We start from the raw sequence: 113,609 nt of genomic DNA, 5'->3' as shown, positions 1-113,609 counted from the left end.
TTCAACTCGACGATCTTCTGGTTTTTGCGAGCCTCGGCTGCCTTCTTCTGTTCCTGGAATTTGAATTTGCCGAAATCGAGAATCTTGCAAACGGGAGGCTCTGCGTCGGGCGAGATCTCAACGAGATCCAATCCGGCGTCCTGGGCCCGGGCAAGAGCATCGAATTTTGATATTACGCCGACGTTTTGACCGGTCTCATCGATGAGACGGACTTCTCGGGCCCGGATTTGATCGTTGATGCGGGGGCCAGAGTTTTCCCGGCTCTGAGGCTCGGGGCGCATAGGTTTACGGATGGTACAAGCTCCTTCTGTGGTTGCGATGCTGGCCGGGGGAGCATATGCGCCCGAGGCCGAGCCGAAGATGTGGAAAAACGATCGCCTAAGTCAAGCGCAGCCTGTGGCTGAAACCCCGCCAAGCTCGGAATTTGACAGTTTTTTTGGGGTACAAAGCGGTGCCGCAGGCAAATTTGGCGCCCATTACCGGCTCATCGCCAGTGCTCCGCGATCCATGGCGTCGGTCGCACGTATTTGTAAATGCGTTTCCATGGCGACGTCACCGGCCAGATGCCATCGCGCGCCTCGTCGGGATCGGGCTTGCCATGGAAGGCAACAACCTTGGTTCCGGCCGGCAATTGCGGGGCGACGAAGAAGTTCAATGGCCAGACCGGCACGAGCGAGTGTTTGAAGCTCAAGCACCACTCCGCCGGAAAGAATACTCCATCGTTGCAGACCGCCGAGATGTACTGCTGCTCGATGCGAAAGCGGGATAGAACATTCTCCGGGTCCTCGTTGAAGACATCGAAGATGTAAGACATCTTGCCGACAGGAAATCGGTAAACGGACGTATTCCCCACTTGTGCGTTCGGCTGCGTCCAGTTCTGAGCAACGCAAAATTTTCCGGGCATGTAGTCGAAAAAATCGTCGATCGAATCGGTGATGACGACATCGAGGTCAAAAAAGAGAACATCGCCCGCAAGATCGAGAAGCGGATGTTGCCAGAGCGAGAGCTTCCGCCAGGGGCTCCACGCGACGCGATCCGGAAGATTGATCGGCGGCAGCGGTGCGATCGTGATGGAAGGATCGGCGCCTCGCGGATCATCGGTAAAGCAAATGAGCCGCGTCTCGCGAGCCGTGTTGCGTCGAATCATAGACGCTAGGCGATTGAGAAATTCGACGCCGTATTTAGTCCCCCACTTTATGCAGATGATTGTTTGCACGTTCTTTGTCGAACCCTATGGCTTGTCGGGGAGAAGCTGACCAGAGGAAGACCTGCCCAGGAGTACCCGGTGATAAACGGCAAGCGTCTTGGAGATCAGCTGCTGCAGGGTGAAGCGGCTGTGAACGTTAGCCCTACCTCGCTCGCCGTACGCTCTCCTCTTCTCTGCCGGCCACGACAGCATCCTGGATATTGCCGCAGCCACGGCATCGGGAGCCGCATAGGGAACGCGCAGACCTGAAGCTTTATCCGCTGAGACGTCGGGCTCTGTCAAAGCCACTTCTCGGCCGGGCCCTGTGTCTGAAACGATGAGTGGAACGCCCATCGCCTGTGCTTCGATAGCGACGCGAGGCAACCCTTCTTGCTCGGAGATGTTCAATGCGATGTCGCTGATGGCATAAGCGGCGGCGATATCCTTGACGTGTCCGGGAAACCGCAACTGGTGAGACACTCCAAGACGCTTAGCTTGCGCTTCGAGTTCCGACCTGAATGCCGGTTTTTCGATTTCCCCCGCCAATACGCAAATTAAATCGGGCGCACCTTGCGCTCTGAGAAGGCCAAGCGCGTCGACCAGATGATGTTGAGCTTTTCTTGGAGTGATGCGCCCGGCCAGCATGAGAACGGGTTTGCTTCCATCCGCATCGAGCTGCTTGCGAACGGCAGCAATTCGATCAGGCGTCAACTTCGACCGATCGAACACTTCGGCATCGAACGCGCGGTGAATAACGGCAATGCGGCCCTCCGGTGTCTTGTAGCGAGTCCGGATCAAATGGGCCATGTAATCGGAAACTGCAATAACGATATCGCTGCGCGCCATCACGCCATTATAGAAGTTCTTGAGACGTCCCTTTTCCGAATATTCCGAATGATAGGTCGTCACGAACGGAATTCCAGTTCTCCGTGCCGCGTAAAGCGCACTCCAAGCAGGCGCCCGACTGCGCGCATGGATAATCGAAACGTTTTCCTGGCGAATGATGCCCGCAAGTTTAGAAGCGTTTTTAATGAGCCCGAGCGGATTTTTAGTGGCAAGCGGCATCTTGATATGTTCCGCTCCCGCCGCTTTCAACTGATCAACGAGCAATCCGCCTTCTGATGCCACCAAAGCACGATGACCATTTTGAACCAGTGCTGTCGCGATCTGCAGGCATCCGAGTTCGGCGCCGCCCGCACGCATGCGAGGTATGACTTGCAGCACCGTGAGTGAGTTATTCATTTCAGCTCGTGAATTCGAGAACATTGGGACCAGCCATGGATCGATCCTATAAAATCGCGGGCTCCGAACCGCAAACTCTTACTGTCGGATCCGGATTAGATGAACGGGATATCCGATATCTCGCCACGCATGCGGGCCCGCCGGGCCTATTCTGGCTATCTGGTTTCATGTCCGACATGGCGTCGACGAAAGCCACCGCCATCGCCGATTGGGCGAATAGGCGCGATTTGTCCTCCACGCGATTCGATTATTCCGGGCATGGCAAGTCCTCCGGCAGTATGGAATTCGGCACGATCGGGCGCTGGCTGGAGGAGGCTGAGGCTGTCTTCAGGAGTGTGACCGACGGCCCGCAAATTGTGATCGGTTCGAGCATGGGAGGCTACATAGCTCTTCTGCTTTTACGGAAGCTGCTCAATGAAAAGTCCGACGATGCAACCCGTATCAAGGCGCTGCTCCTGATCGCTCCAGCATGGGATATGACTGAAGAATTGATGTGGAAGCGTTTCTCTAACGATGTTCAGCAGGAGATTGTAACCAGGGGTGTTTTTCGCCAACCTTCCGCTTATGCATCGCCCTACGTCATTTCGCGCGAACTAATCGAAGACGGCCGCAAGCACCTCTTTGCGCGTCAGCCATTCGAGCCAAAACGGCCGGTAACGATTCTACAGGGACGGGAAGATGCTGACGTGCCGATCGCGCATACGCGTGAGCTCATGACGTTTCTCAAAGGTGACAAGATCCGGCTTGTGGAAATTGAGGACGGCGAGCACCGGCTGTCGCGCCCGCAGGATCTCGATCTGCTTTTCGCTGAACTCGACCGACTTCTCTAGAGTGCTACTTGTCGATCGAGGACGATGCAGTCCCAGAGTCCGGTAAGCCCTCCGCTACCGCGCTCTCCAGGCTCGACGCGCCGACGAGCGCTGCGGTGCTTTCAGGGACGACCCAGATGCGAAAGTTTTGGGTCGCAACGCCATTATCGCAAACCAGGGCCTCGCCTTCCTTCCGGCAGCTCTTGTCTACAGCAAGCGTATAGGCGCCTTCGGAAGCGCCGCCCGCCTCTCCGACCTCGATCACGTCGATCCGCGATTGAGGATCGATGCGGATGCCACGATAGATACAGCCGGATTTGCCGCTGCAGGTTTCTGGCGACGTTCCAACCGTCGTCTGCAACGCAACAGCTTGATTGCGCGGCATCTCGAGGGCAGCCGAGGTGATGCCGTTCGAAATCCAGCAGCGATTGTCGATACAGATGACCGGATCAGGTTTGAAGCTCATCTGAGTGGCGCCGTGATCGAGGACGAGCAACACTGATGCAATGCTGGGCGCGTCCGCGCGCGATGGCAGCTCGGCAGCGGCGTTTGAAACCGTTGGCGCCTGCGGCAGAGCAGCAATCTTCGGCGACGCCGCCAGTTCCGGCGGCGCGGAGGAAGGCGCTTGAAGAATCGCTGCTGGAGGTGGAGCGGCTTCCGGGGTCACGCGCGCGACAGGTGAGGGCTTGGCAACCACCTGCTGTGTCGCGCGAGTGGTTCGCTCGTTTTCTTCGGCGCGTGCGCGGGCCAGCATATCCGCTTCGTAATCGGACCCGGGCGCAGCGAATGACCTCGATGCTTTCATAGGCACCGGTCGTTCATCGCTGGCATTCGAGAACTTTTGCGCCAGGGCTTGGGCGGGATCGATCGTATCGGCTGCTGCTGCCAAAGAAGCTGCGGACGCAGCGGCCGCCGCAATGAGCATCGCTTTGATCTTCTGATGCATCTTGACGTTCCGTTCATCGCGAATTCGCGAATGATGGCGCGCACCATTGTTCTCCTTTCTGGCGAAATGCGGGAGAACCTGTGGCCGTGCGCAAAAAATCTATGCCGATGAATCGGAAGCGATCGCCTTCAGGCCATCGAAGTAGGTGGGATAGGCAAGTTTGATCCCCAGCTCCGACTTCATACGTGCATTCGAGACTTTTTTATTCTCGATGTAGAAGCTCCGCGTTGCAGGCGACACGGCTTCGTCGGCTAGGTCCGTCGCTGGCGGACACGGGACCCCAAGCAACTCCGCGCCAAACGCGATCACATCCTGCGGCGGCGCCGGCATGTCGTCGGTGACATTGTACACATGCGTGCCGCGAGCAAGACCCAGACTAGCTTCGACTGCGGTGGCAATATCGGCGACATGGACCCGGTTCGTGAATTGTCCGGGTTTGAAAATTCGCCGCGCGGTGCCCGCTCGCAATTGATCAATAGCGCTGCGGCCGGGCCCGTAAATACCGGGCAACCGATATATCACCAGCGTCTTCCCGAACGCATTCGCAAGCTCGGTCCAACCGTTCTCCGCGATCAGCCGCCGCTTGCCACGTTCGGTACCCGGATTGGGTTCTGTTTTCTCATCAACCCAATCGCCAAGCGCATCGCCGTAGACGCCAACGGTCGAGAAATATCCGATCCAGGCAACAGCCGGGCTCTGCCCGATCACTCCACCGAAGTGCCGGAGCGCCGGATCACTCTCTGCATCGGGAGGAATTGAAAGCAGGACGTGCGTTGAAGATGCCACCGCCTCCGCGACATCGCCCGGAGCCGATTTTCCATTGAACAAAAACGGCTGGAAGCCTTGCGCCTTTAGCGCGGCGATCTTGTCAGGATGTGTTGTTGTCCCCGAGATCGTCCAGCCCTTCTTGAGGAGCCTGCCGCCGAGTTCACCAGCACAGTATCCAAGTCCGAAGCAGAAGAGACGGCTCATGCCGCTTTTTCCTCCATTGGCATGATCCACTCGGAAGCGACCTCGCGGTCTTGCTCAATGCGTTCGAAGCGCTCGCGCAAGACATAAAACTCTTCGTCATCGGCTAGACGCCGCGAGGCCCAGACCGCCATGGCGCGAACGAGCGGCGATTGGTCTTCGAGCAATGGAACGATGTGACGAAGCAGCGAACGATCGGCAGAGTTGCCTGATGCGATAAGCGCGTTTCGCACGATGCGGTCCCGGCCGGTTCGCTTGATGGGAGTGCCGGCAAAGCGCGCGCGAAACGCCGCGTCGTCGAGCGCGAGCAAATCCGCAAGTGGTGGATTGTCGGTTTCTTGCCGAGCTGCATATTTGATTTCGCTGGCAGCACCCGCAAACTTATTCCAGGGGCAGACGGCCGCGCAGTCGTCACATCCAAAAACGCGGTTGCCGATCGCGACACGGTATTCGGGCGCGATGTGTCCTTTGTGCTCGATCGTGAGGTAGGCGATGCAGCGCCGCGCATCAAGCTGGTAGGGTGCTGGGAACGCATTCGTCGGGCAAATATCGAGGCAGCGTCGGCATGTGCCGCAGTGGTCTGGCGTGCTCTCGTCGGGCTCGAGTTCCGCTGTCGTGAGCATCGCGCCAAGGAAGAGCCAGTTTCCGTGCTCTCGGGAAACGAGAATAGTGTGCTTCCCTTGCCAGCCAATCCCTGCTTTTGCCGCGAGCGGCTTTTCCATCAATGGCGCCGTATCGACAAAGACTTTGACGTCGGCCCCGGATTTTTCTGCAAATGCGCGCGCTAGCGATTTGATCCGCTTTTTCAGGACATCGTGATAGTCGCGACCTTTCGCATAAACCGATATCGCTGCGTTCGAACGCTGCTGAAGCGCGTCCAACGGATTGGACGAGGGAGCATAGGACTGACCAAAAAGCACTGCGCTTCGGGCCTCAGGCCAAAGACGCAAAGGATCTGCGCGACGGTCAGCATGGGTTTCCATCCAATCCATGTCGCCGTGACGCTTCTCGCTGAGGAAATGCGCTAGCCGCTCGGGGAGCCTTGCGTCACTGGCCACCCGCGCGATGCCGACGGCATCAAGGCCAAGCTTCCGAGCGTCGTCGCGAAGCATGACTGTGAGATCGGAATGAGGTGGCGAAGCTTCAGGCATACAGCCATTTAGAAATCGAGATCTGAATAAGCAAGGGGCGGCGCGGCCCCCGGTACGCGGTCGCCAAGCAATGGACGAAATGAAGGCCGCGATTTTAGGCGTTGGTACCAGGCCTTGAGCGCCGGATACTCCTGCCAGGGAATTTCGCCCAGATAGTCGCACGTCGAGATCTGTGCAGCTGCGGCGAAATCCGCGAAGCTGAGTTCGTCGCCCGAGAGCCAGCGGCGGGAGTCGGCGAGATAGCCGGTGTAGGAGAGGTGATAGCGAAGGTTAGCGCGCACTGCTCGCAGGACTCCCGGATCTGGCGCGATCGGCCCTGTCGGCCGCATCGAATTATAAACCTTCTCAACCAGCAGCTCGCGCGTCACCTCGCGGTCGAATTTACCATGATACCAGTCGACGAGACGACGGATCTCAGCTCGATCTTCGCGGGAGCCGGGAAAGAGAGCAGGGGGTGCCGGACTGACCGGGGTGCCGGCCACGGCCATATCCTCGGCAATGAATTCCGAGATCGAGTAAGCCCCGCAGAGCATCAGTCCATTCTCAAGCTCCAGCACCGGCAATTCGCCAGCCGGATTTTTAGCGAGGAAGCTCTGTCGCCATTCCCAGGGCTTTTCTTCCGACAGCTCGACGTCGATGCGATGCTCAGCGAGTGCCAGGCGCACCGATCGGGATCGTGGGCAAAGGCGATATTGCGTGAGGCGATGAGGCATAGCACTCCTGGATAGGCAATTCGTGCACAATACACCTGGGCTCGCCGATTCGAGGACAACTCGGCTAATCGACCACTTTGGCGCGGCAGCAGTTTTCTGCTAACGCTCGGCCACTTTTCGCACCCGAGGGGGAATACCTGAGAATGGAAACATGGCAAGTCGTATTGCTCGGGCTGATCGAGGGTTTGACGGAGTATCTGCCTGTTTCATCTACGGCCCATCTGCTGCTTACCGAGAAAATTCTTGGCGTAACCTCTGCAGGCCGTACGTTCGAGGTACTGATCCAGCTTGGCGCGATTCTGGCGCTTCTGACGGTTTATTCAGCCAAACTGTGGAAATTGGCGGTCGATTTTCCGAGCGATCCGCGAACACGGCGCTTCGTATTCGCGATCCTGGTCGCTTTTCTTCCGGCGGTCTTCATCGGGGTTGCCGCGCATAAGTTCATCAAGGAATTCCTTTTTGAATCACCGCTGATCATCTGCATATCGCTCGTTATCGGCGGTGTGATCCTCCTTTACGTCGATCGGTTGCGCTACATGCCGCGTTATGCCGATGTGATGGATATTCCTCCGCTCGCCGCGGTGGTCATCGGCTTCGCCCAATGCTTGGCTATGATCCCCGGTGTCTCGCGGTCGGGTTCGACGATCGTCAGCGCTATGCTGCTTGGCGCCGATAAGCGTACGGCTGCAGAGTTTTCGTTTTTTCTGGCGATGCCGACAATGACCGGCGCCTTCGCCTACGATCTCTACAAGAATTGGTCGATCCTGACGCCCGACGATATCAGCCATATCGTTCTTGGCTTCATCGCCGCATTCGTCACCGGTGCGATCGTGGTCCGCTATATGCTCGACTTCATTTCCAAGCGCGGACTGTCATTCTTTGGCTGGTGGCGCCTTCTTGTTGGCGGCATAGGCTTGGGCGTGATTGCCGTCATGCATTGAGCCGATGACACCGCGAACGGCTTATGCGGCGTGCGACGTCACCGGCTTGGTAAGTACGCCGCGGAGCGCTTCGGCATCCTTGGCCCCGCGAAGACCTTCAAGGGTCGCAGGATCGCGGACCAGCCGGGAGATGCGCGCGAGCGCCTTCAGGTGATCGGCCCCCGCGCCCTCAGGTGCGAGCAGGAAAAACAGAAGGTCGACCGGCTCGCCGTCATGGCTTTCAAACGGAATCGGATGCTCGAGCCGGGCGAAGATGCACGTGATCGCGCGCACCGCTGGCAATTTAACGTGCGGGATCGCAATGCCGCGCCCCAGGCTTGTCGAACTCAGCCTCTCCCGCTGCAGAAGCGCCGCGTAGATATCGGGCGCGCTGGCCCCCGTGGCGATCTCCGCTCTTGCGGCAAGCGCCTGCAGAGCTTGTTTCTTGTCAGCAGCTTCGAGACGCGGAATGATTGCGTCGGCAGCCAGTATGTCTTCGATATTCATCCCGGTCCCATCCAAAATGATATGGCCATCACAGTGACCCGCCGCTGCGAATTGGGCAGCGTCTACCCGTCCCCGATGTGAGGCTCAATGATCCTTAGTCCGCGTGCTTTTCCGTCGCCGCGCCGTTAGGTTTCGCAGCGATTGGCAAATCCGCATCGATCCACCCGATGTGCCCGTCATTCCGTCGGTAGACGACATTGAGCCCTCCATGAGCGGCGTTCTTGAAAATCATGAACGGCGCTTCCGATAAGTCGAGCTGCAGGACCGCCTCGCTCACGGTCATATGACCAATATTTCGCTGGCCTTCCGCGATGATAAGCGGATTCGCCTCATCGTGCGGTGGCTCATCGACGTCGCTAAGGCTCACGACATGGTCGCGCGCCGCGATATCCACTTTGCGGCGGGCTGCGGCTGCCGATGAATGGTGCTTTATGCGCCCTTTGTAGCGGCGTATCCGAGTTTCAAGCTTATGCGCCGCCGAGTCGACGCTTCCGTACGCATCAGCGCCATCGCCATGCGCCTCGAGCAGCAATCCGTTCGTCAGGCGGACGGAGCACGTCGTTTTGAACAGCTCCCGCTCGCGTTCCAGCCGGATGTGGCCATCAACCTCACGTGCCATGTATTTGTGAAGGACGGCGCGGATCTTGTCGCCGGCGTAAGTCTGGAAAGCATCGCCAACTTCAACGTTCTTGCCGGTAATCTGGATGGTCATGAATGATGCCTGTCCTGCACTGTCGAAGCCCCTTGCGTCCCTTGCCGAGCAGCATCGGCTCGGAGGCAAAGGGACAGCTACCGTGTCGCGCGGAAGAAAGTGTGACCACCACTTCAACCGGGCGTGTTCATAATCGATACGGCCGGCCTCGCACCCTGTCAAATCACGGTTCGGACGCCAATGTAACGAAAAAATGCAGTCGGACCATTTGGTTAGCAGGCGAAACTCACGCCGTACCACTCAAACGTTCCACCATTCTCTTATCGCGACGCCGCTGCACGGAAGAAGGGATGCGCATTGCCTCTCGGTACTTGGCAACGGTGCGGCGGGCGATGTCGATGCCCTCGCCCTTCAGGCGGTCGACGAGTTGATCATCGGACAACACGTCTCCGGCGCTTTCAGCATCGATGAGCTGCTTAATGCGGTGGCGGACCGCCTCGGAAGAGTGCGCTTCGCCATCAGCGGCGGACGCGATGGCGGAAGTGAAGAAGTATTTCAGCTCGAAAATGCCGCGCGGGGTCGCGATATACTTGTTGGATGTCACTCGCGAAACGGTCGATTCATGCATCGATATCGCGTCCGCGATCACCTTGAGGTTGAGCGGTCGCAGGTGCTGCACGCCGTACATGAAGAACGCGTCCTGTTGGCGGACGATCTGTTCTGCGACCTTCAAGATCGTTCGGGCGCGCTGATCGAGGCTCTTGACCAACCAATTCGCCGTTTGCAGGCAGTCGAACAGGTAGCCTTTGTCTTTCTCGGAGGTCGCGGTCCGTGCGATGCGCGTGTAATAAGTCCGATTGACCAGGACGCGTGGCAGAGTGTCGCTATTCAGCTCCACGTGCCATCCGCCATCCGATGCGGCTCGAACGATAACGTCGGGCACGATCGGCTGAAGCTGAACGGATCCGAATTTCAATCCAGGCTTCGGATTTAGCCGTTTGATCTCGCGGATCATATCGGCAAGCTCGTCCATATCGATCCCTAACGCTTTCTTAAGGGCAGGGATGTTTCGGCTCGCGAGCAGGTCGAGATGGGCCAGGAGGCCAGCCATCAATGGATCGTATCGGTTTTGATCTTTGAGCTGGAGCGCGAGGCATTCAGCCAGCGAACGGGCGAAAATTCCGGGCGGATCGAACGTCTGCAGCTTTGTCAGCACGCTTTCGATCAGTTCCAACGGCGCTCCGAGGCGTTCGGCGAGAACGTCGAGATCCGCCGGGATGTAACCCGCCTCGTCCACCAAATCGATAAGGTATTGGCCGATAAGTCTCTCGGTTTGATCTTTTACCGTAAGCGGCAACTGGGCACTCAGATGCTCTCGTAGCGAGACTTGATTGGCGACAAAATCTTCTAGATCGGTGTCGCCATCGCCCCCGTTATGCATGCGCTGAGAGACATTGGCCCAGCTCAGGCCAGAAGGAGCCGCAGCGGCCGATCCGGGCTCGCCAGTTCCTGGTTCTTGGAAGACGTTTCCAAAGTCCACATCGAGGCCGCCGGTATGATCGTGAACGGGCTCTCTGAGGTCCAGCCAGCGGTCATCGGTCGTGGCGCTGGGGTCCTCCTGGCGGTCGATGGAGAGCTCCTCGGGAGCCTTCGGCGAAGCGTTATCTTCACGCTCGAGCAGAGGGTTTCGCTCGAGCTCGGAATCCACGAATTCGGTCAACTCGAGATTGGAGAGTTGGAGCAAGCGTATGGCCTGCTGCAGCTGCGGTGTCATAACCAGCTGCTGGCCTTGTCTCAGCTCTAATTTTGCTGAAAGCGCCACGCTAATCCGTTGCTCCGTTATTAAGATTCCGGAGCCACCTATACTCAACGCGAATTAACGAACATATCGCCAAGATAGACTCGCCGCACATCTTCATTCGATATGATTTCAGAAGGCTTGCCTTGCGTCAGAACCTGACCATCATAAATGATGTAGGCGCGGTCGATGAGGCTTAATGTTTCACGAACGTTATGATCCGTGATCAACACACCAATGCCGCGTTCGGTCAAGTGGCGAACGAGTTGTTGAATATCTCCGACGGCGATCGGGTCGATGCCGGCGAAGGGCTCGTCTAGCAACATGAACGATGGCCGAGAGGCCAGGGCACGCGCGATTTCGCAGCGCCGCCGTTCACCTCCGGACAGCGCCATGGCGGGCGATTTTCGAAGCCGCGTGATGGAAAATTCCTCCAGCAGGCTGTCGAGTTGTTCCTTGCGCGCCTTCCGGTTCGGCTCGATCAGTTCGAGCACCGCCATGATGTTCTGCTCGACGGTGAGGCCACGAAAAATCGACGCTTCCTGTGGCAGATAGCCAACGCCGAGTCGCGCCCGCTGATACATTGGTAGCTTCGTGACATCTTCGCCGTCGATGGTGATGCGTCCCTGGTCGGCGGCGACAAGCCCGGTAATCATGTAAAAGACGGTCGTTTTGCCTGCGCCGTTCGGACCCAATAGCCCCACAGACTCTCCCCGCCCGACGGCCAGGTTCACGCCTTTGACGACCATCCTCTTTCGGTAGGACTTCTTGACGTCATAGGCCGTGAGCCAACCATCCGCTCCGATCGCATGCGGATCATCCGCTGCCGCATGGGCGGCGGTACTGCCATTGGCATAGCCGACCGCACCCTGGCGTGCTTCGGCCCGGCCAGGCGATCTTAGGCGAATTGGTAGAGCCTTAAACACCAAGTACTCCGCCGTTGCTCGGGGCACGTCCACTGTACTGCGTCCAGTTCCGCCACTTGGTCAAGGTGACGTACGGACCTGCCAGCCATCGGCTTGAATTTTGGATTTTTTGAGCTGTCCCGGATAGAAAATTGCGCTCGGACGCTCGGCTTTGAAGACGGTTCCCTTCCCATCGCCGTCGCTGCTACTAACGACGGCGCCATCCGCGCGTCCCGTGGGTTCTGTCTTGATGGTCGCTTCGCCCGTGTTCATGTCGATGACCAGTCGCGTTCCATGGACGATGTTCTTGCCCTGCGTCAGCACGACGGCGCCGCCCAATGTCGTGAGGTTCTTTTTGACATCGACTTCTGCCCAGTCCCCAGTGGCCGTCTGCCCGTCCTTAGCGGTCACCACGACTTTCTTCTTGGCCGTGAGATGCGTGAGTGCCGCGGGAGCTTTTGCGGTTTCCGACCCCGCCTTGTCATCCGGCGCCATGCCAGCGCTTCCAGTGTAGAACGCCATCAATTCCTGAGAACGCATTGTAACGGCGCCCTGAACGGCCGAGACGTTGCCAGTGAATGTCGCGTTCTTTGCGTTGTCATCGACATCGAGCCGGTCCGCAACGACATCATAGGGCGCGTTCGGATCGGACTTGAAGGCCGCGCCGAACGAGATGCCGTCGCCGCTATCATCATTGTCTGACGACTGGGTGGCGTTGCCCTTCGTCGATGGCTTCACGAAGTGGGCCGTGATGCGCCCCACTGATGTTCCGCCCATGACATTGGCGGGCGCCGAGAGCTGCATCTTTTGCGTCGCCCGATTATAGACCAGCCGTCGGCCCTTCAAGATGTTGGCACCTTGCGTCACCACGACAGGACCGGTGAGGATCATGGTCTGTGCGGCTTGATCATAGTCGACGCGATCCCCTACCGCCTTGCGGTCATCGCCTTGCGTCAACACGACGTCTCCTTCGAGGACCGCCGTGTTCGCGACGGTGTCGAATGTTGCCGCGCGACTGGTCGCGGTTTGACCGTTCGGTTGTTGCAGAACAACCGAATCCTTCGCGACGATCAGCTTGACCTTTGTGGAAGCCGGATCGGACGCAGCGGTGGCATCGGTCGGAGGTTTCTCGCCCTTCGCGCCTGGCGCTACCGCCCCCTCATACGTAACGGTCATCTCCGGAGAGGTCATCGTTGCGCCATCCTGCGTGGCCACGACTTGCCCTGAATAGATCGCCGTCTTCTTGACGTCGTCGATATCAAGTCTATTGGCCGCCACATCAACCGGCTGTCCGGGCTTGCCGAAAGGAAGCGCGTTCTGCGCCGCCGTGTTGGTTGCTTCCGCCGAAGCGGGCTTGGGCTGCAAATGCGTGCGGACGTTTTCGAGGAAGGTGTATTCCTTGGTTTTCTGACGGATGGTGAGTTGGTTCGACGTGATTTGGCCTGCGCTCATCAGGATCGTCGAGGGCTGATCCGACGTAATGATGTTCTCTTTCGTTTGGATCGTGGCTCGTGTGAGCTTGGCGTTCAGCCCGCCGTCACCCGTGACATTGATCGACTCGTAAAGCTCGAGAATGTTCGATTTGTTGTCGAAGATCCCACGTACGGCAGTGAGATATGTTTTTTGCTTTTTCGCGTCCGTCAGTTCGCCAGTGATCCCGTCGAGATGCACGGCAGTTAGCGCCTTGAGATCTTGCTGCGCCGTCTCCGCCTTCACCCAGTAATGGCCGCCATCAGCGTTGAAGCCCTGATAGTGCGGATTGTGCATCTTCAGATTGTCCGCAACGATCTTGGGGACTTCCAGCGGCGGAAGTACCGGGCCAACGCCTGCATTCCCAAGGATGTTCATTGCGACGAAGCCGGTCATCGCTACGGCGAATGCCGGCAGGGCGATTTTCAGTGTGCGAACGCGACGCGAGTGGCGGGTAGCGGCGAGCCTGCTTTTGGTTCGGTCGCCGGCAATCACGATGCTGTTGCCGGAAGCGCGCTCGCGCCCCCGCCCGTAGCCCGAATTATCGGTGGCAGCCATACTGGCCATACCGTAAACCCCCCTCAGATCTCACAATCTCGCCTCTAATTGGGGTGACTTTGGGACCTGACCACTGGGAGAGGCCTATTTGGCCGTTAGTGGGCAAAAATGTCGTCGTCCCCGAAGCCCGCCAGATCCAGCTTCGCCCGGGTCGGCAGGAAGCCGAAAGCGGCTTTCGCGAAGGCAAGGCGTCCTTCCCGTTCCAACATCATATCGAGCTTGTCTTTTAGCGCGTGGAGATGAAGCACATCGCTCGCCGCATAGGACTTCTGGCTGTCGGACAGCTCTTGCGCACCCCAGTCGCTGCTCTGCTGCTGCTTTGAAAGTTCGATGCCCAGGAGTTCGCCGACAAGATCTTTGAGCCCATGCCTGTCGGTGTATGTGCGCGCGAGTTTCGAAGCGATTTTCGTGCAGTAAAGTGGTGCCGTGTCGACGCCGAGATACTGCTTCAAGACAGCGATGTCGAAGCGCGCAAAATGGAAGATCTTCAGAACCGCCGGATCGGCGAGCAAGGCCTTCAGCCTCGGCGCCTCGTAGGTCTTGCCATCGAATTTTACGAGATGTGCGGATCCATCGCCGCTAGATAGTTGGACGAGACAGAGACGATCCCGATGCGGATTGAGGCCCAGCGTCTCCGTGTCGATGGCCACTCCCTTGGGGAAACTGAGCCCCGCTGGCAGATCGCCATGGTGAATGCTGATTTTTGATTCGCTCATGATGTTTTCACCTGTCCCCATAGCAGCCGATGGACATGCCCGCGGGACACTCGGAGGAAAGCGAGCTTGAAACGCCAAGCACTTGAAGTCGCGGATAATGCATTCGGATTCGATGCATCAGGTCTGTAGCATTCGTATTCCGCGCATAGCAAGCGCGCGCCGCCTCTGGTCCACCCGAAACTCGGGTTTTCGCCGGATGAGGTTCAAAAGGCCGGGTTCTTTGGCTTCTGTACCAGGGCGACAAGTAGCAAGCAGACCGCTGATCCAATAGCCGCTGCAAGGAAGCCATCGATATAGGAATAGACTGCGGCCTGCTGCGCGACAGCAGATCCAAGAACTTTTGTAGCGCGTCCGGCGGTGATGGCGTGGTCGGCGGAATGGGCGCCAAGGATGTTCTGGTAGTCCGTCAAACGGTCCACCGTCATTGCCGACTGCGTATCGACGTGCAGGCCGATAAGGTTCGAATGAACCTGCTCTCGCACGCGAACGAAGGTTTGCATGAACGACGTGCCGATCTCGCCACCGAAGAGCCGGGTCATTTGCAGAAGGCTGCCGATCGTGAGCGCATCGGCCGGAGAGATCGATTTGATGACGAGAACGATAAGGCTGGTCAGCGCAAATGATTGACCTAGCGCTTGCAGGATTTGCGACGGCAGGAAATCGTTGGTCGCCCATTCGCTTGTGAGGTTCGTGCCCATGAGGCACGCAATGCCGATCATCAGGTTTCCGAGCGCGAGAACGTACCGGCCATCGACGCGCTTGAGCACGTATCCGAGCGGCAAAACAATGGCGAATTGCGGAAGTGCGATCCACAGCAATACGGCGCCGACCTGCAACTCCCGAAAATTCTGAACCGTCTGGAGGTAGCTGGGGATGATGTAGGCCGTCGACAGGATGATGAACCTGAAGCCGGCAAGCAGAAGCAACAAGGGAATGAGGTTTTCTTGAGCAATGACTCTTATGTTTACGAACGGCCTCGGCGAGATCAGTTCGCGAGAAATGAAGAGCAAAGTGAGAAGACCGCCACTGACAAGAAGACCTACGATGAGGCCGCTGTTCAACCAATCGAGCCGATTGCCTTGGTCGAGGGCCGCGTAAAGCAGTCCGAACCCTGCGCCGGCGTAGAAAATCCCGGGCCAATCCAGATCGCGCAGCCGGCGGCTCAATCCACCTTCGACCGGCATGCCGTACCAAATGCAGAGATACATGATCGGCAACGCCACGCAGTATTGCCAATCGATCCAGTGCCAAGAGAGGTGATCGGTATACCAGCCTTCCAGCGACGCGGCGACGTTCTGCGAAAGCTCGGAGTTCATCGCATAAATGGAGATGCCGTAGATCACGAGACCCTTCGGCAAGTTGCGAAGGATATAGCTGACGGTCAGCGGGATGAATGTGCCCGATCCGACTCCAGCGAGAAACTGCATTACGAGAAAGGCTTTAAGATTGGGCGATAGCGGTCCCAGTAGGCTGGTCATGAAAAAGACGATGATGCCCAGGAGCAGCATCCGCCGCACTCCGAAGATCGCGCCCAAGTACGGCGAGGCCACGCCAATCAACATCTGGCCCACGCCGAAGCTCGTCGTAATCCAGGCGCCTTCGTCAAAACCGGCGTGCAATCCGCCACGCAAGTCGGCGAGGCCGAAGGTCGTTGTGCGGCTCCCGAGCGTACTCATCGTGGCGCCGAGCAAGACGCCGACGAGGCCGATATAGGGACGAGCCGAGATCGTGTGCGCATTGTCCGCTGACTGCACTGCCCCGCCGGCGGATGCAGCCACGACAGCAGATGCGGCCGGGACGCTCATTTCTCGGCTTTCGACGGAATTTCCGGGGTCCCGCTCGAACTATCGGGGGTACTGTCCGGCTGTTTGCCCCCCGTATCGATCGTCGCTTCGACTGACATGCCCGGCCTCACAAGAGTGCCCAGGGCAGGATTGTTGTCGAGAACGATCTTGACGGGCACGCGCTGCACGACTTTGGTGAAGTTGCCGGTTGCGTTGTCGGGCGGCAAAAGCGCGAATGTGCTGCCGGTTCCAGGTGACCAGCTGTCAACGCGCCCTGTGAGCTTAAGATCGGGAAAAGCGTCGACATGCACTGAGGCCGTCTGCCCGAGGCGGACGTTGGTCATTTGCGTTTCTTTGTAGTTCGCAACGACCCAAATGTTAGGAAGCGATACGACCGAGATGACTTGGGTGCCGACGTTGACGAACTGTCCCGGGCGCACCTGCCGCTGACCAACGAGCCCATTATCGGGTGAAACGATGCGCGTATAGTCGACGTTGTTTTGTGCCAGCGCTTCCTGGGCCTTTGCGGCGCTGACCTGCGCCTCGAGCTGTTTTTGCTCGACGTCGAGGCTTGCCAGGATCGCTTTCTGCTGTTCGAGCTGCGCCTTATTGAGTTCCAGCTGCGCGGCGGTCCGCTTGGCATTGTCTTCCGCCTGCTCCATCCCTTGGGGCGTGCCGGCAATTCCCGTCTTCAGCAGATTGCGTTGGCGTTCTTCTTCCAGATTATAGCGATCAAGGTCAGCCGTCGTCGCACTGATGGTGGCGTCCGCCTGACGGATCAGGCTGCGTTGCACATCTTTCTGGTTTGCGAGGTTGGCGAGATTGGCTTCCGCCGCCTGAACATTGGCCCGCGCCTGGATAAGCGCAGCATCATAGTCACGGGCGTCGATTTGAACGATCAGATCTCCCTTCCTGATCGGCTGAAAGTCTTTGACGTCCACCGATTTTATGTATCCCGAAACCTTGGCCGATATCGGTGTGACGTCGCCCGAGATGAACGCGTCGTCCGTCGTCTCGAAACGCGCCGCGCCGGTCCATCTGTCCCAATGTCCGGCGACATACCAGGCCAGGAAGATCGCGAACGCGACGGCAAGCACACGAAGCGTCGTGTAGAACCACGCAGGCAGCGTCCGGCGGGGCGAATCCTTTTCCTCGGGTGCGCTGTCGGTCATGAAGCTCCTCTGGGCTGAAAACGCGCGGGTCCTCTAAACGTCCGTGCAGCCCAGCAATACGCCGGCCGCCCTGGCTCGTTGCCTCATCCCGAATGCGAAGGGAAGACCAAAAATCTTGCAGCGATGCCGCGCGTCTAACGCAGACTGCAGTTAAGCGCGGCAGCCGTCGAGAAAGAGCCGCGCACAGAATTTGGCGCGTGCCTCGATCTCCTCGGCGGTCGGCACGTGCCCGACGCCAAGCATGGCCGAGCGCTGCAGATCCATCGTCATCATGCCACGTAACGCGGATGCCGACCGGACTGGATCGTCGATCTTCAAAAGCCCACGATCCCGTTGCCGTTCGAGCCACCCCGCGATGGCGTCAGTCGTTTGAACGACCGCGATATGGTGGAATGCAGCAGCGATCTCGGGGAACCGGTCGCTTTCTCCAATCACGAGGCGCAGTAGACCGATCGTCGCTTTGCTCAGCGTGAGAGTGCCGAATGAAACCAGGATGTGCTCCATCGCTTCGCAGAGCTCATATTTGTCGAGCTCCGCTGGATTGACCTCGAGCATGAAGGTGCCGATGCGTTCCGAGATCACCTTCTCGAACAAATCCGCCTTGCAAGGCACCAGGCGATACATCGTCTTCGTCGAGATGCCGGCGCGCTGGGCCACGGTTCCCATCGTCGTCGCGGCAAACCCGTTGGCCTGAAACTCCGCGGCAGCAGCCTCGACGATCAGCTCCAACGTCTCGCGATCGGACCGGATTTGCGGTCGTCCGCGGCAACGTTTCGTGACTGCGCTATTTTCTACCATGGCCGTTTTCCAAAATGTCTTGACAAGCAGATTATGGTGCCTATTTTGGAAAACAACAAGTTTCTAAATCGCTGCAACCGAGACGCGGTGATCTTTCAGGAGCATTCCAAATGAGCCTTCGCTCCAACGCTTTATCCTCTCAAAACAAGATTCCTGACGCAAAATCAGTCCCCTACCTGCGCTCAGCAACTGGCCAAACCGATGCAGGGTCCGTGGTGGGCCGTGTGCCGGAGGCTGAGGCCAAAACAGGGGCGACCGCTGAAGCTCCGCCTGCCACCGCGAGCCATGGCGTCCGCCGATTGCTGATCGCTGGTGCCAGCTTGGCAGCCCTAGCCGCAGCAAGCTACCTGGGTTGGCAATATTGGAGTGTTTGGCGCTTCGATGTTTCGACGGACGACGCCTATGTCCAGGCCGACAACACGACCATCGCTCCACGGGTCTCCGGCTACCTTTCCGAAGTTCTTGTCGGCGACAACCAGCACGTAAAGGCCGGTCAGGCGCTAGCTCGCATCGATGATCGCGATTTCAAGGTCGCGCTCGAGCAGGCGAAAGCCGATGTGCAAGCCGCCAAAGCGGCAGTTGCCGACAAGCAGGCTTCCCTCGACGCGCAGCAGTCAGTCATTGACGGTGCGAAAGCGACGATCGATGTCGACCGAGCGAACGAAAAATTCGCGCAGCAGGACAGCGAGCGCTATAGCCACCTCGCGACCACTGGATACGGCAGCGTACAAAACGCGCAGCAGGCGGAGGCTCGCATTGCAGCAGCCCGAGCATCGATTGCACGCGACACCGCGACCCTGACGAATGCTGAAAAGCAGGTCGAGATCTTGAAGGCGCAAGTCGCCCAAGCCAAGGCGACGCTCGCGCACGATGAAGCGGTTCAAGATCAGGCAGAATTGAACTTGTCCTATACGACGGTGGTGTCGCCGATCGAGGGTGTTGTCGGCAACCGAACCCTCCGAGTCGGTCAATACGTTCAAGCCGGCACACAGTTGATGGCCGTTGTTCCGATGACGGCGGCATACATTGTCGCCAACTTCAAGGAAACGCAGATCGAACACGTCCGGGCAGGTCAGGCCGTCAACGTCGAGATCGACATGTTCGCGGGCGTCGAGATCCCGGCTCATGTCGATAGCCTGGCGCCGGCGAGCGGCCAGCAGTTCGCACTGCTTCCGCCTGACAACGCCACTGGCAACTTCACCAAGATCGTGCAGCGCATTCCCGTGAAGATCACATTCGATAAGGGAAGCCCGCTGGCCGGAGAATTGCGGCCGGGAATGTCGGTCTATCCAACGATCAAAACCAAAAAGCCCGCAGAGATCACGACGTCCTTGGCGGCAAAGTAACGGTGCGAACGCTTCGACCGAGGCGTTCGCATGAAGGAGGCGACCGATGGCGAGCATGGCACAACCTGCAGCGTCCTTTTCCGGCCCAACAGATGGCGCCGACCGTGCCAGCTTGACGACTTGGGTCGCCGTGATCGCCGGCATGATCGGCGCATTCATGTCGATCCTGAACATTCAGATCACCAATGCGTCGTTACTCGACATTGAGGGCGGAATTGGCACAGGCGCAGACAATGGCGCCTGGATCTCGACCTCCTACTTGATCGGTGAAATCGTCGTCATTCCCCTGACAGGTTACCTAAGCCGCGTCTTCTCTTTCGGCCGCTACATGATCGCTAGTACGTTCTTCTTCGCGGTCTTCTCCATGGCATGTGCTTTCGCCCACAATTTGGGTGAAATGATCGCGATGCGCGGCCTTCAGGGCTTCGCCGGCGGCGTCTTGATACCTATGGCATTCACGATGGTGGTGACCAAGCTACCGAAGACGCAGCAGCCTATCGGTCTCGCTTTGTTTGCAATCGCCGTCACTTTTGCGCCTGCGATCGGCCCGACCATTGGCGGCTATCTCACCGAAAACTACGGCTGGCAGAAGATCTTCTTCATCAACACGATCCCGAGCGCGATCATGATCGTCGCTTTGGCGCTGACGCTCGAGAAGGAAAAAATGCAGCTAGGGCTTCTGCGAGAAGGAGACTGGGCAGGCATCTTCACGATGGCGATCGGGCTGTCTTCGCTGCAAACGATGCTTGAAGAAGGCAACAAGGACGATTGGTTCGGCTCGCCATTCATCGTCAAGCTGGCCGTTACCGCGGTCGTTTTTCTCACGGCCTTCGTCTGGATTGAACTGGTGGTGAAGAAGCCGCTTGTTGATCTGCGTCTTCTGAAGAACCGGAACTTCGGCATCGGCACGATCGCAAACATGCTCGTCGGCTTCGCGCTTTTCGGCACGGTCTATGTGCTGCCTCAGTATCTTGGCCAAGTGCAAGGGTATAACTCGGAGCAGATTGGATACGTACTTGCCTGGACGGGACTGCCGCAGCTCCTAATTATTCCGTTCGTACCGATGCTGATGAAACGCTTCGATGTCCGCTACATCGCGATTGTCGGTATCGCCCTTTTTGCGGCAAGCTGCTTCATGAATACCCAGATGTCGCTCGACTACTCAGGCGACCAGCTGTTTGTGCCCGACATCGTTCGCGCTGTAGGCCAGGCATTGGTGTTGACGCCGCTGACGGCGATAGCGACCGCTGGGATCGCGCCTAAGGATGCGGCCAACGCGTCCGGCCTCTTCAACATGCTTCGCAACCTTGCCGGTGCGGTTGGCACGGCATCGCTTGCCACGATCATCACGAAGCGCGAGCAATTCCATTCCAACATCATTGGTCAGTCCGTCAACGTCTACCGCGACAACGTTCGCCAGCGCATCGACGAGATGACGAATTATTTCATGGCCCACGGCGTGTCGGATATCGCGACCGCTAAGCATCAAGCGATTGTCGCTCTTGGGCAGGTCGTAAAGCGGCAGTCTTTGATTATGGGCTTCAGCGATACGTTCGCGGTCATCGGAGTGATGCTGTCGATCGCGGCTGTATCGCTATTGTTCGCACGGAAGGCCAAGGCAGGAGCTGGCGCCGCAGCGCATTGATCAATCGGACGCGGAGAGTGGGCGAGCGACGTCTTCCAAGGGTTTGCGTTCTGCGGCGACGGCTTTCATCGCGGCAATGCCCGCTGCGATAATCATCAGCGCGGAGCCGATCAAATATCCTGCTAATACGCTGGTCCGCGATCCTGTATCGATGAGATGCCCGAGAAAATACGGCCCTATGATGCCGCCCACGCCCGTTCCGACGGCATAGAAGATGGCTATCGCGAGCGCGCGGACTTCGAGCGGAAATGACTCACTCACGGTCAAGTAGGCCGAACTCGCTGCCGCCGAACCAAAAAAGAAGACGACGACCCAAGCGATCGTCAGCTGCCAGGAGGTTACGAGGTCGGCAGCGAACAGAAGCCCCGTAACGGCGAGCAGCAGTCCCGACACACCGTAGGTCAAGACCAACATCGGACGGCGGCCCCAGGTATCGAAATACCGCCCGATCAGTAGCGGACCGAGGAAGTTTCCAATTGCGAAGGGCAGAATATACAAGCCGATCCGATTGGTTGGCACGCCATAGAACGAGGACAGGACCAGCGCATAGGTGAAGAAGATTGCATTATAGAAGTATGCCTGCGCGGCCATCAGGGAGAAGCCGACAATCGCGCGATCGCGATGGGTTCGGAAAATCGAGCTTGCCACTTCCGCAAGCGGGGTGTGCGTCCGCGCTTTGAGGCGTGTCGGCTTGAGCGCAGCCCGATCGAGGACGTAGCCTTCGCGCTCGAATTCAGCCTCGACATCTCCGATGATCTTCTCGGCCTCTTTGGCCCGGCCGTGAGTCAGCAGCCAACGGGGACTCTCTGGAATCCATAGCCGCATGGCGAAGATGATCACGCTGATGCCGCCGCCAATGGCGAATGCCAATCGCCAGCCGGTCTCCGGCGAAAAGAATGCGCCGTTGAGGAGGAAAATGGCCCCCACGGCTCCAAGCGCAGCGCCAAGCCAGAAGCTTCCGTTGATCGCGAGATCGGTCCAGCCACGGAAGCGGGCAGGGACCAGCTCCTGAATGGTGGAATTGACTGCAGTGTATTCCCCGCCGATGCCCGCGCCGGTGAAGAAACGGCAGATTGCGAACGTGGCAAAATTCCATGACAAAGCGGTCGCCACGGTGGCGAGCATGTAGGTGATCAGCGTGATGAAGAAGAGTTTCTTCCGCCCCAGCCGGTCGGTCAGCCAACCGAAAAAGATGGCACCCAGCACTGCTCCCGAAAGATAGGCGCTCGTTGCAAGTCCGATGTCGGTGTTGGTGAAGCGAAGCGTCGGGCTGTCCTTCAGCGCGCCGGCGATAGCCCCTACGAGTGTCACCTCGAGACCGTCGAGTATCCAGGTAATTCCGAGTGCAACGATGACGAGTATATGAAAACGGCCGAATGGCAGCCGGTCGAGCCGCTGCGGTATCGTCGTTTGGATTGAGCCACCGGCTTCCGGGTTTGTATTAGGTACCGTCTTTTGCATGAAACCGCCGCGAGCAGGACGGCAGCATAACGCGCCAGTACCCGGCAGGTTCGATGCGGTCTAACTCTCGTCGGCAGCAGGAAGAGAGACGCGAAATGGCCCGCCATTGTCCGGCACGGACATCTGCCGACGCCGAAAGGCGGACTTGAACACTTTCGAGCCGGTTTCGAACCAGAATGCCAAACCTGTTGCCAGGGCGATGGCGAAGACAGCGCCCTCGTCACCCGCAACAAGCGCACCGGCAACCCAGCATAGTCCGATGACCAGAACCCATGGGAACAGAACATTCGCCTTGCTTTTTGACAGTGATGCCATCACCACCAAAGCGCCAAGCACGGCGCCAACGGCACCGAAATAGTAGTCGCAAATAGCGCCGATGAAGACGATGACCAGCGTCACGTCGTTCGTCCCTTTGGGAACGCGAATCGGATTGCAGATATTGCGATTCTACATCAATGGCGCGCGAAAGCCTGATGACTGTTTGAACAGAATGGCACACGGGCTGCTCGAATTCTCGGCAAAGCTCAATTGACGCCAGCTTCGACCATGAAACGATAGTGGGTCCAGCGCAATTGGCGCGCTCGCGCCCTCTCAACACGGTCGCGCAAATAGCGGATGTGGGTCATCTCGTTGAGATCGACGACTTTGCCGCGGCAGGCCCTGGTGAAGCCGACGAGTTCGTACTCGGCCGCATTGAGGCGAGCAGTCGCCTCTCGGTGCAACAGTGAGACGAGCTTGGTGTTCATGCGAGTCCCCCCTCGCATCCGAAGCTAGGCGATTTGCCGCGAAGCGGAGAAGTGACACGGCTTCGATCTCCACAGCAGAGATCCGGCCGGAGGCAGGAGGAGACTGCGACAAGAGGAATGGCAGTCTTGTCGCCCGCTGCCCCGGTGTCCATCTCTTGGGAGTGCGAGATCGGAGGCACAATGCCTGAAGAGGAAGCCATCCCCGTAATCATTTTCATCGCGAGTCTTTATGGGTTCGCGATCGTGCTGGTGTACGTTCTTGCACGTGCTTGGGAGCAAGCGCTTTCTACGAAATCCCTTCAGAGCCGAGCGGCCGTTAGTAGACACAATGGCCGCCAATTACCCCCGATAGATTAGTCGTCGGAGGACTGCTGCGGAGCCGAAGATGTTTGTTGCTGCGCACCGTTTCGATGTTCAATTGTGCTGAGCTAAGAGCGCCTCATGCGCGGCATCGTTCTTTGGTCGAATGCGAATTCGCGAAATGCGCTAAATATTGGCATTATTTAAACGATTTTATTCGTCGAGTCGCCGCGCGTTAACCCATTGATCGCAGCTTTTTGGTATGATCCGTATACCTCATGTCCTCCCCCCGGAATGAGGATCACGCGTGGGCACTCGGCCATCCCCCCTCATCCCCCCGCCGGGTGCCCACCTCTCTCTTCCAATGATCGGCTTACATTTCTGCGCGCAACGCACGCATGATGAGGTGCGATGAGCTCTCGTCCTGCAGGGCACTGGAAACGTCGCGCTTGGATATCCGCTTGGACCAACCCGCGACGCGAGGCTTAGGCGTAACCGGGGTCACTGCTGAATCGATTGTGCTGGCGGTCTCCTCGGACGCTTCTGCGTCCGGCTCGGCCACAGCTGTTTCTGCATCGTCCATTGCCTTTGCCAAGGGACCGATCGGCGCCGCATTGGCGGCTGGAATCAACGGCTCTTGCTTATCCACCGGCTGGGATGAACGTTCACGCGCGGCCAGGAAGTTATCGACCCGGGAAGGGCGGGGATCTGACGGCTCGACGAGCGATAGACGCGTTAGCGCTTGTCGGGTAAGCGCCTCGCCGACGGAAACGGCAACCCAGGAGCTGCCGACGATCAAGGCGATATAAAATAGTGACGCATAGACGCGATCTGACATGGCACCGTTCACAGCCTAAGGCTCGGGTGCCCCCACACCGCTAACCTAACAGATTACGCGGGAGGGGTAAGCCCGTTCCGCGGCCGTGATAAAAATCAACTTAGCGCTTTCCGCGCACTTATCCGGGAATATGGCTAATTGCGGCTTCTGGGCACGCTCCGCAGAGCCGCGCGAATGGCATCAAGCCCATCCGTGAGGGCCGCTGGCCCGGGTTGCAGGATGATCGGCGACTTTATCTCGAAGATCCGGTCGCCCTGAACGGCCGGTATTATCCGCCAACCCTCACGATCCCGGATTTTTTCCGGTCGAACCTTCTTGCCGCACCAGGACGCGAGAATGATGTCGGGCGCTCGAGCCAAGACGTCTTCGGCTTTCACGATGCGGTCCTTGGCGCTCGGCTCGCGCCCCCTCTCGGCAAAGATGTCCTCACCGCCCGCAACCTCGATCAGTTCGGAGACCCAGCCGATCCCCGTAATCAGCGGATCGTCCCACTCTTCGAAGTAGACGCGAGGGCGGCCGAACTGCGGGCTCGTCTCCGCGCGAATTGTTTCAACGCGGCGTTCCAGCGACGTGGCGAGATCATTGGCCTTTTCAGAGCATCCCACCAGCGCACCAAGAGTGCGGATCATTGTGAAGATGCCAGCGAGACTGCGTTGATTGAACAGATGCACCGCAATGCCGGCGCTTGCGAGTTCGGCGGCGATCGGTCCCTGGAGGTCGGAGAAGGCCAGGACGAGATCGGGTTCGAGCGCGAGGATCTTGGGGATGTCGGCGGACGTGAACGATGAGACGCGCGGTTTCTCCCGGCGCACCTCCGGCGGGCGAACCGCATAGCCGGAAACGCCAACGATCCGATCCTGCTCGCCAAGCAGGTAAAGCGTCTCGACCGTTTCTTCGGTCAGGCATACAAGTCTACGGGGCGGAAAGGTGTGCATGCGATTGGCCAGGAGGTCGATCAAACTATTCGGCCGAGGCGCCGAGCTCCGTACGCGCCCCATCTCCTGAGAATTGCTGGGGAATTGCAGTCGATACTCCGCAATGAGACCAAAGTCGATCTAGTCTGCATTTTGCCGAAAACTAGGAACAAATAGCTTCGGGCGTGGTTATGGGCCGTCAAATCTGACCTCCGCTAATCGGCGGCAATGGTTCATCAGAAATACATGTTCGGTCTGTCAAAGGATCGCGCCCGATTCATGGGATAGCGGAAGGAACCTGAAAATGAAGTCGACCTTGAAGCCTTATCTGATTGCAGCGTCGTTTCTGGCATTGTCGTCAGTGGCGCACGCAGAAAGCAAGGACGACAGCATCGAGCTGGGCTTTATGCCGAGCGCGATGGACGTCACGCTTTTGAATGAAGGCGGCAAATTCGTCACCGTTGACCTGAAGAAGATCGCGAAGGGCGAGAAGTGCCACATGGAAAAAGACGCGGTGGTCATGAAGGTCGGGCCTGGCGCAACCCCTGGTACCATCCGCGTTCGCTACGCCGCCCCGAATCTCTCGCACGGCGGTTGTCCGTTCATGACTGAGTTTGAACTCTCGGATGCCGACTACACGGCAGCTCGCGCTGCCTTCAACGCGAAAAGCGATGAGGCCTCGAAGAAAATCGACGATCTCAAGAAGCAACTCGGAGACAAATGGAACGAGTTGACGAAGTCGGCGGAAACGAAGCCCACGGAATCTAAGCCTGCTGACCCAAAGCAATAGGCTCCTGGTTCGGTGGCCGCCTTCCACCCTCAATCGAGCATAGCGCAACTTCTCTCCGGCCCGATTGGGCCGGGGAGCCTTACCTGGATCGGCCTGCGTCCAAGCCGCAAAGCTGAAATGATTGCGCCCTCTACGGCGCTACTTGTCGCCGAGAAGGGCATCGAGGGTGATCGTTACCGGACGCAAAGGAACGGCCCGCGTCAAGTCACGCTGATAGCCGCTGAGGATATCGCTGCGATCGCTTCCTTTATGAAGAGAGATCAGGTCCGGCCCGAGCTTCTCCGGCGGAACTTGGTCACGCGCGGCTTGAACTTGAACGCGCTCAAGGGGGAAAAAATACGCATCGGCATCGCCGTTCTTGAGATCACCGGGGAGTGCGCCCCCTGCAGTCAAATGGAAACGAACCTCGGGCCGGGCGGCTATAACGCTGTTCGAGGGCGGGGAGGTCTCACGGCGCGAATAGCAACCGGAGGGAAAATCCGCATCGGCGATTTGATCGAGCGGGTGAGCTAGCGCAGCCGAATTGCCGCTTAGGCGCTCACTGGCTTTCGGCGATTCTCGGCCGGGTCGCTTTAATTAGATAGCTGACGACTGCGATACCAGCGATCGGCAGGACCGCGGCAAGCGCGATCTGCGGCAGGACGTTCAAGACCGCGAAAAACGAATAGGGCATCGAGGGATAACTCCGGAGCGCAATGGCGGGCAAACTCGGGACGCCGCCAACTTGTTCCGTTTCCGCTAAAGAATCGTGACTAATCACCCAAGAGGCGAAAATTCTTTCAGATTGGCACCGCCCGACCGATTGGATCAGCTGCTACGACTGGGTGCTGGCGCTCCAGGAAGCATGCGTCACGTCCGCGTGGTGGCGAATTCGCTCGATGATGCTGTCGAGTTCGGCAGCATCCACTTCCGTGCTGGTCAAGGTAGCGACCACCTCGGCCTGATCGTCCCGCCGCTCGATCACGTCGATCTCCGCAACCGGATAGCTCGCGTCTTTAAGCAGGTGCTTTAGAGCGTCTCGAACGACATCCAAGTGTTCGGTCTCGGTGGTGACGTGAACCGAATACGTCGCCTCGACACTTTCTGCCTTGATCGGAATCCGGTTGATGACGCTCGCCAGTGGCCGCAGCATCGTATTGCAGGCTATGACGAACCCGGTCATCAGAGCCGCCTCGGCAACCTTATCGACGCCTGCGTACGCCCCGACTGCCGCCGAACACCAGAGCGTCGCCGCCGTGTTGAGGCCTCGGACGTTCAATCCCTCCTTCATGATGACCCCGGCGCCAAGAAAACCGATGCCGGATACGACGTAGGCTATGACCCGGACCGCGCCCTCATCCCCGGCAAGCCCCTGGGCCAAGTCAACGAAGCCAGCCGCGCCGACGGCGACGAGGACATTCGTTCTCAGCCCTGCATTGCGTTGGCGAAATTGCCGTTCAAGCCCGATCAGCGTGCCGAATACGAAAGCGGCGACAAAGCTGACGATCGTGTCGAGGAAGGGGATGAGGTGGAAGGTCTGTATGAAGCGCATGTTGCCCAAAAGCTAGCCGGCCGGCGATTACCCATTCCTGCCGGACATGCCAATCTTATGACAGAGCAGGAGGTGCGAGGAGTTCTTCGCTCAGCTTCCCCATCGAAGGGCGTGGCCTGCAACCTCCGACAGTGGGCGACGGTGCCGATACTTGCTGTGGAGTGGCCCCTGACCTAGGTTCGATTGGGTCCGAAGGGGGAATTGATGAAAAAGTTTTCGCTCGCAGGTAGCAGGGTCTGGGTCGCGGGCCACCGGGGCATGGTGGGATCGGCGATCCTGCGGGCCTTAGAAGCGCGAGGCGATTGCACGCCTTTGACGCTGGACAGAACCGAGGCAGATTTACGTGACCAAGCTGCCGTAACGGCCTGGGTCTTGAAGAACAGGCCGGACACTATCTTCCTCGCAGCGGCAAAAGTTGGAGGCATAATGGCAAACGCCACATGCCCGGCGGACTTCCTTTACGACAACCTGATGATAGAGGCGAATGTCATTCACGCTGCGCATAAAGCGGACGTCTCGAAGCTCCTCTTTCTCGGATCTTCTTGCATCTACCCAAAGCTTGCCCATCAGCCGATACGCGAGGACGCGCTTCTGACGGGGGCATTGGAGCCGACAAACGAATGGTACGCTATCGCCAAGATCGCGGGGATTAAGCTTTGCCAGGCCTACCGAAGCCAACACAATCGCGACTTCATCTCGGCGATGCCGACCAATCTATACGGCCCAAACGACAATTTTAGTCTCCATTCCAGTCACGTCCTGCCGGCGTTGATCCGGAAATTCGATGAGGCGAAAGCCGCGAAAGCACCGCATGTCGTTCTCTGGGGAAGCGGAACGCCGCGCCGCGAATTCATGTACGTCGACGACCTGGCCGGGGCGCTCATCTTCCTAATGGAGAACTATTCCGGATCGGAACACATCAATGTTGGCGTTGGCTATGATCTGCCGATCCTAGAGCTCGCCAAGATAATAAAGAACATCGTCGGCTATGAAGGTGAAATCCGGCTCGACCCCACCAAGCCCGACGGCACGCCTCGCAAGCTCATGGATTCCTCCCGACTGCTCGGCCTCGGCTGGGAGCCGAGCACCGGAATTCGCGACGGCATCACGTCCACCTACAGCTGGTATTGCCGCAATCGCCAAGCTGTGAGAGCGGCATAGATCTCTGCCCTCGCTAGGCACTCGAGGTAACTCGTCCCCAGTGATTTCGATGGTTGTGCAGAATTGCGCTTGCGCATCTTAGATTGTGCATATTAGCTGTCTCCACCAGAGATTGCAGCATTGCCCAGGCTCACCGCCATGGTTCGTGCTCGGTCCCCGGCCTGCAAGTGTGTGGAGCCTCCATGACCTTCGAAGTCTTTCCTGATCAGAACATCTGCGTGATCGGCCTGGGATACGTGGGCCTGACGCTCGCGGTGGCGATGGCTGACGCCGGCTTCAACGTAGCCGGTGTGGAGAGGCGCGATGATGTAGTGGAAAGCTTGTGGCAGCGGAAAGCCCATTTTTGGGAACCTCGGCTGGATCAAAAACTCCAGCGCGTAATGGCCCGTCGCGACCTCGAGGTCTTCACATCGCCTCCGCCGCACTTTGACGCTGACGTCTACATCATCACCGTTGGAACACCGTTAGGTGCGGATGGCGCCGCACGAATCGATATGGCGGCAGATGCAGCCGCCGAGGTCGGAAAGGTCATGAAGGATGGCGCACTGGTTATCCTGCGCTCTACCGTAAAACTCGGAACCGCGCGTGAGATCGTGGCTCCTATCCTTGATCGTTCAGATAAATCCTATCAGCTGGCGGTCTGCCCCGAACGCACCTTGGAGGGCCGAGCGCTGCTGGAGCTCAATGAGCTTCCGCAGATTATCGGGGCTGACGACCGCATGACGCGCCGGCGTTGTCAGATGCTGTTCAACAGGCTGACCCCTACAACGGTTGCGCTTTCCTCCCTCGAAGCAGCCGAACTCGTAAAGCTTGTTGACAACACTTACCGCGACGTGAGCTTCGGCTTCGCAAATGAAGTCGCCAAACTCTGCAGCGAAGCGGGTCTTTCAGCCGCGGAAATCATTCGTGCGGGCAAGCTCGGCTACCCTCGGACGAATGTTCCGATGCCTGGTCCGGTAGGCGGCCCATGCTTAGAAAAAGACCCGCATATATTAGTCGAATCGGCGCGCCGGTTCGGCGTCGAAATGCCCGTGACGCGCGCTGCACGACAAACCAACGAGGTGCAGCCCAAGCAGATCGCCGCGATGGCTCGTGCAGCCTCGCGATCAATCTCCGCATTCAGCAATCATCCAACGATTTCGTTGCTCGGCTTGGCGTTCAAGGGCGTGCCCGCGACGGACGACCTTCGCGGCAGTATGGCGTTCCCAATCTACGCGGCGTTGAAAGACGCTTTCCCGGACTCAACATTCCGGGGCTTTGATCCCGTCGTGCGCCCGGATGTTACGGAAAGTGCATTCGGGTTCGAGGCAGTTCGCCACTTTGAAGAGGCGTTCGAAGGCGCAGACATCGTCTTTCTCCTCAACAATCATGTCGAATTGCAGAATCTCGATCTCGCCACGGCGACCCAACGTATGTCGACGCCAGCGCTCGTCTACGATCTTTGGAATATGCACGACGTCGCGCCCGATACGCTTCCGGCGGGTGTTCGGTTCATCGCACTTGGCAGAGAGAAAATGGAGCTCGCATGAGCAGGCATTATCTCGTTACCGGCGGGACAGGCTTTATCGGCTCCTATCTCGTGCGGCGCTTAGTAAAGGATGGCCACAGGGTACGCGTCGTGGACAACGATTTGCGCGGCCGCCATCATCGCTTGTTGGAGATTGCTGGCGAATTTGAATTGATGAGCTGCGATGTCCGAGACACGGCCGCCATGATCAATGCCGCGCGTGGTGTCGATTCGATCATTCACTTGGCGGCTTTGAACGGAACTGAGAACTTCTACACGCGGCCCGAACTCGTTCTCGACGTCGGAATTCGCGGTCTCTATGCAACGCTAGACGCGGCCCGAGCTAACGGCGTCGAGGAGTTCATACTTGCGTCGTCTTCGGAAGCCTATCAGACGCCCGCAGTCGTGCCGACACCGGAGAACGCACCCCTTACGATCCCAGACCCTTGGAATCCGCGCTACTCATATGGCGGCTCCAAGCTCATATCTGAAATCATTGTCGCCAATTATCTGCGCGACGTTTTCAAGAAGTTGATCGTCTTCAGACCTCATAATGTCTACGGCCCGGACATGGGAGACGAACACGTCATCCCTCAATTAACCGCCCGCGCCGCCAAGCAGTGTGCGCGCTATGCCTCTGGAGAGGTCCCATTCAAAATCCAAGGCGACGGCTCCCAGACCCGCTCGTTTATTTACATCGATGACTTCATCGATTGCTTGATGTTGGTGATATCGAACGGCGCGCATCGTGAAACTTATCACGTCGGAACAGCAGAGGAGGTGAGTATAGCCTGCCTAGCCGAAATGATCTTCGCCGAGATCGGTCGCAAGGCTTATCTCTTACCATCCGATTTTCCCGCTGGCGGAACACTTCGCCGCTGTCCGGAAATTTCCCGCATACGCGCTCTTGGCTTCGCGCCTCTAGTTTCGCTTGAAGACGGAATCCGTCGCACAGTTGAATGGTACCTGAGAGCAGCGGCCCCAGATATGCCGAGGGATAGACCGCGTGCTCTGGCGGGCTAGGCGGCGACATCGACCCCGCGCAAACGTCTAACTTCCAGATCGATAAGCGATTTGTAAGTCCCGGCCTTTGCAAGAAGATTGTCCGGCGGACCGTCCTGAATAATTTGTCCGCTCTGCATCACCACGATCCTGTCGAAGTTGCTGAGCGTGGAAAGGCGGTGCGCTATGGCTACAACTGTGCGTCCGCGCATCAAAGTCGCCAGCGCTTCGCGAATTAAGTCTTCCGACTGGGTATCAAGCGCTGAGGTCGCCTCGTCGAGCAGTAGGATCGGGCTGTCTTTCAAGAATGCTCGCGCGATGGCGATACGCTGCCGCTGACCGCCCGACAACCGCGCTCCACGATCGCCCACGATGGTGTCTAGACCATCTGGAAGCTGCTCGATGAAACCAAGGCACCTTGCCATCTCCGCCGCGTTCCAGACTTCTTCATCGGTAGCGCCCGGTCGACCGTAGCGAATGTTGTCACGGAGGGAGCGGTGGAAGAGGGTGACGTCCTGCGGAACCACGGCAATGGACCTCCGCAACGCCTCGTCAGTCAGGCCAGCAATATCGCGCCCATTTATGAGTACGGCACCGGATTTCGGAACGTAAAACCTCTGCAGAAGCGAGAATAGGGTGGTTTTACCGCCGCCTGAAGGTCCGACTATTCCGACCCGAGATCCTGCATCTATCGTCAGGTCTAGCGAGGTGAAAAGCTGCTTTCCATTCGGATAACCGAACGTAACATCTCGGAACGATATCGCGCTCGCCTTCGCCGTCGGCAACGAGTAGAGGGGGCGCGTCGTCGAGGAATGCGGCGCCAACAGCTTCGTCAGCGCTTCCGATAGACGCGCAAGGTGCTGAGTGACGTCGACGAGCGCGACCGCCAGATCACGCGTCGCGCTGAGGATCGAAATGCCAAGCGTGCACACGAGAATGACATCGCCAGCTGAAGCTGCCCCCTTTTGCCAGAGATGAATGGCCCAGGCGAGGAGCGCGCAGGTCAGCGCGGCAGTTGTGAGCGCGTGGAAAATCCGTAGCTTTTCGAGGTAATAGAGGCTTCGTCGCCGGGAACGTGTTTCTTCGCTTACGACACTTGCCAAGCGACGGTGCTCTCCCTTAAGGCGCCCAAAAGCCTTTACGAGCGTGATGTTTGAGATGATATCGATCATCTCGCCGTCGACTGCCGCCGCATCCTCCGCATAATTGCGATGCAAGGGCTTGCCCTGGGCCGCCCAACGAAACATCACCGTAACCACCACCGCGACGAGGGCGGTCAAGCTTGCCGCCATCGTCACGCTGACGGTTGCCAAATAGCAAATCGCGACAAAGGTCGCGATGAGAGGCGGCAGCGCATTAAACGTAATCAGCGTTTCGCTTGTGTAGAGTGCATTGGAGGTGGCGGTAATGCGGCTCGTGAGCGAGCCCGGAGGCTGGGTCAGGAAGAAGCTCGGCGAATGTCCTGTAAGATGCTTGAACAGGTCACGTCGAACACTTCCAGAAACGCTCACGAAAGCAGAATGGCCCACCCAGGCCGCAACACGCCATAAGAGATTGTCGGCAGCGATAAGCGCGATCACAAAGATGAACGCGCTCCATATCGCGTCGTGATGACTGGGATCGGAAAGAGCATCGACCAGATACTTCACTGCGTACTGCGTTGACACCGAGCAGGTGACGGCGCCGGCGACAGCGCAAAGAATGATGGCGTGCGCCAGCTTGTACTTAGCCAGCGTGCGAACAACGAAGCGGTACGGGCGGCTCGAAAATGCCGAGAGATCTGCCATTTAGCACTTTCCCCAGTAACATGCGTGCGGGCACTTGCTGCGTAACTAAGGAATTTGCGAACGGTTCGGGTCGGGGAATGTACATTTCGTCGCAAGCTTATTTGCTTTCGATAGTGCTTCGGGTCTCGGGCATGTATCTTCCAACGATTGTCATGCCAAAGAGGGCAACGGCTGCCATGGCGAAAAAAGCGATGGAGGATCCGGCGAGGTCCGCGATTTCGCCGGTCAAGGTTGTGCTGATCGCAGCTCCGAGCCCCATCGCGGCCCCCGTGACGCCGAGACCCACGTTGAAATTATTCGATCGTTGCGTGAGGTCGGCGACACATACTGCAACAATAATGCCGATGATTGCCGCCGCGATGCCGTCTAATATTTGCAGAATGACGAACCCATAAGGTTCGCGGCAAAAACCGAACAGGAACGCTCTCAATCCGAGAGATGCGAAGGCGATAAGCAAGAGAGGTCTTCGCCCGTGGTCATCGGCCAGAGCGCCGACGCGGCCGGATCCGAGCGTAACCACGATCTGGGGCAGGATGAGGCACATCGCGACCAGAACGGTTGCCCACTGTTCTGAGCGCATCGTGATGAGGCTCGCAGCCAAGGGCATTAGGCCGGCGTTAGCGAGATGGAAAAAGAATACGCAGAGAGAAAGTATGAGAAATCCGCGATCGGTCGTCAGCGATACCAATGCGCGCCTAAGAGAATAATTCGCCTGACCCTTATAATCGGCGTGGCCAATGTGGGGGCGATTAGGCGACACAAATAGGATTGCGACGAGGGCAGGAACGGTCATGGCGGCCGTTAAGAAGAAGACGGCACGGTTGGAGAGGAAATATCCGCAAGCGCCCATGACCACAGTAGCGAACATGCTTCCAGCCGACGCAAACTGAGCGTTACGCCCGAGGCGAGCGCCAAGGTTTAAGTGACCGACGAGAGCAAGACTGATTGCTGCGAGGGCTGGTCCAATGAAGACGCTTGCCGCAACGTGCAGAACCTGAGCAAAAACCGTGAATAGAAACTGAGAGGAGAGTGCAATAGCCAGGGCGCTCAGTCCGACTCCGGCGACCGCGATGGCTGCGATCAAACGCTCCCGTCGCGTTGCATCTATGATGGCACCCGCGGGAATTTGGCCAATCAGCCCGACCAGACTGCCCACTGTAAGCAGCAGACCAATATCGGCGTTGGGCCATTTCTCGCTTGTAAGATAGACCGTGAGAAACGGGCCGAAACCGGTCTGCGCGTCTGCTAGAAAAAAAGAGAAATAGTCAAGACCGCGAGCGCTGGTCTTGCTCGAAGAGGCCGTGATGCGAATGGGGGCTTCCCGTTGCATCCGCCTTCACCGACCTTCCTCCCCGCCGGACCTCATTGGCCTTGCGGAGATGGCTGTGTGTCTGATTTGGGCGAAGCGCCGAGCACGACGATGGGTTCCCCCGTGCGAAACTCGGGCGCCACACGGAGTTGATCTTTATCCATATCGAGAACCGCCCCAATTCCAGCCTTCATCGGCGCAAAATGGAGCGCGGACCAAGCGATCGCGATCTTACGGACGCCGACTCCGAGAAAGCCGCCAAAGTCGATGATTGCCGCGCGAACGGTTCCGTCGGAATCGACCAGCACATCCGTCACATTGCCCAACGTCTCGCCAGATCCGGTACGAACTTCCTTGCCCAGGATGCTTTCGAGATGCTTGTCGTCGATTAGAGTTGCGGGAGTTTCGAATTTTGATTGATCCGCAGGTTTAGGTGCGACGGAGGGCGACGATGCGGAGGAGACACCTTGTGGGGAGAGCTCACCGCTCGGCGACTTTGAGTCTTCAGGCCAGGCGTTCGATGAGAAAGCGAATAAAAGTCCAACAGTGAATGCCACAGCAGATCTTCGGACCATCTAGCAAGATCTCACTGTTTCTTCGCCCGCGGCGCCCCTCTCAGACAACCAACGAAAGTAAATCGGGTTCCCCAACATTGCTGAGATGAATGAGAGAACCTCAACTCCTCCCTTGGCTCCGGACGTCGCTCCCATTCTTATGGAACAACTTCATTAGGGTCGCGTTTTGCCTCCCGGAGCTTGGGGTTGGGAGTAACGGATGAGAATTGCACAAATCGCGCCGCTGATCGAAAGCGTCCCCCCGAAATTTTACGGCGGTACCGAACGCGTCGTATCATATCTTACTGAAGAACTCGTCGCGCAGGGCCATGACGTTACCCTGTTTGCCAGCGGTGATTCCGAGACATCCGCTAAATTAATCCCATGCTGCAAGACCTCACTCCGCTCAAATCCAGCGGTGCGAGATCCAATCCCATACTACATGATGATGCTCGATAAAGTGCGGAAAATGGCTTCGAACTTTGATGTCCTGCACTTTCACATCGACCAGTTTCATTTTCCGATCTTCCGCACCATCGCCGATAAAACACTGACGACATTGCATGGTCGTCAGGATCTTCCCGATCTCCAGCTGCTGTATAAAGCCTTCCCGGAAATGGGGCTTGTATCGATCTCGAATTCGCAGCGGCAGCCGATCCCATTCGCAAATTTCGCGGGCACGGTATATCACGGTCTGCCAAAAAATTTGCATCGTCCAACCTTTGCACCTCGCGGGGGATATTTGGCGTTTCTCGGTAGAATATCGCCGGAGAAGCGCTTGGACAGGGCGATTGAAATTGCCCGCGCCGTCGGCTTCCCGTTGAAGATCGCCGCCAAGATTGATGCCGTTGACGTCGAATACTTCGAAGCGCGGATCAAACCCTTACTACAGGGGGATGATGTGCAGTTCGTAGGTGAGATCGGAGACAGCGAGAAAGGCAAGTTTCTCGGAGAAGCCTCAGCATTGCTGTTTCCGATCGATTGGCCCGAACCATTCGGAATGGTGATGATTGAGGCAATGGCTTGCGGAACCCCGGTTCTGGCTTTTGACCACGGATCTGTGAGAGAGGTCATTGACGAAGGCGTCACCGGATTTATCGTTGATGACGTAGAAGGCGGTATCGCCGCTATTCCCCGCCTCCTGGCTCTCGACCGAGCACGCGTTCGGCGTCAGTTTGACGAGCGTTTTACTGCTACGTCGATGGCTAAAGCGTACGTGGCCCTCTATGGGCGTGCGTTTGCTGCATCCTCACACCTGCCCCGCAACAATGAGGAGCCGACTGCGGCCGTTGAGGCCCTCATGAACTGAGCCCGCCGTTCGTGTGGCCAATGCCTCGGTGGGGCTATACGGTGTGCGTGTTTGCAATGGAATGGAGCAGCCGATGGTAGGGGCGCCGGCGGAGCAATCGAATTTTGAAGAGCACGACGCAGAACGCATCCATGCGACCGCTGATAGCTCTCCCCGATCGCACGTGACTTTGAAGCACGACGATGCCTTTGCAATCGTCGACACGCATGGCGACGTCGGGGCCTTCGGCAATCAATCCGACGGGTTCTTTTGCAACGACACAAGATATCTGTCGCGCCTCGAGCTTCTGATCGCCAGGACCTCACCCCTCCTGTTGGGCGCCACTTTGGACGGCAACGATCTGCAGCTCTGCTGCGATCTGACGAATACCGATGTCTACAAAGATGGAAGCCGATGGCTGCATAAGGATGTTGTGCACGTTTATCGCACGACATTTGTTCGGAACGCCGCGCTCCGGCAGCGCCTCGTGTTCACGAACTATGGCAATGTGGATCTGAAGTTACCTGTCTCGCTGATATTCGATTGTGACTTCGCTGATATCTTCGAAGTGCGTGGAATGCGACGCGAACATCGGGGCAATACACAGCGATTTGTCGACACCCCGCAGTCGGTGCGCTTCCATTATTCTGGATTGGACGGCATCGTTCGCGAAACCTCAGTCAATTTCGAACCAGCGCCAGCGTCGCTGAAAGACACGTCAGCGCTGTTCCACTTAAACATTCCCGCTAAGCAATCGGCGCTAATTTATTTGACTGTGACGGCTCAGGTCGCAGAACGAGCGGCGACATGTTCGTACGTTAAGGGGCTGCGCGACGCCCATCGCTCAATCCGCCACTCTCAAGTTCGAGAGACGACCATCTCCGTCTCTAATCCAGAAGTTGAGGCTGTTTTGCAACGCGCTGTATCCGACCTCCGGATGCTGACGACCCATACCTCGGACGGGCCTTACCCGTATGCAGGCACGCCCTGGTATTCGACGACTTTCGGGCGAGACGCCCTGATCACGGCAATGCAAATTCTTTGGCTTCAGCCTTCGATCGCTCGCGGTGTCCTGCGCCGTCTCGCACGCTTCCAGGCGAAGGCCTTCGACTCGGATGCAGACGCGCAGCCGGGTAAAATTCTTCACGAAATGCGCGGTGGAGAAATGGCTACGCTTCGTGAGATCCCGTTCGGATTGTATTACGGCAGCGTCGACTCGACGCCGTTATTCATTGTCCTGGCTGGCGCATACCACGCGATCAGTGGAGACACGGAATTCCTTCGTGAAATCTGGCCGAACATTCTCCTGGCCTTAGCTTGGATTGATGGACCTGGCGATCCGGATCAAGACGGTTTCGTCGAGTACGCACGCGAAACCGACAGTGGTCTGTCGAACCAAGGCTGGAAAGATAGTGACGACGCTGTGTTCAACAGCGACGGCAGCTTGGCCCGAGGCGCCTTGGCGCTCGTCGAAGTTCAAGGCTACGTCTACTCAGCGAAAGTCGCCGCGTCACGCATGGCAAACGCGCTTCGCGATGAAAGCTTGTCAAGGCGCTTACACGCTGAGGCGGAAGCACTCCGAGAGCGTTTCGAGAAGGAGTTTTGGCTTTCCGATCTTGGCCTTTATGCTCTGGCGCTGGATGGAAATAAGAAACCTGTTCGCGCACGGTCCAGCAACGCCGGTCATGTGTTAAGCTCCGGGATCGCATCATCCGATCGCGCCGCGCGGATTGCCGAACAACTGACATCTCCGAATTTCTTCTCCGGTTGGGGCGTGCGGACGATTGCGACGTCGGAGGCGCGATACAACCCGATGTCCTATCACAACGGTTCGGTCTGGCCGCATGACAACTCGATGATCGCGGCCGGCTTTGCGCGGTATGGCTATGGAGAAAAAGCCGGGCTCATCTTTGATAGTCTCTTCGACGCGGCTATCGAGATGGATCAGGGCCGCTTGCCCGAACTCTTTTGTGGCTTCAGGCGTCGCCCCGGCCGGGCGCCGATATTGTATCCCGTAGCGTGCGCACCTCAAGCCTGGGCGAGCGGCGCTTTGCTCCATATTTTGAGTTCGCTCCTTGGTCTTGAAATCGACGCCGCCAGCCGTACGGTCAAGTTGAGCGCACCACGCCTGCCTTCTCACGTGGAGGAAATCTCCGTTGCCAATCTCCGAGTGGGAGAAGGTTCCGTCGACTTCGTGCTCAAAGAGAAACGAGGCGAGGTAACAGTCGACGTTCTTGCGGAACGAGGTCAAGCGCGCCTCGTTCGCGTCTAGCGATTAGAATCGTGTAGCTGAAACTACTCGCTAATCGAGCGGAAGAGTCGAAGGGCGACGTGCGCCAGCTCGTCCGCGTCGAGATTGGACACATTGCCCGCGGACACGACGACCGTTGCCAGCGATTCTCTGGCGGCAGTCCATTCGCTCTCGGGGATAGTAGCCGAGATGGAGGCCCAAGCCTTATCGAACGCAGATTGAAGCCGCTCGACGTCGGCAGGACTGAATGCGCCGTGTTGAAGTATTCGAAGTGCGCGCATGACCATTAGATCGCAGCCGGAAAGTCATTCACGGCCGCATACAAGCCAACCTTGGCGATAACGTCAATCGGTGGAATGGGTCAGCGACAACCGTCGCGAACTTACGGGGCTCGATGCGGCGCCGATCCGCCCTCGTCGGTGATGCCATCGGGGAAGGGGAGATACGCGTGCGAAGCAGCCGCGAGCTCTGTAGGAGGCGAGATCCAAGACTTATGAAAAGCACCTTGCTTTCGGCGTTCTTGACCGCAGCGCTGCTCCCCCGGGGACTTGGCTCGGTGGAGTTTAAGGGTGTGGCGTTGGTCTCAGCCTGACGTACCTGCTAATTGCCGTCTACCGGGCTCAGGATCGCGCAGCGTGGCCGCGTCGTCGCTACCGCCTCCGGTGAGTAGAAGCCGCGGCCATCAGAAGTCCGCGTGCCCCGCGTGATTCACAGTTGGCGCGGTTTTATCTTGTAATCGAGTTCCCGATTGGTAGCCAGTTGCAGGAGGTCGAGAGGGATCACCCTCATTCCCCGTGCTATTATCTCTCGTCCCGGAGCTTGAACCCGCCATCGGATCGGGTGCATCTGCGTTGAGATTGCTGCGGCTATCGGAGCTTGAGGTGGCTCCTGTGCCGGCAGGTGAGCCCGCTCCGGTCGATCCACTGGATCCCGCAAATGCGGAAGCCGTCCCGAGCTGAGCGAAGCAAAAACAAGTCGCAAGCGTCATAAATCGCATGTCGAAGATCCCCGGTTGGAGCACAGTAGGAGTACGGCTGCTCGCGGTCAAAGTTCCGATTAATCGGCTCGTCGAGCGCTGCCGCAATCGTCGCCTCGGAACGACAGGATCACGTCCGGCGTTGGAGATCGCAGTCGTGGTCGCCTTTCCTTTGGCCGGACGATGCTGCGGAGCAGCAATGACGCGAGGATCTCGATGCGCAAACTAACGCTGTCTAACTACCTCTTCCTCATTCCCGCGCTGATCGTTGGCCCATTTCTCCTGCTGGCACTTATCGCGCATGGCCTGGCGCTCGATCTCTGGGCGCGTGGCGAGAGACGGTTATCGAGTTACCAAAATAATCAAGTGGGCCACTTGTTTCTCAAGTCCGCGCGGGCTGACAGACGTCTCGAAAACGTGGCGAGCCGGCGTCAATAATTGGCTGCAAGCGGATTCTTCTAGCGGAACAAAGCGGTTCTGAACTCGTTCGGCCGATATCAAGCCGATTCGAGGATTACCCATGGAAACTCTAGCCGACCTTTTCGAAGACACCCTTCGAGACATCTACTATGCCGAAAAGCAAATTCTGAAAGCTTTGCCGAAAATGGCGAAGAAGGCTGGATCTGAAGATCTGGCCGCTGCATTCGAGAAGCACGAGGGAGAGACTGAAGACCAAGTCGCCCGCCTCGAAAAAGTGTTCAAGATTATCGGCAAATCTCCTCGCGGGAAAAAATGTGATGCCATCGAGGGCATTATCGCCGAAGCTGAAGGGCTCATGAAGGAAGCCGGAACGGATACTGTCCGGGATGCTGCCATGCTTGCCGCTGCACAAGCAGTCGAACACTATGAGATCTCGCGTTACGGAACTTTGAAGGCATGGGCAACGAAGCTCGGTATGGATGATGCCGCGGAGCTGCTCGACGAAACGCTGGAAGAAGAAAAAGCGACCGATGAGGCGCTGACAGAACTCGCGGAGACGGAGATCAACGCAGAAGCAGACGACCAGCCCGAAGAGCACGAAGGTGCCATGAAACCAAAGAAACGCGCTGCTGGCCGCCGATAGCCAAATTTCCAGAGCCCGGCTTGGCGTCGGTTCGCGCTTAGCCGGTCTCTTCTCGAAATCACGAGGATTTACGTCATGGATATAAAAGGGCCGGTGCAGGACACCACGTCGTTAGCCAAAAACAACATCGATGAGGCAGCTGCCTCTCTGCAAAGCATCGCGGATCGCACGACAGGCCAAGTCGAAGCCGTCGGGGAGAACTTGCGGGATGCAATCGACAAGTCTTTGGCTGAACAGCCCTACGCGACATTACTCATGGCGGTAGGGGTGGGTTTTGTGCTCGGCGCCATCTGGAAAGCGTAATACATCCCTACACGGCGTCGGATCTACATCCTCATTAAGCTGAGCGCGTGCGCAAGCGCGCGCAACTAGTTGCAATTCTATTTTACCTGCTTGCACGGCCGAAGGAGCACAGGCAGCCGGCAGAGAAAGCTAGAGCCGGGGTATCGTTCTTTCCGCCTGAATGTCCTTTAGCGCCGCGACCAGCACGTCAATCTCTTCGCAGGTATTATAGAATGCGAATGACGGACGTACCGTCGTTTCCTGCCCAAAACGGCGAAGAATCGGCTGCGCGCAATGGTGCCCTGAACGTACGGCAATCCCGTACTTATTGAGGCGAGCGCCGATCTCTTCACTCGGGATTCCCTTCAACGTCAGTGAAATGACGCTCGCCTTCTCCGGAGCAGTGCCGATGATCCGTAGGCCAGGGATCTGATTCAATCTCTCCGTCGCGTACACGAGGAGTTGATGCTCGTACGCGGCGATGTTGTGAAGGCCGATGCGCTCTACGTAGTCGATCGCTGCGCCGAGGCCAACCGCATCAGCGATGTTTCCGGTACCCGCTTCGAAGCGTTGCGGCGATTTGTGAAATTCGGTTCTTTCGAACGTCACGTCACGGATCATGTTGCCGCCGCTTTGGTATGGCGGCAGCGTATCCATCAGATCCTTCTTGCCATAGACAGCACCAATGCCGGTCGGCGCAAACAACTTATGGCCGGAGAACACGAAGAAATCCGCGTCCAGATCCTGTACGTCAACCTTCATATGCGAGACGGATTGCGCACCATCGACAAGCACGCGCGCGCCGACCCGATGCGCCATGTCGACAATGGTTTTGGCAGGAGTAATGGTGCCAAGCGCATTCGACACCTGTGTAAACGCGACCAGCTTGGTCCGAGCGTTCAGGAGCTTGCCGAACTCATCTAAAAGTAGAGCGCCACAGTCGTCGACCGGAGCGACGCGCAGCTTGGCACCCTTCTCAAGGCAAAGCTGCTGCCAGGGCACGATGTTCGCATGGTGCTCCAGATGCGTGACGACGATCTCGTCGCCAGCTCCGATGTGTTGGCGACCGAAAGTTGCGGCAACGAGATTTATGGCTTCCGTCGCGCCGCGGGTGAAAATAATTTCTTCCGCCGAGCCAGCGTTGAGGAAACGCGCGACCTTGTTGCGAGCGCCTTCATATGCATCGGTCGCTCTTGCTGCCAGTTCATGAGCCGCGCGATGAATATTCGAGTTCTCGTGTTCGTAGAAGTATTTGAGCCGCTCGATTACTGTTCGTGGCTTCTGGGTGGTTGCCGCATTGTCGAACCAGATTAACGGCCGACCGTTGACCGTCTCGTTCAAAATGGGAAAATCCCGGCGGACGGCTCCGACGTCGAACCCGCGAGCGCTGCCGGTAGGCTGAACAGCCTGTCCGACGGTGGCCCTTTCTGGAGGCGCGTCGAACGCAGGCGAGGCAGAATTTAAGAAGTAGAAATTCGACCCAGCTTCTCCCACAAGCACGCTAAAAGGCTCGGCGGCCAAAGGTGCGAGCAATGATTTGAGTTCGGTCTCGAACGGGATTCCGAGAAGATCAATGTTGCGAACCGAACCCCCCGACGGCGGCGATTCGATGCCGTTGTGGTCATTGAGGATCTGAGGCGGAGGGGTGGCAGCGGGGGGCTCGGGTGGTGAAGAGCGATCGACGCCAGGCAGCGAGCTGATAGACAGTGAGTCTTCAGCGCGTGATGGAATTCCCCGAGACGCGCCATGCCCGGAGAGCGAAGGTCCCGCATCAACGCTCGATGGAAGCGAACCGGCTGGGGTTCCGACCAAATCACCGAGAATTTTTAGATCAATAAAGGAGCCGTCCTGCGCGGGATTGAGATTTTTCTGCGTCGTAGGAGACGCGAGTCCAGGACTCTCTTGAGAGATTGGTAGGACCGATTGTGAGACATTCCCCCCGTCAATGTAGGGAGAGACGCCGAGACCGGGCAGAGAAGGTCCTGGAAGACCTCCTGAGGGAAGCGAAGGAACACCGCCTCCAGCCAATCCGATCGCTACGCTCTGGTCGGGTGAGGTCGAACTCATAGCCGACGGGTTAGGCAGCCCGATACCCGAAGAACTACCCACCGGCGACGCAGGCGAGACAGCCGCCGCCAGGTGCGGAGCCGCGCTACCTGCGACGTCCGTCGGGGAGGCTCCCAATCCGCTTTGCGAGGGGCCGCCAGGCAGCGGCACCGATCGTCCGGGCAACGCCGCAAACAGCTCGTTTGCGAGCTTCGTCAAGGTCAGTGGATCTGGCAAGCCCGATGGAAGGCGAGCGCTAGGCTCCTGTCCAAGCGCTGCTGCCGCGAGAGCGTCGATCCCCGAGCTTCGTCCGATATCAGCTGTAGACATGGTACTTGGTCACATCCACGTTCTCGAGAACACCGACGGCGTCATCCGTGAGAATGGCGAGCGAGCAGTACAGAGAGACGAGATAGGACGCGATCGCCTGATCATTGATACCCATGAAGCGGACAGATAGACCGCGCGACAATTCACCCGGCAGACCCGGTTGGAATAAGCCGACGACCCCCTGCTTTGCTTCACCCGTCCTGATCAGGAGAATATTTGTTTTCCCGCCTTTGACCTCGAGCTTGTCGGACGGAACTATAGGAATTCCCCGCCAGGTGAGAAATGGTGATCCAAAGAGCGTGACGGTTGGCGGAGGAACGCCGCGGCGCGTACACTCGCGGCCGAAAGCTGCGATTGCGAGCGGATGAGCAAGAAAGAATGCGGGTTCCTTCCACACGCGTGCGATGAGCTCGTCGAGGTCGTCCGGGGTCGGAGCTCCGGCGCGCGTCTTGACCTTCTGGGAGGACGCCGTGTTCGGGATAATCCCATATTCCTTATTGTTGAGCAGCTCGCTCTCCTGCCGCTCTTTCACAGTTTCGATCGTGAGACGTAGCTGTTCTTTGATCTGATTGTGCGGGACACTGTAGAGGTCCGAGACCCGCGTGTGGATATCAAGAACCGTTTGGACGGCACTCAAGAGATATTCGCGAGGGTTGTCGACATAGTCGACGAAGGTCTGCGGCAAGATACGTTCGTCGCGCAGTGAACACGCTACCTCGACGCTGTCGGCATCTTTGACTTTGTTCACGCGGTAGATGCCGGCTTCGACAGGAACCCAGCTCAGAAAATGCACGAGCCATCGCGGTGTGATGGTCGCCATTTGAGGAACTGTCTTCGTCGCATTGGCCAATTGCCGAGCGGCGATATCGCCCAAAGCCGTCTGAACTTCGTCTGCCATAGCCTACCTACCGTCTGCTTTATTGGAGAATGCAAATTCTGCGTATATGCTTATTCGCAAAACGAATAAGTCAGTCAACGTCGTTATATTGGAACTAAATACCAGCGCCGTGGTCGAATGTCTCACTCCGGGCTTGCGCCTGCACGATCGTGCTTGCCGGTGGGACGCTACGGGTAAGCCAGACATTTCCGCCGATGGAGGATCCGCGCCCAATGGTGATGCGCCCGAGAATTGTCGCGCCCGCGTAGATAACGACGTCGTCTTCAACGATTGGGTGGCGCGGCTCGCCTTTCACGAGAGCGCCCTGCTCATCCACGTTGAAGCGCCTCGCACCGAGTGTCACAGCTTGATAGATGCGAACACGCTCGCCGATGATTGCGGTCTCACCGATGACCACGCCTGTGCCGTGATCGATGAAAAAGCTTCCGCCAATTTCCGCGCCGGGATGAATATCGATGCCGGTTTGCGAATGCGCGAGCTCGGCAATGATGCGGGCAACGACTGGCGCGCCGAGCAAATGAAGAGCGTGCGAGATGCGGTGGTATATAACTGCTTTTACGCCTGGGAAGCTGAGCAACACCTCTTCAGTGCTTTTCGCAGACGGGTCGCCGTCGTACGCCGCGCGGATATCCGTCTCTAAGAGCTCGTAGATCTGTGGAAGCTGCTTCGCAAATTCAGCGACAATCTGCTCGGCCCGATTCAACGTTTTCTCATGATCCGGACGGGATGGATCGACGAATCCTTGCTCGCGTCTGATTTGCTCGACCAATAGAAGCAGAGCTTCGTTGAGGGTGCTCCCGACAAAAAAGGACAACCCTTCTTCGCTGTGGTCGATCGCCCCCGCATGCCTTGGAAAGAGTGAGGCATACAGTCTGTTGACAACCTGCTGCAGTAGTTCAGGCGAAGGTATGGGAGTCCTGCGATTTGCTGCCGATGTTACTCGAAGGCTTCGCCGGCGGGCATCGCGCAATCTTTCCACGATTGCCTCGATATCCCATGGCTGAATGCTTTGTGGTTCCGAAGCAGACTCGATATCGAGCTTTGCGATCATATCGTTCGGCATAAGCGATCAGTTCTGCTTAGCGGTGATCTGGTCGTAGACGCCGCCATCTGCAAAGTGGGTTTTCTGAACCGTTTCCCACGGGCCGATCTTGTCCTCCACTTTGAAAGTGTGAACTTCCGGCAGCTTAGCTTCTTTGAGAATCGACGAGTTTTGAGGGCGATAATGATGCTTGGCGATAAGCGTCTGTGCCTCGTCGGAATAAAGGAAATCGAGATAAGCCTTCGCGAGTGCCTGGGTTTTACGTTTCTCGACCACGCGCTGAACGACGGCGACCGGTGGCGCAGCTTCGACGCTCAAAGACGGATAGACGATGTCGAAGTTCTGCCCGTCGACCTCTGCCTTGATAAGCTCGGCTTCATTTTCGAATGAAACCAGTGCGTCGCCGACGCCACGCTGAGTAAAGGTTGTCGTCGCTCCGCGGCCGCCTCCATCGAACACGGGAACGTTTGCAAAGAGTTTGGCGACAAAGTCGCGGGCTTTATCATCAGAGCCGAATTTCTCTTTGGCATAGCCCCAGGCTGCTAGATATGTGTAGCGCCCGTTCCCTGATGTCTTCGGATTCGGGATGACGACCGAAACACCCGATTTGATCAAGTCATCCCAATCTTTGATGCCTTTCGGATTACCTTTTCTCACAAGGAAAACACTTGTCGTGGTGTACGGCGCGGCGCCGTTTGGAAATTGATTGCGCCAATCGGCGGCGACAACGCCTTTCTTTGCCAGGAAGTCGAGATCCGTAGGTTGATTGAGCGTCACGACATCCGCTTCAAGGCCTTCGGCCACTGCCTGCGCTTGCTTTGTGGAGCCGCCGTGCGATTGCTTTACGCTTACATCTTCACCGCTCTTCTTTTTCCAAGCGGCCGCGAATGCGGGGTCTATATCTTTGTAAAGCTCGCGGGACACGTCATAGGAGGCGTTGAGAATGGTCGTGTCGGCAAAAGCCACCAATGGGGTCGCGGAAAGAAGGACGAGCGAAAGTCCCAGTCGGCTGGCAATCCGTCGGCTACTCATTGAGGTCTCCCCGCTTTTGCGTTCCGCTGCTCGTTGTTCCAAAGCTCAGCTCGGATGCAAACGAATAAAAAATCAGAAGCTTAGTAGGTCATCGCGGCGGGCTCAGCAGGATCATTCATAAGTAAAGTAGAATTTTGCATTCTGGACTCTGCCAACGCAGATGATTTGCCAAAATGCCGGACGGACGACAGCGGCACACCGCGACAACCCAGAGGTAGGCCTGCAATTCGAGCCCCCGAGTCGGCGAGCGCCAAGATTTGCCCTTCGTTCTGCTTCAGGGGTTCGCCGCCACTAAATGAAAGTCGTTGGAGGTCAGGGGTGATTTCCCTGCTGCGGTCACAGATTGCGACCCCGATCTGTTGCGGAAAAAAATGCTGCGGGGCAGCTTAGCGAGTCGAAGCTGCGGACGTCGTCGCTGCAGGCCGCAGCGGCACATGTTCGACCAGGGCTTGCAGCGCTGGCCACATCTCCCAATAGAGACGATCAAATTCGGCCACTTGGGCCTTCGTCGAGGGGCTCGGCAGTCCTAACGCCTCCGCCATATCAGTTTCCAAGGAGACGCATCGATCCACAGCGGCGTCGACGTGCGCGCCCGGTTCTAAGAGCCTCAGCGTTTCCTCCGAGGCGCTATGCTTTCTGCACCTCGGAGGAAATCATCACTGTGTTCGCCACAGCAATATCGTCGGAATGTATCGCTTCAAGCCCAAGACAGCACGAGAGGTAGGGGCCAAGTCCCATTTTCCGAATGTTGAAAAACATTCGCTGAAGTTGGTTGTTCTTTTTCGGACGGCTTCTTGCCTGGATCGTTGTTTCGACTTCGATCCCACTTGCTTGGGTCACAGGCGGTGGGTCAATCCCGTACACATTCAGGTCTAGCTGCCATGGCCAACGAATCTCGACGTCGATAGGTTCTTTGATCAGCCGAGGCGTCAGGAGTTTGCGCGCACCGGACTGACTAACCACGAGACCCGTCGTGCTTCTTGGAATTCTGAGGTAGCGGACCAAGGATTTGCCCTGACCGAGATCCACCAGTCGCTGGAGCGCACGCGATGACGTCTCGATCAGACGAATGATATCCCAATCGCGTGGCACCATCTTCAGTGCCGCCTGAATCGCGCGAAGGCAATCCGGTTCGAGCCGCGCATCGTCTTCCAGGATCAGCGCGTACGGCAGACCTCTTTCGACGATCATGCGATAAATAACGAGATGGCTCGCTGAACAGCCGGTTTCGCCGGCGCTCATGCGATGATCATAGAAAGATTCCAGCCAGTCTGGAACCGCGCACCCATCAACGGCGGAAATACGCTCGGCGTGAAGGCACACGCTCGCGAGTTCCTCTTCTAAGCGAGTTCGCCGAGAGACGTCCCTGTCCAAATTGATGTAGAAGGTGGGTGTCGAAAAATTTGACATGAATGGCACATCGCTTTCTTGCGCTGGTGCCGAGAATACGTGTCACCCGAATGCATGATTCGCTACGGAGCCGTTCAGTTATAAACGTTCTTATTCCAAGCCGAGCGCTGACGCTCACGGCGTGACGGCCCTTTGTCCACATTTTCTCTAGCTGTGGTCCTGGCGAATATTTCCGGCTGCGGACTATTGTCGCCCGTTCGGACAGCAAGCCGGGTGGAATCGAGAATGCAGACTTGGACGGTCGCGATGCGAAATCAAATCGAAGACTTCCTCGCGCAGTTCGCGGGAGCCAAAGCGGTCTTCGTCCCTAACGAGGGCAATGCTGGCGATTGTTTGATCTTTGCTTCCACGATGGACGCCCTCGCAAGAGCCTCTATTGAAGTCGAGGTGGCGGACAAAGGTGCGGATTTTCGGAACCGCATCGTATTTTTGGGTGGCGGCGGAAACTTGGTCGGCGCGTACCGCGGTATGCGAGAGGCCATCGAAGCGTGCCGACGAGAAGCCGACCGCGTCATTCTATTGCCGCATACGATAAGGGCGAACGTCGACCTGCTTCAATCACTCGATCACCGCGCGACGATCTGGTGCCGCGATCTCAGATCCTTTCAGCATGTCCGCGAATCGAATCCGAGTCTGGATTGCCGGTTGGCACACGACATGGCGTTCCACTGTGACGTCAACCAGTTCATGAGCGACCAGTCCTGCAACAGGTTAGGACCGGCGATGCTGACGGAAAGGCTCGCACTGCATCGCACGAGCCTCGATAAGATATCGAGAATGCCTGTCGTGCGATTTATGCGGACTGATCGCGAGGCATTGTCATCTCGCATCCAAACAGACCTGGATGTTTCAAGAGCATTTGGATGCGTCACGGACGCCGAAACCTCGAGACTCGCGGGTTGGTGCTTCCTTAAAGCGATTTCCGTCGCCAAGCGTGTCGTCACTGACCGTCTACACGTTGCGATCGCTTGCGCGCTCCTCCACATCGATTGCGAGCTGGTCGACAACAGCTACAATAAAAACAGGGAGATTTTCGCTCATAGCCTGCGCCGGTTCGATTGGATTTCGTTCTCGAAATCCGGCAAAGCAGAAGTGCCCGACATTCCAGCCGCTAAGTTGTCATTAATCACGAAAGCGGCGCGCCATACGCAACGCTTCAGAGATCGTTGGTTGAGTGGCGCCTTGCAATGATGGGGATACAGGGCAGCCGACAAAAATATTCCATTCCAGCTCGATTACCTGGATTTTCGGCTGACGAATGCCGGACTCGAAATCCGCACTTGTTGGCGCAAGTCGACCTTCAAATTGTTCGACGTAACGTCGAGGCCATCAGGAAGGCAGTCGGCGTCCCCATTTTGCCAGTCGTAAAGGCGGACGCCTACGGCTTGGGAATAAGAAGGATCAGCGAGGCCGTAGCGGATCTCGCCGATGGTTTTTGCGTTTTTAGTGCTTCGGAAGCGGTTTCGGTCAACTTAGCTCAATGCACAAACAGACGTGTGCTCGCGCTGGGCCCACCAGAAAGCAATGACCCGAGAGACTACATCGCTCATCGCATCACGCCGACGGTCTGCAATCCTCAGCAGGCTCGACTGCTTCGCCGGGCTCAGCCCGCGCTTTGTGTCGATACTGGCATGCAACGATTTTCGTGTGCCCCTGAAGACTGCCGCGAAACCTTGACCGCAGGCGATTGTCGGGAGGTTTTCACGCATGCCGTCGAGCTGAGGCAGGTTGAGAACCTCATGTTAATCACGTGCGGATGGGATATTCCCCGCCACGCGGCGGCCAGCGGACTGATTAATGAGGCGAGCGCAGTTCTTGACGCCGTGCGTCCAGGATTGGCTATGTATAAGGGCGCAGTCAATGTTTCTGCGAGAATTGCCGAGGTTCGTCAATCCAATGGGCCAGCCGGTTATTCGGGCTTCACTGCAGAACATCACGGGATAATTCTGGCCGGCTATTCGCACGGTCTCCGTCGCGGGCCTTGCTTGGTCAACGGTAGAAAATCCCGCTTGCTCGAAGTGGGCATGCAGACCGCCTTTGTCGAACTCCAAGTCGGAGATCGCGTTGGCGATCGAGTTGTTCTCCTGGGCGACGGCGTGATGGACGGTGAACTCGCGCAAAGCTGGAACTGCGGTCATCATGAAGTCCTGACGGCATTGTCCTCAACTGCCACGCGCCAATACATCCAATGAATTTGGGGAGCTCAAATGGCGGGTCTCAAGCTGCGCATTTCCGAAGATGGGCTCCATCGCGAAGTTTTGACCAATGGAGAGCTTCCCCCACTCTTTTTTGAGATCACCCCCCGTGACGGCGCGAGTCCTCCAGCTTTCGATGGTGGAGATTTTGCTCTGATCGCGATGCTGCCGATCGCGATGTATCAAATGGTGGATTTGCACGCAGAGTTCGAATTGGATTCAACACTTCTTGACGGTCTCGATCACTATCAGGAGGTTTGGCATTCCTGGCGACCCGACATTTACAAGAAGAAAATTCAAATCACGTCGGACTCTGAGTCTTCCCGCGCGAACGTCGGTCAGGAGACAAAGCGCGCCCTGGTCGCGTTTTCGGCGGGCATCGACAGTACCTTCACGCTAAGCCGTCATGCCCACAAGGAGGCTGGGAGAGCTATTCGAGACGTTGCAACTGCGGTCATGGTTCATGGATTTGATATGCCGCTCGATGCTGCAGACGGGTTCGAAACAATGGCTCGACACGGGACCGCGATATGCAGGGATCTCGGAGTTGATCTCGTCACCGTTAAGACCAACTGGCGAAGCCTAGTAACAAACTGGGAAATGACGTTCGGCGCTGGCTTGGCTTCTGTCTTGCATCAATTCTCGCATCGTCACGATATTGCATTGATCGCAACTGAGGAAAGCTATCAGAACTGTTTTCCAGTTTGGGGAAATAGCTTTTGGAGCGACCGCTTCTTTTCTTCTTCTAAGCTGAAGATTGAATCGGACGGTGGCGCTTTCGATCGTATCGAACGAGCCAGCTACATTGGGCAGTATCGCTCCCTTATTCCTCACCTTCACGTCTGTTGGGCTGGGCCGAGGACAGGTGAGAATTGCGGCGTCTGTCCAAAGTGCATTTTGACCAAACTTAATTTCGTCGCAGCGGGTGTTCCGCAGCCATGGCCCTTCCCGCAGCCACTCACAACGCGCTTGATCAGTGAAATGCCTCTCAAGACCCGTTGGCAAAGGCAGTTTCTGGAACTTATTCTAGTGAAGATGGAAAAGGAGCCGACTGCAAACGCTGAGATCGTTGCCGCGGTAATGCGTCGGCTCGGGCTGGAGCAACCGCCGCAGAAAAATCGGAAATTCTCAACCGCTGTTTTGAAATCGGCCCTCTGGTCGTCGTTCGCTCGGACCACGGATTGAGCGTTGCCGAGGACGAAGGATCTTCGGAGCACTACGCGCTCAAATGCGGCGCATATAGCTTAGCGTGGTTGGGGGAGTAGGATTGATTGTACGCGAACCTAACGACTGCGTTGGCTCAAGCCAGAAGCAGCCATGCGGCGTCTCATGCCGAACTCCGCCCCGAAATCTTTTCGAAGATATTGTCAAATAGTGAGAATGCGCGTTTTTCGATTTCGAAGGCGTGGTTATCCGCGTAGTTCAGAGCCTTGGCGAGAGATCGCTGGTCCTCGTCGGGCATGGCACTTCGATAGGCGCCCCAATCTTTAAGTACCGCATTTGAAACTTCGGGATGAAATTGGACGCCAACCGCGTTTCCATATTCGAATGCCTGCACGGTCTCGTTATCGCTCGCCAGCACTTTTATCCCGACTGGCAACGTAATGAAATCTCCATGCCAGCGCAGCCACGGCCCCTGCCACATGGGAGTGCTCGCAACGGTATTTTCCATCCAGCCGCGATATCGATGTCTCATCGGTTTGACCGCGCCACCCACGGCGGTCGCGAGCAGTTGCGCCCCGAAGCAGATACCCAAGACCGGAACAGCTTTGTCGATGAGACGCCTCATTAACGCTCGCTCGCGAGCAATCCATTGGACATGAGTTTCGTAGACGCCGCGGCGCGACCCGAGAAAGACGACGGTATCGTCCACGACATCGGCGAGATCAGTCGTCACGATATCTTTCGGCGACAGTGTGCGCCGACACGTCCAACCTTTAGATGCTATGAATTTTTCAACGAGACCGGCGCGGCCATACGCGCTGTTCTGAATGACGGTAATTCTCATCTTCCGGCAGGCGGCTCCAATTTAATATGCAGCATTCGAATTGATCAGCGCCAGAGCTTCGCGGCGTCGAAGCGGTCGCCGCGAATGTGAAGGTCGAAAATATCCGGCCGATAGTAGTGGCCAGTGACATCGAAAAGCTGCCGGTTTTCGTAGACTTTTTTCACGTCAATGGTGTGCGAGATCAATCCTTCCACGCCAGGCGATGGCTGAATGACGACCGTTCCATCCGGCGCAACCAGCGAAGAGCCGCCGTTGAAAATCACATCATGGCCTTCCGCGATAAGTTCCGATTTAAACGGGAAATCATCGGGGATATCGCTCATCGACAAAAGTCCGTGAACACTCAGCGACCAGACCCGGCCCTCGCGCGCTGTAGCGGAAACGATGCCCTCTGCGACTACGGCATTGCCAGGCCAAAGGCTGATATGTAGCTCCTCGCCGCCGCAGTACAGAGCGAATCGCGCCATCGGCATCCAGTTTTCCCAGCAACAAAGGCCGCCAACCTGAACTCCTGAGATGCGGTGCGTGCGAAGTTCGTGCGCGTCTCCAGCACCCCAGCACAAGCGCTCATCGTGAGTCGGCATGAGCTTGCGATGTACGCCCAACAGCCCTTGGTTGCAGTCGACCTTTAACAAGGAACAGTACAGCGTGCCTTGCCCAATCCCGTTGCCGCGCTCGTTGAAACCGAGAAAGACGGACACACGATAGTCGCGCGCCGCCTGCACGATCTCTTTCACCTCTTCGGAATCGGCCTCCATCGACGCGTCAAGAAAACGCGCATAGGCTTCGCTCTGCTTCGGATCGCCGAACGCAGCGGCATTCGTCCGGCATAACCAAAACGGATATCCGCTCACGAACGCTTCAGGAAAGGCCAGCAGATCTATCCGCTCGGCGGCCGCTAGCTTTATTGTGTCGATGACTTTTGCGACGGTCGCGCGTTTGTCGAGCCAAACGGGCCTGATCTGAGCAGCGGCGATCTTCAAAAGCATTCTCCTGATGACCTGGGCATTGAATGATTGAGCCGCGCTAGTACATCTCGAAGTATTCTTTTTGCTCCCAGTCTGTAACCGCGGCTAGGAAGCGGGCGACTTCATACTCTTTGAGCATGATAAGGTAGTTCCAGAATTTTTCACCGACAGCATCCCTAATAACTGTGCTGTTGCGAAACCCTTCTACAGCGTCCATGAGGCTGCGCGGCAGGAGTGGCGCGTCGGCGAGATAAGCGGCAGCAGCGGGTTTGCCAGGATCCTTTTGCGTTTCGACACCATTGAGGCCGGCAATAAGCTGCGAGGCGATATAAAGGTATGGGTTCGCCGTTGGCTCGCCGACGCGGTTTTCAACGCGAGACGCCGGATCGTTTGGTCGCCCGATGACGCGGATCATCGCCCCTCGGTTTTCCAATGCCCAGCCCGCCTTGAACGGCGCGAAGCCATCGGGACGTTGACGCTTGTAGCCGTTAATGGTCGGCGTGGTCATGAGAGAGGTTCCTGCCGCATTTTGCAGCAAGCCGCCAACGTAATTCATGCCATATGTGGAAAGCGGACCGTCGTCGCCTTCCGCCATAAACAAATTGGTCTTGTCCGCGATGCGGCGGATCGACTGATGCATATGCCAACCGCTCGGAAAGACGTTCGGCACCTGCGGATTTGCCATGAACGTCGCGTGATAGCCGTTGCGGCGGCAAATCTGCTTCACCGCCGAACGGAACAACAGAGCGCTGTCGGCAGCTTTCATCGCAGTCATCGGACTAAAGGTGATCTCGCACTGGCCGGGCCCCCACTCGTCCTCGACGGTTGCGAGCGGCAGGCCAAGCGCTTCCAGATTGGATTGCAGCAGACGAAGAACCGGGTCGATTTCGTCGCCGCGATTTTCCGTGAGATACTGGTAGCCGTGGGAGATCATCGACACCTTGGGCGGCTCGGGCGGATAGCCGCTCTCTTCGGGCCGGAGGCTCGGGTCTTCGAGCTTGAAAACGTAAAATTCGAACTCAAGGCCGACGACCATCTCAAGGCCCTTTTCCTCAAGACGCTCGAGCTGGCTGCGCAGCACCTGGCGCGTCGACAGCGGACACGGCGTACCGTTAGAGAGATAAGCGTCGCTCAAGATCCAGCCGGTGTCTGGCGCCCAAGGCAGAACATGAAAGGTCGACGGGTCCGGCACCAGCACACCATCGGGAAGCCCGATCATCTCAGGAACATTTAGTTTGTTGGAATCGCCGAACGGCGCAACGATTGGGTGGTTCGTCGTATCGAAGATCGCCGTGACAAGTTGAAAATCCTTGCCGCTTTTGAGGCTTGAGCGGAACTCCGCGGCGGTCACCGTCTTACCGCGCACGATACCATGCTGGTCGCCCCAGCCGACGCGGATGTACTTGATGTTTTCGCGCTCGATCCTGGCGATCAAATCGGCGGCCATGAGCTTTTGCTCTTCGCTCCACAGGCCGTGGTCTTCAATGAAATGAGGCTGCTTGGCCGACATCATTCTGTCCCTAGTTTGGAGTTCGAGATCGTTGCCTAAAGTGGCCGGCGCAGAGCGCCGGAACCAGTTGCGTAAGTTCATGCCGGTTTTGCCGAGTGTTTGGCGGAGGCGAGGATTCCGTCGGGCACGCCCCGATAGATGAGCCTGCCGGTCTTTTCGAATTTTGTTGGGTTGGTCGCCTTGATAAAAAATGCGCCGGCGAGGCCCACTGTGAAGATCGCAACGTTGGGCGGGATAATCCATTCCGCCAACGCAAAGTCCTTACCCAGCAACTCCATGTTCGTCGCGCAAAGACAGAGCGCAAACGCTTGCGTGAGAAACGCCAGGGACGGAGCAATGAACGTCCATCCATCGGCCGTCTTGCTATTGTCTACCGACAGATACACGCACTTCCCCCTGCTTCTGCATAGGGTTCTCAGCGGGAGCCCCTGCCGCCGAACTCATTGCAAGCTATGTACCAAATAAAACAGAAAAAACAAATATATTCACGTACTGTACTATAAATAACAGACATCTGTACCAAATTTTCCAACTCGCGTATGGCCATTTTAGGCTTTGGCCCGTGTTCAGGCTTCGAGTAGGCTAGCGGCTGCACGAAATTTCGGCGATTTGGATCCTAGATGCTGTACTATTTGGCACGAATTCTAAAACGAACAGGCTTGGAGGCAATCGCGGACCTGGAGCCCCATCGATGACCGGCCTGCCTCATACCACCGTCGCGGAAATGATCCGCCGACGGCTCGATCAACTGACGCCGACGGAGCGCAAAGCCGCTCTTATTCTTTTGGGCAACTATCCGGTTCCCGGACTCCAGACTGTGGCACAGTTCGCCAAGCAGGCCGGCGTCAGCAATCCGACCATTCTGCGATTGATTGCTAAGCTTGGCTTCGGCGCCTATGCCGATTTTCAGCAACGTCTGCGCGACGAATTGGAAGCGCGTCTGCGTTCACCGTTGACGAAGGGCGTCCTCGCGGCCGACGCTAAAGATCTGGTGGAAATTCCCGCATTTGCAAAATATTGGGAATCCGTCTCGAGTGCGATGGCCGCATCGATGCATTTGATCCGGCCCTCCGAATTTGACGGTGCCGTCGCCCTGCTCGCAGATGAAACCCGCCCAGTGACAATCCTGGGCGGCCGGCTCACATCCAGTCTTGCACTGCAGGCGTATCTTCACTTGCGCGAATTGCGCTCGAACGTAACCTTCATCGACAGCCAGACGGCAACCTGGGCGGAACATCTTCTCGGAGTGACACCGTCGAACACATATCTGCTCTTTGACATCCGCCGCTATCAGGAAGACGTCGTCCGCATGGGACAGGAGGCGGCCGCGCGCGGAGCGAAAATTATCCTTTTCACAGACGAGTGGTTGTCACCTCTGTCTGCCGTGGCGGAGCACGTCTTCGCATTGCGGATTGCCGTCAACTCGAATTGGGATTCGTTTGCGCCGATCTCCGTTCTGATCGAGGCGATGATCGCGCGCCTCAGCGCCCTGAACTGGCCGAAGGTCAAGGCACGCATGGAAGAGCTCGAGGTAATTCGGCGAAAGCTCGATGCCGGATAGGTCATCGGCGCATCGATCCCAAACGCCCACGATTGAATGCTATAGGTGTTCGCACCTTTACTTCCCGTCGTGCCGCTCGCGAACTAGGTAGAGATTCAGCGCCCTTTTTTCGAGGCCGCTGTCAAAAGCCGCTCGCCAAATCGATTTGTTGCACTAAACCTCCAACTCGCGATCAGGCAAAGCGCTTGGCGCCCGCAACGCAAACGACGACGGACACCGCCGCCACAATCATCATCGGTGCTACAGCCTCATGGAGCAGTAGACCCGCCAAAGTCAGCCCGAAGAAAGGCTGAAGCAATTGCAGCTGCCCAACACCGGCAATGCCGCCGAGTGCAAGCCCTCTATACCAGAATATAAATCCAATCAGCATGCTGAAGACCGAGACGTAAGCAAGGCCGAGCCAGGCAGGCTCTCCGATTCCATAAAAAGTAAGCGGTCTCGAGGCCAATGCTACGACCGCCATCATCGGCAACGACAAAAGAAGAGCCCACGAAATAACCTGCCACCCGCCGAGGCGGCGGGAGAGCGTTGCGCCCTCGGCATAGCCGAGACCACACACCACGATAGCAGCGATCATCAGCATATCACCGACAAGCGGACCTCTCCCGCCGTTGAGAAGAGCGAAGCCTGCCACTGTCGCACTGCCAAGGCCTGAGAACAGCCAGAACGCCGGCTTTGGCTTCTCAGCGCCGCGCAGCACGCCGAATACTGCCGTTGCGAGCGGAAGGAGGCCAATGAAGATAATGGAATGAGCTGCGGTGATGAGCTGGAGCGCCAGAGCCGTTAGAAGCGGGAAGCCGACCACACCGCCAAGGGCGACGATGGCGAGGCGGCCAATATCGCCTCTCGCTGGCAGCGGCTGCCGGGCTGCGGCGAGGCAGATTGCTGCGAGAATCGCCGCGATAACGGCGCGAGCCGATGTGAGAAACAAGGGCGAGAAGCCACCGACCGCGATCCGCGTCGCGGGCAGAGATCCACTGAATATCATGACGCCCAAGAGTCCGCTGCCCCATCCCTCCGTCGTTCTGTCCATGTTGCCTCGCCTTGGTTGAGGCACCTGCTGTAAGCGATCGCATCTAGCGATACCAACCACACTTCGATACAATTCTCCAAAACTGTATCGGTTTACTCAGCAATACAATTGCGGTCGAACAACATGAGCAGCGCACCAACCCGAACTTCCAAAGTGATGACCGCCATTCGCGCCAAAGTGGAGAATCGCTCCCTGACATCCGGCGACAGACTACCTTCAATACGAAGTTTCGCTGCCACCATGGGTGTGGCGCCATCCACCGTTGTTGAGGCTTACGACCGTCTTGCGGCCGAGGGATTGATCCGTGCCCGGCGCGGTTCGGGATTCTATGTCACCGGTACAAGGGCGCCGCCGATGATGCTCGCAAACGCGTGGCCTCCCCGAGATAGTGCCGTCGATCCATTTTGGGTTTCCCGACAATCACTCGATGCCGATCCTACGGTGATGAAGCCGGGCTGTGGTTGGTTGCCAGCAGCGTATATGCCGAATGACGCCCTTCGCCGCGCTCTGCGTTCACTCGCCCGAGCCGAAGACCCTGTGCTTAGTTATTATGGAAGCACGCGCGGATCTCCCGTACTCCGCGGATTGCTGCTCAGGCGATTTGCGGAAGAAGGGATCGAGGCGTCCCCGCAACAACTGTTACTAACTGCGTCGGGAACCCAAGCGATTGACCTAATCTGCCGCTTCCTGCTTAAGCCCGGCGATACAGTATTGGTCGATGATCCTTGCTACTTTAATTTTAGAGCGCTGCTGCGGGCGCATCAGGTCAGGCTAGTAGGTGTGCCCTATACGCCGGCGGGATCGGATTTAACTGCATTCCATGAGGTGCTTACGACTGAACGACCCCGTCTTTACATCACCAATTCCGCACTTCACAATCCGACCGGCGCGACGCTCTCCCCGCAGACTGCTTACAAGATTTTGAGCCTAGCTGCGGCTCACGACCTTACGATCGTCGAGGACGACATCTATGCAGATTTTGAACCCGAACCTTCGCCACGTCTTGCTGTGCTTGACGGCCTCGATCGGGTTATTCGAATTGGCAGCTTTTCTAAGACGCTTTCAGCCTCGATTCGGTGCGGCTATATCGCGGCCCGTGAGGACTGGATTGAAGGCATTGCTGATCTTCAGGTCGCGACGAACTTTGGTGGACCCAGCCCCGTCGCAGCTGAGCTGATTGCCAGCGTTCTTGCGGGTGGTAGTTACCGCAAACATATGGAAGAATTACGCTTGCGCCTTGTGAGAGCCCGGCGTCAGGCCGGCACTCGGTTGCAGTCCGTTGGCATTCAGCCCTGGCTGATGCCGCGCGGCGGCTTTCATCTCTGGTGCCAGCTACCGAACGATCAGGATTCGGCCGATTTGGCACGAGCGGCCTTAGCAGAGAACATCGTGCTGGCGCCGGGCAACGTCTTCAGCGTTTCGCAGTCCGCTTCCGCGTTTATGCGCTTCAACGTCGTGCAATCGAGTGATCCCCGTCTCTTTGCGGTTCTCCGACGCGCAGTCCGCTCCGGTCGCGCATCTTAGGTTCCGATCGTGGCACTTCCGCGAAAGGACCGACGGGCCACACACGCTAAGGATGCTGAAGAAATACGCTTGTCTGCTTCGGCCGAACGTTCTCAACGCGGGGTAGTTCTCATGAAGGGTCGGAAACGAGACGATCTGCGTCACAGGCTCGATCCCATTTGGATCTGGAAGTGCCGCCGAAGTCAGTGCGCTCGTATCCAGCGCTTCTTGCAGCTCAGCCTGCCGCTTTTGGCTCGAGACGCTTCGAAGCATGGAATAGAAATCGATAGAACTCTCCTCGAGACTCTGCATGTCGCCAGCTTTGCTGATGTTGGTGAGCGGACCGGTCACGCTTCCTGTGAGGTTTACGTTGTTCGCAATAGTTGCGACTGCTGCGGGCAGTAATGCCGCCGTAGGTATCTGCTGGACGCCGAACTCGACGCCGTTGCCGATCGCATCTCTGACGTTGGTGGGACCAATGATGGGTAGCACCAAGTAAGCGCTCTCCCGGTAGCCCCACACATACATTGTCTGACCAAAGTCGCCCGATTGCTTAGCTAAACCCTGCGCGCTCGCAACATCAAACAACCCGCCGAGCCCGATCGTCGAATTGAGGCCGGCGCGCCCGATCGTCGTGGCCGCTGCCTTGAAGCGCAACTGTAGAATGTCGTTTGCGAACACCATCGGCTCCCCGAGGTTGGCGGTAAATGCGTCGAGTCTATCGCGCATATATTGCGGCACGCATTCGTTGTAGGCCTTGGCAGTCGGGTAAAGAAGCGCATGGTTGAACTTTTGATTGGCCTCAAAGACGGTTCGGTTGAGAGTCTCGTGAGGATCAGAAATCGCTTTTGGTGCCTCGTCCGATTCCGATGCGGTGAGGTGTTGGAGCGCCGACCCCGGTGCGGTGACAGTTGAACAGGCGCAAAGCGCACTACTGAAACAACCGATGCAAAGCCAATGGAAGATCACACGCTGCATGATGCCAGCACGCCCACCATTGAAAGCCGAGCCCATTTGCATCTTGTTTACCGATCTGGGCGGATTGCATTAGTAGGGCGCAAGTGTTTCACGCCGTAAAACGCCTTACGCGTGCAGACTGTAACCGATCCCTCTGACGGTGCGGATGAGAGACGTCTCGTGCACGCGATCGATCTGAGCACGCAGCCGGCATATGTTGGCTTGAACCCCGCTCATCCCCATATCAAACGTGGTATCCGACAGGCGGTCCAGTATCGCGCGTCGTGACACCACACGTCCTCTGCCTTTCATGAGAAGCTCAAGCAGCTGAAATTGCCGGCGCGGCAGATGTATTCGGCGCCCACCGCGGACAACCTGATGGGAAATGAGGTTCATCTCCAAATCACCGAATCTCAGGATCGTTGGCTGTGACGGCTTCCTTGGGCGCCGCGCGAGCATGTGAAGTCGCGTATAAAGCTCGGAAACCACGAAGGGCTTCACCAGAAAATCATCAGCATCATTCGTGACGGCGTCCACATCATCGTCGAGATCTTCGCGGTTCAGCAACAGCAGGCACGGCGTCGTCGATTCCAGGTTTCGCAAAGTGGAAACCCAAGTTTCGCCATCGACAGCGAAACCGGTATCGACGACGACGGCATCGAAATATCCGGCGGCTGCAAGCTTCAAACCGTGAGAAGCATCTGTTGTAATCTCGTGCGCAACGCTCTTGGCTTTGAAGGGTTGGGCGATTTGATCAGCGATGCCAGTATTCTTCGTAAGAACGAGAATGTTTAAGCTTCGATTTCGAACGACTTCATCGTTCATCGAAGATTGCCCACGCGATTCCGTCGAAACGCCGTGACAGCCTTTCTCGATATGGCCAATCCGCTTTTCAAGCGTAAGGGTGGCACGATTGGATTGCATGATCTTCCCCCGAAGAGCATTTTTCAGTGTTTCCGAAGAACGGATTGCGCGGCCGAACGGCAACAAGTCGGAAGATTGGCGAAGTTAGAATCTTACACCGTCGGCGCACTGCGCAACTGCAGGCCTGAACGTTGACCGTCCGAGTGACCCCAGAATTCTGCCAAGGACGAATGGAGATCGTGTCGACGCTTGATGGAAAACGTGCAGGGACCTGTGGCTTGAAGTTCGATTTGCCTTTCGTGTCGAGCGGTGGAATAGCAGAAGCCTTTGATGCCTTCACCCTCTCCAATGCGTTTGGATTTGCGCGATGAGCTTCTCAATTCGCGCAGGAACGCCGTTTCCACAGCCTGCGAGAGTGCGACTTTGAACTCCCGCTTCAATCGGGTCCTACGGCGATGGCTAGGGCTGCATTGGTCGAGGGGCGCGCCCAAAATAGGAAGTGGAAGCACGTAGAAGAGACCCTCCGTTTTCCGACACAACAGTGTTTCCCAAAACGAAGTGTAGTCGAACGTTTTTTGGGGGCTTAACTGATCGTCGTTTCCAACTCCAACGACAAACCGGATGCCAAATGCATTGGCTATGCCTTCTGCCGCGGCCATTAGGAGGTAAGGCGGCGAGACGTCACGGCATATTTTCGTTGCGCGCCTGATCGCGTCGAACTGGCCCTTTCGGCCTTGAACGCGCGCAATGAATAGCGCATTCGATCCCGGAACGCCGGCGACCGACCCAGGTATGATCGTGAATGAGAGTTCGTAGATCTGGTTACTGTCGATCGTTAGAATAAGAGAGAGGTCGCCCTCGCGTCCGTATTCAGGAACGCTCAGCGAAATCTTTATTGTCGGACCCGCTTCCGCGCTTCGCCATAACTCGACATTTCCCGAAATGAGCCTTCGATAGAACTGCGAATTCACCGACTTTTCGATGAACTGATAATGGAACTTGAGAATGGTCTTGCGGTGACGTCGGCTTATGCCCTTCGCCAGATAGCGGCCTTGACATTTGTAGATGACGCCCGGGTGCCTTCTTGCGAATGCAATTGTATTGGGTCCATTTAGGATACTGACCAACTCGACCAGTGTCTTCAGATCGAAGAGCAGCTTCACTGAGGTCCGAACACCTCGTCGTATTCCTTTCGTCCGTGCGCGTTGGATCGTGGCGGCATAGACGGCTGCTGCTACATTCATGGTCGGAACCTCCTTGATTGTCTCAGTCTGCCGCGCGTCGACGGCGGCATAGGGAGATGTCCTAACTATGCGCGCAGGACCCCTGCAGGACCGGAAAATCCCAATACTCAGTGGGTACGTGTTCGCACCGGAGTGGCCATAGCCGATCGAGATTGCGTGGAGAGATTGTGGAGCGGGAGACGTCACATGTCGGCAGGAAAAAATCTGGATCGCGATATAACCCGGGTCGTACGAGGTCCCGATGAACTCGTCCCCTGAGCCTATGTACCAGGCCGATCTAACGTGTCTCGCGCGGAATTGAGATCTCGAAAATAGTGCCCTTCTCAATTCCGGACATACATCTGGCTGCACCACCGTGGGCGTGCGCAATCGCTTGGACGACGGCTAATCCAAGTCCGGTCCCGCCGTGTGCGCGAGAACGAGAGTCTTCCGCGCGTGAGAAGGCGTCGAATGCTCGCGGGCCGAAATCGGGTGGCAGGCCCGGCCCCCGGTCAATCACGCGGATCAAGGCATCCGTCGCGTTTGCTGCTGTCTCAACGCGCATCCAGCCCCCCTCCGATGCGTATTGGACCGCATTGTTGATGAGAGCGAGCAATGCCTGCCGAATTCTTGCGCTGTCAGCACGTGTGATCGCAGCGCTCAAATCGGTTTCGACCGTGACGCCGGCGGCCGCAATATCGGGCGCGACCATTGCAATTACCGATTGCGCTTCACTCGCCAAGTCGACGGCGCCGAGCAAAAGATCGAGGCGGCCCGCTGCTGCCAAGCTGACGGTACGAAGATCCTCGACGATACGAGTTAGACCATCCACCTGTTGGATGAGGTTGGAAATCATCGCCTTGTCGAGTTGGAACACACCGTCGTGGACGCCGTGCAGACGTCCACGGAGAATTGTCAGCGGGGTCCGAAGCTCGTGTGCCACGGCCGAATTCCACGTTCGCAATTCTGATTCATAAGTCGCAAGTTGAAGCGCCATCTGATTGAAATCGCTGATTAGCTGCGCAGTCTCACCGAAGCCCGGGGCCGAACAGTCCGCACGCGCCGCAAGATTGCCGCTAGCAACTTCACGCGCGGCGCTGGCGACGGCGCTAACAGGAAGCACAATTCGCCGTGCCAAAAGAATACTTGCCAATGTCGCGACAGAAAAGCCGAGGGCTCCAGATCCTATAATTCCGAGCCAATCAGTTAACCCTAGGTGCCACCAGGATTGGTCTGGATCGAATTGGATCAAGTCCGGTGCGACCTGAGACACGATCGAATAGGCGGCTGCCCAGCCGAGAACGAGGATGACTAATGTGAGCGCGGAGACGGCGATCATCCACGTGGTGATCTGCGCGCTCAGCCCCCATGGCGTCTTCATGTAACGGGCACCAACCGATAGCCAATGCCACGGACACCTTCGAGGTAACCGTTGGCTGTCGCAGCCTCGAGCTTGCGCCGAACATTGCTAATGTGGCTATCAACGGTGCGTTCCATCGCTTCCCCCTCTGGCAGACATGCATCTAGGAGTTCGGAACGCGTAAACGCGCGGTTAGATGCGCGAGCCATGTGCGCGAGGAGACGAAACTCGGTAAGAGTGAGGTCCAGCTTTTGTCGTCGCCCATCATCTGACATCACGACGGCAGCGTGTGCCGTTAAATCGATCTCGATCTTACCGACGCGAATGATGGTGGCTTCGGACTGCGACATGCTGCGCCGTAGAATTGCGCGAGTGCGTGCCACCACCTCGAGGGGATTGAACGGCTTTACGACATAATCGTCAGCGCCAATCCGAAGCGCCTGGAGTTTATCGAGATCGTCAGTCAGCGCTGTAGCCATGAGCACCGGAGTATTGTCGCGCCGGCGAATTGCGGCCAACGCCTCATAGCCATTGATCTTCGGCAGTTTAACATCCAAAACAATCAGGTCTGGTTTCAATTGCAGATGTAGATCGAGAGCTACCTGACCGTCTTGTGCGCGGACGGTTCGAAAGCCCTCGCGCGCAAAATAGGCTTCGAGGATGGCGGCGATCTCGCCCTCATCTTCGACAATGAGAATGAGCGCATTCATTGGTTGTGAAGTCCGGGGATGATGTGCATTGGGTATCTGGATAAACATGAGCCCGGGTCGCCGTGCATTTCGTTGATCGAAGTCGCGCCGACCATTTGCAGTAGCGGAAACTCCGGTTCTCGTTACAAGATTTTTTCCCGAAGACAGCGGCTCAAATTGCAGGGTTTCTCAATCCTTGATTGCATTCTGTCGAGGTATTGTTGAGATCAAGTCAAGAAGACGCATAGACGCTGCCGACACCCAAATACTGGACCCCAGATAAGCCCGTCTCAACACTACATCCATGCTTCGTCGATAGAACATGCATAGAGGGATGTAATCACCTCGCGTGCCAAGAGCCGGGTCGGCATTACGCGCGAGTACGCGAGAAAATATCACGGGGAAACGCACGTGAGGAAGTTCATCGCGAGGAATTCCTACATCGCCGCCGAGCGATGGAATGGAGAATCCGAGCTTTTCGAACATCTCCGTGAAAACTTCAGAGACCTGATCTCAATGCCTGATAGCTCGCGCATTGTTGTCACCACACCCGATGGGGAACAGATTGCAACGATCGGCGATTGGATAGTTCAGGATTCAAGCGGCACGGTATTCGTGATGAAGGACGACATCTTCAATCGCAAATACAAAGCGTCGTCTTAGCGCCATTTCGACGACCAATCCTGACGCCAGCTCTGCCCCACTATCCGAAGCCGGCTAGTTCGTCGCGTCACCGGAGTCACCTGTTTGATAAATCGATAAAGTCAAATAGCTATGCCTTACCAAAAATTCCATCAATTCCACGTCGATGCCTAAGTTTTTCGAATATTCGTTTTCGCGGATATCTATCCCGACATCGAACTCGAACTTGCTGACGTCAAGGCTCGATAACAGGGAAATGGCCCAATGCCGACCGGTCCGCTCTGGCGCACACTATCGAGCCCCTTTCTGAAGCTCCAAGGAGTTTAGCTCGGAAGCGGACTGATTCGACCCGCAAGCAAAAGCGAAACGAGACGTCCAAAGAACGCGGCGACGCTTAACCTGCGATGCACGCTTTGTCGAAAAGCGCCTCGGGTCGACTTATAACTATTTGAATACCTTGGCTGGGGGACTAGGATTCGAACCTAGACAGGCAGAGTCAGAGTCTGCAGTCCTACCATTAGACGATCCCCCAAAGCCGGGATCGGGCGGCTCGGTGGAGCGCCGGAGCGCGCCTCATAGCAGCAGCGTTTGATATCTGCAAGCTCAGGCTTACGCTTGCGCGCACAGAAAGCGTGGCGACGAGGCTTTTGCCCGCTCTCTTGCGACCTAGCAGGCGTTTACGCTCATTTCTCCGCCCTAATCAACTCGGGCCGGTACTCGAAATGCATCGTATCGTAGTGGTACCAGCGGCCACCCCAAATGAAGCCATGCTTCTCGAAGATTTCGACGATTTGTTTGGGGATGGAGTTCCTGTAGTCAGGCCGATTAGAAGGACCGCCCTTCGCCCACCGCCAGTAGTCGGATCGCTTCGTCGCAATATCGACGGCGATGCCAAAGGCATGGCCGGACCGCTGAGTGGTGCCCGCGACGGCGCGACATACGAAACCTCCTGCCGATGGAATCAAGAACACGTCGAGCGAACCAGGTAGAGAGTCGAGTTCGTCACTTACTCTCCGCAAATGATCTGCGACGCCGTTTTTGCTGGAGATGAGAATTCGCTGATGAGTCTTCTTCGGCAGCCATGCGACCGACGCTAACGTTTTTTCAAAACCGGGCTGCCGGCAGTCGCCATAAATCTTGATGAAGAACTCTTCGTTCCTGGCGCGGCCGGGATCGAAATCGACAGCGGGCGGAGATGGCGTCGCCCCTGCAGGATACTGGAAGCGAAACATATCTTTAAGGTCCGGTTGGGCGAGCCACGAAGTGAATGGCTTCTCGCCAAGACCGTCATCGATTTTCATCGACGTTCCGTCTTTGAATTCCAGCATATTGCCGACAGGTCTGGCGACAAAGTCAGGATAAGCTGCGGCGAGGCGAGCTGCTATCTCTCCCGCATCGACAGCCCCAGCGGGCGCCGGAGCGGCGAACGATGACACGAGAAATACCCACGATAATACGCCTATCAAGCCGATGGGACGCCCCGCCATATGCCCGTCCAGTAGATCGTTGCTGATGCTCTCTCGGCAGTTAAGCACAACCGGGAGCTTTACGAGACAGCCCGACCTGATACACTTCCCGCAACTGAGGTCCAGACCGATGGCCTGACGAGCACGGCTCATTGCGGCGAGCTGTGATGTTCCAGGTCCTGGAGAAAAACATTGAAGCCCGAGAAATCAGGGCCCGATGCCGCTGACGCTGCCGGGCTGCCCGATAAATCTGATGACGAGATTGCCGCACCAGAGACGTTTGGCGCAACACCCGCGCATCACAACGGCCGGGTAAACGGCCGCTCTCATTATGGCGACGGGCAGTCGCGTGATGGTCATCGATCTCCGCCGGATCGGAATGGCGAAAACCCCCTTCGATCTTTCTCGATGACGCGACACGCGGCGGGCGCGGAAACGCAATCCGATCAGGATATGGCCGGCGCCGACTCTCGGCCGCTAGGATCGGAAGAAATCTACGGTGCTCTCGACCTTGGTACGAATAATTGCCGCCTGCTCCTGGCGCGGCCTTCGCGACGCGGCTTCCGGGTCGTCGACGCATTTTCTCGCATCATCCGATTGGGGGAAGGCGTCAGCCAAACCGGCCGCCTCTCAGACCTCGCAATGGATCGCACGATGGAAGCATTGAGGGTCTGCGCCGGAAAGCTGCAACGCCATAATGTGTCTCGTGCGCGTCTGGTCGCCACTCAGGCGTGCCGGGTGGCAGAAAATGGTCCGGCATTTGTCGACAACGTAAGACGAAACTTCGACCTGGATATCGAGATCTTGACGCCGGAGATTGAAGCGCATCTGGCCGTCGCGGGATGCGCCACTCTGATTGATCCGGGCGCTGATTATGTTCTTGTCTTCGATATCGGCGGCGGGTCATCCGAAATTATCTGGCTCGATATGACACGACTCGGAGGCCGCCAGGATGTCCTCGGTGGCCGTAACGACGTCGACGAAGCGATTGTCGCTTGGGAATCACTCCCAGTCGGTGTGGTCACCTTGGCCGAACATTTCGGCGGGCGTGACGTCACAAAGGCAAGCTTCGCTGCCATGTCGCAAGCAGTAACTGAGCTTCTGTTGCCGTTTGAGCAGAAGCACCGCTTTCGCGAGCTTATGTCGGGAAAATCCGTGCATTTCCTGGGCACCTCCGGCACTGTGACGACGATCGCAGGCGTGATGCTTGGGCTGGAACGATACGACAGGAAACGTGTCGACGGCATCTGGCTGGGCTTGAAAGAGATCGACGAAGTAACGTCCGAACTACTGGGTTGGTCGTACGATGAACGCGTTCAGCAGCCGTGCATCGGTCGCGAGCGCGCGGATCTTGTCCTTGCCGGCTGCGCGATCCTCGATGCCATTCTGAAACTCTGGCCGGGAGATCGGCTTAGAGTCGCCGATCGAGGCCTACGCGAAGGAATTCTGATGCGTCTCATGATGGAAGACGGAGTTTGGCGCGCGGGCCGTCGTCGGCGTGGCCGTGGCAAGAGGGCGAGAGGCTCCAGGGCGTCGTGAGCAGCAAAGGAAAGAGCGGCGGAACTGGCGGTCCTAAGAAGGGTGGAAGCCGCGGAAGCTTGAGCGGCGGCCAACGTCAGCTTCGGACGACAGTCAAGACCGCTCGCAAGCGATCGGTGTCGTCGGCTCGTTGGCTCGAGCGCCAGCTGAATGATCCCTATGTCGCCGCATCAAAGCGGGAAGGATTGCGATCTCGGGCCGCGTTCAAGATCCGAGAGATCGATGCGCGATACCATTTTCTCAAGCCGGGGCAGCGAGTCATTGATTTGGGCGCCGCGCCGGGTGGCTGGTCCCAGGAAGCGGCCGAGCGGGTAAAGGCTGCCGAGGGTAAGGGTCAGGTGGTCGCGATCGATTATCTGGCTTTTGAGCCGATCCCGGGCGTCGATATCATCGAAATGGATTTCACCGACCCCGCCGCCGAAAACTTGCTGAAGTCGCGCCTGCGCGGTGGACGCGCCGACGTCGTGCTTTCGGATATGGCGGCACCCACCGTCGGGCATGCGAAAACCGACCATCTGCGAATCATGGGGCTCGCCGAGGCTGCTGCTGCGTTTGCAGGCGACGTGTTGGAACCCGGCGGCGTCTTCCTCTGCAAGGTCTTCCAGGGTGGCACGGAGCGCGACTTGCTCGATATGTTGAAGCGCGACTTCCAAACCGTTCGCCACGTAAAGCCGCCTGCGAGCCGTGCCGAAAGCTCTGAACTGTATGTTCTGGCTACTGGTTTTCGAGGAGATAGATGAGAGCGGCCAGGTCCGAGCTCTTGTCGCTCGCGCCATGGCCGGGCGAGCGCTGAACGCGGCTGCCGACGGCCTGAAAGTAAACCTATGGGGGCTTTGAACCCCGTTGCTCTTATATGACAAAGGCCCGCGACACGGGTGTGACGCTCGCGAGCCAAAAAAATCAGCCGCTGGAGGATGGTTAACTCCATCCCCATTTGACGCGGGCGCGGGCGCTTCCAACGTGGAAACCTTGGTGCTATAGACCCCGCGACAATGTTCCGCCCCAGGGGGCCTGGACGTGTCGCCCCCCAAAATCTGGAGAAGTCGGCATGACTTCGAGCCTATCCGCGCTCGATTCGGCGATCGCGCTCACCTTCGACGACGTCTTGTTGGTCCCAGGCCCTTCCGATGTGATGCCGGGGCAGACCGACGTCTCCACGCAGCTGACCAAAAGCGTTCGCCTTAATATTCCACTTCTGTCATCGGCAATGGACACGGTCACCGAAGCGCGTCTCGCGATAGCCATGGCACAGGAGGGGGGGATTGGCGTTCTTCACCGCAACCTCTCCATAGAAGAGCAGGCGCGTCACGTGGCGCAGGTGAAGCGCTACGAGAGCGGCATCGTTCTTGATCCCGTGACGATCGCCCCGACGAAGTCCCTACGCGAAGCGCTCAAGCTGATGGCCGAGAAGGGCGTCACCGGTGTGCCTGTCGTGGACAGCGGAAGGGAAGCTGCGGACGGTAGCGCTGGCAAGGGCAAGCTCGTTGGTATCCTGACCAACCGCGACGTGCGTTTCGCGAGTGACCTGGAGCGCCCGGTATCCGAATTCATGACGAAAGATGGTCTGGTGACCGTCAAACGCAACGTGTCGCCGGTTGAAGCCAAAAAACTCCTTCATAAGAATCGGATCGAGAAGCTTATCGTCGTCGACGATGACCGCAATTGCATTGGCCTGATCACAGTCAAGGACATCGAAAAGGCTGCAAAGCATCCAAACGCGTCGAAGGACGCGCAGGGCCGCCTTCGCGTCGCGGCTGCCACGACAGTCGGCGAAGACGGTTTCGAGCGGACAGAGCGTCTCATCACCGCCGGTTGCGATGTCATTGTCGTCGATACGGCACACGGGCATTCCGCCAAGGTGATTGAAGCGGTCGCCCGCATCAAACGCCAATCCAATAGTGTCCAGGTTATCGCTGGCAACGTGGCGACCGCGGACGCCACGAAAGCTTTGATCGAAGCAGGCGCCGACGCCGTCAAAGTCGGGATTGGTCCGGGCTCGATTTGCACGACCCGCATCGTTGCCGGCGTAGGCGTTCCTCAGCTCACCGCAGTCATGGAATGCGCCAAGGAAGCGTCGCGGCACGGCGTCCCCGTAATTGCCGATGGCGGCATCCGCTTTTCGGGCGACATCGCCAAGGCGGTCGCCGCTGGTGCATCCTGCGTGATGATCGGCTCGCTGCTGGCGGGCACCGACGAAGCACCGGGTGAAACCTATCTTTATCAAGGACGCACCTACAAGTCTTATCGCGGCATGGGTTCCGTCGGCGCAATGGCTCGCGGATCTGCCGATCGCTATTTCCAGGCGGAGGTTCGCGATACGCTGAAACTCGTGCCGGAAGGCATCGAGGGCCAGGTTCCCTACAAGGGACCGATGGAAGCCGTCGTCCACCAGCTTGTTGGCGGGTTGCGGGCGGGAATGGGATACTTGGGCGCCAAAACAATTCCTGAATTGCAGAAGCGCGCTAAGTTCGTGCGCGTCTCGCCAGCCGGCATTCAGGAGAGCCACGCTCACGGCGTGATGATCACGCGCGAAAGTCCGAACTATCCCGGCGTGGGCCGATAGTTTTGCCTTCCGAATTCAGCCAAACCGAGGGCCCCCGTCATGACGGTCACTGATTTCCTGTTGCCTGTCTTCGTCCAGGTCTTCCTCATCTTCGTCGTGATGGTGCTGATGGGACGCGCGAGAGTCGCCAGCGTCTCGCGAGGCGAGGTGAAGATCGAAGACATCGCGCTCGATAATCGCAACTACACGCCGCGCGCTCGCCAGTTTGCGAACAACTTCAGCAATCAGTTTGAGATGCCGATGCTGTTCTTCGTGTTGATCGCCTTCATCTTGATCACACGTGTATTTGGCACGCCCCTGCTCGTTCTGGCATGGATCTTTGTTCTCTCGCGAATTGCCCACGCCTTTGTTCACGTGACGAGCAACAACGTGATGTGGCGCATGGCTGCTTTCTCGCTCGCCGCCCTGGTCCTCTTCATTATGTGGCTGATCTTCGCCATTCAAATTCTGACGGCTGCCTAGAGCAATGAAAGCCGGCGCTCGCATAGCGGCGGCGATCGAAGTATTGGAAGCAATCCTTCATCGCTATCAGCCAATCTCCATCGCTCTTACGGATTGGGGCAAGGCGCATCGGTTTGCGGGCTCCGGCGACCGGAACGCGATCGGCGGCCTCGTGTATGATGCTATGCGCCGCCGCGCATCGATCGTTTGGGCTATGGGTGAGGACTCGCCGAGAGCTCTGGCGCTGGGTGCCGCCGCGTCGGCACTTGGTATAACTGCCGAGTCCGTGGCAACGGCATGCGATGGTACCGACCATGCGCCGCCGCCGCTCTCGCCGGCCGAGCAGGCGGGTCTGACACGCTCGCTGTCTGATGCGCCGGAGCACATTCAAGCGGACATCCCCGAATGGCTCTGGCCGTCATTCTCGAGCCAATTCGGCACCGATGCAATTGCGGAGGGCCAGGCGATGGCGCGTCGGGCGCCAGCTGACCTTCGCGTCAATACGCTGAAGTCAACACCCGAGAAGGTTCTGAAAGCCCTTGCCGGGTTTGGGGCTGAACCGTGTGCTCTGTCGCCGATCGGCGTCCGAATTGCGCCGCCGACAGGCGCGCAGCGGACGCCCAACCTTCAGGCCGAAGCCGCCTTCCAGGCGGGCTGGTTCGAAATCCAGGATGAGGGGTCCCAGTTGGCTGCGCTGCTTGCGGGGGCTGGCCCGCGCAAGCAAGTGCTTGACCTTTGTGCGGGCGCCGGAGGCAAGACCCTGGCGCTGGCGGCAGGAATGCAAAACACCGGACAGATCTACGCGTATGACGCTGATCGCAATCAGCTGAAGCCGATCTTCGAGCGAATCAAGCGCGCCGGTGTTCGCAATGTTCAGGTCATGCGCGCGGGAGATGAAGTCGCGGTAGACACCCTCGGTCCCCGCTTTGACGTCGTCTTGGCAGACGCCCCCTGCACTGGGACCGGAACCTGGCGGAGGCGTCCCGATGCAAAATGGAAGCTCAAGTCTGAAGCTTTGAAAGCGCGCGCGGCTGAGCAGCAATCTGTTCTGCGCCGCGCCGCCAGCCTCGTGAAGCCGGGCGGCCGTCTCCTGTATGTCACCTGCTCGATCCTTCCGGAGGAAAATACCGGCCAGATCGAATGGTTTTTGCAAAAGAATCCGGACTTTTCGATCGTCCCAACCGCGCGGGTCTGGCGCGAAGCGTTCGCGACCGAAGCTCCGCCTTCCGCGGACGGCCGCGAAGACACCCTCCTGCTGACGCCCCATCGCCATGGCACGGACGGCTTCTTCATCGCCGCCCTCCAGCGTAAGAACTGATCATTCATTCTGTGGATGAGAAGTAGGGACGGTGTCATGAACGCCTGCTCTTGATCCGCCTACGAACTCTCCTGCGGAAGACGCCTGCCCATCGTTACGCTCTGACATAAAATGTGAGCAGTGGGCTTTCCCCAGCTTGCCCACTTTTGGCCGTTGACATCAGGCTCCATAAAACTATCTCATCAAGCGTTTGCTGCTGGCTCGCGGCAAATCGAGGGACGGGCATCGGGTGCGTGTATTGCACTCTAGCTACGCCCCCGCTCGTGAGGCCAATTGAGGTCAATGAATGAGCGGTAGGCCCCACTCCTTCCTCTCCCCCAAATGCGAAGTTCGTCCGACACCAGACCGCGGCGGTCATACCGTCGTTGCCCGAGAGGCTATCGCGAAAGGCGAACTCATCGTGGTCTGGAGCGGGACGCTCGTCACGGGCGAGGAATTGAATGAAATGCCTTCCACCGTGAAGCGTTATTCGCTTCAGGTCGAAGAGAACCAGTATCTGGTCTCACTCTCCGATTGTGAGCCGCCGGATTACGTCAATCACTGCTGTGATCCGAACTCCGGCTTGTCAGGCCAAATCACCCTCGTGGCTATGCGCGAGATCGCGCCCGGAGAAGAGATCACCTACGATTACGCGATGAGTGACGGTTCGCCCTATGACGAGTTTGCCTGCTCGTGCGGCTCGCGGCACTGTCGTGGTCACGTCTCCGGACAGGACTGGATGCGGACTGATCTCTGGCGGCGATATGCGGGATATTTCTCGCCGTATCTGCAACGGCGCATTCTGGCTATGCAGGCGCTCCGAAGTCTCGCGGCAAAGCGGCGGAGAAGCCTTTCCAAGCCGGAGAACCAAACGGCAATCGTACCTGGCGAGTAACCCGAAGCTCGAGCTATTTCGTCCCGCCGAGCTTGCGGTCCACGTGAGCGTCGAAGGTCCGGTAGTCGCAGGTCATCTCTTCGCCTGCACGAATATCCCGCGTGGCCACATCGTACCCCTCGATGGCGCCTGATTCATGGACGCCCTCGGTGTTCGGGTCATCCGCGTGGTTCATGAAGCGGGCGTTGTCTGCGCAAAGGACGAACTGCCCGCTGTCCGCGTGCAGATAGACGTGGTCGAGGAGATTTTCGCGTGCGCCGTCGGGAAGACGTGCGATTTCCTCTTGAGACAGCAGCCGGTCGAATTCCGGCATAAACCGCCACGTCACGGTGCCTTGGGGTATATCCTCGGCCGCAAAAAGACCGATGCCCGCTATGGCGCTTGGTGCGAGCCGGGTCTTGACCATGAGCATGAAACGGGGTCCTTCGATAAGCCAGCTTCGACACGAAGCGCATGCGATCGGCGGACTCTCTACCTGGCGCGATCGAAATTGGGAGTACGGATTTGCGAAACCTCGGAACTTTTTTGGTGTTCGCGGCCCTCGTCGCAATGGCAGCATCAACCGGCGCACGTTTCATGCCGGGCGAATGGTACGCCGGATTGAACAAGCCGTCATGGACGCCACCCAATTGGGCATTCCCTGTAGCGTGGACGATCCTGTACGTAATGATCGCGATCGCGGGATGGCTCGCTTGGCGCACCGGCGGATTGTCGGGGGCTGTTGTAATCTGGGGCATCGGTCTCGTTTTTAATGCCCTTTGGTCTTATCTCATGTTCGGCCGCCACGACATCTTCCTGGCTCTGGTCGACCTATGCGCCCTGTGGCTTGCCGTCGTGGCTTTCATGATCGCCGCCTGGCCCTTGGACACCCGAGCAACTTACCTGTTTCTGCCCTATCTCGCCTGGGTAACGTTTGCGGGTGTGCTGAATTTCGCAGTCTGGAGGATGAACTAAGCCCGTTTCCCTCAACCTGCGGCTTTAGCGCTTTGCCAGCCTACGCCGCTTCCGTGACGGCAGGGACGTTGCGACGTGACGCGACTTCGCGTAGGGGATGGCCTTGAAGAAAGGGCCATCTACGCTTTGACCGAATCCGTTCTCATCATCGATTTTGGCAGCCAGGTAACCCAGCTAATCGCACGGCGCGTGCGGGAGGCGGGCGTCTATTCTGAAATCCACCCCTTCCAGAATGCCGCCGAAGCATTTCGAAAGCTGAAGCCAAAGGCCGTCATCCTTTCCGGTGGACCAGCGTCCGTTACCGAAGATGGTTCTCCTCGTGCGCCGGACGCCGTTTTCGACGCCGGCATACCTGTGCTGGGCATTTGCTACGGCCAGCAGACAATGGCCGAGCAGCTCGGCGGCAAAGTCGAAAGCGGCCACGACCGCGAGTTCGGTCGCGCATTCCTTTCTATTGCGACACAAAGCCCGCTATTCGAAGGCGTCTGGTCGCCGGGTGAGCGCTATCAGGTTTGGATGAGCCACGGCGACCGCGTCACCCGCCTCCCCGAGGGCTTCGAAGTGATCGGGACGAGCGACAATGCTCCGTACGCAGCGGTGGCGGACGAGAAGCGCGGCTTCTACGCCGTCCAGTTCCATCCCGAAGTCGTCCATACTCCGGATGGCGCGAAGTTGATCGCGAATTTCGTCCATAACATCGCCGGCCTCAAGTCGGACTGGACGATGTCGGCCTATCGCCGCGAAATGATTGCCAAGATCCAGAAGCAAGTAGGGACGGGCCGTGTGATCTGCGGCCTCTCAGGCGGTGTCGACAGCGCCGTCGCAGCTGTCTTGATCCATGAGGCGATCGGCGACCAGCTCACTTGCGTGTTCGTCGATCATGGCTTGATGCGGCTCGGCGAGGCGAACGAGGTCGTCGGTCTCTTCCGCGATCACTACAACATCCCGCTCGTGCACGTCGACGCCTCTGAGCAGTTCCTGAATGCGCTCGCAGGCGTTTCGGACCCCGAAACCAAGCGCAAGACGATCGGCAAGCATTTCATCGATGTGTTCGAAGCCGAAGCCAAGAAGATCGGCGGAGCTGAATTTCTCGCGCAAGGAACATTGTACCCCGATGTCATCGAAAGCGTCTCTTTCACCGGCGGTCCGTCTGTCACCATCAAATCGCACCACAACGTCGGCGGTTTGCCCGAGCGCATGAACATGAAGCTCGTTGAGCCGCTGCGCGAACTCTTCAAGGATGAGGTGAGGGCGCTCGGACGCGAACTCGGCCTGCCAGAGGCATTTGTCGGCCGGCATCCGTTCCCGGGTCCGGGGCTCGCAATCCGCATTCCCGGCGAGATCACGCGCGAGAAGCTCGACATCCTACGCAAGGCAGATGCCGTGTACCTGGACGAGATCCGCCGCGCTGGGCTCTACGACGCGATCTGGCAGGCATTCGCGGTTCTTCTGCCGGTGCGCACCGTCGGAGTAATGGGCGATGGCCGCACGTATGACCATGTCCTCGGCTTGCGTGCCGTAACCTCGGTCGACGGTATGACCGCCGACTTCTTCCACTTCGACATGGCTTTCCTCGGACGCGTCGCGACCCGCATCATCAACGAGGTTCGCGGTGTGAATCGTGTCGTCTACGACGTTACGTCCAAGCCGCCCGGCACCATCGAGTGGGAGTAGCGCGGGACAACGCCTCGCCTAGAACGCGACGGTTTCGCTCCACCGCCCTCGCGCTGCTCGTGCTCGCCGGCTGCGTCAATTACTTCGATCGTGCCGCACTCGCGGTGGGCAATCCGGAAATCCGCGCGGAACTAAACCTATCCTACAGCGAGATGGGACTGTTGCTGTCGGCGTTCGCGTGGAGTTACGGCCTCGCACAGATCCCGGCGGGCGTTTTGGTCGATCGCTTCGGCCCGCGGCGCGCGCTGGGCGGCGGCATGGTGCTGTGGTCACTGGCCCAGCTTGTCGGCGGGGTCGTCCACTCGCTTCCGCAGTTCCTAGCTGCTCGCGTCGCGCTGGGATTGGGCGAGTCGCCAATGTACATAGGCGGCACGCGTGTCTGCGCGGATTGGTACCCGTTGAAAGGCCGAGCACTCCCGATCGCGATATTCAACTCCTCATCGGCGTTGGCGCCCGCACTTGCCCCGCCAATTCTCACCCTCTTGATGCTGGCACACGGATGGCGTGTCATGTTCATCATCGCCGGCCTCGCGGGCTTCGTAGTCGCGGCGCTCTGGATGCTCCTTTATCGCTCCCCAAGCGACGCACTCATTCCCGTTGCCGATCTCGACGAGATACATCGTGACGACGGTGCGCCGATCGCGCACGCCGGATGGAAACAGGTTCGGTGGCTCCTAGGTTTCCCGACGACCTGGGGTATGTTTCTGGGCTTCTTCGGCGTTGTTTATGTCTCGTGGCTGTACGCGACGTGGTTGCCGGGATACCTGGAGATCGCCAGGCATCAATCGATAGCCAGCGCTGGCATCTGGTCGGCAATACCGCTGGCGGCCGGCTTCTTCGGTGCCCTCGGAGGAGGAGTGATCTCGGACCGGCTAGGACGCTTTGGAACGATGGACGCGGCCGCCACCTGCCGGCTACCCGTGATCGTGGGACTCGTCGTGGCGGGTCTCGCCACCATCAGCGCTGTCTATGTCGAGAACCTGCCCGCCGCGATCGCGCTGATGTCGCTGGGCCTCTTTGCGGCCAACGTTGCTTCGAGCTGCGGCTGGGCGCTCGCCGCCGTCATCGCGCCGGTGAATTCTGTGGCGACGCTCGAAGCAATTCAAAACGTGGGCGGTTCTATCGGAGGCGCCCTCGCGCCCTATTTGAGCGGCGCACTTCTCCAGCACACAAACTCCTTCGTTCCCGCTTTTGCCCTGGCAGGGACGATCGCCTTCATCTGTGCCCTCATTTATTGGGTCGGCACCCGAAACAAAATCTCAGAGGCCGACTAGGCGCCGGCGGATCGAGAGATCGCCCGGATCGCGAATGGGCGATCTCCCCAAGGGTTCACCAGCCGTATCGGCATGCCTCATATTTGTACTTCCAAAAATAATCGCCGGTGAAGATCCACCGGTCATAAATATCACCGCAGCCAACGCCCGCGGACGCAATGATCACACCCAATCGCGGATGATGACGGAAAAGATGGTTTGGCATCGACATGCCGCTGTGCATGTTCATGCTGTGCAGGGCCGGCCCACTGTGCATGTGCATGCCTCCAGCGTTGGCGCACGACATCGTCGCGGCAGTTACAAAAGTGAGCGCAGCGACCGCTGCAAAAGCATTTTTGAGCATAGGTTTGGTTCTCCGATGATGCGGCCAAGCAGATCGATGGCCTCGCTGAACGCGGCATGCGCTCAGAGTCGGAAAACTGGCATTCAACTGACCTTTGCGGCTGTTCCTACCGAAACAAAGCGCAGTGCTTATGCTGAACAATCGGAACGCGAGCTGAATATCTCAGCAACTTCTGCGCCCGTGGCAGTGCGCGAAAGCGCGTAGAAATCAGCATCCCTTTGTAGCGCCAATTCAAGTTCGCGCTGAAACGCCATCCGATCGAGCTCGATCGTACCGAATTGCCGAAGATGGTCTGTGACGAACTGCGTATCCAGAAGCGTAAAGCCACCGCGGATCAAGCGCGCGGCGAGATGCACCAACGCAATCTTGGATGCATCCCGTTCCGTCGAAAACATACTCTCGCCGAAGAACGCACTCTTCAGAGCGACTCCGTAAAGACCGCCGACCATCTCGTCTCCGCTCCAGACTTCGACGGTGTGGCAGGCCCCTAGCTCGAAGAGCTCGCGATAGAGCGCGCGGATCCGGCTGTTGATCCATGTCGACATGCGGCCTGCCCGAGGAGCGGCGCAGCCGTCAATGACGCCTTCGTAATCCGTGTCGATCTTCACCTCGAACGGAGTGGTGCGCACCGTGCGCAGGAGCCGCTTGGGAATGTGCAGCTTATCGAGCGGCAGGACCCCGCGCTGCTGAGGCTCGATCCAGTAGAGCGCAGGATCGTCCGCGCTTTCGGCCATCGGAAATATACCGCAGCTGTAGGCCTTCAACAGGACCTGCGGCGTAATTTCAAACATCGGGTCGTCGCGCGACGCCATGCTGCCACTTGCCAAGCGAATTCTCGGACGCGCGCGGAACATGTCGCGCAGAGGCAAAGCTTACTTCATCCCTAGATATTTTTCGAGCCAGTGAATGTCGTAGACACCATTGAGGATATCAGGTTCTTTCACGAGATCTTGAAACAATGGGATCGTAGTTTCGATCCCATCAATCACGAACTCGTTGAGAGCACGGCGAAGGCGCATCAGTGCATCGTTGCGGGTTTTACCCGAGACGATGAGCTTCCCGATCAGGCTGTCGTAATATGGCGGAATTCGGTAGCCCTGATAGACGCCGCTGTCGACGCGAACGCCCAGACCACCCGGCGGATGCCAGTACGTGATCTGGCCCGGGGACGGCCGGAAATCCTTCGGGTTCTCAGCATTGATGCGGCACTCGATGGCATGGCCTTTGAGCTCGATCTCATCCTGAGTGAAGCTCAGCGGCAGGCCCGCAGCGACCCGGATCTGCTCGAGCACGAGATCGGTTCCGGTGACCATTTCCGTAACGGGGTGCTCCACCTGGAGTCGGGTGTTCATCTCAATGAAGTAGAACTGCCCGTCCTCGAACAGGAACTCGACAGTGCCGGCGCCGCGATATTTTAGCTTGCGCATCGCCTCAGCAACCGTCGCGCCGATCCGCTCACGCTGGGCCGCATTGAGAGCCGGGGACGGGCTTTCCTCGAGCACCTTCTGATGTCGCCGCTGCAGCGAGCAGTCGCGCTCGCCCAGATGCACGGCGTTGCCCTTGCCGTCGCCGAACACCTGGATTTCGATGTGGCGCGGCTTCTGCAGATATTTTTCGATGTAAACGGAATCGTCGTTAAAGGCGGCTTTCGCCTCGGACCGGGCAGTCGCGAGAGCGACGCCGAGATCAGCGGCGGTCAAGGCTACTTTCATGCCGCGGCCGCCGCCGCCGGCGGCAGCTTTGATCAGCACCGGAAAGCCCATTTCCTTGGCGACTTTCATCGCTTCGGTTTCGCTGGTCACGGCGCCTGCAGAACCTGGAACAACGGGGATGCCGAGCTTCTTGGCCGTTTCCTTGGCTTCGATCTTGTCGCCCATGATCCGGATGTGCTCGGAAGTCGGGCCGATGAACGTGATTTTGTGCTCTTCAAGGATCTCAGCGAAGCGGGCGTTTTCAGAAAGAAAGCCGTAGCCCGGGTGGACCGCGTCGGCGCCTGTGATTTCGCACGCAGTCACGAGTGCCGGAATATTGAGATAGCTTTCGCGCGCAGGAGGCGGTCCGATGCAGACGCTTTCGTCTGCAAGACGCACATGCATGGCATCCGCGTCCGCCGTCGAATGCACGGCCACCGTGGCGATCCCGAGTTCCCGGCATGCGCGCTGGACGCGTAGCGCGATTTCCCCTCGGTTGGCGATCAGGATTTTGTCGAACATTTTTACTCCAGGCGCCTTGCCGCCGCTCGGGGGCGCACTATTCGATGATGATCAGCGGTTCGCCGTATTCGACCGGCTGTGCGTTTTCGACAAGGATCGCCTTGACCGTGCCGGAGCGGGGAGCCGGGATCTGATTCATCGTCTTCATGGCTTCGATGATCAGAAGGGTGTCGCCTTGGTTGACCTTGCTGCCGACCTCGCAGAAGGCGGCCGCACCGGGTTCAGGAGAACGATACGCCGTTCCCACCATCGGCGATTTGACCGCGCCGGGGTGCTTAGACAGATCACCCGGAGATGCGGCCGATTTTACTTCGTTTGGCGTTGAAGCAGCGCTCGGCACCGGCGCCGCCAAATAGGCCTGTGGAGCGGCAGCGCTAATGGAAATCTTTTTGGCGACCCGGATCTTGAGGCCGCTTTTCTCAATCTCGATTTCAGTCAGACCCGTATCGTTGAGGAGCTCTGCGAGCTCGCGGATCATCTGACCTTCGGCGCTGCCCATTTTCGGCGCTTGGTCTTTTGCGGTCATCAGTGCCGTGTCCTCGATATATGTTGCGTGCGTCTTATAGCGAGAGCGTTGAGCGGAGCCTCACGCCTTCCTCACCGATTTATTGAGAATGTCTGCCATCGCCTCGACGGCGAGTTCATAACCTTTCGCGCCAAGTCCGCAGATTACTCCAGTCGCGGCGAGCGAAATGTAGGAATGCTGCCTAAATTCGTCGCGACGGAAGATATTCGACAGGTGAACCTCGACCACCGGCAGACTGACGGCCTGCAGCGCATCGAGGATGGCAACGGACGTGTGCGTATAGCCGCCCGCGTTAATGATGATGCCCTTCGCGCGGCCCCGGGCCTCTTGTACCCAGTTTACAATCTCACCCTCGATGTTCGACTGTCGGAATTCGATGTTAAGGCCGCTGCGGGCGGCGGCCTTCTCGGTGCGCAGTCGTAAATCGTCGAGCGTCTCCGAACCATAGATTTCGGGCTCGCGAACGCCGAGCATGTTGAGATTCGGACCATTGAGTACGTAGACGAGGGCAGTCATTTCTGGAGGCCGTTGAGGCGCCGGGCGATAACCCAAGCGGTTGTGAAGGCCCAGGGTCTATCAGCTTTCTCGGAATGCGCAAAGTGCGCGGTGTTGGCCGCGCACCTCAGTGTGGTATCTCTGCTAAATATCTGATCGGCAAAGATTTGTTGACATCCTAGCAGATGTTGCACCCGGTCTTCCGATAGCCGGACACCAAACCCTCGAGCTGGTCATGAAGATCGTCCGGGGCTCCCGGGATCGCCTTATCGCCCACGAGGAAGTGGGGCGTGCCATTGACGCCGAGCTGCTTGGCAAGCTGCAGATCCGCCTGCAATTCATTTTTGACCGAGTCGCTGGCCATGTCGGCTTTGACCTTGTTCATGTCGAGCCCGAGAGACTCAGCGACCTTTAGTGCCGATGCTTCGTTCGCCTGACCCTTCGAACCGAGCATGGCCTGGTGGAATTCCCAGTACTTGCCCTGGCGTTTCGCGGCCAATGCAACGCGCGCGGCTTCCTCCGAGCCTTTCGCAAGGATGGGGAGTTCCTTGAAAACGAAGCGCACCTTCTTGTCGTCGTGGATCAGCCTCTGGACTTCCGGCAACCCGCGTTTGCAATAGCCGCAATTGTAATCGAAGAACTCTACAACCGTGACGTCGCCGTTAGGATCACCTGCCACCGAGGAGTCTGCGGCGCGGTAGATGGTCTTGGCGTTGGTCGCCATGAATGCCTTCAGCTTGGCGTCCTGGTCTTTTTGGGACTTCTCGTCGAGCGCGCTTTGCACTTCGAACATGATCTCGGGGTTCTTGATCAGGTAATCTTTGATGATCTCCCCAAGGGCTTTTTTCTGCTCATCGGTAAAGGCGGTTCCGCCTGCTGTTGGCGCTACCGTATCTGCCCGGGCCGGCCCGAAGGCGAGATAGGACGCGCCGGCCACGGTAAAGCAGGCAAGGGTGAGCGCCAGAAGCGAGAACGCTTTCCGCGATGTCAGTGGCGAACGCGCGCCGTTGGCCGGATTGCTTTTCAGGGTCATGGATGTGTCTCGCTTTGTACCGTTACGTTGGCCGCTTACGTCTGCGGCTTATAGTTGATGATGTCATCGTTTTTCAGCCACTCGGGAGAGCCGGACCGAAGTTTTAGCTGAGCCCGTTTGGCGAAGATCTGCGCCTGTTTTATGTTGCCTTCATAAAAGAAGGCCTGCGCGGTCATGGCGTCGGCTTCGGGGCCTCTCCCCTGCTTGTAATAGATGTTTGCCAGCAGTCTATACGCATGGCCGTTCTCGGCATCCTCCACGAGCGACTTGCGCAGCTGGTCTATGGCTTCCTTTTGAGCGTCGGCGGAATCGATATTCTGGACCGCAGTCGCGAGTTCGACTCGGATCAGCGGACTGTTGGGAGCAAGCTTTAAGGCCTGACGCAAGCTCGGCACCGCCGCCGCCATTTTCCCAGACCGCATCAGGAAATCTGCCTTGAGTTCGTAGAAGTAGGGGTAGGACGGGTTCTCACGGATCATGGCGTCGGCATCTTGCACGGCAGCCTCGAGGGCCCCACCGCCACCGCGGAAGAATTTCGCTATCGCGCGCGCGTAGCGTGCAGGCAAGGTCGTGTTGGAATCGGGGTACCGGTTGAATACGGCGGACGGCGTTTCGAGATAGCCGGAGAGCTTCGCCCGCATAAGGTCATGACGAAGCTGCAGGGAAGCCGGGTCTTTCTGTTCGAAGTATGGGCTGGTCGTCACAAGTTGGTTCAACCGGGCCAACCGCTCTGCTGACAAGGGATGAGAACGCACAAACGGATCCTGAAACTGGTCCGACAGATACTCCTGCTCCTTGAAGCGCTGGAATGTGTCGAGCATCCCTTTGCCCGATTGCTTCGTCGCGGTGAGATATTTGATGCCCGCTTGGTCTGCCGCGGATTCCTGCGATCGCCGCTCGGCCAGCAATCCCTTCATGATGACGCTGCTGCCACCCTGCATGATTGCAGCGCCGCCTTGCATGGTATCCCGCCCGGAGTCACCACCTTGCACGCCGCCAGCGACCATCGCACCGAGACCGAGCACTTGCGTAAGTAAAGCGCGCGTTTGGTCCTTTGCGATGCGCGCCCTTAGCGCTGCCATATGCCCACCGGCGATGTGCCCGCTTTCATGGGCGATCACGCCGATGACTTCATTCGGCGTATTGGCCTGCATCAGTGTGCCGGTGTTTACAAAGACATTCGCGCCGTCGAGGACGAACGCGTTGAACGCGTCATTGTTGATGATGCGGACGGTAACCCGGCCGCCACCGAACCCTGCGGCTTGGAAGATCGGCCGCGAATAATCTTGCAGCAGAGATTCAATCTCAGCGTCACGAATGAGGGGCAGCCCTTGGGCACTCGCGGCGCCAACGACAAACTGCGCCAAGAGGAGGGTCCCACCCGCCGGCAAAAACAAGCGTCTGGCGATTGAAAGCGCCGAAAACGTCTTCCGAATTATCGGCATTTCGCTGTGCCCTGATCTCGATAAGCGCTTCGAGACGCTACGCACGGTCAAGGTATGCGCCAAGCCCGTTTGGGTCAAACCCGATGCAACGAGAGGATAGGAACATTCACCACTTTGGGGCGCCACCATGGCGGTGCGTCGCGCGCCCCAAACCAAGATGAAGAAGGATCATCCCGAGACGGGGCGCGCAGCTTTAAGAAGAACCGAAGTACCCGGGCTTCGGTCCTTCATCATCACTCGCCGCCGAACTTACGCTGCCACCACCCTTTGCGCTGGGGAGGGGCCTGCGCCTCGCCATCCGCCGCCGCTTCTTGGCCGGGCCGTAGGACGACCCGCTCAACGCGTGGCTCGCTCGAGCCAACCTCGTGACGGCGGCGGCTCTGCGCTGGCGGCGCTTTCTCTTCTGCGGTGATCGACGGCTCGGAAGCTGGTTGGGCGGGCTGCTTTTGATAGTCGTCGGCTTTCACCGCGATTTCAACTTGCTCGGCGCTTTCCATCGCTGCTGGAACGTCCCAGATACGCTGCCGCGTTGGCTTCTCCGCCTTCCGAACTTCAGGCGCGATGTCCTCGGGCGCACGCGCATCTGCAACATGCTCGCCGTTTACCCGCGCGCTCTGCTGGTGCGGTTCGTCCTGCTCGGACTCGGTATCTCGGTTCTCGCCATCCCGCTCTTCATCGCCCTCACCACCTTCCGCATGTACGGAGGAGCCTTCGCGATTACGATCACGGCCGCGGCGGCCGCCACGACGGCCACGTCTACGGCGCCGGGAAGGTCTTTCCTCGCTGCCGTTGGCGTCGCTGCGCTCGCCGTCAAAATTCGCGTCGTCGCCCGCAGCCTGCTCGCCGTTTTCCTCTTCCTCCGACACACCGCCTTCCGGCTCATCCTCACTACCATGAGCCTCAGAGAACTGGGTGTCGTCGCTGCGAGCTTCAGAGCCGAAACGTTCGCGGCCTTCTCCCCGATCTCGTCCGCCGCGGCCACGGCGCCGGCGACGCCGGCCCCTCCGTGCACCGTTGTCGTCCCCTTCGCCACGGCCATGCTCGCGGTTGCCGCCGCCTTCCTCATCATCGCCATTGGAGAGGGTCTCGATTTCGCCGCCCTCAAACGCGGGTGCTTCCTCTTCGCTGTCGAAGCCCCAGTCCATGTTGACCGCGGCACGTTCGACACGTCGCGCAGGCAACGCAGCCCCGCCGCGTTCGATCGTGAAGTTCGCACCCTGTATGCGATCGCTACCGAGCACCGTCACGGCGAACCCGTGGCGGCTTTCCATGTCGGTGACGTACGCACGCTTGCTATTGAGAATGTAAAGCGCAACCGCTGGCGTCGTGGTGGCGGTCAGCGAACCCGAGGCGCCTGCCGTGATGGCATCTTCGAGACCGCGCAGCACAGCAAGCGCAATGCTCTCGGTCGACCGAATGATACCGGTTCCCTGGCAGTGCGGACACTGTGACGTGGAGCCTTCGAGAACGCCCGTGCGCAGGCGCTGACGAGACATTTCCATGAGCCCGAAGTGGGAAATGCGTCCGAGCTGGATCCGCGCCCGGTCGAAACGCAGCGCATCTTTCAGCCGCCGTTCGACGGCCCGATTGTTGCGCTTCTCCTCCATGTCGATGAAATCGATCACGATGAGGCCGGCAAGGTCGCGAAGCTTCAGCTGACGCGCGATTTCATCGGCTGCTTCAAGGTTTGTAGCGAGAGCAGTTTCCTCGATGGAGAATTCTCGTGTCGACTTGCCCGAGTTGACGTCGATGGCAACCAGAGCTTCCGTTTGGTTGATCACGATGTAGCCGCCGGACCGCAAGGTGACCTGCGGCTGGAACATCGCATTGAGCTGGCGCTCGACGCCGTAGCGCGTGAAGAGCGGAGTTGGATCTCGATAAGCCACCACGTTTTTCGCGTGGCTGGGCATGAGCATCTTCATGAAGTCGGCAGCTTCTTGATGCCCGGCTTCGCCCGCAACGACGATCTCTTCGACGTCTTTGTTATAAAGGTCGCGGATCGAACGCTTGATGAGATCGCCTTCCTCATAAACAAGGCTCGGCGCCGTTGACTGAAGCGTGAGTTCGCGCACGCTTTCCCAGAGCCGGAGAAGATATTCGAAGTCGCGCTTGATCTCCTGCTTGGTCCGCGCAGCGCCTGCCGTGCGGATGATGAGGCCCATGCCCTCCGGAACCTCGAGCTCCTGCGCAATGGCCTTCAACCGGCGGCGATCCTGCGGATTGGTAATCTTCCGTGAAATTCCGCCGCCGCGCGCCGTATTCGGCATGAGGACCGTGTAGCGACCGGCGAGCGACAGATAGGTCGTGAGCGCCGCGCCCTTGTTGCCGCGCTCTTCCTTGACGACCTGAACCAGAATGATCTGCCGCCGCTTGATGACTTCCTGGATCTTATAGCTACGTGGACGGCGGCGAGGGCGGGAAGGCGCCTCCTCCTGGAACTCGCGGACAGAGCCGTCTTCAGACTCGTGGCCGTGATCGTCGTGAACGTGTGGCTGTTCTGAATTGTCGTGCTCGTGACCGCGTTCGTGCCTTTGATCGCCAGTCTCGTCGCTATCTTGGTCGGCGTCTTCGGTATGTTCTTCGGTCCGGTGCTCAGAGGAATGTTCTGCGACCGATAGGCCTTCCTGGTCTGCGGTGGTGTTTTCCTCTACTTCTGCGTCATCAGCCTCCGCCGGTTCAGAACGTACGTCGTCATCCGGCATAGGCACCGCGACCGCGATCACCTTGACGGGCGCCTCGCCATCTTCGCCGCCGATCTCCTCGATGTGTTCGTCTTCCTCGACATCGACGATATGCGCGGTTTCGCCTTCTTCGTCAGAGCCGTTGTCAGAGAAGTCTTCATCAGAATTCTGATTGGCGTCGCCATCGCTCGCCCCCTCGGGACCCTGGGATCGGCCGGCGTTTCGGCGCGCCAGAGCCTCCGCACGCCTGTCGGCCGCCGCTTCGAGTTCGGCTTCCGCAGCCGCTTCTTCATCGAGCAGAGCCTGCCGATCCGCTACCGGGATCTGATAGTAATCAGGGTGGATTTCGTTGAAGGCCAGAAAGCCGTGCCTGTTGCCGCCGTAATCGACAAAGGCAGCCTGGAGTGACGGCTCAACGCGCGTCACTTTCGCGAGGTAGATATTGCCGCGGAGAAGTTTGCGCGCGGCGCTTTCGAAATCGAATTCCTCTACCCGGCCATTCCGTTGGACCACGACCCGAGTCTCCTCGGGATGCGTGGCATCAATGAGCATCTTCGTATTGGACATTGCTTATTTTCCTTGGCGCGCCGGTGCGGCGGCTCGCATCTCGATCCAGTATCCATGGAACGGACTGCGAACTTCGCGCGGTGGCGCGTTCTTTTGGTTGATTGCGCTGATGGGATGGAAGACCGCGCGGCTCTCTGCACCGGCCCGTTCCCTGCTGTGCGCAAGAGGCACGCGGGAGCGGACAAACGCGACCCGCGGACCAAGGTCCTTTGGGAGCGATATCTGCTGATGCAAGCTGTCGTCATGGCCTATCGTGTATGTTCCAGCTCAGTGTCCACAATGAGGGACGTTGGCCGGGGGAAAAATCTGACGCTCTTCAGCGTCCCGTGGATCAATTATGGCCGCCCAGAAATCCGCACTTCACCCGACTGGCAAACCGGGGCGACCGGCACAAAGTCAAACATTGCCTCAACACGAGCCGCCGGGGGCTGGAGTGCCAAAGCTGCGAAACCTGCCGAGCGACGTGATACTCCCCGTGCGCTTTGCCTCAGGCAGGTGCCATCCGTGCTAACCCAATTACCTGTGAAAGCTGGGCTTCGCCCCGCAGCAGGCCGATCGGGCTTTGCAGGCGCACTCGACGAACGCTACTTAAGCGTGTGTCTCCGGCGCCACCGAATACATTTGAAACTGTACGAGGTCACCCCCGCGCTGGCAAGTGCTATAAAGCCGGTAGGGGACAGACGTCGCAAGGCAACAATGATCCTTTTATATTACGTTTGAAAACAAAGATTTAACGGGTCAAAACTAAACGGCGGGTGAGGGATGAAGGGGGGACTTCGGCAATGGGCCTGCCCTGTGTGCCTTTGCTGAGGGCGCTCACGGCTGTAGCGGCGGCGCTATGCCTGTTGCTCTCGCGGCCGTGTTTGGCTGCGGAAGCACTGGAAACCCATTTAACCGTCACCGGCCGTTCGACGATCTTCGAATTGACCATGAGCGAAGGGGTAACGGCGCAGGTTTTCACATTGGCAAACCCCTATCGAGTTGTCCTCGACCTGCCCGACCTTGTCTTTCGGCTGGATCCGGCAACAGGCAAAAGAGGCGCCGGGCTCGTTTCCCAGTTCAGGTACGGTCAATTCGCCGAGCGCAAGTCGCGCATTGTGATCGACACCAAGGGGCCGGTGAAGATCCACTCGGCCAACATGACGCGGCTCAAGGGGAGTTCCGCCGTCAAACTTGCAATTGCCCTCATGCCGATGGACGCCACCGCGTTTGGTTCAGGCACCGGCGCAGGCACCGAGTCGGCAGCCTTTGAACCTGGAGTGGATGGTGATCCCATTGGAGCCCCCGATGGTCCGCGCAAGCCGCACAGCAGGCCTGTTGTAGTCATAGATCCTGGCCACGGCGGCATCGACCCGGGCGCGATGGGAGCCAATAGCGTTACCGAGAAAACCATCGTTCTCGCGGTCGCCCAGCAACTCAAGCAAGCGTTGGAAAAGGCGGGGCTTTACGACGTCAAGATGACGCGGTCTGAGGACGTTTTCGTCTCGCTCGACAAGCGCCTCAAGTTTTCGCGCGATAGCGGCGCCGACCTGTTCATCTCGCTTCACGCCGATTCCATTGAAGAGAAGACGGCGGCGGACAACATTCGCGGCGCCACGATCTACACGCTCTCAGGCAAAGCATCCGACGAGCAGGCGCGCGTTATGGCCGAAAAGGAGAACGCTTCGGACCTTCTCGCCGGCATCGAGGCTTACGACAAAGGCAATGATGATCAGGTGAAGAACATCCTGATAGACCTGATGAAACGCGAGACGTCGAACTTCTCGGCCGATTTTTCGCAGGTGCTTGCCAAAAGGCTCGGAAAGACCATCGAGATGTCGCGGCTCCCCCGACGTTCGGCGGCGTTCAAAGTCTTGAAGCAGACCGATGCGCCCTCGGTTCTGGTCGAACTCGGTTATATCAGCAACCGAACCGACGAGGAGCAGATGCTGACGCCTGAATGGCAGTCAAAAGTGGCGGGCTCAATCGCCGAAGCGGTGCAAATTTACTTCAATAAGAGAACGGCGGCTCGTCCGTAAGGGACAGGTCTGCCCGCGGACGACGTGCTGCCACAATCCGTGCTAATGTGCGAACGTTCCAGGGGATTGTCATTGCTGCGGCACGGCAATAGACCTAAGCCGCCCTTAGGAAAATTAGCCAGCGACCGACTGACGGAATATCGAATTTGATGCGCGCGCCAACGCTGCCGCCGCCCCAGGCGCCCAGGAGAAGGAAAAAGCGGCGCAGGAGCCTGCTGCTCAATTTTCTTGGGTTCGCCTTCGGCACATTCGTACTTGTTTTCATCGCGGGCTCTGCGGGCGCCGGATTTCTAATCTGGCAGGCATCGCGTGATCTTCCCGATTACGAAAGCCTGTCGAAATACGAACCACCCGTAATGACGCGCATTCATGCGCACGATGGCTCGTTGATCTCGGAGTTCGCGCGCGAGCGCCGCATCTTTGTTCCAATCAACAATGTGCCCAAGCGCGTCATCGGCGCCTTCCTCTCAGCCGAGGATCGGCGCTTCTATGAACATGGCGGCGTCGACCTGCAGGGCGTTGTTCGCGCAGTCTTCACCGCTGTCGAGTCCAAGATCCACGGTTCAAACAGACGTACGCAAGGCGCATCGACGATCACTCAGCAGGTGGCCAAAAACTTCCTGCTAACGAATGAGCGTTCGATTGAGCGCAAGATCAAGGAAGCTATCCTCGCGATCCGCATCGAGGGCGCCTATTCGAAAGATAGGATCCTTGAGCTCTATCTCAACGAGATATTCCTTGGCATGAACTCCTATGGTGTCGGCGCGGCGTCGCTCACCTACTTCAACAAGGAGCTCAAGGATCTCGATATCGAGGAAGCGGCTTATCTCGCCGCGCTTCCGAAGGGGCCGAACAACTACCATCCGTTCCGCCAGAAGGCGAAAGCCACAGAGCGCCGAAATTGGATTATCGGCCAGATGGCGGAGAACGGTTACATCACGAAGGAAGAAGCAGAGGCGGCAAAAAAGAAGCCGCTCACTGTCAATCTTCGTCCCAATACCGTTCACATTGAAACCGCTGAATTTTTTGCCGAGGAGGTGCGCCGCACGCTCCTTGGAAAGTATGGCGAGGACAAGCTCTACGGCGGCGGCCTGTCGGTTCGCACCACGCTTGACCCGCAGCTGCAGCAGTATGCGCGCAAGGCATTGACCGACGGCCTGGTAAAATTCGATCGCCGTCTCGGCTGGCGCGGACCGGTTTCGCGCATCGATATCTCTGGCGATTGGGGCGTCGCACTTGGTAAGCTTGCGAGCCCATCCGACATCGCGCCGTGGCGGTTGGGCGTCGTTCTTGAAACACAGAAGGCCAAAGCCATTATCGGCTTCAAGCCCGCGCGCCAGCAGGATTCCACGCTCGTCAAGGATCGCGAGGCGGTTGAAGTTTCGCTTGATGACATGAAGTGGGCTGCCAAGAAGGCAGGCGGCAAGAAGGTAGACGCAAAGACGACTGCCGACATCCTGAAGCCAGGCGATGTGGTCTACGTCTCGCCGAAGGACCCGGCGAACATTCAGGGCGCATGGTCCTTGATGCAGGTCCCCGAGATCGGCGGCGGTCTCGTGGCAATGGATCCATATACAGGCCGCGTGCTCGCCGTGGCCGGCGGCTTCTCTTATGATCTAAGCCAGTTCGATCGCGTCATTCAGGCGAAGCGCCAGCCAGGTTCATCGTTCAAGCCGTTCGTCTACTCGGCCGCGATCGACAATGGATATAAGCCGACTTCCATCATTCTCGATGCGCCTATCGAGATCGATCAGGGTCCCGGCCTCGATGTTTGGAAGCCCAAGAACTACGAGACCGATGATACAGCCGGTCCCGAGACGCTGCGTTTCGGCATCGAGCATTCGCGAAACCAGATGACTGCTCGCCTCGCGCAAGATCTCGGCATGCCCGTGATCACCGAATACGCGAAGCGTTTTGGAATCTACGACGATCTACTTCCCGTCCTGTCGATGTCGCTGGGCGCCGGTGAGACCACGCTTCTGCGCATGGCGACCGCCTATTGCATGCTGGCCAACGGCGGCAAGGAGGTCACTTCAACTCTTATCGACCGCATTCAGGATCGTTATGGCCGTACGATCTGGCGTCACGATGAGCGCCAGTGCATGGGCTGCATGGCCGACAGGTGGGCAAACCAAACAGAACCTCAGCTCGTGGATAGCCGCCGCCAGGTCATCGATCCTCTTACGGCCTATCAGATGACGCACATCCTGGAAGGTGTGGTTCAGCGCGGCACCGCAAGCGTTCTCAAATCTCTCAACCGTCCGATCGCCGGTAAAACCGGTACCACCAACGAAGAGAAGGACGTTTGGTTCCTTGGCTATACGCCGACCATGGTGGTTGGCGTCTTCGTGGGCTACGACACGCCGAAGCCACTCGGTAAGGGCAACACGGGCGGCGCCGTGGCCGCACCGATCTTTGGGGAATTTATCCAGGACGCTCTCGGGAATACGCCTCCTGCTCCATTTCGTGTTCCACCAGGAATCAAATTCGTTCGCGTGGATTTAAAGACGGGCCTGCGCGCTTCGGCGGACGATCCGAACTCGATCATGGAAGCTTTCAAGCCTGACGAGGAACCAGATGACGCTTACGCGATGATCGGCATCAACGCGACGGCTGACGCCACGCCGCCCCCATCGGCACCACCAGCCGGCGATCGCGTGGCGCGTCCCGCTCCTCCGGCAAGCCGCCCTGACAGCGGTTCACTGTCGCCGAATGGACTTTGGTAGATAGGCGCGCGCCGATTGCCGCGCCGCAAGTCGGGTGCGTTTACACGAGCGCCCGGCCTCACTATACGTCCGCTCCTACTTTTCTCCCGACTGACTTCGCTGGCCGTTGCCGGCTTTGGAGGTTCCCATGCGCGCTGAAGCGCAAAAACTTTCGGACGGCATCAAGGAGGCGTTTGCCCTCCTGAGGAGGTCTCTTTGACTGGGAGACGGCTGAAGACCGTCTCGCCTCGCTGAACGCGAAAGCAGAAGACCCCAATCTCTGGACCGATGCGAAGAACGCGCAAAAGGTCATGCGCCAGCGCAATTCGCTCGAGCGCTCTGTTTCTGAGTTCAAACGTCTCCAGCGCGACTACGAAGATGCGCTGACCCTGATCGAACTCGGCGAGGCCGAAAGCGATGAGGCGAGCGTGCACGAAGGCGAGGCCGCGCTCGAACGAATTGATCATGAAGCCCAACGCCGTTCGATCGACGCCATGCTTTCTGGCGAAGCCGACGCGATGAACACCTACATCGAGGTGCACGCTGGTGCGGGCGGTACCGAAAGCCAGGACTGGGCATCGATGCTCGCACGCATGTACGTGCGCTGGGCGGAACGGCGCGGCTATAAGGTCAAGCTGATCGACGAGAGCGCGGGCGAAGAAGCCGGCATTAAATCGGCGACGTTCGAAATAGAAGGCGAGAACGCGTACGGCTGGCTAAAAACGGAAGCCGGCGTGCATCGCTTGGTGCGCATCTCGCCTTATGATTCTAACGCGCGGCGCCACACGAGCTTCGCATCCGTTACTGTCTATCCCGTGATCGACGACACCATCGACGTCGACGTCAACCCCGGCGACGTCGACATTTCCTACGCGCGTGCATCAGGTGCAGGCGGCCAGCACGTCAACCGGACGGAATCCGCCGTTCGGCTGGTGCACAGGCCTTCCGGCATTGTGATCTTTGCGCAGGAGCAGCGCTCGCAACATCAGAACAAAGATATCGCGTTCAAGCGCCTCAAAGCTCGCCTCTACGAGATGGAATTGAAGAGACGCGAAGAAAAAGCCAGCGCCGAACAAGCTGCAAAGACAGATATCGGCTGGGGCCACCAGATTCGCTCCTACGTCCTCCAGCCTTATCAGCTCGTGAAAGACTTGCGGACCGGCGCGCAGTCAACGAGCCCTGACGACGTCCTCGATGGCGACATAGATCCCTTTATCGAGGCGGCACTGTCGCAACGGATAAAGGGTGGCGGCGAGGCGATGGCCGTGCAGGATCTCGAATAGAGATCAGGCGCCGCCATCGATGCGCGATTTGCCGGAAGTGAAGTGCAGGTCGTCAGTTTCGATCGCGCAAGATCGGCGTGTTGAATGGCGAGGCAGGTTCAGCCGATGTGCTTTGCGAACCGGTGAAGCCGAATCCCGGAGCACCCGGTCCGTTCAGCCAGTTTGTCGTGGCACTGTTCGATCCCGAATCTGGGGTCGTGCCGGCAGAGAAGTTGAAGTTCCCGAAGGGCGACGACGACGGGGTCTGCAACGAGCCGAGCTCGTCGGGCTCCTGATATTTCGCAGACCCATCGGCGTTCACGCCGCCGATCGAAGTCGTCTCAAACGCACTCGCGCCCGATACCAGAGCCGCCGAGAATAAGGCGGCAGCAACGATGGCTCGGCAAAGAGACATGAAAACCTCCGGGACGTCTGACAACGCGCACCATAACATGGTCGGCTAACGCCGATTTGCGGAGCTATCTAGGCGGAATACCACTTTTTTGGCATCTGTGGCATCAACGCATCGCATTGGCAGGCAAGAGAAAACATCTACGCGCTTCGCCACAGCGCCGTCAGTCGGCGTTTGGGCGCCTCTTTGACTGAGGTCGCTTGCGAGCCGTCGCTCGCCTTCGCGTCGAATCGCGCCCGGGCCTCGGCGACCGTGTACTTGTTATCCAACGCCCACCGGCCGAGCGGGGCGAGTATCGAAATGAGCGTCCGCCCGAGATCGGTCAGCTCGTAGTCGACGCGCGGCGGAATGGTTGGATAAACCGTGCGCGTTACGAGCCCGTCGCGCTCCAGGCCCCTCAAGGTGAGTGTGAGCATTCGTTGCGAAATGCCGTCCACCGCCCGGCGGATCTCGTTGAAGCGCATTGGACCGTTCGACAGCAGACCCACCACGTAGACGGTCCACTTATCGCCGATGCGCTGCAGGACATCGGAAACGGCGCGGCAATTCTCGGTTTCACGTTTGATACCGACTTCCAAAAAAGTGCCTCCTTGTGCCGCGTTCGACAGTGAACAATCTAGCGCTGGTCACAAAATGTGACTGGCTGAGGCTCACCTGTCAAATGGTCCGCTCCAGTCTCCGCCCACCGATTGGATGGAGATCCACAAATGAAACTTTTGCATGTTGATTCAAGCATCTTGGGACCCGGCTCGGTAAGCCGGCAGCTCTCGGCTGAAATTGTCGCCGCCGAGCGGCGGCTGCATCCGGACCTCCAAGTGGTTTATCGCGATCTGGCAACTACGCCGGTTGGTCATCTATCAGGTGCCCATCTCGCTGCCGCCCAAGGCGCGGCTCCCGAAGCGGCCGATGTCCAGCAGGATGTTGCTGCCGGCCAAGCGGCTCTCCAGGAATTTCTCGACGCAGATATCGTGGTCGTCGGCGCTCCGATGTACAACTTTGCCATTCCCAGCCAGTTGAAGGCCTGGATTGATCGACTTGCCGTCGCCGGAAAGACCTTCCGTTACTCCGAAAAAGGCGCTGAAGGCTTGGCGGGAGGCAAAAAGGTAGTGATCGCGTCCTCGCGCGGCGGCTTTTACGGTCCGCAGACACCCATCGCCTTCCTCGATCACCAGGAAACCTACCTTCGCAACATTTTCGGGTTTTTTGGCATCTCCGACATAACTTTTGTGCGTGCCGAGGGCGTTGCCCTCGGTGCCGACCAGCGCGCGCAATCCATCGCCGCCGCTCAGGGCGCGATTGCTGGCCTGGCAGCCTGAATTTCGGGAGTGGCGGGGCGGACGCGCCTTCGCCAGTTCCTGCCTGACGTTTGCTTTCTCGACATGGACGACAGTCGTGTTAAAGCGCGAGCCGTCAATCCAGTTGAAGACGTTCGCCGCGCATGCCTTCGCCAGATCATTTGCACCTTGTCACGTCTGAGGGTTTTCCGGATTACGCGCTGCTCGATTGCGGCGCCGGGCGGAAGCTTGAGCGGTTCGGCAAGATCGTTGTCGACCGCCCTGAACCTCAGGCACTTTGGCATCCCAAGCTGCCAAAAACGGAATGGGCGAAGGCCAATGCAGTGTTCTCAGCATCCGGCGAGGACGACGAGAAGGGCAAATGGCGTATCGACAAGCCCGTCCCGGATTCCTGGCCCGTGAGGCTCCCTTTCTCGAAGGAGCGCGCGGACGGTCAATCCGTCACGATGCTCTGCAAGCTTGCGGGCCTTTGGCATCTGGGGCTGTTTCCGGAGCAGGATCCGCACTGGCGTTGGATGCTCGAGCGATTGGCTCAGGTGAAGGGCGAGACGCCGCGGGTCCTGAACCTATTTGGCTATACGGGCGCGGCTTCCCTGCTTGCGGCCAAAGCCGGTGCGGAAGTCACGCATGTCGACGCCTCCAAGAAGGCGATCCAATGGGGAAAAGAAAACCAGGACGCTTCCAAGCTGAGCGCCGCAAAAATTCGCTGGCTCCTGGATGATGCGGCGAAGTTTGCCGCCCGCGATGTCCGTCGAGGAAAAACCTATCATCTCATTCTCGTCGACCCACCGAAGTTTGGCCGGGGACCCGAAGGGGAAGTCTGGGATCTTTTTCAGAACCTGCCGTCACTTCTAACGGATCTTGAAAAGCTGCTGGCCTCCGATAGTGCGGCGATGGTGCTGACAATCTACGCCATTCGTGCCTCCGCTCTCGCTTTCGACCAGCTGATGCGCGAAGCGTTGGCAAATCGAGGTGGAACATTCGACAGCGGCGAACTTGCTATCCGCTCCGCCGCAGGCTCGCTGGTCCCGACGTCTCTCTTCGTGCGCTGGGCTCAGTCGCCATGAAACCAACTGTCAATGCGCCGAAGATCATCACGAGCCTGACGAACGACCGCATCAAGGCGATCCGCGCTCTCGAAATGCGTAAGGTCCGTAAGGAGACCGGTCTATTCGTCGCCGAGGGCACGTCGCTGCTCGTGACCGCACGCGACCACGGCTTCATACCGGAAACTCTCGTCTACCAGGCTGGGGCGGCTGCCGGTGGAGTGGCGCGGGGCTTGGTCAAAACAGCTCTCGAAGCAGGTTCGGAGGTGCTTGAGGTTTCTGAAGGCGTCCTGGCGAAACTCGCTTCAAAAGACAATCCGCAAGCCTTGCTTGGCGTTTTTCGTCAGCGCTTCGCCGCGGCTCCGGATTTGGAGAAACTTACGGCCGCCGATACCTGGTTGGCGCTTGAAGAAATTCGCGACCCAGGCAATCTAGGCACCATCATTCGAACAGCCGATGCCGTAGGTCTGTCCGGAATCATTCTCGTCGGTACCACGTGCGATCCCTATGCACTGGAATCAATCCGCGCGACCATGGGTTCGATTTTCGCTGTGCCGATCGTGAAGCTCGACCGGGAGAGCTTCTTCAGTCTCGCCAAGGCGTGGCCGGGCGAGGTCATCGGCACGCATCTCGACGCGCGCGAAGATTTTCGACAGACGGAATATAAGGGACGCGAGCTGATCGTGATGGGAAGCGAAGGACCGGGACTGTCTGGCGGGGCCGCTGCCGTCTGCTCGACGCTGGTGAAAATTCCGATGGCAGGTGCCCTCGACTCGCTCAATCTCGCAATCGCCACCGCGTTGATGCTGTACCAGGTCCGCGGCCCTTATCTGAAGCTCTGACCATGCGCATCGAATACCACCGCACGCTGATCGCCGATCATGTTCGCAACGAAGCGTTCTTCTCGGCGCTGAAAGCTGCAATCGTGCCGGGCAAATCAGTGGTGGCCGATATCGGTGCCGGCACGGGCCTGCTTGGATTGATGGCTTCGAAACTCGGTGCGAAGGAAGTCTTTCTATTCGAAACCGCCGAGGTGGCAGCCGTTGCCGGCGCTGTCCTCAAAGCCAATAAGGCCAAGCGCTGCCATCTGATCCCGTGCCACTCGACGGAGTTTCGAGATAAATTGGCGGTCGATATCATTGTCTCTGAAACGTTGGGAAATTACGCGCTGGAAGAAAACATCATCACCACACTCGCCGACGCGCGCCAACGCTTCTTGAAGCCCGGTGGCAAGGTTATTCCGAACCGGATCATTCAATATGTCGCCCCTGTGGTTTCACCGCGCATCGACAGTGAGCTTCGCGCCTGGGAACGCGTCGGACATGGACTAGATTTGTCGGTCGCTCAGACGATGTCGCTTAACAATGCCTACGTTCGCGCCCTGAAGCCCGACGAAGTTCTAGATGGCTGCCGCAGCTCCATGGTTTGGGATGAGATCGATTTGACCTCGGAGACGAAGTCGAAGCGACGGGGCGAAGCAGAGTGGAGATTGCCCCGCCCGGCGACGATCCATGGACTCGCCACATGGTGGAAGGTCGAACTTTCGGCAGCAGTGGGTTTCTCTACGGGTCCACTGTCGCCGCGCACCCACTGGGAGCAACTTTATTTCCCGCTGCTTTCACCGATCGATGGCGCCGCGAGCGATCTTATATCGGTTGAATTGCGCTCTGCATCCTCAGAAGAAGGCGGAACGCACCTCTCGTGGACAGCCCTTCATAGAAATGCAGAGAACAAGATCTTGGCTCGCCAGACGCTCGATTTGGACAAGGGCTACCTTCCGTAGGCTTGAGCGCGATTGTTCAAGACCCATCTATGATGCTATTCGAGCGAGCAATCAGAGGGGGAGATCCATTCCATGATGGTGCTGATCGTTGGTTTGATACTGTTTCTCGGCATCCATCTGCTGCCGACGGCGCCGGAACTGCGTGATGGGCTCAAAGAGCGCATCGGCGACACACCTTACCGAATCCTGTTTTCATTGCTCTCGTTGGCCGGCATCGTCGTTATTGTCCTCGGCTTCCATAAGCTGCAGCTTCACCCTGGTAAGAACCCCATCCTTTGGGACCCCCCGGTTTGGACGCGCCACATCGCCGTCGCTTTGATGCTGCCCGCGATGATCCTGTTCGTGGCGTCCGTAATTCCCTCGCGAATCCGCACTGCGACCCGTCATCCGATGTTGATCGCGATCAAAACTTGGGCGCTGGCGCATCTTCTAGCCAATGGCGACCTCGCCGCGCTTCTTCTTTTCGGGTCATTCCTTGCATTCGCCGTCTACGATCGGATTTCGGTAAAGAAGCGCGGAACAACCGGGCCTCTAGGAGATGCCAAACCGACAGGCGCGCTGAATGATGTGCTCGTCGTGGTGATCGGCGTCGGACTTTACGCTGCGTTGCTCTTCGGCGGGCATCAGTGGCTTATCGGGGTTTCACCGATACCGGCACTCGGCTGATCGGCCGTCAAAGTCTTCTCGGCCTTCGTTCGTGCCATCAGCAGGCCGCCGCCGATTGCTATCCAGGTGCCGCATCCGATAATCCATGCCACAGGATCCATCAGGTAGTCCCAAAGATTTCGGCTAACGCCAAGCCCGAGCAGGAACGATGCGATCCCGACGTTCAAGGCCAATGCGGATACAAGGTATCCGCGGTACAGGGCGATGCCTATGACGACAGCGGTGCACGTCGGAAGAATATATCCGCTGTAGCCGATGATATATGCGTCTTTGTTCAAAAAGCCGGTAGCGGCCGGATAGAGCACTAAGCCGGAAAATGCCAGAACCGCCGTTGCGAAGCGGAACTCGGGGATTTTCGTAACGCGCAATCCGGTGACTGCTGAGACAGCCAGCACGCTGAGCAATATGAAGCCCGGAAACGAGGGTCGCTCAACTGCAGAGACGGTCCATGCGAATATCGAGCGACTGGAAATCCCAAGGACGAGTGCCGCGAGCACCGCGATCATTCCCGCTGCGAGACGCACGATGGGAGCCCGCGTGAAGAAGCTCGCAATCCCGGCGAATGTTGCAAAGATGATAAGTATCGCATTGGTGCTGTTCAAAACGGCGTCCAGCATGTTGCTCATTGCGTCGCCGTTTGCGGTTGCGCCCCGGCCTGGACCCACGCGCTCGAGAACCTGACGTGATTGATCGTTTTCATCGGTCGCGAATAAACGACATCGAATTGTCCCGGCGCCGACGAGATGAGAAAGGGATAGGCGACAGTATGTTTCCTGTCCTCGCTATCCATCAACGCGACGACACCGACCCGGCGGTATGTCTTTCCTTCAAGGTCCGTCAGCGCGAGCGTGATGTTGCGCTCGATTTGCGCGTCATCATTGAATGCAAGCAAGATGCGCGAACTATCGTAACGGATTGCGGATATTGGGCCGCCGGGGTTCGGCAACTCGATTGGGGTGGGCACCGTCCATGTCTGACCGCCGTCGGAGGTGCGCGAAATGAGGATGCTCTTCGGCTTGCGACTTTTGAGGCGCCGAACGAACGCGATCGCGGTGGACGGTCCTGTCGGGACAATCATTGGCTGATAGCCAACCTTGCCCCCGTTACCCATTCTCCGCCGGTCTATGACCCGTCCGTCCGCGTCGAGCACGAGCAATACCGGGAACTTCCGATTCATCTCTTCATAGACTGGAAGTCCGATGCGGCCGTCGGAAAAGAGGAAGGGAGTCGACTTCGTCAAATGCGAGATGTTGAAGAAGGGAGACGCATAGACACGTTCAGCATGTCCCCAGGTAGCGCCATTATCGAGACTGCGGATGAGTCCAATCTCGCAGGTCGCCCACCCGCTGAGGCGCGATGCTGCAAAGAACAGCCAGATCTCCCTGTCGGAGCGGCGGAATGGGACGGGGTTGGCAAGTGATTTGATCGTAATGCCGATGTCGCCGCTCACGCGCGCGCTGTTCGTGACGACCTGCGTCGGCGACCAATGCTGGCCATCAAAGCGAGACGATATGAGTTCGGCCCCGTTGGCGCCTTCATATTTCGCCCGGTACCAGAATGTAAGCAGCCCTCCGTCCTGCATCGCGACGCTCGACGCGCCGTGAACGAAAGACGTTTCCCCGGCGGGCGTGATGACCTCCTTCGTCAGGTCGAGCGTGCCGCGCACAGGCGCCTCGGGCACGGAGATCGCGAACGTCCACGGCTCAGTGCGGGGCGTCATTCTGTGTAGCAGAAAACCAATCAGAGCGAATGAGCTGAGCGCAAGTGCCCAAACGGCCGCTAACCTGAAGCTTTGGTATTTTTGCAAGTGGGTGTACCCGCTGCTGCCGTTGTTCCGGGAATGAGAGGAATCCGGCCTTGAGTCAACTCATGCGGAACCCGGCAATCGTCCGCTCGGTGCAATCACGTCAATCGAGCGGTGTTCTGTGTCTATCTCGTCAGCACCACGAACTCGGTCCCGCTACCATTCTCGTGAGCAGGCAACTCCCGGTCTGACACGATCATCGACGAGCCGGGTCGCGCAAGCTCGCTAATCGTCTGCAGGATGTCGTCAGGTATCGTGAAAGCGTCGAGCGCCTCGGTGGCCATCTGCACGTCCAGTGATTGGCCCTGGGATGATGCCGTCCTGCGCATCTTCTTGCCTTGGTCCAACGGCTGACCGGCAATCGGCGTCTGGGCGCTCACGAGACGCCAATCGAACGAATTAGGATCCGAACCGTAGCGCATGGCCGTGAACACATGAGTTCCGACTTTGTGCTTGAGGGGCGCAACGTTGATCGGGGCTTCCAATAGCGGCTCAAAACCCTGTCGAATATAAATTCTCTGCGTGCGAAGGCTAACGAGAACAGCAATCGGCTTGCCTCGCAAGCGCATTTCCTTGTTGGCGTCGGTCAAAGTCGCTTGCGCCGAGGCGAGATCCGTCTGGGCGTCCTTGAAGACGTCCATGGCCGAATCTCGCGCGTTCTGAGCGGCGGAATACGCGGCCTGGACTTCCGCAAAACTCATCTCCTGCGCCGCGGCATCTGCCCGTGCTCTATCCGCTTCGATCGTAAGATCGAGAAGCGCATCTTCGAGTTCGCTTTCCCGGTCGCCAACGGTGTCGGCCGCCGCACCGGGCTTGCCCTCATCAGCGCCCGACATATAACCCTCGAAGGCCTTCATCGCATTCTGCTGTTTTGCTTCAGCAGCGCTCAAGGCAGCGCGAAGGGGTTCGATCGTGCGGCGTGCCGCTTCGAACTTCTGGCTTGCATCGGTGAAGTCTTTTGCCGTCGTCTTGGTCTTTTCATCGGCAGCCGCGAGCGCCGCTTCCGCCGTTTTGACGGCAGCTCGAGAGCGATCGAGCTTCTCCTGGATCATCTGATCGGCTTCGGTCCGCGTCGTCGGTCGCCGTCGTGGATCTTTCGGCATGTCGGCGACGGCTCGCAAAAGGGCAGGGGAGACCCCGATCAGTCGGGGTAAGCCTTGAGACGCATCCGATGTCGAGTTGTCGTCCGTCCGATCGTTGACCGCAATAAGCTGCGGGCGCGACGGATCAGAGCCCATTGCCGTCGCATCCTCGAGCGGCAGCGGCTTGAAAAGCTTTGGACTCTCAAAGGCAATCGGGTCGGGATCGTCGTAGGACACGACCACCCGGTTCCCGACCTTCGTCAGGCCGTAGAGTTTTCGAGCGAAACTATAGGGCAGCCGGATGCACCCGTGTGACGCCCGGTAGCCAGGCACGTCGCCGGCATGGAAGGCGATCCCCGACCAGGTAATACGCTCCTGATAGGGCATCGACGCGCCGGAATAGATGTTACTCGTATGGTATACGTTCTTTTCCAGGATCGCGAAGACGCCCTGAGGCGTGTCGTGTCCGGGCTTGCCCGATGAGATGCGCGAGGAGGCGATTTCGCCGTTCACGTCAAAGACGCGCACTCGCTGCTTTTTGATTGAGACGACAAGGAGCAACGGTCCGTTCGCCTGCGAGACGCTCGCCGCCTGTGTCTGCGATTTGAGCTTTAGGATGCCGCTTCTGGGCTTTGCGTGGGCGGTGAGTGGCGTTAGGGCCGTCAACAGCGCGGCAACTGCCGCGATTGAACGAAACGCCGGAGAAACTCTGCCGTTGGCTTTCTCTGAACGACGCACGCAACCCACCCCGACGTAAACCAGCGATACTCGTCGCAGCAACATGTTCGGGCCGAAGTTGGCCCAAGAAAATATCAGCTACAAATTGGCTAACAGAGGCGCCTCCGGCCACGCAATGAAGTACCCCTCATGCCTAGCATTCGACCTCCGCCATGTTGCGCCATTTCAACGCTTCTGCCGTTCGGACAGAAATATCTGTGGACGTCCAGTGGAGAAATTTACCAAGAAGTCGGCGTTTGTCTCGCCACTTCGGTAGCGCAAATCCCGTTTGTTTCGTAAACTCTGTTTAGTCACAGTGGGGTGACGAGTGAACGTTTTCGCCCCACATGTCTGAGCAACAAGTTGCTCGGCCGGATGTCCTCTGCCGGTAAGTGCAGATCGGAGCAGAATGTCCATTCACGTTAAGAAGCGCCGGCTGATGGCGCCCGATATCACGATGCGCAAAGGCGGCGAGCCGATCGTAGCGCTGACGTCGTACCACGCCCACACGGCAGCGATCGCCGACAACCATTGTGATTTTCTTCTCGTCGGCGACAGCCTGGGCATGGTGATGCACGGCTACGAGACGACGGTGCCCGTCCCGCTCGAGCTAATGATCATGCACGGTCAGGCCGTGGTTCGCGGATCGAAAAAGGCGCTCGTTGTGGTGGACATGCCTTTCGCGACTTACGAAGAAAGCCCGTCAGTTGCATTCCGAAACGCCGCGCGCGTGATGAAGGAAACCGACTGCGGTGCGGTGAAGCTTGAGGGCGGTCGACGCATGGCGGAGACGATCCGCTATCTTGTCGATCGCGGCATTCCCGTCATGGCGCACATCGGCCTAACGCCCCAGTCCGTGAACGTTCTTGGCGGCTTCAAAACGCAAGGCCGCACGGTCGATCAATGGGCGGCCATCGAAGAGGACGCCCGCGTGGTCGCCGAGGCTGGCGCCTTTGCGGTCGTCCTGGAAGCACTCACTGCGCCCCTCGCCGAGCGCATTACGCAGGCGATCCCGATCCCCACGATCGGCATCGGGGCCTCGGCCGGTTGCGACGGACAAATCCTGGTTATGGAAGACATGCTCGGCCTTTCGCCCGATGTTCCGAAATTCGTGAAGAAATTCGGAGCGATCGGCGCGGCTATCGACCGGGCGATCGCGTCTTATGCTGACGAGGTACGCGCCCGACGTTTCCCGGCTCCAGAGCATACCTATGCATTGCAAAGCTCCGAGCAGCGTGCCTCGATCACACCGGTGCGGGCCACGAAAAAGCCGAAGACTCCGAGCACTTAGCTCGTCCGGGTCAGGATTAGGCGCGATCTGGAGCGGGAAACTTGCCGCCGGGGCTTGCCCGGAGCGCCCGCTCGGTTATCTATGCCCGGCGTCCGGGTTGGCGGTGGGAGATCCCTCGTTCCGAATTCCGGCGACTGAATGAGGTTAAGACGTCAATGGCCGATGATAACGACAGCCTGTTGCGCGAAGTCGAAGAAGAGCTCCGCCGCGAGCAGCTCCAGAAAATCTGGAAGCGCTACAACGGCTTGATTTTGGGGGCTGCGACGCTCGTCGTGCTTGGCGTGGCCGGATATCAATTCCTCGAAACGCGGCGACTTTCGACGGCGCAAGCGAGCGGCGCCCAATTTTCGGCTGCGGAAACGCTCTCGGACGACAAGAAGAAGGATGAAGCCGAAAAGGCGTTCAAGTCGATCGCTGACGATGGTCAGGCCGGCTTCGCCGCTCTCGCCAAGCTCCGGCTCGCCGGAGCGGAAGCCAAAGCAGGCAAAACTTCGGATGCGGTTGCAACTTATGACTCGCTCGCCAAGCAGGGCGGGGCAGATCCGTTGTTGAAAAGCTTCGCGCAGCTGCAAGCCGCTTCGTTGCGCATGTCGGATGCGGACTATGCTGAGATGGAGAATCGCTTGACGCCGCTGATCGGCGACGACGCGCCATTCGCCAAGAGTGCGCGGGAACTCTTGGGCATCGCAGCTTACAAGGCAAAGAAATACGACGATGCGCGGAAATATCTAGAACCGCTGTTGATCGATCCGAATACGTCCGAGGACCAGCAGGAGCGTGTTAAGATCGTAATGGGGGAAATGGCTGCCGCGCAGGTGGCGGCAAACACGCCACCGGCTGCAGCCAAGGAGCCCACCAAGACTGTCACTACGCCGGCAGCCGCCGAGACAACGGCGCCAGCGCCGAATTCACCGGCGCCTGAGCCCGCAAAGGCTCCGGAGCAAACTAAGAACGATGCGCAGCCTCAGGCGGGTGGGGCCGCGAACGCCGATAAAAAGTAGGACCGCTAAGCGGTGAGGGAGAACGGGGTTTGAGTATTGGGGGATGGCAGATCCGGTTCGGTGCGCCGCTTTTGGCGGTCGCGGTTTTTTGGCTTGGCGGATGTGCCAGCGAAGGCCCGAGCCTGCCCAAGATCAGCGATCTGAACCCGTTCAAGGAAAAGCAGACGCCGCTTCCTGGCCGCAGAATTCCTATCGTTGAGACGACGGAAAGCCTGTCCTCCAACCTAGCCGATGCCAAGGCGCCGATCGTCATACCCTCGCCGAGAACGAACGATTCTTGGTCGCAACCGGGCGGAGTTGCAACCAACGCACCGGGTAACCTCGCTCTGAATGGCCCGTTGCATCAGCTCTGGAGCGCGAGTGCCGGTGAAGGCACGTCGAAGACAGGCCGGGTCACCGCCAGTCCCATCTATTTCAACGGCAGCATCTATACCCTCGACGCTGCGGCCAATGTCTCCGCCTTCACGCCGACTGGAAGCAGCATCTTCAAAGTCTCGACCAAGCCCGAGACGACTGTTGGGCTCGGTGGTTATGGCGGCGGGCTCGCCGCGGATAACGGACGTCTGTATGTCGCAAACGGGTACGGCGTGGTGGCGGCGCTGGATCCCCAGACCGGCAAACCCATCTGGACGAAGAACCTCGATATTCCCGTGCGCGCCGCTCCGACAGCCGTTGGCGACAGGCTGTACGTGATCACCATCGACGGCCGCTTCTTCTGCTTAAGCGGGATTGATGGCTCCGAGATGTGGTCGGCGCGTGGCTTGCCGCAGACAGCGAGCCTGATGACGTCGACGAGTCCCGCGGTAAACGATGATGTTGTGGTGGTGCCCTATCCGTCCGGAGACATCATGGCATTTAAGCTGTCGGATGGGTCGACAGTTTGGACAGAGAACCTGTCTCGCACGCGGCAGACTTCGCAGATCGCTTCCATGAGCGATGTCGCTCGGCCGGCGATCGACGATGGCGTGGTCTTCGCCATTGGCCATGCCGGTCGCATGGTTGCCACGAAGGCAAAGAATGGCGACCGGCTTTGGTCGTTGAGCATCCCGGGTTCCGAACCCCCGTGCGTGGCTGGCGACTCCGTTTTCGTCGTCGACACCGGAGGTCGCCTAATGGCTTTGTCGCGCGTAGACGGCAAAACCCGTTGGCTGACCCAACTACCGGCGGCCAAGAACTACGCGGGACCCGTCATGGCTGCGAATACCCTCTGGCTCGTGTCCAGCGATGGCAATGTGATCAGCGTTGATCCGTTAACCGGGAAGGTCGCGGGTACGATGAGCCTGGGCGATACCGTCTTCATTCCGCCAATCGTGGCCCAAGGCCGCATGTTCGTCCTGACGGATTCAGCAAAACTCATCGCTCTCAACTGAGAATTGGGCTAGAGGATGATTGGCTTCCGCCATGGCGCGAGGCATCAAAATCCCCTTTCAATGTCCCGGTCCTTCCTTGACGTCCCCTGTCGAACGCCCTCACCCAATTCCAGTCGTTGCAATTGTCGGCCGGCCGAATGTCGGTAAATCGACGCTTTTCAACCGTCTGACCGGAACGCGCGCCGCGCTCGTCTCCGACCTGCCCGGCTTGACGCGCGATCGCCGCGAAGGAACGGCTGATCTCTTTGGCACGGACGTCCGCCTCGTTGATACGGCGGGTTTGGAAGAAGCAGAGCGGGGCTCGATCGCTGACCGCATGCGCAAACAATCCGAGCAGGCGATCGCTGACGCCGATCTCGTCCTGTTCGTGATTGATGCGCGCGCGGGCGTGACGGCCGCCGATAGCAGCTTTGCTCGGATTGCCCGCAACTCCGGCAAGCCCGTCGTGCTGGTGGCAAATAAAGCCGAGGGCAACAAGGGTACAGACGGGCTCCTGGATGCTTTTTCGCTCGGCCTTGGAGCACCGATTGCGATATCAGCCGAGCACGGCGAAGGTATCGGCGATCTGATCGAAGACATTCGCGCTGCATTGGGCCTGAAAGCGCCACCCGCTGCGAAAAAGCGTCGTCGGGGAGATGATGACGCGCCCGCAGAGATCGAACCGACGCCGAAAGTCCCCGTTCGGACGAAGCCTGTGCGTGTCGCGATTGTGGGACGTCCTAACGCCGGCAAATCCACGCTCGTGAATGCATTGCTCGGTGAGGAGCGCATGATCACGGGCCCGGAGCCGGGGCTCACGCGCGATAGCGTTTCGACGGATTTGGAATGGAAGGGCCAACATATCCGTCTTTTCGATACCGCGGGATTGCGGAAGAAGGCGAAGATTACGGACACGGCGGAAAAGCTGTCCGCGAGCGATGCCGTGCGCGCCATTCGCTTTGCTGAGGTGGTTGTTCTGCTGATCGATGCTGAACGCCCCTTCGAACATCAGGATCTGACGATCGGCCACCGCGTGGCGGAGGAGGGACGCGCCCTCGTGGTCGCCGTCAACAAATGGGACCTCGTCGAAGACAAGCAGAAAACCCTGCGTGAACTGAAGAAGACCCTCGCGGAGAGCTTGGCCCAAGTGCCGAACGTTCCGTTTGTGGCCATCTCAGCTCGGTCCGAGAGTGGCCTCGACCAACTGATGTCGGCGATCGCCAAGATCCACGCCATCTGGAACCGGCGCGTATCGACACCGCAGCTCAACCGCTGGCTCGAAGAAGCGCTGAGCCGCCACTCGCCCCCAGCGGTTCACGGCAAGCGGATCAAGATCCGCTACGTCACTCAACCTTCAACGCGTCCGCCGACATTCGTCGCTTTTTCGCAGCGTGCCGATGCGCTACCTCAGTCCTACGTGAAGTATCTCACGAACTCTCTGCGAGAAACGTTCGACCTCCCAGGCGTCCCCATTCGCTTCAGTTTGCGAAAGGGCGAAAACCCGTATGCGAAGAAGTAGGAAAAATCGCAGCGGGCGGGAGCAACAGCAGCGAGAAGACCTCAAAGCCGCCAAGCTCACCGCCCGCACGGGCGACAGCCGATGAAAACTGGCGCCGCTCCGGATGGGGTTAGATAGGTGACCTAGGCGAAGCGTCAAGGGGTGCGGATCATCTTGCTTTTCGCCGGCTTCTAGGCCATCCGACACGAATGGACGTCTTCTTCTATCACCTCGAACACCAACCGCTCGAGCGCGTTCTGCCGAGCCTCCTGGAGAAGACCCTCGCGCGCGGCTGGCGGGCCGTTGTGCAGGTCGGAAACGAAGAGCGTTTGGAAGCGCTTGATCAAGCGCTTTGGACCTATGCCGAGGACAGCTTTCTTCCCCACGGCGGCGCTCGAATAGGCCACTCGAGCGCCCAGCCAATCTACCTAACCCTCACGGATGAGACGCCAAATGGCGCCGGCGTACGGTTTTTGGTCGACGGCGCCGAGGCGCGAGAGTTCTCCGGCGCGGAACGCTTTGTCTATGTATTTGACGGCAACGATGCCGACGCCGTTGCGTCGGCCCGAAACCAATGGAAAGCGGCAAAGGCAGCGGGTTGCTCGGTCACGTATTGGCAGCAGTCACCGTCCGGGCGGTGGGAGCAGAAGGCTTAGGCTCCCCATGGTTGCGCCGCAATGAACTACCACCACGACTATCACGCCGGAAACTTCGCGGACGTATTAAAGCACGTCGTGCTGGCACGTGTGCTGACGTACATGAGGCAAAAACCAAAACCGTTTCGCGTGATCGACACGCATGCGGGGGCGGGGTTCTACGATCTAACGGGAGCCGAGGCGGCGAAAACTGCCGAATGGCGCGACGGCATCGCTCGCCTGTTCGAAGTAGAAACGCAGGAGCCTGTTACCAGCCTGCTAGCGCCTTACCTCGACGTCGTGCGCGCAGTGAACTCAGATGAGTTGCGTTACTATCCCGGCAGTCCGGTCATCGCGCGCCACCTGATGCGAGACGATGACGTCCTCGTCGCCAATGAACTTGCGAGTGAAGAATTTCAGCGCCTCAAGTTGGAGCTTCGTCGCGCCAAAGCGACGACCGTTCTCAACATCGACGCACGTCACGCGGTGAAATCGCTTTTGCCGCCCAAAGAACGGCGGGGGCTCGTGCTCATCGACCCGCCGTTTGAAGAGAAAAGCGAATTCGCGGATCTTGCGACTGCCTTGGACGAGGCTCTCGCGCGCTTCGCGACCGGAACGTATCTGATCTGGTATCCCATCAAAGATGAGGCAGCCGCGGACCGCTTCGTGGCCATCGCGACGAACAAGCCCGGCATCGATTTTCTCGACGTCCGCCTAGCCGTTTCAAAGTCCTTTCCAGGCCTTGGGCTTACCGCGTCCGGAGTTCTCGTTCTCAATCCGCCGTTCGTGTTGAAGAGCGAGCTCGAAGTTCTGATGCCCGTCTTGAAAGAAGCGCTGGCGGCCGACACGGGAAGCCACTTCGCGATAAGAACCAGCGTTCAATAGTGTCATCATCGTTGCTTTGCAGCATTTCGCCTTGCAAGCTTTCAGCATTTACCGGATAAATTGCCGCACGCTAAGGCGGGCATCGGCACGGGAGCTCCCGACGCGTTCTACGAGCCCGGCGCGTGGTTGTGCGATCCGGCAGGGAAGCGCTTTGGAATTCCGGCTCCGCGGTCCGCCACGGCTGTCGACAGGAAGCTTTTCGCTTCAGTTGTTGGCCGGGCTGCCAGGAGACGATGCATGCGCCAGACAGGTACCGTGAAGTTTTACAACTCTCAAAAGGGCTACGGCTTCATCAAGCCCGACGCCGGCGGCAATGATGTGTTCGTGCACGTCACAGCCGTTGAGCGCTCCGGCATTGGCGAGCTCAACGAGGGAATGCGAATTTCATTTGAAACCGAGCCCGATAAACGCGGCAAGGGACCAAAAGCCGTCGATCTGCAAAAGGCCGGCTGACGCTTCACGCGACTGGGGAATGTAACGTCGCGATACCCGTCGCGGCGATAAATACGTTTTACGTCTTTGACCTGGGCTAGTGAGATCTCTGTTGTCTCGGATTGCTTTCGATCGGGAAGCAAGCCCCTATCAATAAGAGTTCGTTGCGCATCGCCCGAAATCCTCATCGTCGCGCCGATAGAGGCACCTCACTTTGCCGCTGTGCTGCGGAAGGCGCTCACGGCGGCCACCAGCACCGCACCACCCAAACTGCCACCGAGGATCTGGATCATGGCGTCGATGGGACTGAGGACGCCCATCCCCGACGCGCTGGAGAAGACCTCGTCAACGATTAGACTGCCGATGCCTCCACCCACGATGCCCGTGATGGTGTTACCAAGCATTCCCAAACTGAGGCTCTTCAATAGGCTTCCAGCGACATTCCCCCCGAGGGCGCCACTGACCACCTGCAGAAGGAGAGGAATGTATTCCATGTGTCCTCCTCGGAAGGACGATGGGAGTGCCGGCTGGTATTAGCATCGTGAGGCCGCAACCTCATGGGGCATGGACGTACAACCGATAGCACACCGGGAACGCTTCGTGATCGTCCGCCGTTCTTCGGGCGTCTTCAATGGGGATGAGTTGTCGAGAAGTGACAGGCTTGCCGGAAATGTGGCGCGTAACCATTTCTTGAGCCGGAGCAAGGATAATTCGGGTAACTTTGCGCTATACATGCCCCGAAACGAATGGCGGCGGAAAGGCCAAGCGATGATCTCTAGATTGATTTCGGCCAGCGTGGCGGTGCTATGCCTCGTCGGGTTGACCTTGCCGTCTTCCGCCCAGGAAAGCCCCAATGGCTATTCCCTTCATCGCAAAAAGGGCGGCTATTCTTACGACAAGTCCGATTCCGTGAACACCTATGGCGCCCCGTCACGCAGACGGTCTGCGCCTCCGGGGCCGCCGGATTTTCGTGACCAAACGATCGCCGGACCGTTCGATAACAGCTTCTTTTTTGATTCGGGCGTCGGCAGTCTGTACGGCGGCAATTCTCCGTACATGCACTGATCTCCGCGCGTTTTTCTCGTCACCAGCCCGAGGCCGCGCGTTGTCGCGGCCTTTCGCATTTCTGTGATTTACGCCGGCCAAATCCAAAAACCTGTCAACTGTAGCAGGCGCGCCACTCGCCCTCGTCTCGCCATTGTGCTGACAATATAAAGACAGCCTGATCCCAGGGGTGGGCTTTGAGGGAGAACTATCGTTATGCGCTTCTCGGTCAACTTTGTAGCCGCATTAGCCCTGGCCGCGACAGTTTCCGCCGCGGCGAGCGTGTCCGCGCATGCGGAGTGCAAGCGGTACGGCTTCACTGTGAATGATTACGGCAAAGACGGTCCGACGAGTGACGCCAAGAGTCTGCTCGATAAGCTGATCGCGTCAAAAATGACCGAGCGCGGCGTCAGCGATTACAAGACCGGTAAGAAGAGCGTTTCATGCGAACTCTTCCTGAACTTCATCGTATTCGACGAACACACCTGCACGGCCGAAGCGACGGTATGCTGGGGTGGCTCGAAGCTCCCAGGCGGGGAGCAAGCTGCCGCTGAAGAAGCTCAGCCAGAAAAGACGGCTGATACCGCTGAAGAGAAGCCGGGAAAGAAGAAGGCAGTGAAGGAGGCTTCGGCCCACTCCGATGCTCCGGCCGCAACGCCTACTCATAAGACCGCTGCCCAATCGATTCCTGATCCCAAATCGCTTCTCGGAACGAAGGCAAAAAAGGCAGCTTCGTCCTCGGTGGAGACAGGCTCACTGAGCGAAGCAGCGCCAAAGCATAAGGCTCACAAAACTGCCGAAGAAGCGAGCGACGTACCGTCGGCAAAGTCGAGCGATGACGCCGGTGGTTTTCCGACGCCGCAGTCTCCGACAGATGGCGGCACGCAGTAACAGATCACTTGGCTCAGCAAATTTTCGCGCCGTTGCGAACTACGCAGCGGCGCGAATTTCTTGCAACTTCGCTTCGATGATCTGCCGATTGTACGGCTTCAACAAGTACGTATCGGCGCCGTGCGCGAGCGCGCGCTGGATTTCAAACGCGTCATACTCGGTCACGACGTAGACGATGTAAGGGCGTTGACTGAGCGGTAGGGCCCGGATCTTGCCCACCAGCTCCAGGCTGTTGGTATCTGGCATGCGCCAGTCGACCAGGATGTAGTCGGGCGTCTCCGACCGCAAACGCTCTAATGCTGCAACCGCCCCGTCGGCTTCGCTGACACGAAAGCCTTCACTTTCAAAGATCAGCCGGGCGTACTTTCGAATGATCTCGGAATCGTCGATGACAAAGCAATGAAGCATTTAAAGGGCTTCTCGGAATTGCGACGCCTACACATGCGAGCTGAGCGAATGCTCAAAACGATGTTTTGAAAATTGCCCGCAATTTATTAAGGCCCGCTTAAGACGTATGGCGCGCGAGCGCCAATGTCAGCTGGAGGGCTTGGCCACAAGTAGGATGTCTGCTCCATCCTTCAGGATCTCGAGCCGCATACCGGCGGTCGGCGCTATGCGCCAAGTGTAGTAGGCTTGGATGGTGATGGCATCGAGCGCGAGTGGATTGCCAGCCACGAAATCGGTCAGATACTGCGGCGGTCGCGCGCCAGTGCCTTTGCAGCGAATGAGAAATGTCGGCTGCTCGAACGATCCGCCAATCGAAACATCGATCTCACCGCCGCGCGGAAGCGCTGTGACTGCCGATGCGATGAGATTTAAGAGAAGTTTCACTTTGTCTTTGGCCACGAGGCCAGGAGCCCCGCGCCAGATCAATTTATGTTTCCCCTGAGTGATGCTGATGAAACCACGCGATATTTTCTCAGCGGTCGTCAGATCGATCACGCTTCCTGCCGAACCGGCAGCACCGAAGGCGAACCGTGCGAATTCTAAACGTGCGGAGGCCTGTTCCGTCACATTGCGAATGACGGTCATCGCGTAGTTCTTCGCCTGCGGGTCGTCGTCCTCGTCCAGGATCTCCAACCCGTTTACGATTGCGCCGACGGGATTGATGATGTCGTGGCAAATTTTGCTCGAAATCAGCGCTGCAAGTTCAAGGTCTGTCGGCGGGACGCGCTGGCTCATCACTGGTCCTTCATCGAAATCAAATGGGCCGGAAAGCGGCTGCTCATGCGCGACAGCGCGACGCGAATACATCAAGGCAGCTTGCGATAATGCCCTAGGCTCTGATACATGCGCCGAATAACGGTTGCCAAGTCTTGCAGCCGGTGGGCTCTCTGGGCCCCGTTTTTCATGGAATGCATGAGTCTTGTGCGCCACGGTTCGCCGCGGCGCAAAAGGGCGCGTTGGCAACATATCCGCCAAGTGACGCGTAAAAGTGATTCGAGACCGGAGTTTTGAAATATCGATGCTGGCCGACCTGACGAATTTCGATGCGCTGATAGCTGCATTGCTTCCAGCTGTCCGTGAAGCAGGGCGGTTGGAGATGGGCCACTTCAGGAGTGGTGTCGTCTTCCAGCAGAAGGCGGACCGCTCGCCCGTCACTGCAGCAGATCAGGAAGCAGAAGACGTGATCCTCGCGGCTCTCGCCCGCGTCGCGCCGGATGTGCCCGTGGTGGCAGAGGAGCAGATCGCAAACGGCGGTATTTGCGAATACGCCAAGTGCTTCTTTCTCGTCGACGCGCTCGACGGCACCAGGCTATTTATTCGGGGCAAGCCAGAATTTTCGATCAATATTGGTTACGTCGAGGACGGTCGGACCCGGTTCGGACTGATTTACCTGCCGCCATCCGAGCGGCTGTTCGTGACGCGCAACGACGGCGCATACGTGGCTCATCTTCCCTCTTCGGGTAGCGAAGCGTTCGAGCAGCTTCGCTTCGAGCGGCTGACCACGCGACAGCCGAATCCTGCGTCACTCGTCGCCTTCAACAGTCGCGGCACAGGGGCGGCAAGCACGAACCTTCTAGCGTTTCTGAAGGTCCGCGACGCCAAGCCTCTTGGCTCTTCGATGAAGTTTTGCCTTATCGCGGCCGGAGAGGGCGATCTCTACGCCCGTTTTGGCGAAACCTACGAATGGGATACCGCCGCCGGCCAAGCGATCCTCGAGGCCGCGGGCGGGTCGGTCACAAACCTCGACGGTACGCCGTTGACCTATGGCCACTACGATCGCGGGTTCAAAAACCCATATTTCGTCGCCTGGGGCCGCGAGCCACTTTGGCGCGGCGCCGTTGCGGAATTGCCTGCAGCGGGCGCATAGGCAACGCGAAGCGGCCATACTTTAGCAACGAATACAGGCGAATCTGTATGCTGGGATTCGCCTGAGTTCCGGTCGTGGGGTGGCCTTCGCGCACAGCGCGTAGACGATTGGGCATTGCTCGGGTGCGAAGTCGAAAGAGGGAACTCTCGATGCGTCGCGGCCTCGTGGGAATTTTGCGGATGCCAACTATCGCGCTCCGAGGCGCTTGCTGTGCTTCGGCGATTGGCCTTGTTGCGTGGATTTCGATTGCTGGAACCACGGTTCAGGCTGCCGATGACTCCTATCGTCCCCCGCAGGATACCTATTCCGGCCAGAGCGGCATCGATTCCTACAGCCCGCCGCCGTCCGGCAATACATACCAGTCCGCGCCTCCTTCGCGCGGAGACGACCCCTACGTTCCCTATTCCGGCGGGCGCGGCCCTGACAGCGATCCGGGTGGCTATGGTGCGCCCTATGCTCCTCCTCCAAGCGCCAGCCGAGAGGGTGGCGGATATGGCGGTGGCCCACCTCCGGACGACCAGCCATCCCGACGCGGAGAATATTCGGAAGACGAGATCGTTCGTGCCGGCAACAACTTCTTCGGCAAAGTGAGCGGTGGATTGGCCTCGGCCATCGAGTGGACATTCCAAAAAGCAGGACGCCCGAATGGCTACATTCTTGGCCAGGATGCCGGCGGAGCATTTTTCGCGGGCTTGTCTTATGGCGAGGGCACCCTCTACACCAAGGACGCCGGCTCATATAAGGTCTACTGGCAAGGTCCATCGGTTGGCTACGACTTCGGCGGTGACGGCTCTAAAGTCATGACGCTTGTCTATGATCTCCGTGATCCCTCAGACATTTACGACCGTTTCGGGGGTGTCGAAGGCACCGCTTATCTCGTCGGCGGCGTAAGTGTTCAGCTACAAAAGGCCGGCCATGTTACGCTGGCGCCGATTCGCGCTGGTATTGGCTTACGACTGGGTGCGAACGTCGGGTATTTGAAGTATACGAGATACCCAACCTGGAACCCGTTCTGACGCTTGGACAGCGGAGGCGTCACGTCGACATAGATCGGAGGAAAAAAGGAAGGTTTCTGCTGATTTAGGGAATTACGTCGGTGCGGCGGGGGCCGCGAAGCTTTTCATCAGGACGCGTATTCTTGATCACGCTGTATGCCGCGATGCTCGTTGCTCTGGGCTTCTTGATCGCGGCCCTTATTGTTGTTGTTTTGCTGCCTGCATACAGGCGGCGCGTTGAGCGATTCACCGCTGAAAGCTTGAAGCGGACGCTGCCGCTCACCGAGGAAGAAATCCGAGCCGATAAGGACCGATTGCGTGCGGATTTCGCGATGGAACTGCATCGCCTCGAGTCGCGCCTGGAAGACGCGGCTTTGTTGGCCGCGCGTCAGCGCATCGAGGTCAATCGCCGGGACGCAAAGATTCAGGAACTGTCCGAATCCATAGCGGATCAAAAAATGAGCGTGGAGGAGCACGAGAATGCGCGTCGCGTTCTCGAACAGGCCATTTTGGACCGGCTTCCAAAGGTCGAACAGCGTCTGGCGGAAACGCGAAAACTGCTCGCGACCCGCGACCGGGAAATAAAGACGCTTGCGGCAAGCGGAGCAAAGCAGGCCGCAGCGCTGGAGGAAGCCGTCCAGCTCAACAAGCAGCGCGAAAAGGAAATCGCGCAACTTCGCACTGCCCTCGATACTCGCGCGGTTCGCAATCGGGACGGGCTCAAAGGCCCATCCGCTGATGCCAACGTGGCCCTGCGGAT

General features: G+C 58.3%; 108 protein-coding genes, 1 tRNA gene and 2 pseudogenes (1 of these 111 running past the window's edge). 49 read left to right on the top strand and 62 right to left on the bottom strand.

What is annotated here, in order from left to right:
• From infC to EKK30_RS12665, 3 genes are all read right to left on the bottom strand, one after another.
• Positions 1-281 carry the 5' portion of a translation initiation factor IF-3 gene (gene infC, locus EKK30_RS12675; RefSeq protein WP_290985600.1) on the bottom strand. The gene continues 250 nt to the left of window position 1, outside the view, so only the first 281 of its 531 coding nucleotides appear in the window; its start codon is at positions 279-281; its stop codon lies beyond the left edge, outside the window.
• 203 nt (positions 282-484) lie between these two features.
• The gene (locus EKK30_RS12670; protein WP_290985598.1) at positions 485-1,147 is read right to left on the bottom strand and encodes a hypothetical protein; all 663 of its coding nucleotides are present in this window, start codon (positions 1,145-1,147) and stop codon (positions 485-487) included.
• Positions 1,148-1,231: 84 nt separating this feature from the next.
• Positions 1,232-2,428 (bottom strand): glycosyltransferase family 4 protein, encoded by a 1,197-nt coding sequence (locus tag EKK30_RS12665; RefSeq protein ID WP_290985595.1) that lies wholly within the window; start codon positions 2,426-2,428, stop codon positions 1,232-1,234.
• A gap of 35 nt (positions 2,429-2,463) precedes the next feature.
• Between EKK30_RS12665 and EKK30_RS12660 the strand changes: the two genes are divergently transcribed.
• Positions 2,464-3,258: an alpha/beta hydrolase gene (locus tag EKK30_RS12660; protein WP_290985592.1), complete on the top strand. Its 795-nt coding sequence runs from the start codon at positions 2,464-2,466 to the stop codon at positions 3,256-3,258.
• A gap of 4 nt (positions 3,259-3,262) precedes the next feature.
• Here the strand turns inward: EKK30_RS12660 and EKK30_RS12655 are convergent, their stop codons facing one another.
• From EKK30_RS12655 to EKK30_RS12640, 4 genes are all read right to left on the bottom strand, one after another.
• Complete coding sequence (locus EKK30_RS12655; protein WP_290985588.1) at positions 3,263-4,183, bottom strand: hypothetical protein; 921 nt, start codon at positions 4,181-4,183, stop codon at positions 3,263-3,265.
• 99 nt (positions 4,184-4,282) lie between these two features.
• On the bottom strand, positions 4,283-5,155 hold the full coding sequence (locus tag EKK30_RS12650; protein WP_290985585.1) for an SDR family oxidoreductase: 873 nt from the start codon (positions 5,153-5,155) through the stop codon (positions 4,283-4,285).
• Positions 5,152-6,264 (bottom strand): tRNA epoxyqueuosine(34) reductase QueG, encoded by a 1,113-nt coding sequence (gene queG, locus EKK30_RS12645; RefSeq protein ID WP_290985583.1) that lies wholly within the window; start codon positions 6,262-6,264, stop codon positions 5,152-5,154. The genes EKK30_RS12650 and queG overlap by 4 nt, the downstream gene beginning before the upstream one ends.
• 47 nt (positions 6,265-6,311) lie before the next feature.
• Complete coding sequence (locus tag EKK30_RS12640) at positions 6,312-7,016, bottom strand: glutathione S-transferase family protein (RefSeq protein ID WP_290985580.1); 705 nt, start codon at positions 7,014-7,016, stop codon at positions 6,312-6,314.
• A 143-nt stretch (positions 7,017-7,159) separates the two neighbouring features.
• Here EKK30_RS12640 and EKK30_RS12635 point away from each other — a divergent pair, with 143 nt between their 5' ends.
• The gene (locus EKK30_RS12635; RefSeq protein WP_290985577.1) at positions 7,160-7,957 is read left to right on the top strand and encodes an undecaprenyl-diphosphate phosphatase; all 798 of its coding nucleotides are present in this window, start codon (positions 7,160-7,162) and stop codon (positions 7,955-7,957) included.
• A 21-nt stretch (positions 7,958-7,978) separates the two neighbouring features.
• Here the strand turns inward: EKK30_RS12635 and EKK30_RS12630 are convergent, their stop codons facing one another.
• The 9 genes from EKK30_RS12630 to EKK30_RS12590 all read right to left on the bottom strand — a co-directional run bounded on the left by EKK30_RS12630 (position 7,979) and on the right by EKK30_RS12590 (position 18,296).
• The gene (locus EKK30_RS12630; RefSeq protein ID WP_290985574.1) at positions 7,979-8,443 is read right to left on the bottom strand and encodes a PTS sugar transporter subunit IIA; all 465 of its coding nucleotides are present in this window, start codon (positions 8,441-8,443) and stop codon (positions 7,979-7,981) included.
• 94 nt (positions 8,444-8,537) lie between these two features.
• The gene (gene raiA, locus EKK30_RS12625; protein ID WP_290985571.1) at positions 8,538-9,155 is read right to left on the bottom strand and encodes a ribosome-associated translation inhibitor RaiA; all 618 of its coding nucleotides are present in this window, start codon (positions 9,153-9,155) and stop codon (positions 8,538-8,540) included.
• Positions 9,156-9,381: 226 nt separating this feature from the next.
• Complete coding sequence (rpoN, locus tag EKK30_RS12620; protein WP_290985568.1) at positions 9,382-10,917, bottom strand: RNA polymerase factor sigma-54; 1,536 nt, start codon at positions 10,915-10,917, stop codon at positions 9,382-9,384.
• Between the two features lie 44 nt (positions 10,918-10,961).
• Positions 10,962-11,819, bottom strand: coding sequence for an LPS export ABC transporter ATP-binding protein (gene lptB, locus EKK30_RS12615; protein ID WP_290985565.1), 858 nt, complete (start codon positions 11,817-11,819; stop codon positions 10,962-10,964).
• 60 nt (positions 11,820-11,879) lie between these two features.
• Complete coding sequence (gene lptC, locus EKK30_RS12610) at positions 11,880-13,835, bottom strand: LPS export ABC transporter periplasmic protein LptC (protein ID WP_290985562.1); 1,956 nt, start codon at positions 13,833-13,835, stop codon at positions 11,880-11,882.
• Between the two features lie 86 nt (positions 13,836-13,921).
• Positions 13,922-14,542, bottom strand: a complete 621-nt coding sequence (locus EKK30_RS12605) for a ribonuclease H-like domain-containing protein (protein ID WP_290985559.1) — start codon at positions 14,540-14,542, stop codon at positions 13,922-13,924.
• Positions 14,543-14,745: 203 nt separating this feature from the next.
• Positions 14,746-16,347 carry an MFS transporter gene (locus tag EKK30_RS12600; RefSeq protein ID WP_290985556.1) on the bottom strand — a complete coding sequence of 534 codons (1,602 nt, stop codon included), beginning with the start codon at positions 16,345-16,347 and terminating at the stop codon, positions 14,746-14,748.
• Positions 16,344-17,498: an HlyD family secretion protein gene (locus EKK30_RS12595; RefSeq protein ID WP_290985553.1), complete on the bottom strand. Its 1,155-nt coding sequence runs from the start codon at positions 17,496-17,498 to the stop codon at positions 16,344-16,346. The genes EKK30_RS12600 and EKK30_RS12595 overlap by 4 nt, the downstream gene beginning before the upstream one ends.
• Before the next feature lie 150 nt (positions 17,499-17,648).
• On the bottom strand, positions 17,649-18,296 hold the full coding sequence (locus EKK30_RS12590; protein ID WP_290985550.1) for a TetR/AcrR family transcriptional regulator: 648 nt from the start codon (positions 18,294-18,296) through the stop codon (positions 17,649-17,651).
• 110 nt (positions 18,297-18,406) lie between these two features.
• Between EKK30_RS12590 and EKK30_RS12585 the strand changes: the two genes are divergently transcribed.
• Together EKK30_RS12585 and EKK30_RS12580 are read left to right on the top strand one after the other, a co-directional pair.
• A complete protein-coding gene (locus EKK30_RS12585; RefSeq protein ID WP_290985547.1) occupies positions 18,407-19,642 on the top strand; it encodes an HlyD family secretion protein in 1,236 nt (411 codons plus the stop codon).
• Between the two features lie 46 nt (positions 19,643-19,688).
• Entirely contained in the window at positions 19,689-21,287 is a 1,599-nt protein-coding gene (locus tag EKK30_RS12580) for a DHA2 family efflux MFS transporter permease subunit (protein WP_290985544.1), read from the top strand.
• Here the strand turns inward: EKK30_RS12580 and EKK30_RS12575 are convergent, their stop codons facing one another.
• From EKK30_RS12575 to EKK30_RS12555, 5 genes are all read right to left on the bottom strand, one after another.
• On the bottom strand, positions 21,288-22,748 hold the full coding sequence (locus EKK30_RS12575) for an MFS transporter (RefSeq protein WP_290985541.1): 1,461 nt from the start codon (positions 22,746-22,748) through the stop codon (positions 21,288-21,290).
• A gap of 60 nt (positions 22,749-22,808) precedes the next feature.
• Entirely contained in the window at positions 22,809-23,147 is a 339-nt protein-coding gene (locus EKK30_RS12570) for a hypothetical protein (protein WP_290985539.1), read from the bottom strand.
• Between the two features lie 125 nt (positions 23,148-23,272).
• A complete protein-coding gene (locus EKK30_RS12565) occupies positions 23,273-23,494 on the bottom strand; it encodes a hypothetical protein (RefSeq protein WP_290985536.1) in 222 nt (73 codons plus the stop codon).
• A 673-nt stretch (positions 23,495-24,167) separates the two neighbouring features.
• Positions 24,168-24,632 (bottom strand): hypothetical protein, encoded by a 465-nt coding sequence (locus EKK30_RS12560; RefSeq protein WP_290985533.1) that lies wholly within the window; start codon positions 24,630-24,632, stop codon positions 24,168-24,170.
• A 134-nt stretch (positions 24,633-24,766) separates the two neighbouring features.
• Entirely contained in the window at positions 24,767-25,567 is an 801-nt protein-coding gene (locus EKK30_RS12555; RefSeq protein WP_290985530.1) for a cobalamin-binding protein, read from the bottom strand.
• Positions 25,568-25,850: 283 nt separating this feature from the next.
• Here EKK30_RS12555 and EKK30_RS12550 point away from each other — a divergent pair, with 283 nt between their 5' ends.
• Positions 25,851-26,336 (top strand): hypothetical protein, encoded by a 486-nt coding sequence (locus EKK30_RS12550; protein ID WP_290985528.1) that lies wholly within the window; start codon positions 25,851-25,853, stop codon positions 26,334-26,336.
• Between the two features lie 117 nt (positions 26,337-26,453).
• Positions 26,454-26,849: an MOSC domain-containing protein gene (locus EKK30_RS12545; RefSeq protein WP_366927338.1), complete on the top strand. Its 396-nt coding sequence runs from the start codon at positions 26,454-26,456 to the stop codon at positions 26,847-26,849.
• A gap of 25 nt (positions 26,850-26,874) precedes the next feature.
• On the opposite strand, the gene EKK30_RS12540 is transcribed toward EKK30_RS12545, so the two are convergent.
• Complete coding sequence (locus EKK30_RS12540) at positions 26,875-27,009, bottom strand: hypothetical protein (RefSeq protein ID WP_290985526.1); 135 nt, start codon at positions 27,007-27,009, stop codon at positions 26,875-26,877.
• Between the two features lie 141 nt (positions 27,010-27,150).
• Positions 27,151-27,867, bottom strand: coding sequence for an MgtC/SapB family protein (locus EKK30_RS12535; RefSeq protein WP_290985523.1), 717 nt, complete (start codon positions 27,865-27,867; stop codon positions 27,151-27,153).
• A 204-nt stretch (positions 27,868-28,071) separates the two neighbouring features.
• Between EKK30_RS12535 and EKK30_RS12530 the strand changes: the two genes are divergently transcribed.
• From EKK30_RS12530 to EKK30_RS12520, 3 genes are all read left to right on the top strand, one after another.
• Positions 28,072-29,028, top strand: a complete 957-nt coding sequence (locus tag EKK30_RS12530; protein ID WP_290985522.1) for a GDP-L-fucose synthase — start codon at positions 28,072-28,074, stop codon at positions 29,026-29,028.
• A 182-nt stretch (positions 29,029-29,210) separates the two neighbouring features.
• Positions 29,211-30,557 carry a nucleotide sugar dehydrogenase gene (locus EKK30_RS12525; RefSeq protein ID WP_290985521.1) on the top strand — a complete coding sequence of 449 codons (1,347 nt, stop codon included), beginning with the start codon at positions 29,211-29,213 and terminating at the stop codon, positions 30,555-30,557.
• Positions 30,554-31,558 (top strand): NAD(P)-dependent oxidoreductase, encoded by a 1,005-nt coding sequence (locus EKK30_RS12520; RefSeq protein ID WP_290985520.1) that lies wholly within the window; start codon positions 30,554-30,556, stop codon positions 31,556-31,558. Before EKK30_RS12525 ends, EKK30_RS12520 begins: the two co-directional genes overlap by 4 nt.
• Here the strand turns inward: EKK30_RS12520 and EKK30_RS12515 are convergent.
• From EKK30_RS12515 to EKK30_RS12505, 3 genes are all read right to left on the bottom strand, one after another.
• The gene (locus EKK30_RS12515; RefSeq protein WP_290985518.1) at positions 31,555-33,324 is read right to left on the bottom strand and encodes an ABC transporter ATP-binding protein; all 1,770 of its coding nucleotides are present in this window, start codon (positions 33,322-33,324) and stop codon (positions 31,555-31,557) included. The genes EKK30_RS12520 and EKK30_RS12515 overlap by 4 nt on opposite strands.
• Positions 33,325-33,421: 97 nt before the next feature.
• Complete coding sequence (locus EKK30_RS12510; RefSeq protein WP_290985516.1) at positions 33,422-34,654, bottom strand: MFS transporter; 1,233 nt, start codon at positions 34,652-34,654, stop codon at positions 33,422-33,424.
• A gap of 32 nt (positions 34,655-34,686) precedes the next feature.
• The gene (locus EKK30_RS12505) at positions 34,687-35,190 is read right to left on the bottom strand and encodes a PRC-barrel domain-containing protein (RefSeq protein WP_290985514.1); all 504 of its coding nucleotides are present in this window, start codon (positions 35,188-35,190) and stop codon (positions 34,687-34,689) included.
• 217 nt (positions 35,191-35,407) lie between these two features.
• On the opposite strand from EKK30_RS12505, the gene EKK30_RS12500 reads away from it, so the two are divergent.
• The gene (locus EKK30_RS12500; RefSeq protein ID WP_290985512.1) at positions 35,408-36,496 is read left to right on the top strand and encodes a glycosyltransferase family 4 protein; all 1,089 of its coding nucleotides are present in this window, start codon (positions 35,408-35,410) and stop codon (positions 36,494-36,496) included.
• Between the two features lie 73 nt (positions 36,497-36,569).
• Positions 36,570-38,747 carry an amylo-alpha-1,6-glucosidase gene (locus tag EKK30_RS12495; protein WP_290985509.1) on the top strand — a complete coding sequence of 726 codons (2,178 nt, stop codon included), beginning with the start codon at positions 36,570-36,572 and terminating at the stop codon, positions 38,745-38,747.
• Between the two features lie 23 nt (positions 38,748-38,770).
• On the opposite strand, the gene EKK30_RS12490 is transcribed toward EKK30_RS12495, so the two are convergent.
• The gene (locus EKK30_RS12490; RefSeq protein WP_290985506.1) at positions 38,771-39,007 is read right to left on the bottom strand and encodes a hypothetical protein; all 237 of its coding nucleotides are present in this window, start codon (positions 39,005-39,007) and stop codon (positions 38,771-38,773) included.
• 911 nt (positions 39,008-39,918) lie between these two features.
• On the opposite strand from EKK30_RS12490, the gene EKK30_RS12485 reads away from it, so the two are divergent.
• From EKK30_RS12485 to EKK30_RS12475, 3 genes are all read left to right on the top strand, one after another.
• Positions 39,919-40,140, top strand: a complete 222-nt coding sequence (locus EKK30_RS12485; RefSeq protein ID WP_290985503.1) for a hypothetical protein — start codon at positions 39,919-39,921, stop codon at positions 40,138-40,140.
• An 82-nt stretch (positions 40,141-40,222) separates the two neighbouring features.
• Positions 40,223-40,765: a DUF892 family protein gene (locus tag EKK30_RS12480; protein WP_290985500.1), complete on the top strand. Its 543-nt coding sequence runs from the start codon at positions 40,223-40,225 to the stop codon at positions 40,763-40,765.
• 75 nt (positions 40,766-40,840) lie between these two features.
• Positions 40,841-41,068, top strand: a complete 228-nt coding sequence (locus EKK30_RS12475) for a hypothetical protein (RefSeq protein ID WP_290985498.1) — start codon at positions 40,841-40,843, stop codon at positions 41,066-41,068.
• 129 nt (positions 41,069-41,197) lie between these two features.
• On the opposite strand, the gene EKK30_RS12470 is transcribed toward EKK30_RS12475, so the two are convergent.
• The 6 genes from EKK30_RS12470 to EKK30_RS12445 all read right to left on the bottom strand — a co-directional run bounded on the left by EKK30_RS12470 (position 41,198) and on the right by EKK30_RS12445 (position 47,805).
• The gene (locus tag EKK30_RS12470; protein WP_290985495.1) at positions 41,198-43,423 is read right to left on the bottom strand and encodes a family 2A encapsulin nanocompartment cargo protein cysteine desulfurase; all 2,226 of its coding nucleotides are present in this window, start codon (positions 43,421-43,423) and stop codon (positions 41,198-41,200) included.
• Positions 43,410-44,321: a family 2A encapsulin nanocompartment shell protein gene (locus tag EKK30_RS12465; RefSeq protein ID WP_290985492.1), complete on the bottom strand. Its 912-nt coding sequence runs from the start codon at positions 44,319-44,321 to the stop codon at positions 43,410-43,412. Before EKK30_RS12465 ends, EKK30_RS12470 begins: the two co-directional genes overlap by 14 nt.
• 94 nt (positions 44,322-44,415) lie before the next feature.
• Positions 44,416-45,024, bottom strand: a complete 609-nt coding sequence (epsC, locus tag EKK30_RS18160) for a serine O-acetyltransferase EpsC (RefSeq protein WP_366927337.1) — start codon at positions 45,022-45,024, stop codon at positions 44,416-44,418.
• Between the two features lie 366 nt (positions 45,025-45,390).
• A complete protein-coding gene (locus EKK30_RS12455; RefSeq protein ID WP_290985489.1) occupies positions 45,391-46,395 on the bottom strand; it encodes a sulfate ABC transporter substrate-binding protein in 1,005 nt (334 codons plus the stop codon).
• Positions 46,396-46,781: 386 nt separating this feature from the next.
• On the bottom strand, positions 46,782-46,937 hold the full coding sequence (locus EKK30_RS12450) for a hypothetical protein (protein WP_290985487.1): 156 nt from the start codon (positions 46,935-46,937) through the stop codon (positions 46,782-46,784).
• A gap of 85 nt (positions 46,938-47,022) precedes the next feature.
• Positions 47,023-47,805 (bottom strand): glycosyltransferase family 25 protein, encoded by a 783-nt coding sequence (locus EKK30_RS12445; RefSeq protein ID WP_290985485.1) that lies wholly within the window; start codon positions 47,803-47,805, stop codon positions 47,023-47,025.
• A 225-nt stretch (positions 47,806-48,030) separates the two neighbouring features.
• Between EKK30_RS12445 and EKK30_RS12440 the strand changes: the two genes are divergently transcribed.
• Genes EKK30_RS12440 through EKK30_RS12430 form a run of 3 tightly spaced genes read left to right on the top strand, consistent with a single transcriptional unit; the run spans position 48,031 to position 51,185 of the window.
• Positions 48,031-48,996: a polysaccharide pyruvyl transferase family protein gene (locus EKK30_RS12440; protein WP_290985482.1), complete on the top strand. Its 966-nt coding sequence runs from the start codon at positions 48,031-48,033 to the stop codon at positions 48,994-48,996.
• The gene (locus tag EKK30_RS18155; RefSeq protein ID WP_366927336.1) at positions 48,993-49,997 is read left to right on the top strand and encodes an alanine racemase; all 1,005 of its coding nucleotides are present in this window, start codon (positions 48,993-48,995) and stop codon (positions 49,995-49,997) included. Before EKK30_RS12440 ends, EKK30_RS18155 begins: the two co-directional genes overlap by 4 nt.
• Before the next feature lie 15 nt (positions 49,998-50,012).
• Positions 50,013-51,185, top strand: coding sequence for a hypothetical protein (locus tag EKK30_RS12430; RefSeq protein ID WP_290985478.1), 1,173 nt, complete (start codon positions 50,013-50,015; stop codon positions 51,183-51,185).
• Between the two features lie 142 nt (positions 51,186-51,327).
• Here the strand turns inward: EKK30_RS12430 and EKK30_RS12425 are convergent, their stop codons facing one another.
• The 4 genes from EKK30_RS12425 to EKK30_RS12410 form a co-directional block, all read right to left on the bottom strand.
• Complete coding sequence (locus EKK30_RS12425) at positions 51,328-52,008, bottom strand: type 1 glutamine amidotransferase (protein ID WP_290985475.1); 681 nt, start codon at positions 52,006-52,008, stop codon at positions 51,328-51,330.
• Between the two features lie 44 nt (positions 52,009-52,052).
• Positions 52,053-52,997, bottom strand: a complete 945-nt coding sequence (locus EKK30_RS12420; protein ID WP_290985472.1) for a carbon-nitrogen hydrolase family protein — start codon at positions 52,995-52,997, stop codon at positions 52,053-52,055.
• 37 nt (positions 52,998-53,034) lie between these two features.
• A complete protein-coding gene (locus EKK30_RS12415; RefSeq protein ID WP_290985469.1) occupies positions 53,035-54,489 on the bottom strand; it encodes a glutamine synthetase family protein in 1,455 nt (484 codons plus the stop codon).
• Between the two features lie 74 nt (positions 54,490-54,563).
• On the bottom strand, positions 54,564-54,872 hold the full coding sequence (locus EKK30_RS12410; protein ID WP_290985466.1) for a hypothetical protein: 309 nt from the start codon (positions 54,870-54,872) through the stop codon (positions 54,564-54,566).
• Positions 54,873-55,177: 305 nt separating this feature from the next.
• On the opposite strand from EKK30_RS12410, the gene EKK30_RS12405 reads away from it, so the two are divergent.
• Positions 55,178-56,047: a MurR/RpiR family transcriptional regulator gene (locus tag EKK30_RS12405; RefSeq protein ID WP_290985463.1), complete on the top strand. Its 870-nt coding sequence runs from the start codon at positions 55,178-55,180 to the stop codon at positions 56,045-56,047.
• Positions 56,048-56,219: 172 nt separating this feature from the next.
• Here the strand turns inward: EKK30_RS12405 and EKK30_RS12400 are convergent, their stop codons facing one another.
• Entirely contained in the window at positions 56,220-57,080 is an 861-nt protein-coding gene (locus EKK30_RS12400; RefSeq protein WP_290985461.1) for a DMT family transporter, read from the bottom strand.
• 123 nt (positions 57,081-57,203) lie between these two features.
• Between EKK30_RS12400 and EKK30_RS12395 the strand changes: the two genes are divergently transcribed.
• Entirely contained in the window at positions 57,204-58,604 is a 1,401-nt protein-coding gene (locus EKK30_RS12395; protein ID WP_290985459.1) for a PLP-dependent aminotransferase family protein, read from the top strand.
• Between the two features lie 228 nt (positions 58,605-58,832).
• On the opposite strand, the pseudogene EKK30_RS12390 reads toward EKK30_RS12395, so the two are convergent.
• The 5 genes and pseudogenes from EKK30_RS12390 to EKK30_RS12370 all read right to left on the bottom strand — a co-directional run.
• Positions 58,833-59,561: pseudogene (locus EKK30_RS12390) on the bottom strand (VacJ family lipoprotein); the annotation flags it as partial.
• Between the two features lie 105 nt (positions 59,562-59,666).
• Entirely contained in the window at positions 59,667-60,464 is a 798-nt protein-coding gene (locus EKK30_RS12385; protein WP_290985457.1) for a response regulator transcription factor, read from the bottom strand.
• A 92-nt stretch (positions 60,465-60,556) separates the two neighbouring features.
• A complete protein-coding gene (locus EKK30_RS12380; protein WP_290985455.1) occupies positions 60,557-61,648 on the bottom strand; it encodes a DUF535 family protein in 1,092 nt (363 codons plus the stop codon).
• A 277-nt stretch (positions 61,649-61,925) separates the two neighbouring features.
• Entirely contained in the window at positions 61,926-63,008 is a 1,083-nt protein-coding gene (locus EKK30_RS12375; RefSeq protein WP_290985453.1) for an ATP-binding protein, read from the bottom strand.
• A complete protein-coding gene (locus EKK30_RS12370) occupies positions 63,005-63,697 on the bottom strand; it encodes a response regulator (protein ID WP_290985451.1) in 693 nt (230 codons plus the stop codon). Before EKK30_RS12370 ends, EKK30_RS12375 begins: the two co-directional genes overlap by 4 nt.
• Before the next feature lie 390 nt (positions 63,698-64,087).
• Between EKK30_RS12370 and EKK30_RS12365 the strand changes: the two genes are divergently transcribed.
• Positions 64,088-64,339, top strand: coding sequence for a hypothetical protein (locus tag EKK30_RS12365; protein ID WP_290985449.1), 252 nt, complete (start codon positions 64,088-64,090; stop codon positions 64,337-64,339).
• A 437-nt stretch (positions 64,340-64,776) separates the two neighbouring features.
• Here EKK30_RS12365 and EKK30_RS12360 read toward each other — a convergent pair.
• A tRNA-Gln gene (locus tag EKK30_RS12360) sits at positions 64,777-64,850 on the bottom strand.
• A 151-nt stretch (positions 64,851-65,001) separates the two neighbouring features.
• Positions 65,002-65,805, bottom strand: a complete 804-nt coding sequence (locus tag EKK30_RS12355; RefSeq protein WP_290985447.1) for a M15 family metallopeptidase — start codon at positions 65,803-65,805, stop codon at positions 65,002-65,004.
• Positions 65,806-65,976: 171 nt separating this feature from the next.
• Between EKK30_RS12355 and EKK30_RS12350 the strand changes: the two genes are divergently transcribed.
• From EKK30_RS12350 to EKK30_RS12325, 6 genes are all read left to right on the top strand, one after another.
• Positions 65,977-67,323: a Ppx/GppA phosphatase family protein gene (locus EKK30_RS12350; protein WP_290985445.1), complete on the top strand. Its 1,347-nt coding sequence runs from the start codon at positions 65,977-65,979 to the stop codon at positions 67,321-67,323.
• Positions 67,320-68,063 (top strand): RlmE family RNA methyltransferase, encoded by a 744-nt coding sequence (locus EKK30_RS12345; protein WP_290985442.1) that lies wholly within the window; start codon positions 67,320-67,322, stop codon positions 68,061-68,063. The genes EKK30_RS12350 and EKK30_RS12345 overlap by 4 nt, the downstream gene beginning before the upstream one ends.
• Before the next feature lie 308 nt (positions 68,064-68,371).
• Positions 68,372-69,886, top strand: a complete 1,515-nt coding sequence (gene guaB, locus EKK30_RS12340; RefSeq protein ID WP_290985439.1) for an IMP dehydrogenase — start codon at positions 68,372-68,374, stop codon at positions 69,884-69,886.
• A gap of 39 nt (positions 69,887-69,925) precedes the next feature.
• Positions 69,926-70,348 (top strand): MAPEG family protein, encoded by a 423-nt coding sequence (locus EKK30_RS12335; protein WP_290985436.1) that lies wholly within the window; start codon positions 69,926-69,928, stop codon positions 70,346-70,348.
• A 4-nt stretch (positions 70,349-70,352) separates the two neighbouring features.
• Positions 70,353-71,645 (top strand): RsmB/NOP family class I SAM-dependent RNA methyltransferase, encoded by a 1,293-nt coding sequence (locus tag EKK30_RS12330; protein WP_290985434.1) that lies wholly within the window; start codon positions 70,353-70,355, stop codon positions 71,643-71,645.
• Positions 71,646-71,931: 286 nt separating this feature from the next.
• Positions 71,932-72,519 (top strand): SET domain-containing protein, encoded by a 588-nt coding sequence (locus tag EKK30_RS12325; RefSeq protein ID WP_290985432.1) that lies wholly within the window; start codon positions 71,932-71,934, stop codon positions 72,517-72,519.
• 13 nt (positions 72,520-72,532) lie between these two features.
• On the opposite strand, the gene EKK30_RS12320 is transcribed toward EKK30_RS12325, so the two are convergent.
• Positions 72,533-72,931, bottom strand: coding sequence for an SET domain-containing protein (locus EKK30_RS12320; protein WP_290985430.1), 399 nt, complete (start codon positions 72,929-72,931; stop codon positions 72,533-72,535).
• A 116-nt stretch (positions 72,932-73,047) separates the two neighbouring features.
• Between EKK30_RS12320 and EKK30_RS12315 the strand changes: the two genes are divergently transcribed.
• The 3 genes from EKK30_RS12315 (at position 73,048) to EKK30_RS12305 (ending at position 76,421) form a co-directional block, all read left to right on the top strand.
• Entirely contained in the window at positions 73,048-73,473 is a 426-nt protein-coding gene (locus EKK30_RS12315) for a TspO/MBR family protein (RefSeq protein ID WP_290985427.1), read from the top strand.
• 126 nt (positions 73,474-73,599) lie between these two features.
• Complete coding sequence (gene guaA, locus EKK30_RS12310; RefSeq protein WP_290985745.1) at positions 73,600-75,147, top strand: glutamine-hydrolyzing GMP synthase; 1,548 nt, start codon at positions 73,600-73,602, stop codon at positions 75,145-75,147.
• Positions 75,138-76,421 (top strand): MFS transporter, encoded by a 1,284-nt coding sequence (locus EKK30_RS12305; protein ID WP_290985424.1) that lies wholly within the window; start codon positions 75,138-75,140, stop codon positions 76,419-76,421. Before guaA ends, EKK30_RS12305 begins: the two co-directional genes overlap by 10 nt.
• 55 nt (positions 76,422-76,476) lie before the next feature.
• Here EKK30_RS12305 and EKK30_RS12300 read toward each other — a convergent pair whose 3' ends face one another.
• From EKK30_RS12300 to EKK30_RS12265, 8 genes are all read right to left on the bottom strand, one after another.
• Entirely contained in the window at positions 76,477-76,764 is a 288-nt protein-coding gene (locus EKK30_RS12300; RefSeq protein ID WP_290985421.1) for a hypothetical protein, read from the bottom strand.
• Between the two features lie 128 nt (positions 76,765-76,892).
• Positions 76,893-77,576, bottom strand: a complete 684-nt coding sequence (gene aat, locus EKK30_RS12295) for a leucyl/phenylalanyl-tRNA--protein transferase (protein ID WP_290985418.1) — start codon at positions 77,574-77,576, stop codon at positions 76,893-76,895.
• A gap of 60 nt (positions 77,577-77,636) precedes the next feature.
• Complete coding sequence (accC, locus tag EKK30_RS12290; RefSeq protein WP_290985415.1) at positions 77,637-78,977, bottom strand: acetyl-CoA carboxylase biotin carboxylase subunit; 1,341 nt, start codon at positions 78,975-78,977, stop codon at positions 77,637-77,639.
• 37 nt (positions 78,978-79,014) lie between these two features.
• Positions 79,015-79,503 carry an acetyl-CoA carboxylase biotin carboxyl carrier protein gene (gene accB, locus EKK30_RS12285; RefSeq protein ID WP_290985412.1) on the bottom strand — a complete coding sequence of 163 codons (489 nt, stop codon included), beginning with the start codon at positions 79,501-79,503 and terminating at the stop codon, positions 79,015-79,017.
• Between the two features lie 60 nt (positions 79,504-79,563).
• Positions 79,564-80,019: a type II 3-dehydroquinate dehydratase gene (gene aroQ, locus EKK30_RS12280; protein ID WP_290985409.1), complete on the bottom strand. Its 456-nt coding sequence runs from the start codon at positions 80,017-80,019 to the stop codon at positions 79,564-79,566.
• 157 nt (positions 80,020-80,176) lie between these two features.
• The gene (locus tag EKK30_RS12275) at positions 80,177-81,031 is read right to left on the bottom strand and encodes a DsbA family protein (RefSeq protein ID WP_290985407.1); all 855 of its coding nucleotides are present in this window, start codon (positions 81,029-81,031) and stop codon (positions 80,177-80,179) included.
• Positions 81,032-81,066: 35 nt separating this feature from the next.
• A complete protein-coding gene (locus EKK30_RS12270; RefSeq protein ID WP_290985404.1) occupies positions 81,067-82,398 on the bottom strand; it encodes a M48 family metalloprotease in 1,332 nt (443 codons plus the stop codon).
• A 311-nt stretch (positions 82,399-82,709) separates the two neighbouring features.
• Positions 82,710-85,724, bottom strand: coding sequence for an Rne/Rng family ribonuclease (locus tag EKK30_RS12265; protein WP_290985401.1), 3,015 nt, complete (start codon positions 85,722-85,724; stop codon positions 82,710-82,712).
• 782 nt (positions 85,725-86,506) lie between these two features.
• Between EKK30_RS12265 and EKK30_RS12260 the strand changes: the two genes are divergently transcribed.
• The 3 genes from EKK30_RS12260 (at position 86,507) to prfB (ending at position 91,730) form a co-directional block, all read left to right on the top strand.
• Complete coding sequence (locus EKK30_RS12260; RefSeq protein ID WP_290985398.1) at positions 86,507-87,742, top strand: N-acetylmuramoyl-L-alanine amidase; 1,236 nt, start codon at positions 86,507-86,509, stop codon at positions 87,740-87,742.
• A gap of 149 nt (positions 87,743-87,891) precedes the next feature.
• Entirely contained in the window at positions 87,892-90,468 is a 2,577-nt protein-coding gene (locus EKK30_RS12255) for a penicillin-binding protein 1A (protein WP_290985395.1), read from the top strand.
• Between the two features lie 127 nt (positions 90,469-90,595).
• Positions 90,596-91,730, top strand: a protein-coding gene (gene prfB, locus EKK30_RS12250; RefSeq protein WP_290985392.1) for a peptide chain release factor 2 whose coding sequence is annotated in 2 segments (ribosomal slippage) — positions 90,596-90,664 and positions 90,666-91,730 — 1,134 coding nt in all. Because the reading frame shifts where the segments join, the coding sequence is not laid out codon by codon here.
• A gap of 52 nt (positions 91,731-91,782) precedes the next feature.
• On the opposite strand, the gene EKK30_RS12245 is transcribed toward prfB, so the two are convergent.
• Both EKK30_RS12245 and EKK30_RS12240 read right to left on the bottom strand, forming a co-directional pair.
• Positions 91,783-92,124, bottom strand: a complete 342-nt coding sequence (locus EKK30_RS12245) for a hypothetical protein (protein ID WP_290985389.1) — start codon at positions 92,122-92,124, stop codon at positions 91,783-91,785.
• A 137-nt stretch (positions 92,125-92,261) separates the two neighbouring features.
• Entirely contained in the window at positions 92,262-92,699 is a 438-nt protein-coding gene (locus tag EKK30_RS12240; RefSeq protein ID WP_290985386.1) for a helix-turn-helix domain-containing protein, read from the bottom strand.
• 129 nt (positions 92,700-92,828) lie between these two features.
• Between EKK30_RS12240 and EKK30_RS12235 the strand changes: the two genes are divergently transcribed.
• The 5 genes from EKK30_RS12235 (at position 92,829) to EKK30_RS12215 (ending at position 96,911) form a co-directional block, all read left to right on the top strand.
• Positions 92,829-93,437: an FMN-dependent NADH-azoreductase gene (locus EKK30_RS12235; RefSeq protein WP_290985384.1), complete on the top strand. Its 609-nt coding sequence runs from the start codon at positions 92,829-92,831 to the stop codon at positions 93,435-93,437.
• A 122-nt stretch (positions 93,438-93,559) separates the two neighbouring features.
• Positions 93,560-94,483, top strand: coding sequence for a class I SAM-dependent methyltransferase (locus EKK30_RS12230; RefSeq protein WP_290985381.1), 924 nt, complete (start codon positions 93,560-93,562; stop codon positions 94,481-94,483).
• The gene (locus tag EKK30_RS12225) at positions 94,480-95,304 is read left to right on the top strand and encodes an RNA methyltransferase (protein WP_290985378.1); all 825 of its coding nucleotides are present in this window, start codon (positions 94,480-94,482) and stop codon (positions 95,302-95,304) included. Before EKK30_RS12230 ends, EKK30_RS12225 begins: the two co-directional genes overlap by 4 nt.
• A 2-nt stretch (positions 95,305-95,306) precedes the next feature.
• Positions 95,307-96,245 (top strand): 50S ribosomal protein L11 methyltransferase, encoded by a 939-nt coding sequence (locus EKK30_RS12220; protein ID WP_290985375.1) that lies wholly within the window; start codon positions 95,307-95,309, stop codon positions 96,243-96,245.
• A 72-nt stretch (positions 96,246-96,317) separates the two neighbouring features.
• On the top strand, positions 96,318-96,911 hold the full coding sequence (locus EKK30_RS12215) for an NnrU family protein (protein WP_290985373.1): 594 nt from the start codon (positions 96,318-96,320) through the stop codon (positions 96,909-96,911).
• Here EKK30_RS12215 and EKK30_RS12210 read toward each other — a convergent pair.
• The 3 genes from EKK30_RS12210 to EKK30_RS12200 form a co-directional block, all read right to left on the bottom strand.
• Complete coding sequence (locus tag EKK30_RS12210) at positions 96,869-97,537, bottom strand: hypothetical protein (RefSeq protein WP_290985370.1); 669 nt, start codon at positions 97,535-97,537, stop codon at positions 96,869-96,871. The genes EKK30_RS12215 and EKK30_RS12210 overlap by 43 nt on opposite strands.
• A complete protein-coding gene (locus tag EKK30_RS12205; RefSeq protein WP_290985367.1) occupies positions 97,534-98,631 on the bottom strand; it encodes an exo-alpha-sialidase in 1,098 nt (365 codons plus the stop codon). The genes EKK30_RS12210 and EKK30_RS12205 overlap by 4 nt, the downstream gene beginning before the upstream one ends.
• A 209-nt stretch (positions 98,632-98,840) precedes the next feature.
• Positions 98,841-100,535 carry a L,D-transpeptidase family protein gene (locus tag EKK30_RS12200; protein ID WP_290985364.1) on the bottom strand — a complete coding sequence of 565 codons (1,695 nt, stop codon included), beginning with the start codon at positions 100,533-100,535 and terminating at the stop codon, positions 98,841-98,843.
• A gap of 388 nt (positions 100,536-100,923) precedes the next feature.
• Here EKK30_RS12200 and panB point away from each other — a divergent pair, with 388 nt between their 5' ends.
• The 7 genes from panB (at position 100,924) to EKK30_RS12165 (ending at position 107,626) form a co-directional block, all read left to right on the top strand.
• Entirely contained in the window at positions 100,924-101,805 is an 882-nt protein-coding gene (panB, locus tag EKK30_RS12195) for a 3-methyl-2-oxobutanoate hydroxymethyltransferase (RefSeq protein WP_290985361.1), read from the top strand.
• Between the two features lie 155 nt (positions 101,806-101,960).
• Positions 101,961-102,806, top strand: coding sequence for a tetratricopeptide repeat protein (locus EKK30_RS12190; protein ID WP_290985359.1), 846 nt, complete (start codon positions 101,961-101,963; stop codon positions 102,804-102,806).
• Positions 102,807-102,835: 29 nt separating this feature from the next.
• The gene (locus EKK30_RS12185) at positions 102,836-104,176 is read left to right on the top strand and encodes a PQQ-binding-like beta-propeller repeat protein (RefSeq protein ID WP_290985356.1); all 1,341 of its coding nucleotides are present in this window, start codon (positions 102,836-102,838) and stop codon (positions 104,174-104,176) included.
• 76 nt (positions 104,177-104,252) lie between these two features.
• Entirely contained in the window at positions 104,253-105,674 is a 1,422-nt protein-coding gene (gene der / locus EKK30_RS12180; RefSeq protein ID WP_290985353.1) for a ribosome biogenesis GTPase Der, read from the top strand.
• Between the two features lie 188 nt (positions 105,675-105,862).
• Complete coding sequence (locus tag EKK30_RS12175) at positions 105,863-106,309, top strand: DNA polymerase III subunit chi (protein ID WP_290985350.1); 447 nt, start codon at positions 105,863-105,865, stop codon at positions 106,307-106,309.
• 21 nt (positions 106,310-106,330) lie between these two features.
• Positions 106,331-107,173, top strand: coding sequence for a 23S rRNA (adenine(2030)-N(6))-methyltransferase RlmJ (gene rlmJ, locus EKK30_RS12170; RefSeq protein ID WP_290985347.1), 843 nt, complete (start codon positions 106,331-106,333; stop codon positions 107,171-107,173).
• A gap of 237 nt (positions 107,174-107,410) precedes the next feature.
• Entirely contained in the window at positions 107,411-107,626 is a 216-nt protein-coding gene (locus EKK30_RS12165) for a cold-shock protein (protein ID WP_015597278.1), read from the top strand.
• A 188-nt stretch (positions 107,627-107,814) separates the two neighbouring features.
• Here the strand turns inward: EKK30_RS12165 and EKK30_RS12160 are convergent, their stop codons facing one another.
• Positions 107,815-108,099 (bottom strand): hypothetical protein, encoded by a 285-nt coding sequence (locus tag EKK30_RS12160; protein ID WP_290985336.1) that lies wholly within the window; start codon positions 108,097-108,099, stop codon positions 107,815-107,817.
• Between the two features lie 274 nt (positions 108,100-108,373).
• Between EKK30_RS12160 and EKK30_RS12155 the strand changes: the two genes are divergently transcribed.
• Together EKK30_RS12155 and EKK30_RS12150 are read left to right on the top strand one after the other, a co-directional pair.
• Positions 108,374-108,670 (top strand): hypothetical protein, encoded by a 297-nt coding sequence (locus tag EKK30_RS12155; protein WP_290985333.1) that lies wholly within the window; start codon positions 108,374-108,376, stop codon positions 108,668-108,670.
• A gap of 195 nt (positions 108,671-108,865) precedes the next feature.
• The gene (locus tag EKK30_RS12150) at positions 108,866-109,540 is read left to right on the top strand and encodes a hypothetical protein (RefSeq protein WP_290985330.1); all 675 of its coding nucleotides are present in this window, start codon (positions 108,866-108,868) and stop codon (positions 109,538-109,540) included.
• Positions 109,541-109,579: 39 nt separating this feature from the next.
• On the opposite strand, the gene EKK30_RS12145 is transcribed toward EKK30_RS12150, so the two are convergent.
• Entirely contained in the window at positions 109,580-109,948 is a 369-nt protein-coding gene (locus EKK30_RS12145) for a response regulator (RefSeq protein WP_290985327.1), read from the bottom strand.
• Between the two features lie 126 nt (positions 109,949-110,074).
• Complete coding sequence (locus EKK30_RS12140) at positions 110,075-110,722, bottom strand: histidine phosphotransferase family protein (protein WP_290985324.1); 648 nt, start codon at positions 110,720-110,722, stop codon at positions 110,075-110,077.
• Between the two features lie 283 nt (positions 110,723-111,005).
• Here EKK30_RS12140 and EKK30_RS12135 point away from each other — a divergent pair, with 283 nt between their 5' ends.
• The 3 genes and pseudogenes from EKK30_RS12135 to EKK30_RS12125 all read left to right on the top strand — a co-directional run.
• Positions 111,006-111,854, top strand: a complete 849-nt coding sequence (locus EKK30_RS12135) for a 3'(2'),5'-bisphosphate nucleotidase CysQ (protein ID WP_290985320.1) — start codon at positions 111,006-111,008, stop codon at positions 111,852-111,854.
• Between the two features lie 179 nt (positions 111,855-112,033).
• The gene (locus tag EKK30_RS12130; RefSeq protein WP_290985317.1) at positions 112,034-112,870 is read left to right on the top strand and encodes a DUF1134 domain-containing protein; all 837 of its coding nucleotides are present in this window, start codon (positions 112,034-112,036) and stop codon (positions 112,868-112,870) included.
• Between the two features lie 122 nt (positions 112,871-112,992).
• Positions 112,993-113,609, top strand: a pseudogene (locus tag EKK30_RS12125) (hypothetical protein); the annotation flags it as partial.

This window comes from Hyphomicrobium sp. (assembly GCF_003987855.1).
Lineage (GTDB): Bacteria > Pseudomonadota > Alphaproteobacteria > Rhizobiales > Hyphomicrobiaceae > Hyphomicrobium_B.
Note: the sequence above shows the minus strand (reverse complement) of the source record. Positions and strands in the feature narration are given on the sequence as shown.

Excerpts from the sequence above, each read along its gene's own strand:
- EKK30_RS12670 (WP_290985598.1), bottom strand. The coding sequence starts at position 1,147 with ATGATTCGACGCAACACGGCTCGCGAGACGCGGCTCATTTGCTTTACC.
- EKK30_RS12665 (WP_290985595.1), bottom strand. The coding sequence starts at position 2,428 with ATGAATAACTCACTCACGGTGCTGCAAGTCATACCTCGCATGCGTGCG.
- EKK30_RS12660 (WP_290985592.1), top strand. The coding sequence starts at position 2,464 with ATGGATCGATCCTATAAAATCGCGGGCTCCGAACCGCAAACTCTTACT.
- EKK30_RS12655 (WP_290985588.1), bottom strand. The coding sequence starts at position 4,183 with ATGCATCAGAAGATCAAAGCGATGCTCATTGCGGCGGCCGCTGCGTCC.
- EKK30_RS12650 (WP_290985585.1), bottom strand. The coding sequence starts at position 5,155 with ATGAGCCGTCTCTTCTGCTTCGGACTTGGATACTGTGCTGGTGAACTC.
- queG (WP_290985583.1), bottom strand. The coding sequence starts at position 6,264 with ATGCTTCGCGACGACGCTCGGAAGCTTGGCCTTGATGCCGTCGGCATC.
- EKK30_RS12640 (WP_290985580.1), bottom strand. The coding sequence starts at position 7,016 with ATGCCTCATCGCCTCACGCAATATCGCCTTTGCCCACGATCCCGATCG.
- EKK30_RS12635 (WP_290985577.1), top strand. The coding sequence starts at position 7,160 with ATGGAAACATGGCAAGTCGTATTGCTCGGGCTGATCGAGGGTTTGACG.
- EKK30_RS12630 (WP_290985574.1), bottom strand. The coding sequence starts at position 8,443 with ATGAATATCGAAGACATACTGGCTGCCGACGCAATCATTCCGCGTCTC.
- raiA (WP_290985571.1), bottom strand. The coding sequence starts at position 9,155 with ATGACCATCCAGATTACCGGCAAGAACGTTGAAGTTGGCGATGCTTTC.
- lptC (WP_290985562.1), bottom strand. The coding sequence starts at position 13,835 with ATGGCCAGTATGGCTGCCACCGATAATTCGGGCTACGGGCGGGGGCGC.
- EKK30_RS12605 (WP_290985559.1), bottom strand. The coding sequence starts at position 14,542 with ATGAGCGAATCAAAAATCAGCATTCACCATGGCGATCTGCCAGCGGGG.
- EKK30_RS12600 (WP_290985556.1), bottom strand. The coding sequence starts at position 16,347 with ATGAGCGTCCCGGCCGCATCTGCTGTCGTGGCTGCATCCGCCGGCGGG.
- EKK30_RS12595 (WP_290985553.1), bottom strand. The coding sequence starts at position 17,498 with ATGACCGACAGCGCACCCGAGGAAAAGGATTCGCCCCGCCGGACGCTG.
- EKK30_RS12590 (WP_290985550.1), bottom strand. The coding sequence starts at position 18,296 with ATGGTAGAAAATAGCGCAGTCACGAAACGTTGCCGCGGACGACCGCAA.
- EKK30_RS12585 (WP_290985547.1), top strand. The coding sequence starts at position 18,407 with ATGAGCCTTCGCTCCAACGCTTTATCCTCTCAAAACAAGATTCCTGAC.
- EKK30_RS12580 (WP_290985544.1), top strand. The coding sequence starts at position 19,689 with ATGGCGAGCATGGCACAACCTGCAGCGTCCTTTTCCGGCCCAACAGAT.
- EKK30_RS12575 (WP_290985541.1), bottom strand. The coding sequence starts at position 22,748 with ATGCAAAAGACGGTACCTAATACAAACCCGGAAGCCGGTGGCTCAATC.
- EKK30_RS12565 (WP_290985536.1), bottom strand. The coding sequence starts at position 23,494 with ATGAACACCAAGCTCGTCTCACTGTTGCACCGAGAGGCGACTGCTCGC.
- EKK30_RS12560 (WP_290985533.1), bottom strand. The coding sequence starts at position 24,632 with ATGTCAGATCGCGTCTATGCGTCACTATTTTATATCGCCTTGATCGTC.
- EKK30_RS12555 (WP_290985530.1), bottom strand. The coding sequence starts at position 25,567 with ATGCACACCTTTCCGCCCCGTAGACTTGTATGCCTGACCGAAGAAACG.
- EKK30_RS12550 (WP_290985528.1), top strand. The coding sequence starts at position 25,851 with ATGAAGTCGACCTTGAAGCCTTATCTGATTGCAGCGTCGTTTCTGGCA.
- EKK30_RS12545 (WP_366927338.1), top strand. The coding sequence starts at position 26,454 with ATGATTGCGCCCTCTACGGCGCTACTTGTCGCCGAGAAGGGCATCGAG.
- EKK30_RS12540 (WP_290985526.1), bottom strand. The coding sequence starts at position 27,009 with ATGCCCTATTCGTTTTTCGCGGTCTTGAACGTCCTGCCGCAGATCGCG.
- EKK30_RS12535 (WP_290985523.1), bottom strand. The coding sequence starts at position 27,867 with ATGCGCTTCATACAGACCTTCCACCTCATCCCCTTCCTCGACACGATC.
- EKK30_RS12530 (WP_290985522.1), top strand. The coding sequence starts at position 28,072 with ATGAAAAAGTTTTCGCTCGCAGGTAGCAGGGTCTGGGTCGCGGGCCAC.
- EKK30_RS12525 (WP_290985521.1), top strand. The coding sequence starts at position 29,211 with ATGACCTTCGAAGTCTTTCCTGATCAGAACATCTGCGTGATCGGCCTG.
- EKK30_RS12520 (WP_290985520.1), top strand. The coding sequence starts at position 30,554 with ATGAGCAGGCATTATCTCGTTACCGGCGGGACAGGCTTTATCGGCTCC.
- EKK30_RS12515 (WP_290985518.1), bottom strand. The coding sequence starts at position 33,324 with ATGGCAGATCTCTCGGCATTTTCGAGCCGCCCGTACCGCTTCGTTGTT.
- EKK30_RS12510 (WP_290985516.1), bottom strand. The coding sequence starts at position 34,654 with ATGCAACGGGAAGCCCCCATTCGCATCACGGCCTCTTCGAGCAAGACC.
- EKK30_RS12500 (WP_290985512.1), top strand. The coding sequence starts at position 35,408 with ATGAGAATTGCACAAATCGCGCCGCTGATCGAAAGCGTCCCCCCGAAA.
- EKK30_RS12495 (WP_290985509.1), top strand. The coding sequence starts at position 36,570 with ATGGTAGGGGCGCCGGCGGAGCAATCGAATTTTGAAGAGCACGACGCA.
- EKK30_RS12490 (WP_290985506.1), bottom strand. The coding sequence starts at position 39,007 with ATGCGCGCACTTCGAATACTTCAACACGGCGCATTCAGTCCTGCCGAC.
- EKK30_RS12485 (WP_290985503.1), top strand. The coding sequence starts at position 39,919 with ATGCGCAAACTAACGCTGTCTAACTACCTCTTCCTCATTCCCGCGCTG.
- EKK30_RS12480 (WP_290985500.1), top strand. The coding sequence starts at position 40,223 with ATGGAAACTCTAGCCGACCTTTTCGAAGACACCCTTCGAGACATCTAC.
- EKK30_RS12475 (WP_290985498.1), top strand. The coding sequence starts at position 40,841 with ATGGATATAAAAGGGCCGGTGCAGGACACCACGTCGTTAGCCAAAAAC.
- EKK30_RS12470 (WP_290985495.1), bottom strand. The coding sequence starts at position 43,423 with ATGTCTACAGCTGATATCGGACGAAGCTCGGGGATCGACGCTCTCGCG.
- EKK30_RS12465 (WP_290985492.1), bottom strand. The coding sequence starts at position 44,321 with ATGGCAGACGAAGTTCAGACGGCTTTGGGCGATATCGCCGCTCGGCAA.
- EKK30_RS12455 (WP_290985489.1), bottom strand. The coding sequence starts at position 46,395 with ATGAGTAGCCGACGGATTGCCAGCCGACTGGGACTTTCGCTCGTCCTT.
- EKK30_RS12450 (WP_290985487.1), bottom strand. The coding sequence starts at position 46,937 with ATGGCGGAGGCGTTAGGACTGCCGAGCCCCTCGACGAAGGCCCAAGTG.
- EKK30_RS12445 (WP_290985485.1), bottom strand. The coding sequence starts at position 47,805 with ATGTCAAATTTTTCGACACCCACCTTCTACATCAATTTGGACAGGGAC.
- EKK30_RS12440 (WP_290985482.1), top strand. The coding sequence starts at position 48,031 with ATGCAGACTTGGACGGTCGCGATGCGAAATCAAATCGAAGACTTCCTC.
- EKK30_RS18155 (WP_366927336.1), top strand. The coding sequence starts at position 48,993 with ATGATGGGGATACAGGGCAGCCGACAAAAATATTCCATTCCAGCTCGA.
- EKK30_RS12430 (WP_290985478.1), top strand. The coding sequence starts at position 50,013 with ATGGCGGGTCTCAAGCTGCGCATTTCCGAAGATGGGCTCCATCGCGAA.
- EKK30_RS12425 (WP_290985475.1), bottom strand. The coding sequence starts at position 52,008 with ATGAGAATTACCGTCATTCAGAACAGCGCGTATGGCCGCGCCGGTCTC.
- EKK30_RS12420 (WP_290985472.1), bottom strand. The coding sequence starts at position 52,997 with ATGCTTTTGAAGATCGCCGCTGCTCAGATCAGGCCCGTTTGGCTCGAC.
- EKK30_RS12415 (WP_290985469.1), bottom strand. The coding sequence starts at position 54,489 with ATGATGTCGGCCAAGCAGCCTCATTTCATTGAAGACCACGGCCTGTGG.
- EKK30_RS12405 (WP_290985463.1), top strand. The coding sequence starts at position 55,178 with ATGACCGGCCTGCCTCATACCACCGTCGCGGAAATGATCCGCCGACGG.
- EKK30_RS12400 (WP_290985461.1), bottom strand. The coding sequence starts at position 57,080 with ATGGACAGAACGACGGAGGGATGGGGCAGCGGACTCTTGGGCGTCATG.
- EKK30_RS12395 (WP_290985459.1), top strand. The coding sequence starts at position 57,204 with ATGAGCAGCGCACCAACCCGAACTTCCAAAGTGATGACCGCCATTCGC.
- EKK30_RS12385 (WP_290985457.1), bottom strand. The coding sequence starts at position 60,464 with ATGCAATCCAATCGTGCCACCCTTACGCTTGAAAAGCGGATTGGCCAT.
- EKK30_RS12380 (WP_290985455.1), bottom strand. The coding sequence starts at position 61,648 with ATGAATGTAGCAGCAGCCGTCTATGCCGCCACGATCCAACGCGCACGG.
- EKK30_RS12375 (WP_290985453.1), bottom strand. The coding sequence starts at position 63,008 with ATGAAGACGCCATGGGGGCTGAGCGCGCAGATCACCACGTGGATGATC.
- EKK30_RS12370 (WP_290985451.1), bottom strand. The coding sequence starts at position 63,697 with ATGAATGCGCTCATTCTCATTGTCGAAGATGAGGGCGAGATCGCCGCC.
- EKK30_RS12355 (WP_290985447.1), bottom strand. The coding sequence starts at position 65,805 with ATGGCGGGGCGTCCCATCGGCTTGATAGGCGTATTATCGTGGGTATTT.
- guaB (WP_290985439.1), top strand. The coding sequence starts at position 68,372 with ATGACTTCGAGCCTATCCGCGCTCGATTCGGCGATCGCGCTCACCTTC.
- EKK30_RS12335 (WP_290985436.1), top strand. The coding sequence starts at position 69,926 with ATGACGGTCACTGATTTCCTGTTGCCTGTCTTCGTCCAGGTCTTCCTC.
- EKK30_RS12330 (WP_290985434.1), top strand. The coding sequence starts at position 70,353 with ATGAAAGCCGGCGCTCGCATAGCGGCGGCGATCGAAGTATTGGAAGCA.
- EKK30_RS12325 (WP_290985432.1), top strand. The coding sequence starts at position 71,932 with ATGAGCGGTAGGCCCCACTCCTTCCTCTCCCCCAAATGCGAAGTTCGT.
- EKK30_RS12320 (WP_290985430.1), bottom strand. The coding sequence starts at position 72,931 with ATGCTCATGGTCAAGACCCGGCTCGCACCAAGCGCCATAGCGGGCATC.
- EKK30_RS12300 (WP_290985421.1), bottom strand. The coding sequence starts at position 76,764 with ATGCTCAAAAATGCTTTTGCAGCGGTCGCTGCGCTCACTTTTGTAACT.
- aat (WP_290985418.1), bottom strand. The coding sequence starts at position 77,576 with ATGGCGTCGCGCGACGACCCGATGTTTGAAATTACGCCGCAGGTCCTG.
- accC (WP_290985415.1), bottom strand. The coding sequence starts at position 78,977 with ATGTTCGACAAAATCCTGATCGCCAACCGAGGGGAAATCGCGCTACGC.
- accB (WP_290985412.1), bottom strand. The coding sequence starts at position 79,503 with ATGACCGCAAAAGACCAAGCGCCGAAAATGGGCAGCGCCGAAGGTCAG.
- aroQ (WP_290985409.1), bottom strand. The coding sequence starts at position 80,019 with ATGACTGCCCTCGTCTACGTACTCAATGGTCCGAATCTCAACATGCTC.
- EKK30_RS12275 (WP_290985407.1), bottom strand. The coding sequence starts at position 81,031 with ATGACCCTGAAAAGCAATCCGGCCAACGGCGCGCGTTCGCCACTGACA.
- EKK30_RS12265 (WP_290985401.1), bottom strand. The coding sequence starts at position 85,724 with ATGTCCAATACGAAGATGCTCATTGATGCCACGCATCCCGAGGAGACT.
- EKK30_RS12260 (WP_290985398.1), top strand. The coding sequence starts at position 86,507 with ATGGGCCTGCCCTGTGTGCCTTTGCTGAGGGCGCTCACGGCTGTAGCG.
- EKK30_RS12255 (WP_290985395.1), top strand. The coding sequence starts at position 87,892 with ATGCGCGCGCCAACGCTGCCGCCGCCCCAGGCGCCCAGGAGAAGGAAA.
- EKK30_RS12245 (WP_290985389.1), bottom strand. The coding sequence starts at position 92,124 with ATGTCTCTTTGCCGAGCCATCGTTGCTGCCGCCTTATTCTCGGCGGCT.
- EKK30_RS12235 (WP_290985384.1), top strand. The coding sequence starts at position 92,829 with ATGAAACTTTTGCATGTTGATTCAAGCATCTTGGGACCCGGCTCGGTA.
- EKK30_RS12230 (WP_290985381.1), top strand. The coding sequence starts at position 93,560 with ATGCCTTCGCCAGATCATTTGCACCTTGTCACGTCTGAGGGTTTTCCG.
- EKK30_RS12225 (WP_290985378.1), top strand. The coding sequence starts at position 94,480 with ATGAAACCAACTGTCAATGCGCCGAAGATCATCACGAGCCTGACGAAC.
- EKK30_RS12220 (WP_290985375.1), top strand. The coding sequence starts at position 95,307 with ATGCGCATCGAATACCACCGCACGCTGATCGCCGATCATGTTCGCAAC.
- EKK30_RS12215 (WP_290985373.1), top strand. The coding sequence starts at position 96,318 with ATGATGGTGCTGATCGTTGGTTTGATACTGTTTCTCGGCATCCATCTG.
- EKK30_RS12210 (WP_290985370.1), bottom strand. The coding sequence starts at position 97,537 with ATGAGCAACATGCTGGACGCCGTTTTGAACAGCACCAATGCGATACTT.
- EKK30_RS12205 (WP_290985367.1), bottom strand. The coding sequence starts at position 98,631 with ATGACGCCCCGCACTGAGCCGTGGACGTTCGCGATCTCCGTGCCCGAG.
- panB (WP_290985361.1), top strand. The coding sequence starts at position 100,924 with ATGTCCATTCACGTTAAGAAGCGCCGGCTGATGGCGCCCGATATCACG.
- EKK30_RS12190 (WP_290985359.1), top strand. The coding sequence starts at position 101,961 with ATGGCCGATGATAACGACAGCCTGTTGCGCGAAGTCGAAGAAGAGCTC.
- EKK30_RS12175 (WP_290985350.1), top strand. The coding sequence starts at position 105,863 with ATGGACGTCTTCTTCTATCACCTCGAACACCAACCGCTCGAGCGCGTT.
- rlmJ (WP_290985347.1), top strand. The coding sequence starts at position 106,331 with ATGAACTACCACCACGACTATCACGCCGGAAACTTCGCGGACGTATTA.
- EKK30_RS12165 (WP_015597278.1), top strand. The coding sequence starts at position 107,411 with ATGCGCCAGACAGGTACCGTGAAGTTTTACAACTCTCAAAAGGGCTAC.
- EKK30_RS12160 (WP_290985336.1), bottom strand. The coding sequence starts at position 108,099 with ATGGAATACATTCCTCTCCTTCTGCAGGTGGTCAGTGGCGCCCTCGGG.
- EKK30_RS12155 (WP_290985333.1), top strand. The coding sequence starts at position 108,374 with ATGATCTCTAGATTGATTTCGGCCAGCGTGGCGGTGCTATGCCTCGTC.
- EKK30_RS12150 (WP_290985330.1), top strand. The coding sequence starts at position 108,866 with ATGCGCTTCTCGGTCAACTTTGTAGCCGCATTAGCCCTGGCCGCGACA.
- EKK30_RS12145 (WP_290985327.1), bottom strand. The coding sequence starts at position 109,948 with ATGCTTCATTGCTTTGTCATCGACGATTCCGAGATCATTCGAAAGTAC.
- EKK30_RS12140 (WP_290985324.1), bottom strand. The coding sequence starts at position 110,722 with ATGAGCCAGCGCGTCCCGCCGACAGACCTTGAACTTGCAGCGCTGATT.
- EKK30_RS12135 (WP_290985320.1), top strand. The coding sequence starts at position 111,006 with ATGCTGGCCGACCTGACGAATTTCGATGCGCTGATAGCTGCATTGCTT.
- EKK30_RS12130 (WP_290985317.1), top strand. The coding sequence starts at position 112,034 with ATGCCAACTATCGCGCTCCGAGGCGCTTGCTGTGCTTCGGCGATTGGC.